Annotated in this window: 105 protein-coding genes, 2 tRNA genes and 1 riboswitch (1 of these 108 only partly in view); of the genes, 70 read left to right on the top strand and 37 right to left on the bottom strand. The window is 65.1% G+C overall.

All coding sequences use genetic code 11. The features are described from left to right. From ACODSP_RS09810 to ACODSP_RS09785, 6 genes are all read left to right on the top strand, one after another. On the top strand, positions 1–176 hold the 3' end of the coding sequence (locus ACODSP_RS09810; RefSeq protein WP_488965419.1) for an ABC transporter ATP-binding protein. 811 nt of this gene lie to the left of the window's left edge; the window shows 176 of its 987 coding nt (coding positions 812–987); its start codon lies off the left edge, out of view; it ends in the stop codon at positions 174–176. Positions 177–187: 11 nt separating this feature from the next. Beyond that, positions 188–1027, top strand: coding sequence for a ChbG/HpnK family deacetylase (locus ACODSP_RS09805; RefSeq protein WP_488965418.1), 840 nt, complete (start codon positions 188–190; stop codon positions 1025–1027). Between the two features lie 135 nt (positions 1028–1162). Beyond that, a complete protein-coding gene (locus ACODSP_RS09800; protein WP_488965417.1) occupies positions 1163–1693 on the top strand; it encodes a hypothetical protein in 531 nt (176 codons plus the stop codon). Between the two features lie 5 nt (positions 1694–1698). Then, a complete protein-coding gene (locus ACODSP_RS09795; protein ID WP_488965416.1) occupies positions 1699–2220 on the top strand; it encodes a hypothetical protein in 522 nt (173 codons plus the stop codon). Positions 2221–2279: 59 nt separating this feature from the next. Next, positions 2280–3743: a coniferyl aldehyde dehydrogenase gene (locus ACODSP_RS09790; RefSeq protein ID WP_488965415.1), complete on the top strand. Its 1464-nt coding sequence runs from the start codon at positions 2280–2282 to the stop codon at positions 3741–3743. A 40-nt stretch (positions 3744–3783) separates the two neighbouring features. After that, on the top strand, positions 3784–4560 hold the full coding sequence (locus ACODSP_RS09785) for an N-formylglutamate amidohydrolase (RefSeq protein WP_488965414.1): 777 nt from the start codon (positions 3784–3786) through the stop codon (positions 4558–4560). Between the two features lie 6 nt (positions 4561–4566). Here ACODSP_RS09785 and ACODSP_RS09780 read toward each other — a convergent pair whose 3' ends face one another. Beyond that, the gene (locus tag ACODSP_RS09780; protein WP_488965413.1) at positions 4567–4743 is read right to left on the bottom strand and encodes a hypothetical protein; all 177 of its coding nucleotides are present in this window, start codon (positions 4741–4743) and stop codon (positions 4567–4569) included. A gap of 207 nt (positions 4744–4950) precedes the next feature. Between ACODSP_RS09780 and ACODSP_RS09775 the strand changes: the two genes are divergently transcribed. Continuing rightward, entirely contained in the window at positions 4951–5244 is a 294-nt protein-coding gene (locus tag ACODSP_RS09775; RefSeq protein WP_054168567.1) for a DUF1244 domain-containing protein, read from the top strand. Between the two features lie 234 nt (positions 5245–5478). Here the strand turns inward: ACODSP_RS09775 and ACODSP_RS09770 are convergent, their stop codons facing one another. Further along, positions 5479–6048, bottom strand: a complete 570-nt coding sequence (locus ACODSP_RS09770; protein WP_488965412.1) for a DJ-1/PfpI family protein — start codon at positions 6046–6048, stop codon at positions 5479–5481. A gap of 432 nt (positions 6049–6480) precedes the next feature. Continuing rightward, entirely contained in the window at positions 6481–7119 is a 639-nt protein-coding gene (locus ACODSP_RS09765; RefSeq protein WP_488965411.1) for a glutathione S-transferase family protein, read from the bottom strand. A gap of 109 nt (positions 7120–7228) precedes the next feature. Here ACODSP_RS09765 and mtgA point away from each other — a divergent pair, with 109 nt between their 5' ends. Next, positions 7229–7930: a monofunctional biosynthetic peptidoglycan transglycosylase gene (gene mtgA / locus ACODSP_RS09760; protein ID WP_488965410.1), complete on the top strand. Its 702-nt coding sequence runs from the start codon at positions 7229–7231 to the stop codon at positions 7928–7930. A 245-nt stretch (positions 7931–8175) separates the two neighbouring features. Here mtgA and ACODSP_RS09755 read toward each other — a convergent pair whose 3' ends face one another. Continuing rightward, a complete protein-coding gene (locus ACODSP_RS09755; protein ID WP_488965409.1) occupies positions 8176–8988 on the bottom strand; it encodes a helix-turn-helix transcriptional regulator in 813 nt (270 codons plus the stop codon). Between the two features lie 95 nt (positions 8989–9083). Between ACODSP_RS09755 and ACODSP_RS09750 the strand changes: the two genes are divergently transcribed. Together ACODSP_RS09750 and ACODSP_RS09745 are read left to right on the top strand one after the other, a co-directional pair. Beyond that, positions 9084–9875: a class I SAM-dependent methyltransferase gene (locus ACODSP_RS09750; protein ID WP_488965408.1), complete on the top strand. Its 792-nt coding sequence runs from the start codon at positions 9084–9086 to the stop codon at positions 9873–9875. 31 nt (positions 9876–9906) lie between these two features. After that, positions 9907–10203, top strand: a complete 297-nt coding sequence (locus ACODSP_RS09745; RefSeq protein WP_488965407.1) for a hypothetical protein — start codon at positions 9907–9909, stop codon at positions 10201–10203. A gap of 200 nt (positions 10204–10403) precedes the next feature. On the opposite strand, the gene ACODSP_RS09740 is transcribed toward ACODSP_RS09745, so the two are convergent. Beyond that, positions 10404–12335, bottom strand: a complete 1932-nt coding sequence (locus ACODSP_RS09740) for a sensor histidine kinase (RefSeq protein ID WP_488965406.1) — start codon at positions 12333–12335, stop codon at positions 10404–10406. 311 nt (positions 12336–12646) lie between these two features. Here ACODSP_RS09740 and ACODSP_RS09735 point away from each other — a divergent pair. Both ACODSP_RS09735 and ACODSP_RS09730 read left to right on the top strand, forming a co-directional pair. Next, positions 12647–12722 (top strand) — tRNA-Ile (locus ACODSP_RS09735). A gap of 173 nt (positions 12723–12895) precedes the next feature. After that, entirely contained in the window at positions 12896–13681 is a 786-nt protein-coding gene (locus ACODSP_RS09730) for a dioxygenase family protein (RefSeq protein WP_488965405.1), read from the top strand. Between the two features lie 78 nt (positions 13682–13759). Here the strand turns inward: ACODSP_RS09730 and hppD are convergent, their stop codons facing one another. Then, positions 13760–14875: a 4-hydroxyphenylpyruvate dioxygenase gene (gene hppD, locus ACODSP_RS09725; RefSeq protein ID WP_488965404.1), complete on the bottom strand. Its 1116-nt coding sequence runs from the start codon at positions 14873–14875 to the stop codon at positions 13760–13762. A 142-nt stretch (positions 14876–15017) separates the two neighbouring features. Between hppD and ACODSP_RS09720 the strand changes: the two genes are divergently transcribed. Continuing rightward, entirely contained in the window at positions 15018–15494 is a 477-nt protein-coding gene (locus tag ACODSP_RS09720) for an Lrp/AsnC family transcriptional regulator (protein ID WP_054168628.1), read from the top strand. 147 nt (positions 15495–15641) lie between these two features. Next, entirely contained in the window at positions 15642–16553 is a 912-nt protein-coding gene (gene phhA, locus ACODSP_RS09715; protein WP_488965403.1) for a phenylalanine 4-monooxygenase, read from the top strand. A 79-nt stretch (positions 16554–16632) separates the two neighbouring features. Here phhA and ACODSP_RS09710 read toward each other — a convergent pair whose 3' ends face one another. After that, complete coding sequence (locus ACODSP_RS09710; protein WP_488965402.1) at positions 16633–17961, bottom strand: class I SAM-dependent RNA methyltransferase; 1329 nt, start codon at positions 17959–17961, stop codon at positions 16633–16635. Between the two features lie 195 nt (positions 17962–18156). On the opposite strand from ACODSP_RS09710, the gene ACODSP_RS09705 reads away from it, so the two are divergent. Beyond that, the gene (locus ACODSP_RS09705; RefSeq protein WP_488965401.1) at positions 18157–18399 is read left to right on the top strand and encodes a hypothetical protein; all 243 of its coding nucleotides are present in this window, start codon (positions 18157–18159) and stop codon (positions 18397–18399) included. A gap of 190 nt (positions 18400–18589) precedes the next feature. Here ACODSP_RS09705 and ACODSP_RS09700 read toward each other — a convergent pair whose 3' ends face one another. The 3 genes from ACODSP_RS09700 to pyrF all read right to left on the bottom strand — a co-directional run bounded on the left by ACODSP_RS09700 (position 18590) and on the right by pyrF (position 20610). Beyond that, positions 18590–19144, bottom strand: a complete 555-nt coding sequence (locus ACODSP_RS09700; RefSeq protein ID WP_488965400.1) for a GNAT family N-acetyltransferase — start codon at positions 19142–19144, stop codon at positions 18590–18592. A gap of 108 nt (positions 19145–19252) precedes the next feature. Beyond that, positions 19253–19897: a phosphoribosylanthranilate isomerase gene (locus ACODSP_RS09695; RefSeq protein ID WP_488965399.1), complete on the bottom strand. Its 645-nt coding sequence runs from the start codon at positions 19895–19897 to the stop codon at positions 19253–19255. Continuing rightward, positions 19894–20610, bottom strand: coding sequence for an orotidine-5'-phosphate decarboxylase (gene pyrF / locus ACODSP_RS09690; RefSeq protein WP_488965398.1), 717 nt, complete (start codon positions 20608–20610; stop codon positions 19894–19896). The genes ACODSP_RS09695 and pyrF overlap by 4 nt, the downstream gene beginning before the upstream one ends. Before the next feature lie 352 nt (positions 20611–20962). On the opposite strand from pyrF, the gene ACODSP_RS09685 reads away from it, so the two are divergent. Then, positions 20963–21547, top strand: coding sequence for a DUF2889 domain-containing protein (locus ACODSP_RS09685; protein WP_488965397.1), 585 nt, complete (start codon positions 20963–20965; stop codon positions 21545–21547). A gap of 92 nt (positions 21548–21639) precedes the next feature. On the opposite strand, the gene ACODSP_RS09680 is transcribed toward ACODSP_RS09685, so the two are convergent. Further along, entirely contained in the window at positions 21640–22056 is a 417-nt protein-coding gene (locus ACODSP_RS09680) for a bactofilin family protein (RefSeq protein WP_488965396.1), read from the bottom strand. A gap of 252 nt (positions 22057–22308) precedes the next feature. On the opposite strand from ACODSP_RS09680, the gene ACODSP_RS09675 reads away from it, so the two are divergent. The 3 genes from ACODSP_RS09675 to hslO are packed head-to-tail and all read left to right on the top strand — an operon-like array spanning position 22309 to position 25360. Next, entirely contained in the window at positions 22309–23481 is a 1173-nt protein-coding gene (locus ACODSP_RS09675; protein WP_488965395.1) for an aspartate aminotransferase family protein, read from the top strand. Beyond that, positions 23478–24392 (top strand): ornithine carbamoyltransferase, encoded by a 915-nt coding sequence (gene argF / locus ACODSP_RS09670; protein WP_488965394.1) that lies wholly within the window; start codon positions 23478–23480, stop codon positions 24390–24392. Before ACODSP_RS09675 ends, argF begins: the two co-directional genes overlap by 4 nt. Further along, positions 24389–25360 carry an Hsp33 family molecular chaperone HslO gene (gene hslO / locus ACODSP_RS09665; protein ID WP_488965393.1) on the top strand — a complete coding sequence of 324 codons (972 nt, stop codon included), beginning with the start codon at positions 24389–24391 and terminating at the stop codon, positions 25358–25360. Before argF ends, hslO begins: the two co-directional genes overlap by 4 nt. 134 nt (positions 25361–25494) lie before the next feature. Here hslO and ACODSP_RS09660 read toward each other — a convergent pair whose 3' ends face one another. From ACODSP_RS09660 to ACODSP_RS09645, 4 genes are all read right to left on the bottom strand, one after another. Continuing rightward, positions 25495–25953 carry an aspartate 1-decarboxylase gene (locus ACODSP_RS09660; protein ID WP_488965392.1) on the bottom strand — a complete coding sequence of 153 codons (459 nt, stop codon included), beginning with the start codon at positions 25951–25953 and terminating at the stop codon, positions 25495–25497. Between the two features lie 32 nt (positions 25954–25985). Then, entirely contained in the window at positions 25986–27311 is a 1326-nt protein-coding gene (deoA, locus tag ACODSP_RS09655) for a thymidine phosphorylase (RefSeq protein ID WP_488965391.1), read from the bottom strand. Positions 27312–27323: 12 nt separating this feature from the next. Further along, on the bottom strand, positions 27324–28355 hold the full coding sequence (locus ACODSP_RS09650; RefSeq protein WP_488965390.1) for a TAXI family TRAP transporter solute-binding subunit: 1032 nt from the start codon (positions 28353–28355) through the stop codon (positions 27324–27326). Between the two features lie 108 nt (positions 28356–28463). Next, complete coding sequence (locus tag ACODSP_RS09645) at positions 28464–28685, bottom strand: DUF4287 domain-containing protein (protein ID WP_054168623.1); 222 nt, start codon at positions 28683–28685, stop codon at positions 28464–28466. Between the two features lie 220 nt (positions 28686–28905). Here ACODSP_RS09645 and ACODSP_RS09640 point away from each other — a divergent pair, with 220 nt between their 5' ends. From ACODSP_RS09640 to ACODSP_RS09625, 4 genes are all read left to right on the top strand, one after another. Next, on the top strand, positions 28906–30459 hold the full coding sequence (locus ACODSP_RS09640) for a S41 family peptidase (protein WP_488965389.1): 1554 nt from the start codon (positions 28906–28908) through the stop codon (positions 30457–30459). 140 nt (positions 30460–30599) lie between these two features. Further along, positions 30600–30767 carry a 50S ribosomal protein L33 gene (gene rpmG / locus ACODSP_RS09635; RefSeq protein WP_029012212.1) on the top strand — a complete coding sequence of 56 codons (168 nt, stop codon included), beginning with the start codon at positions 30600–30602 and terminating at the stop codon, positions 30765–30767. A 165-nt stretch (positions 30768–30932) separates the two neighbouring features. Continuing rightward, on the top strand, positions 30933–31229 hold the full coding sequence (locus ACODSP_RS09630) for a type II toxin-antitoxin system TacA family antitoxin (protein ID WP_488965388.1): 297 nt from the start codon (positions 30933–30935) through the stop codon (positions 31227–31229). Then, positions 31229–31750 (top strand): GNAT family N-acetyltransferase, encoded by a 522-nt coding sequence (locus ACODSP_RS09625; protein WP_488965387.1) that lies wholly within the window; start codon positions 31229–31231, stop codon positions 31748–31750. Before ACODSP_RS09630 ends, ACODSP_RS09625 begins: the two co-directional genes overlap by 1 nt. Before the next feature lie 63 nt (positions 31751–31813). Here the strand turns inward: ACODSP_RS09625 and ACODSP_RS09620 are convergent. After that, positions 31814–31888, bottom strand: a tRNA-Gly gene (locus tag ACODSP_RS09620). 239 nt (positions 31889–32127) lie between these two features. Between ACODSP_RS09620 and trxA the strand changes: the two genes are divergently transcribed. The 4 genes from trxA to ACODSP_RS09600 are packed head-to-tail and all read left to right on the top strand — an operon-like array spanning position 32128 to position 34350. Beyond that, complete coding sequence (gene trxA / locus ACODSP_RS09615) at positions 32128–33048, top strand: thioredoxin (protein ID WP_488965386.1); 921 nt, start codon at positions 32128–32130, stop codon at positions 33046–33048. Continuing rightward, positions 33045–33710 (top strand): LON peptidase substrate-binding domain-containing protein, encoded by a 666-nt coding sequence (locus ACODSP_RS09610; protein WP_488965385.1) that lies wholly within the window; start codon positions 33045–33047, stop codon positions 33708–33710. Before trxA ends, ACODSP_RS09610 begins: the two co-directional genes overlap by 4 nt. A gap of 43 nt (positions 33711–33753) precedes the next feature. After that, positions 33754–33963: a Trm112 family protein gene (locus ACODSP_RS09605; protein WP_054168570.1), complete on the top strand. Its 210-nt coding sequence runs from the start codon at positions 33754–33756 to the stop codon at positions 33961–33963. Next, positions 33964–34350, top strand: coding sequence for a gamma-butyrobetaine hydroxylase family protein (locus ACODSP_RS09600; RefSeq protein WP_488965384.1), 387 nt, complete (start codon positions 33964–33966; stop codon positions 34348–34350). It abuts the gene before it with no gap. Between the two features lie 11 nt (positions 34351–34361). Here the strand turns inward: ACODSP_RS09600 and ACODSP_RS09595 are convergent, their stop codons facing one another. Further along, a complete protein-coding gene (locus tag ACODSP_RS09595) occupies positions 34362–37097 on the bottom strand; it encodes a glycoside hydrolase family 127 protein (protein WP_488965383.1) in 2736 nt (911 codons plus the stop codon). 259 nt (positions 37098–37356) lie between these two features. On the opposite strand from ACODSP_RS09595, the gene ileS reads away from it, so the two are divergent. Then, entirely contained in the window at positions 37357–40548 is a 3192-nt protein-coding gene (gene ileS, locus ACODSP_RS09590) for an isoleucine--tRNA ligase (RefSeq protein WP_488965382.1), read from the top strand. A gap of 181 nt (positions 40549–40729) precedes the next feature. Here ileS and ACODSP_RS09585 read toward each other — a convergent pair whose 3' ends face one another. Then, entirely contained in the window at positions 40730–43717 is a 2988-nt protein-coding gene (locus tag ACODSP_RS09585) for an ATP-binding protein (RefSeq protein ID WP_488965381.1), read from the bottom strand. Between the two features lie 283 nt (positions 43718–44000). Beyond that, positions 44001–45209, bottom strand: coding sequence for an O-succinylhomoserine sulfhydrylase (gene metZ, locus ACODSP_RS09580; protein WP_488965380.1), 1209 nt, complete (start codon positions 45207–45209; stop codon positions 44001–44003). 60 nt (positions 45210–45269) lie between these two features. Beyond that, positions 45270–45349: riboswitch (SAM riboswitch) on the bottom strand. Positions 45350–45479: 130 nt separating this feature from the next. On the opposite strand from metZ, the gene secB reads away from it, so the two are divergent. Then, the gene (secB, locus tag ACODSP_RS09575) at positions 45480–45992 is read left to right on the top strand and encodes a protein-export chaperone SecB (protein WP_488965379.1); all 513 of its coding nucleotides are present in this window, start codon (positions 45480–45482) and stop codon (positions 45990–45992) included. Between the two features lie 125 nt (positions 45993–46117). Here secB and ugpQ read toward each other — a convergent pair whose 3' ends face one another. Continuing rightward, a complete protein-coding gene (ugpQ, locus tag ACODSP_RS09570; RefSeq protein ID WP_488965378.1) occupies positions 46118–46864 on the bottom strand; it encodes a glycerophosphodiester phosphodiesterase in 747 nt (248 codons plus the stop codon). A gap of 100 nt (positions 46865–46964) precedes the next feature. Here ugpQ and ACODSP_RS09565 point away from each other — a divergent pair, with 100 nt between their 5' ends. Next, on the top strand, positions 46965–47291 hold the full coding sequence (locus ACODSP_RS09565; protein ID WP_488965377.1) for an ArsR/SmtB family transcription factor: 327 nt from the start codon (positions 46965–46967) through the stop codon (positions 47289–47291). 199 nt (positions 47292–47490) lie between these two features. On the opposite strand, the gene ACODSP_RS09560 is transcribed toward ACODSP_RS09565, so the two are convergent. Further along, positions 47491–48405: a LysR family transcriptional regulator gene (locus ACODSP_RS09560; protein WP_488965376.1), complete on the bottom strand. Its 915-nt coding sequence runs from the start codon at positions 48403–48405 to the stop codon at positions 47491–47493. 135 nt (positions 48406–48540) lie between these two features. Between ACODSP_RS09560 and ACODSP_RS09555 the strand changes: the two genes are divergently transcribed. The 9 genes from ACODSP_RS09555 to ACODSP_RS09515 all read left to right on the top strand — a co-directional run bounded on the left by ACODSP_RS09555 (position 48541) and on the right by ACODSP_RS09515 (position 58445). Continuing rightward, positions 48541–49299, top strand: coding sequence for an SDR family oxidoreductase (locus tag ACODSP_RS09555; RefSeq protein WP_488965375.1), 759 nt, complete (start codon positions 48541–48543; stop codon positions 49297–49299). 74 nt (positions 49300–49373) lie between these two features. After that, the gene (gene mutM / locus ACODSP_RS09550; RefSeq protein WP_488965374.1) at positions 49374–50216 is read left to right on the top strand and encodes a bifunctional DNA-formamidopyrimidine glycosylase/DNA-(apurinic or apyrimidinic site) lyase; all 843 of its coding nucleotides are present in this window, start codon (positions 49374–49376) and stop codon (positions 50214–50216) included. A gap of 17 nt (positions 50217–50233) precedes the next feature. Then, positions 50234–50620, top strand: coding sequence for a hypothetical protein (locus ACODSP_RS09545; protein ID WP_488965373.1), 387 nt, complete (start codon positions 50234–50236; stop codon positions 50618–50620). A 275-nt stretch (positions 50621–50895) separates the two neighbouring features. Further along, a complete protein-coding gene (gene rpsT / locus ACODSP_RS09540; RefSeq protein WP_054168598.1) occupies positions 50896–51159 on the top strand; it encodes a 30S ribosomal protein S20 in 264 nt (87 codons plus the stop codon). A gap of 702 nt (positions 51160–51861) precedes the next feature. Then, on the top strand, positions 51862–53277 hold the full coding sequence (dnaA, locus tag ACODSP_RS09535) for a chromosomal replication initiator protein DnaA (RefSeq protein WP_488965372.1): 1416 nt from the start codon (positions 51862–51864) through the stop codon (positions 53275–53277). A 65-nt stretch (positions 53278–53342) separates the two neighbouring features. Beyond that, positions 53343–54125, top strand: coding sequence for a hypothetical protein (locus ACODSP_RS09530; RefSeq protein WP_488965371.1), 783 nt, complete (start codon positions 53343–53345; stop codon positions 54123–54125). A gap of 501 nt (positions 54126–54626) precedes the next feature. Continuing rightward, positions 54627–55481: a substrate-binding periplasmic protein gene (locus ACODSP_RS09525; RefSeq protein ID WP_488965370.1), complete on the top strand. Its 855-nt coding sequence runs from the start codon at positions 54627–54629 to the stop codon at positions 55479–55481. 76 nt (positions 55482–55557) lie between these two features. Continuing rightward, the gene (locus tag ACODSP_RS09520; protein ID WP_488965369.1) at positions 55558–57345 is read left to right on the top strand and encodes an HsdM family class I SAM-dependent methyltransferase; all 1788 of its coding nucleotides are present in this window, start codon (positions 55558–55560) and stop codon (positions 57343–57345) included. Further along, complete coding sequence (locus ACODSP_RS09515) at positions 57345–58445, top strand: BsuBI/PstI family type II restriction endonuclease (protein WP_488965368.1); 1101 nt, start codon at positions 57345–57347, stop codon at positions 58443–58445. Before ACODSP_RS09520 ends, ACODSP_RS09515 begins: the two co-directional genes overlap by 1 nt. Before the next feature lie 73 nt (positions 58446–58518). Here ACODSP_RS09515 and aroA read toward each other — a convergent pair whose 3' ends face one another. Further along, a complete protein-coding gene (gene aroA / locus ACODSP_RS09510) occupies positions 58519–59781 on the bottom strand; it encodes a 3-phosphoshikimate 1-carboxyvinyltransferase (protein WP_488965367.1) in 1263 nt (420 codons plus the stop codon). A 685-nt stretch (positions 59782–60466) separates the two neighbouring features. Here aroA and ACODSP_RS09505 point away from each other — a divergent pair. The 14 genes from ACODSP_RS09505 (at position 60467) to ACODSP_RS09440 (ending at position 73035) form a co-directional block, all read left to right on the top strand. Beyond that, entirely contained in the window at positions 60467–60922 is a 456-nt protein-coding gene (locus tag ACODSP_RS09505) for an SUF system Fe-S cluster assembly regulator (protein WP_488965366.1), read from the top strand. A gap of 85 nt (positions 60923–61007) precedes the next feature. Further along, on the top strand, positions 61008–62489 hold the full coding sequence (gene sufB, locus ACODSP_RS09500; RefSeq protein WP_488965365.1) for a Fe-S cluster assembly protein SufB: 1482 nt from the start codon (positions 61008–61010) through the stop codon (positions 62487–62489). A 181-nt stretch (positions 62490–62670) separates the two neighbouring features. Then, positions 62671–62826 carry a GIY-YIG nuclease family protein gene (locus ACODSP_RS09495; RefSeq protein WP_488965364.1) on the top strand — a complete coding sequence of 52 codons (156 nt, stop codon included), beginning with the start codon at positions 62671–62673 and terminating at the stop codon, positions 62824–62826. A 309-nt stretch (positions 62827–63135) separates the two neighbouring features. After that, positions 63136–63894: a Fe-S cluster assembly ATPase SufC gene (gene sufC / locus ACODSP_RS09490; protein WP_488965363.1), complete on the top strand. Its 759-nt coding sequence runs from the start codon at positions 63136–63138 to the stop codon at positions 63892–63894. Between the two features lie 3 nt (positions 63895–63897). Beyond that, positions 63898–64776, top strand: a complete 879-nt coding sequence (locus ACODSP_RS09485) for a GNAT family N-acetyltransferase (protein ID WP_488965362.1) — start codon at positions 63898–63900, stop codon at positions 64774–64776. A 3-nt stretch (positions 64777–64779) separates the two neighbouring features. Further along, on the top strand, positions 64780–66036 hold the full coding sequence (gene sufD, locus ACODSP_RS09480) for a Fe-S cluster assembly protein SufD (protein ID WP_488965361.1): 1257 nt from the start codon (positions 64780–64782) through the stop codon (positions 66034–66036). Positions 66037–66040: 4 nt separating this feature from the next. Next, positions 66041–66940, top strand: a complete 900-nt coding sequence (locus tag ACODSP_RS09475) for a GNAT family N-acetyltransferase (protein WP_488965360.1) — start codon at positions 66041–66043, stop codon at positions 66938–66940. After that, positions 66933–68204: an aminotransferase class V-fold PLP-dependent enzyme gene (locus ACODSP_RS09470; RefSeq protein WP_488965359.1), complete on the top strand. Its 1272-nt coding sequence runs from the start codon at positions 66933–66935 to the stop codon at positions 68202–68204. The genes ACODSP_RS09475 and ACODSP_RS09470 overlap by 8 nt, the downstream gene beginning before the upstream one ends. Before the next feature lie 11 nt (positions 68205–68215). Next, on the top strand, positions 68216–68698 hold the full coding sequence (sufU, locus tag ACODSP_RS09465; protein ID WP_488965358.1) for a Fe-S cluster assembly sulfur transfer protein SufU: 483 nt from the start codon (positions 68216–68218) through the stop codon (positions 68696–68698). Positions 68699–68711: 13 nt separating this feature from the next. Beyond that, positions 68712–69101 (top strand): SUF system Fe-S cluster assembly protein, encoded by a 390-nt coding sequence (locus tag ACODSP_RS09460; protein WP_488965357.1) that lies wholly within the window; start codon positions 68712–68714, stop codon positions 69099–69101. 10 nt (positions 69102–69111) lie between these two features. Continuing rightward, the gene (locus tag ACODSP_RS09455; protein ID WP_488965356.1) at positions 69112–69456 is read left to right on the top strand and encodes a HesB/IscA family protein; all 345 of its coding nucleotides are present in this window, start codon (positions 69112–69114) and stop codon (positions 69454–69456) included. A 373-nt stretch (positions 69457–69829) separates the two neighbouring features. After that, positions 69830–70648, top strand: a complete 819-nt coding sequence (locus tag ACODSP_RS09450; protein WP_488965355.1) for a ferritin-like domain-containing protein — start codon at positions 69830–69832, stop codon at positions 70646–70648. 47 nt (positions 70649–70695) lie between these two features. Continuing rightward, entirely contained in the window at positions 70696–71091 is a 396-nt protein-coding gene (locus ACODSP_RS09445) for a hypothetical protein (RefSeq protein WP_488965354.1), read from the top strand. Between the two features lie 102 nt (positions 71092–71193). Next, positions 71194–73035, top strand: coding sequence for a DUF885 domain-containing protein (locus ACODSP_RS09440; RefSeq protein WP_488965353.1), 1842 nt, complete (start codon positions 71194–71196; stop codon positions 73033–73035). Positions 73036–73059: 24 nt separating this feature from the next. On the opposite strand, the gene ACODSP_RS09435 is transcribed toward ACODSP_RS09440, so the two are convergent. The 5 genes from ACODSP_RS09435 to ACODSP_RS09415 form a co-directional block, all read right to left on the bottom strand. Further along, the gene (locus ACODSP_RS09435) at positions 73060–73611 is read right to left on the bottom strand and encodes a DUF924 family protein (RefSeq protein ID WP_488965352.1); all 552 of its coding nucleotides are present in this window, start codon (positions 73609–73611) and stop codon (positions 73060–73062) included. Positions 73612–73623: 12 nt separating this feature from the next. Further along, on the bottom strand, positions 73624–75597 hold the full coding sequence (locus ACODSP_RS09430; protein WP_488965351.1) for a methyl-accepting chemotaxis protein: 1974 nt from the start codon (positions 75595–75597) through the stop codon (positions 73624–73626). A 96-nt stretch (positions 75598–75693) separates the two neighbouring features. Then, positions 75694–76980: a CCA tRNA nucleotidyltransferase gene (locus ACODSP_RS09425; protein WP_488965350.1), complete on the bottom strand. Its 1287-nt coding sequence runs from the start codon at positions 76978–76980 to the stop codon at positions 75694–75696. Between the two features lie 4 nt (positions 76981–76984). Next, on the bottom strand, positions 76985–78265 hold the full coding sequence (locus ACODSP_RS09420; RefSeq protein ID WP_488965349.1) for a DUF2336 domain-containing protein: 1281 nt from the start codon (positions 78263–78265) through the stop codon (positions 76985–76987). Between the two features lie 20 nt (positions 78266–78285). After that, positions 78286–79941 carry a sensor domain-containing diguanylate cyclase gene (locus ACODSP_RS09415; RefSeq protein WP_488965348.1) on the bottom strand — a complete coding sequence of 552 codons (1656 nt, stop codon included), beginning with the start codon at positions 79939–79941 and terminating at the stop codon, positions 78286–78288. A gap of 110 nt (positions 79942–80051) precedes the next feature. On the opposite strand from ACODSP_RS09415, the gene ACODSP_RS09410 reads away from it, so the two are divergent. The 4 genes from ACODSP_RS09410 (at position 80052) to ACODSP_RS09395 (ending at position 85845) form a co-directional block, all read left to right on the top strand. Further along, positions 80052–80792 (top strand): pyrimidine 5'-nucleotidase, encoded by a 741-nt coding sequence (locus tag ACODSP_RS09410; RefSeq protein ID WP_488965347.1) that lies wholly within the window; start codon positions 80052–80054, stop codon positions 80790–80792. A gap of 169 nt (positions 80793–80961) precedes the next feature. Beyond that, entirely contained in the window at positions 80962–81807 is an 846-nt protein-coding gene (gene dapD, locus ACODSP_RS09405) for a 2,3,4,5-tetrahydropyridine-2,6-dicarboxylate N-succinyltransferase (protein ID WP_488965346.1), read from the top strand. Between the two features lie 4 nt (positions 81808–81811). Beyond that, positions 81812–82198, top strand: coding sequence for a VOC family protein (locus ACODSP_RS09400; RefSeq protein WP_488965345.1), 387 nt, complete (start codon positions 81812–81814; stop codon positions 82196–82198). 290 nt (positions 82199–82488) lie between these two features. Further along, positions 82489–85845, top strand: coding sequence for an SIS domain-containing protein (locus ACODSP_RS09395; RefSeq protein WP_488965344.1), 3357 nt, complete (start codon positions 82489–82491; stop codon positions 85843–85845). Positions 85846–85857: 12 nt separating this feature from the next. On the opposite strand, the gene ACODSP_RS09390 is transcribed toward ACODSP_RS09395, so the two are convergent. Further along, on the bottom strand, positions 85858–86895 hold the full coding sequence (locus ACODSP_RS09390) for a DUF2125 domain-containing protein (RefSeq protein ID WP_488965343.1): 1038 nt from the start codon (positions 86893–86895) through the stop codon (positions 85858–85860). A 76-nt stretch (positions 86896–86971) separates the two neighbouring features. On the opposite strand from ACODSP_RS09390, the gene ACODSP_RS09385 reads away from it, so the two are divergent. From ACODSP_RS09385 to ACODSP_RS09375, 3 genes are read left to right on the top strand one after another with little or no spacing between them, the layout of a single operon-like run. After that, complete coding sequence (locus ACODSP_RS09385; RefSeq protein ID WP_488965342.1) at positions 86972–87523, top strand: gamma-glutamylcyclotransferase; 552 nt, start codon at positions 86972–86974, stop codon at positions 87521–87523. A 4-nt stretch (positions 87524–87527) separates the two neighbouring features. Then, complete coding sequence (locus ACODSP_RS09380; RefSeq protein WP_488965341.1) at positions 87528–88127, top strand: hypothetical protein; 600 nt, start codon at positions 87528–87530, stop codon at positions 88125–88127. 7 nt (positions 88128–88134) lie between these two features. Further along, positions 88135–88806: an MBL fold metallo-hydrolase gene (locus tag ACODSP_RS09375; protein ID WP_488965340.1), complete on the top strand. Its 672-nt coding sequence runs from the start codon at positions 88135–88137 to the stop codon at positions 88804–88806. Positions 88807–89555: 749 nt separating this feature from the next. On the opposite strand, the gene ACODSP_RS09370 is transcribed toward ACODSP_RS09375, so the two are convergent. Continuing rightward, positions 89556–90152 carry an outer membrane protein gene (locus ACODSP_RS09370; RefSeq protein ID WP_054170494.1) on the bottom strand — a complete coding sequence of 199 codons (597 nt, stop codon included), beginning with the start codon at positions 90150–90152 and terminating at the stop codon, positions 89556–89558. Positions 90153–90587: 435 nt separating this feature from the next. Here ACODSP_RS09370 and ACODSP_RS09365 point away from each other — a divergent pair, with 435 nt between their 5' ends. The 3 genes from ACODSP_RS09365 (at position 90588) to ACODSP_RS09355 (ending at position 93562) form a co-directional block, all read left to right on the top strand. After that, entirely contained in the window at positions 90588–92147 is a 1560-nt protein-coding gene (locus ACODSP_RS09365) for an MFS transporter (protein WP_488965339.1), read from the top strand. A gap of 171 nt (positions 92148–92318) precedes the next feature. Then, positions 92319–92906 (top strand): sigma-70 family RNA polymerase sigma factor, encoded by a 588-nt coding sequence (locus tag ACODSP_RS09360; RefSeq protein ID WP_444732700.1) that lies wholly within the window; start codon positions 92319–92321, stop codon positions 92904–92906. Continuing rightward, a complete protein-coding gene (locus ACODSP_RS09355; RefSeq protein WP_488965338.1) occupies positions 92903–93562 on the top strand; it encodes a ChrR family anti-sigma-E factor in 660 nt (219 codons plus the stop codon). The genes ACODSP_RS09360 and ACODSP_RS09355 overlap by 4 nt, the downstream gene beginning before the upstream one ends. A gap of 162 nt (positions 93563–93724) precedes the next feature. Here ACODSP_RS09355 and ACODSP_RS09350 read toward each other — a convergent pair whose 3' ends face one another. Beyond that, positions 93725–94747 carry a hypothetical protein gene (locus ACODSP_RS09350; RefSeq protein WP_488965337.1) on the bottom strand — a complete coding sequence of 341 codons (1023 nt, stop codon included), beginning with the start codon at positions 94745–94747 and terminating at the stop codon, positions 93725–93727. A 260-nt stretch (positions 94748–95007) separates the two neighbouring features. Between ACODSP_RS09350 and ACODSP_RS09345 the strand changes: the two genes are divergently transcribed. Next, the gene (locus ACODSP_RS09345) at positions 95008–95511 is read left to right on the top strand and encodes a DUF2059 domain-containing protein (RefSeq protein ID WP_488965336.1); all 504 of its coding nucleotides are present in this window, start codon (positions 95008–95010) and stop codon (positions 95509–95511) included. 167 nt (positions 95512–95678) lie between these two features. On the opposite strand, the gene ACODSP_RS09340 is transcribed toward ACODSP_RS09345, so the two are convergent. From ACODSP_RS09340 to ACODSP_RS09320, 5 genes are read right to left on the bottom strand one after another with little or no spacing between them, the layout of a single operon-like run. Beyond that, positions 95679–96581: a peptidylprolyl isomerase gene (locus ACODSP_RS09340; protein WP_488965335.1), complete on the bottom strand. Its 903-nt coding sequence runs from the start codon at positions 96579–96581 to the stop codon at positions 95679–95681. Between the two features lie 60 nt (positions 96582–96641). Beyond that, positions 96642–97910, bottom strand: a complete 1269-nt coding sequence (locus ACODSP_RS09335) for a hypothetical protein (protein WP_488965334.1) — start codon at positions 97908–97910, stop codon at positions 96642–96644. After that, positions 97910–98302 (bottom strand): helix-turn-helix domain-containing protein, encoded by a 393-nt coding sequence (locus ACODSP_RS09330; protein ID WP_488965333.1) that lies wholly within the window; start codon positions 98300–98302, stop codon positions 97910–97912. Before ACODSP_RS09330 ends, ACODSP_RS09335 begins: the two co-directional genes overlap by 1 nt. After that, positions 98299–98550, bottom strand: coding sequence for a type II toxin-antitoxin system RelE family toxin (locus ACODSP_RS09325; RefSeq protein ID WP_488965332.1), 252 nt, complete (start codon positions 98548–98550; stop codon positions 98299–98301). The genes ACODSP_RS09330 and ACODSP_RS09325 overlap by 4 nt, the downstream gene beginning before the upstream one ends. A gap of 46 nt (positions 98551–98596) precedes the next feature. Then, positions 98597–99205 (bottom strand): TetR/AcrR family transcriptional regulator, encoded by a 609-nt coding sequence (locus ACODSP_RS09320; RefSeq protein ID WP_054170485.1) that lies wholly within the window; start codon positions 99203–99205, stop codon positions 98597–98599. Positions 99206–99450: 245 nt separating this feature from the next. Between ACODSP_RS09320 and ACODSP_RS09315 the strand changes: the two genes are divergently transcribed. After that, on the top strand, positions 99451–102390 hold the full coding sequence (locus ACODSP_RS09315; RefSeq protein ID WP_488965331.1) for a 2-oxoglutarate dehydrogenase E1 component: 2940 nt from the start codon (positions 99451–99453) through the stop codon (positions 102388–102390). Positions 102391–102445: 55 nt separating this feature from the next. After that, positions 102446–103663: a 2-oxoglutarate dehydrogenase complex dihydrolipoyllysine-residue succinyltransferase gene (gene odhB / locus ACODSP_RS09310; RefSeq protein ID WP_488965330.1), complete on the top strand. Its 1218-nt coding sequence runs from the start codon at positions 102446–102448 to the stop codon at positions 103661–103663. Positions 103664–103843: 180 nt separating this feature from the next. Here the strand turns inward: odhB and ACODSP_RS09305 are convergent, their stop codons facing one another. Together ACODSP_RS09305 and ACODSP_RS09300 are read right to left on the bottom strand one after the other, a co-directional pair. Next, entirely contained in the window at positions 103844–104260 is a 417-nt protein-coding gene (locus ACODSP_RS09305) for an HRDC domain-containing protein (protein ID WP_488965329.1), read from the bottom strand. 214 nt (positions 104261–104474) lie between these two features. Further along, positions 104475–105230, bottom strand: a complete 756-nt coding sequence (locus ACODSP_RS09300) for a SapC family protein (RefSeq protein WP_488965328.1) — start codon at positions 105228–105230, stop codon at positions 104475–104477. A 362-nt stretch (positions 105231–105592) separates the two neighbouring features. Here ACODSP_RS09300 and gcvA point away from each other — a divergent pair, with 362 nt between their 5' ends. From gcvA to ACODSP_RS09280, 4 genes are all read left to right on the top strand, one after another. Continuing rightward, positions 105593–106495 (top strand): transcriptional regulator GcvA, encoded by a 903-nt coding sequence (gene gcvA / locus ACODSP_RS09295; protein ID WP_102112413.1) that lies wholly within the window; start codon positions 105593–105595, stop codon positions 106493–106495. Between the two features lie 64 nt (positions 106496–106559). Continuing rightward, positions 106560–107306, top strand: a complete 747-nt coding sequence (locus ACODSP_RS09290) for an ImuA family protein (protein WP_488965327.1) — start codon at positions 106560–106562, stop codon at positions 107304–107306. Then, positions 107239–108924, top strand: a complete 1686-nt coding sequence (locus ACODSP_RS09285; protein ID WP_488965326.1) for a Y-family DNA polymerase — start codon at positions 107239–107241, stop codon at positions 108922–108924. Before ACODSP_RS09290 ends, ACODSP_RS09285 begins: the two co-directional genes overlap by 68 nt. Then, positions 108921–112118, top strand: coding sequence for an error-prone DNA polymerase (locus tag ACODSP_RS09280; protein WP_488965325.1), 3198 nt, complete (start codon positions 108921–108923; stop codon positions 112116–112118). Before ACODSP_RS09285 ends, ACODSP_RS09280 begins: the two co-directional genes overlap by 4 nt. Positions 112119–112269: the final 151 nt, after the last annotated feature.

Raw genomic sequence — 112269 nt, 5'->3', positions numbered from 1 at the left:
ACGCCAAGCTGGACGGTCCCCGCCGTCTGGCCATCCATTACAAGCCCAGCCAGACCCGCGTCGCCGATCTGCTGGGCGCCATGGCGGCGGCGGGTCTGGCCGTGAAAGACCTGTCCATGGTCGAAAGCGACCTGGAGGATGTGTTCCTGGAAATGACCCGCGCACCCGCCGCCTGAGGGTCCTTTTCATGCAGCCCCGCGCCATCCGCGTCATTGCCGATGATTACGCCCTTTCGCCGGGCGTTTCGGAGGGCATCCTGACGCTGGCGCGGGCCGGGCGCCTGTCGGGGACCGGTGCCATGGTGCCGGGTCCGCGCTGGCGCGAGGATGCCAGACGCCTGCTGGACATGCCCGCCGGGTTCCAGACGGGTGTGCATCTGACCCTGACGGGCGGCCTGTCGCCCCTGGGGCCGATGCCGGCGCTTTGCCCCGATGGGCGGTTCCCGACATTGGGCCGGTGGCTGGCCATGGCCCATGTCGGGCTGCTGTCGTCGGGGCCGGCGCAGCGGGACCTGTCGGCAGAGATCGCGCGGCAGCTGGATGCGTTCGAAGGGGCGATGGGCCGGGCCCCGCATTTCGTGGACGGGCATCAGCATCTGCATCTTCTGCCCGGCATCCGGCCCCTGCTGCTGGATGCCATCGCCCGCCGCTATCCGCCCGGTTCGGTCTGGCTGCGCGATTGTGCGGAACCGGCGGGACGCATTGTCCGGCGCGGCGTGACGAGGGCCAAGGCCCTGTTCATCGCGCTGCTGTCGCGGGGTCTGGCCCGGCAGGCCGCATCCCGTGCCATTCCCACCAATGCCGGCTTCAGCGGCATTTACGGGTTCGACGGCGACTTTCCTGCCTTGATGGAGCGTTTCCTTTTCGAATTGCCGGCAGGGGCCCTGGTGATGGTTCACCCTGCCCTGCCCGACCGGGAACTGGCAGCCCTGGACCCGGTCGTGGCCGCGCGGCAGGCGGAAATGGCCTATCTTTCGGGGCCGGAATGGCCGGCAGCGCTGTCACAGGCCGGACTGCGGCTTGGATAGCGCTACCTTATAGCTTTCGTATAGGTTCCGGCCCGCGACAAGCCCAAAGAGCGATGATATACTAAGAACGATTCCCAGATGTCGCGGCACCTGGGATTCGCTGCTGGACGGCAACGCAGGATTGCCACATTGGAAATGAATACGGTTCTTTTCGTGATCGGCATCCTGGCCGCCATCGGCGCGGTCAGCATCGCGCTTGTGCGTCAGGTTCTCTATTACTCCCGCCGCGCCCATATCACCCGCGTGACGGAGCAGAACCGCGAATTGCATCGCAAGCAGGAAGAACTGACCAAGGCCTATCGCGACGGGCAAGAAGCCGTGCGTCAGGCGGAGGTGGAGCGCAAGGCCGCCGCCACGCAGCTGGTCGATGCCCAGCGCCGCCTGAAGATCGCCAAGGAAGATAATTACGTCATCATCCACGAGGTAAATGAGCAGACGGGTTCGCGCCGGTTGTTCGTGGTGGCCATGACGCTGGGCAGCAGCCTGACGCTGGGTCAGAACATCGTGAAGGACTGCAAGTTCCGCAACGTGAAGCATTTCATCGAAATCTGGGCCGACAATGCCGACGATGCCAACCGCATCGCCCGGACCAACTTCCCGCCCGACAATGGCTTCATCCTGTCCAAGGCCGTGCCGGCCAATCCGGCCGCCATCGCGGCGGAGTAAGGCCCATGTTGATCCAGGTTGGTGTCATCCTCGTCGTTCTGGTCTCCATTGCCTATGCCGCGGCGGTGATGCGCCGCATCGAATCCGATGTCGTGCAGTATCAGCGCGACCTTCGCGCCGTGGAGGAGGACCAGCACAAGCTGGAAGTGGCGTGCAACACGCTACGCGGCCTGTGCAATCAGGTGGGCGAGGAGATGGCGAAGCTGCGCGCCGACATCACGGAAGTGTCGGACGCCCGCGCCCAGTTGGAGGCGGAGATCAACGCCCTTTCGGAGGCAACGAAGCAGCGGCTCTATATGTTCGACCGGGCCACCATCGGCCATGGCAAATTGTGGGAAGTGCTGATCACCAATGCCGGCGGCAGCGAAAGCACCATGGCAGGCGATCAGGCCGTGGAATGGGCCAATGGCCGCACCTATATTGTACCAGGAACGACCGATCGCGATGCCAAGTTCCGGGCGGAACCGAAGTTCCTGCCCTCGATGGGGTATCGGATCATGAAGGTTGAACGGTTCCGGCGCGCCTGACGTCAATCCTTATCCTTGGGAGATGACGCCACCCCACGCCGGACGGGGAGGGAGGCGTCATGGCCGATGCGGTCATCGAGTTCCCGACAGGGCAGGTGCGCCAGCGTCTATCGGGCGCCGCCGACAAGCGCCTGCACACCGCCTTTGCCCAGTTGCGCGCCGGCTGGCGCCGCGATGCCGGCCTGTCGCCCGAACGGCGTGAAGAGGCGCTGGACCATCTGGGCCGCGCCTTGGTGAAATATCAGGCGGCCCTGGTCGAGGCCGTGTCACAGGATTTCGGCAGCCGGTCCCCGCATGAGACACGGCTTGCCGATATCCATGCCAGCCTGTCGGCCATCCGGTTCGCACAGCGGCATTTCCATCGCTGGATGCGGCCCCGCCGTGTGGGCGTGGCCCTGCCCTTTCTGCCGGGCCGCGCACGGATACAGCCGGTGCCCCTTGGCGTGGTGGGGATCATCAGCCCCTGGAACTATCCCATCCAACTGGCCCTGGTGCCGCTGGCCGCCGCCATTGCCGCCGGCAACCGCGTGCTGCTGAAGCCGTCGGAACGCACCCCGCGCACCAGCAGCCTGCTGGAACGGCTGCTGGCGGAAGTGTTCGACCCGTCGGAGGTGGCGGTGGTGACGGGGGATGTGGATATGGCGCAGGCCGTCAGCCACCTGCCCCTGGACCATCTGCTGTTCACCGGGTCCACCGGCGCGGGGCGGCAGGTGATGCGCGCGGCGTCCGATGCGCTTGTCCCTGTCACCCTGGAGCTGGGCGGCAAGTCGCCCGCCATCATCGGCCCCGGCTATGATCTGGAACAGGCGGCGGGGCGCATCGCCGTCGGCAAGCTGCTGAATGCCGGCCAGACCTGTATCGCACCCGATTACGTGCTGGTGCCGCGCGGGCGGGAACTGGAGTTTGTGGCGTATTTTGAGCGCGCGGTGACGCGGCTTTATCCCAGGCTGGGCGATAACCCCGACTACACATCCATCATCAACGACGCCCAGTATGAGCGGCTGCTGGGCCTGATCGACGATGCCAGACGGCGCGGCGCCCATGCGCGCTTCATCAATCCGGCGGGCGAGGCGCTGGAACCGGCGCGGCGCAAGCTAGCCCCCACCCTGCTGTGGCAGGTGCCCGAAGAGGCCGATATCATGCGGCAGGAGATTTTCGGACCCGTCCTGCCCATCCTGCCCTATACGGCGCTGGAGGAGACGGTGGGCATCGTGAACAGCCGGCCCCGCCCCCTGGCGCTCTACCTGTTCAGCCATCGCACGCTGGATGTGGATTTCGTGCTGGCCCGCACACGGGCCGGCGGCGTGACGCTGAACGATACCTTGCTGCACGCGGCCCAGGATGCGCTGCCCTTTGGCGGCATCGGGGAAAGCGGCATGGGCGCCTATCATGGGGAGGCCGGGTTTCGGACCTTCAGCCATGAACAGCCCGTTTTCAAGGCCAGCCGGTTCAGCGCCGCCCGCCTGATCCGCCCGCCCTATGGCGACCGGATCGACCGTATCCTGCGCTGGCTGATCCGGTGACCGCTTTCACCGGAACCGGGATTGCGATAATCAGGAAGGCATGGATATCGCCTCCCCCACCCTGTTGACCGCCGCCGATCCGGCGCCCGTCCGCATCCTGAACCCGACCGCATCCAGCCCCCTGCTGCTGGTCTGCGACCATGCCGGCAAGGCCGTGCCGGCGGCCCTGCATGGGCTGGGCGTGCATGATGTGGAACTGGACCGGCATATCGGCTGGGATATCGGGGCGGCGGCAGTGACGGAGGGGCTGGTCCGGCGTCTGGACGCGCGGGCCGTGCTGTCGGTCTATTCCCGGCTGGTCGTGGATTGCAACCGCTGGCCGGACAGCCCGACCCTGATGCCCGCCATCAGCGACGGCACGCCGGTCCCCGCCAACCAGGATCTGTCCGACACGGCGCGGACCCTGCGCATAGAAGCCCTGTACCAGCCCTATCACGACGCCATCACGGCGGAACGCGCGCGCATCCAGGCACAGGGGCAGGTACCCGTCCTGATTTCCATCCACAGCTTCACGCCGCAGATGAACGGGTTCCAGCGGCCCTGGCAGGTGGGCGTGCTGTGGAACCGCGACGGGCGGCTGGCCCTGCCCATGCTGGCGGCCTTGCGGGCCGAGGGCGACCTGACCGTCGGCGACAACGAACCCTACAGCGCGCGCACCGGCACCGATTTCACCATCATCCATCACGGGGAAGCGGTGAACCTGCACGTGCTGATGCTGGAAATCCGTCAGGACCTGATTGCTGATGCAGCGGGCGCCGATGCCTGGGCAGCGCGGCTGGCCCGGCTGCTGCCGGACATCATCGCGGGGCTGACTTAATTTCGGTCAGCGCGCGGCCTGAAACTCCTCCAGCAGGGCGCCGACATTGAGTGCCTGCAGGGCGGCGAGCGCCTGGTTCAGGTCGTCAGCGCAACGGCGCAACTGCTGCGCATGAAAGCTGATATTGGCGGCGTGGGTGGCGATGTGACCGTGGGGCAGACGGGTACGCATATCGATGACCATTTGGGTCCCCCTGAAAGAGCCGAGTCCGATACTTTTGGTTATATGTTCTTGTCTTGACCCTATTGATGCACGGCTCGACGATTGTATCAATCAGAAAAGTAACACCTAGTAATAGGTTAAAATTTTAGATGGTTTCCTTTAAAACTGCGTCGGGATACACCATTTGCGTCGGCACGTTCGACCAACCAATCCCAGGGAAGCCTGACCATGGACGACCAGACCCGTATCGAGCTTGAAGCCGCGGCTTTCCGCCGTTTGGTGGCGCATTTGCAAACCCGCACTGATGTCCAGAATATCGATCTGATGAATCTGGCGGGTTTCTGCCGGAACTGCCTGTCGAAATGGTACCGCGCCGCCGCCGATGAAAAGGGCGTGGCTGTCAGCGATGCCGAGGCGCGGGAGCATGTCTATGGCATGCCGTACGATGAATGGAAGGCCAAGCACCAGCGTGAGGCCACCGCGGAACAGAAGGCCGCGTTCCAGCAGGCCAACGCCCACTGAAAATCGGGGCGGATTCCGCACAAACAAAAACCCCGCTGTCCAGCCGGACAGCGGGGTTTTTCGTCACCAGGACAAGCCAGCCTTCGAGCTGTTTCGGCTCGCCGAAAGCAGCTCCGGCGGCGACTGCCGCCGCGCGGCCCATGCCGCGAAGCCAAGCTGCGGATGCGGCGCCGGCGACTGAGGAAAATGAAATGCTAGAGCGTATTTCCGGCTAACGGAAATACGCTCTAGGGATCAGGCGGCGGCCTTGCGCTGTTCGACGGCGGCGGTGAAGTTCCGCAGCATGGCGTCGATCAGGCCGGACATGTCCTCGTTGCTCTTGGCCGTCAGCAGGAAGCGGTCCTGAACGATCTCGTCGTCCGACCACTTGGCGCCGGCGGCTTCCAGGGCGGCGCGGGCGCTGTCGGCGCCGGTCACGGTGCGGCCCTTGATCCGCTCCAGCAAGGCCAGCAGCTCCACGCCCTTGCCGAAGGCGGCGATGCCCTTGCCGCTGTCGACGAAGCTGCCGATGATGCGGCGGGTATGCGGGTTAGTCGCCAGCTTGGCCACCGAACGGTCGCCGCCCGGCAGGACCAGCAGGTCGAAATCGGCGGCCAGCACTTCACCGACATGACGGTCGGTCGGGAAATAATGGCCCCAGGCGGCGCCGTGCCAGCCATTCACCAGGCCCTGTTCGGGCGAAATCACCTTCGGCTTGGCGCCGGCCTTCAGCAGGGCGCGCTGCGGCTCGGTCATCTCCAGCTCTTCGAAGCCATTGGCCACGAGAATGGCGATGTTCTTTCCGGCAAGCAGTTGTTCAGTCAAAGTCTCGTCTCCTTCTGGTTGGTCCGCCCCGTCCGGCACCGGCCGGGCCGGTGCGATCCGATAAGCGGTGAACGCCCCGGCCGGGCCGTGACGTTCGGAAATTCCATGCTGAAAGTGGCGCTCGATCCCGGTGATCCCCCGTGCGCGGTAGGGGCCGTGGTGCGTCAGGCACCGGTGGCCACAGGGTCCAGGTACGCCACAAGCCTTCCGCGCCAACCCGTCATCGCGGGTTCGGTCGGGCTTTGGCCCCCCTGGGTTCCCGCACGGGACCCGGGGGCGGGTTACGTCTTTTCATGCATAGGGCGCTAATTGGCCCTTCGCGCACGCAACGTCAATCCGCATTTCCGACAATCCAGCCATCCAAGGGCGGCGGAGGCGGCGAATCGGTGGGGGACGAGCACATGCGAAGGGGGCGGAGACGCGCTGCAGGGGTCAGTACCAGGGCTGGGCCAGTCCCTCCTGTTCAAACGCCCGGATGACGGCAGGCAGGGCGGCGGTGCGCGCGGCATGGGCGCCGATATTGGGCAGCAGGCGCGGCGGACGCCCCACAAAATTGCGGCCCCAGCGCGTCAGCATCAACAGCATGAAATCCACGATGCCGGGCCTGTCACCCGTCAGCCAGTCACGCCCCGCCAGCGCCGTGTCCAGCAGATCGAACAATTCCCCCGCCCGCACCTCTGCCGCCTGTTTCACACTGCCGGCAAGGGCCGGGTCCGCGACCTGCCGCTCGGGGTAATAATAGGCCAGGTAGGCGACCTGCACCGAATTGGTCAGGTGGATCAGCCATTGATAGGCCAGCGCCCGTTCCACCGTACCCACGGGCGGCATCAGGCCCGCGTCGGGATGGCGGTCGGCCAGATACAGCAGGATGGCCGCCGTTTCAAAGATCGGCTGTTCCCCATCCACCAGTACCGGCACACGGCCCGTGGGGTTCAGGCGCAGATAGGCCGCACCGTGATGTTCCTTCGCGCCTGTGTCCACCAGCACCATTTCATAGGGCGCGCCGATGGTTTCCAGGGCCATGTGCGGGGCCAGATTGGCCATGCCGGAATTGCCATAAAGCCTGTACATCGCGGATCATCCTTGGCAGCAGAAACGGGTGCCCGTCTTTTTACGGTGCTTTATGCCCCCTGTCTGCGCCAAGATGCGGACGGAAAAGGACGAAGGAGGTCTGGCCCGGATGGCCCAGGACAAGCGATGGAACATGCGGCGCATCGCGCGGGTGACGGCCTTCGGCCTCGCCGGCCTGGTCGGCTTTTCCATCCTGTGGGTTCTGGCCTATGCGGTGCTGCCTGTGCCGGCCACACCGCTGATGGTGATCCGCACCCTGGGCGGGGCCGACTGGAACCATTCCTGGCGGTCCATGGACCGGATCAGCCCGCATCTGGCCCGCGCCGTCATCGGGGCGGAGGATAGCCGCTTCTGCGATCACATGGGCGTGGACCTGGATGCCGTCGAAAAGGCGCTGGAACGCAACCAGACCCATCAGCGTGTGCGCGGCGGCAGCACCATCAGCCAGCAGGTGGCCAAGAACGCTTTCCTCTGGCCCGACCGGTCCTGGCTGCGCAAGGGCGTGGAACTGTGGTTCACGATGCTGGTGGAAACCCTCTGGTCCAAGCGCCGCATCCTGGAGGTCTATCTCAACATTGTGGAATGGGCCCCCGGCGCCTATGGCGCGGAGGCGGCGTCGCGATACTGGTTCGGAAAGGGGGCCGAGGCCTTGACCCCGCGCGAGGCAGCGCTTCTGGCCGCCATCCTGCCCAGCCCCCTGAAATGGAAGGCAAACCCGCCCGGTCGCTATGTCGCGGGCCGGGCCGGCACCTTGCAGCAGCGGATGGAGATCGTACGCCGCGACGGGCTGGATGATTGCGCACTGCCGTGACGGGGGGGGGGGCAGCACGCGGTGACCATCATTTCAGGGGCTGAAGTTAGGGTCTGTTGAGATTCAGGGTATGGTTTTCCAACCCATTGAAATTCATAGATTGCCTCTCCGGCGAAGGCCGGGGCCCAGGGGCCAAGCGCCCGACCGATCAGCAGCGTCAATCAACGCAGCGTCGAGGTTTGAGCCTGTGACCCCTGGGCCCCGGCCTTCGCCGGGGAGGCAGATTTTCTCAATCTCAACAGTCCCTAATCCGGCAGCAGCATGACCAAACGCAGGTCGGGTCTGGTTTCCACCGACAGGGTCATCTGACGATAGCCGCGAAGGCCATGGACGGGATGCTGGAACAGCCGTTCCCCCCCTTCCCGCCCCCTGATATCGGCCCCGGCCCAGCGGGCGGCGAATTCGGTGCTGCCGGCGCGCAATTCGGCGATCAGGGCGGTCAGACCCGTATCCGCCAAATGCCGGCCATGATCGACCCGGAATTCGGCCAGCACGCGGGCCGCGCGGCCCGGCCAATCCACCAGCAGCTTCTTCGCCGCCGGGTCCAGGAACAGGTAGCGCAGCAGATTATGCGGACCCGGCCCGTCCAGCCAGCCCGCGAACAGGTCCGCCGCCGCCGCGTTCCAGGCCAGCAGGTCCAGGCGGTGATCCAGCGCATAGGCCGGCACCGTGATGGCCGCCACGGCATCGCGCAGGCGGGCACAGGCCCTGCCATCATCCTGTCCGGGATCGGGCTGCCGTGGGTCGCGACGGCCCGACAATTGGAACAGATAGGCCCGTTCCGCCCCCGACAGGCGCAGGGTGCGGGCCAGCCGGTCCAGCGCCTGGGGTGAGGCCTGGATATCGCGGCCCTGTTCCAGCCAGGTCAGCCAGGTGGCGCTGATCCCGGCATCGGCGGCCACTTCCTCCCGCCGCAGGCCGGCGGTGCGCCGCCGGCCTGTTACGGCCAGCCCCAGCACCGCCGGGTCCAGCCGCCCGCGCCGGTCGCGCAGAAAAGCACCCAGCAGGTGGCGCTGGTCGGCGGCGGGATCCTTAAAGGGCGGGACGGGCAGCTTCATAGGGGTATTCATACCAGTATAAGTGCTTATCTTGTACCCCCCTTTGGTAGGGCGTAATCAGGAGGAACCCCACCCGACGACAGGAACCCCCGGCCATGAATACCCAGCCCGACAGCCAGCACGACCTTGTCACACAGCAGTTCGGCCCCCGCGCCGATGCCTATGTCAACAGCCCCACCCATGCCGCCGGCCCCGACCTGACAGCGCTGCAATCGCTGCTGCGGGCCGCGCCTGTGGCGGATTTCCTCGATCTTGGCTGCGGCGGCGGGCATGTCAGCTTTCACGCCGCCCCCTTCGCGGAACGGGTCACAGCCTATGATCTGTCGGATGCCATGCTGGCGGCGGTGGCGGCAGGTGCCGCACAGCGCGGGCTTGCCAACATCACCACCCGTCAGGGCCGGGCGGAACTTCTGCCCTTCGCCGATGCCAGCTTCGACATGGTGGTCAGCCGATATAGCGCCCATCACTGGCGCCATGTCGCCCCCGCCATGGCAGAGGCGGCGCGCGTGCTGCGGCCCGGCGGCATCTGCGTGGTGATGGATGTGTACGGGCCTGCCGATCCCTTGCTGGATACCTACCTCCAGACCATCGAAATGGTGCGCGACCCCAGCCATGTCCGCAATTACAGCCTGGCCGAATGGCGGTCCCTGCTGTCCACCGCCGGCCTGACACCGCAGGTGCCGCAGACCTTCCGCCTGCCACTGGGTTTCCAGTCCTGGGTGGACCGGATCAACACCCCGGCCAGCCACCGCCCGGCCCTTCTGTCCCTGCAGGCAGGGGCGGCGGCAGAGGTGAAGGAGCATTTCGCCATCCAGCCAGACGGCAGCTTCACCCTGGATACGATGCTGATCATTTCCGCTAAGGAAAAATCCGCGCTTGCCTCTTGACTCCGGCGGCGGAGCGGCGATCTGATAAAACATGATCATTCCATCGCAGCCAGCACCGCCGCTGCCCGCCACGCAGCCGGCCCCGACCAACCCACAGAACAATGTGGCCTTGGCGTCGGCTGGTCTGTTGGCACAGAAGGTGGCCAAGCCCACCGAAACCCAGACCCGCCGCGCCGCCACCGCCGTGGCGCGGGGGGAGGCGGCGCGCGAAGGCACCGGCAGCAGCTTTGTGGGCCGCGCCTTCGACAATGAAGCCGCCGCCGTGGAGGCCCGCACCAACCAGCAGCCTCCACGCGGACGCGGCGACAAGCTGGATGTCAGCGTTTAGGGGAAGAATATCCGCCCTTAGATCGGGTTTATGTTGACTGGAAGTACCCCCTATCGTCATCCCGGCGAAAGCCGGGACCCAGCGTGAGGCGCGGTTAGCGCCGATATGAGTCATATCGCGGCGGACGCCACTCTACGCTGGGTCCCGGCTTTCGCCGGGATGACGAAGAAAACACGCTTCCAGTCAAAAGACGTCCGCCCTTAATCCGCCGCGCGCTGCATCAGGCGTCGTGTCTCTGCCGGGTCGGTGGAAAGCGGGATGGTGAAGCTGGCGATGGTGCCGCGGCCAGGATTGCTTTCCAGTTTCAGTTCACCGCCATGGCGCAGGACCAGATCGCGGACCAGCGTCAGCCCCAGGCCGGTACCGGTTTCGCCCTGCGTTCCCGGTCGGCTGGCCTTGGGACCGCCGCGCAGGGCCAGTTCCAGCTGCGCCGGCTCCATGCCCACACCCTTGTCGGTGACAGCCACCTCCAGCCGGTCGCCCAGGGCGCGGCTGGTCACATGCACCACGCCACCCTGGTGGCTGAACTTCACGGCATTCATCATCAGATTGCGCAGCACCGCCAGGATCATGGTGCGGTCGGCCAGGACCCAGCGGTCACCGGCGGCATCCAGGATGGTAATCTCCTTGGCCTGGGCGGCGGACGCCACATCGCGGATGGAATCGCTCACCACCTCACGCATGGGGAAGATGGTGGGGGCGAACGGCGTGCCCGACATCTGCACCCGCGACCATTGCAGCAGGTTCTCCAGCAGCTCGAACACCTTACGCGCCATTTCATGGACGGTGCGGGCGAAATCCGCCACCTCTTCCGGCTTCATCTTTGGCGCGTGATCGGCCAGTTCCTGGGTCATACCCAGCATGGAATTGAACGGCCCGCGCAGATCATGCGAGATCAGGGAGAAGAAGCGCGTCTTCTCCCGGTTCAGGAAGTCCAGTTCATCATGGGCGGCGCGCAGGTCGGCCAGGGCGCATTCAGCTTGGGCCCGCGCCTCGCGTTCCGCCACGGCTGCCGTGTCGCGCACGGCCAGCGCCCGCAGCATCAGACGCCGTGCCACGAACACCACCACCAGAACCGCCGCCACGAAGCCTGCGACGGAGATCAGCACGTCCATCAGGATGGGCAAGAGAGAGGCACCGGGTGGTGCCACATAGACGACGCGCCAGGGCGCCTGCTTCAACGGGATCGCCACAATATGGCTGTTGAAGAAGCCGTGGCTGATCATGCCATCAGGCCCGGCCTCCATGCTGGCGCCGGACGGCAGGATATCGGTGATGCTGCGGGGCAGCGCCTTTTCCTGATTGCGGGAGGAGCCGGTGATGACATTGCCCGCCGGATCCACCAGCAGCAGCATGCTTTCCACCCGCTGCACCGCGCCCAGCGCATCACGCAGGCCGGCAACAGGGATATCGATGCCCAGCGCCCCCGCATAACGCCCTTGCAGGGTCAGGGGCAGGGCCAGCATGGCGCTGTCGGGGAAATCGCCTTCACGGCCCGACAGGGTCCAGACAGGTCCGGCCATCGGGTTGGCGGCGGGGGCGGCATTCACGAAGGCCGGCAGCGTGCCCACCTGCGACAGCAGATCGGCCTGACGGCTTTCCACCCAGGGATGGATGGCCAACATGCCCGACAAGGAGGCATAGACCAGCCGCCGCGCCTCTGGCACCACTTTCTGCGTGACGGCCATCAGCGGCAGAAGCTGCACCGCCATGGCCGCCTCCTGCCGCCATCCCGCCTCGTCCGGGCGGGACAGGACAGGATTGGCGGGGATATCGCCGGACGGCAGGGCCGCGATATTGCCGATCTGATCCACCAGATAGGGCGGGGGCAGGCGGTCCAGGGAATAGCCCTGCCTGGCATCGCCATGCGGATTGCTGGCCAGGAACGCGGTCAGAAGGCTGCTGGCGGGCACATCCTCGGGTGCGGGATATTCGGCATAGAAGAATTCGGCACGCTGACGCAGCGCCTCCAGATGGCCCACCGCCACGCGCATCTGCATATCCAGCGAACCGGCGCGGGTGCGGATTTGGCCATTCATCGCCGTTTCAAAGGCGCGGATACGCTCGCTGGCATGCGACCATAACAGGACGGCCCCCAGCATGACGCCGGCCAACAGGGCAAGAATCAGCATGCGATCCGCATGCGCCGCCCCCGACAATGCCGTCCGCCAGCCCTTCCCCGCCACCTGCACCGCCCCTGGTCCGAATATCGCCTGTACAGGCCGAAACCTATGGCCGGAAAGGCATTTGCGGCCTCCGGCGAACTATCCCATCAGTGGTAACACCAAGTGCAGGGCAGGGGCAACGCGGCTACCGGGCAGGACCCTGGATTTCCGCAGGCTCTCCGCCATCCGATGGGCACCACATACGGGGCGATGATTTTTTTCGAACGAAAGCGCTTGACACCCGGCCCGCAGCTCTCTATCACCGCGCTCCACGAGAGGGGCGCGTAGCTCAGGGGTTAGAGCACTCGCCTGATAAGCGAGAGGTCGGTGGTTCGATTCCACCCGCGCCCACCATCCCCTCCCGGATGTGAAATCGTTGATGCGACAAAGGCCGGCTGCAAAGCCGGCCTTTCGCATTTCTGGCCTGCGGCATCACCCGCCGCCACCCGCGAAGGTCGGGCTTCCCCGCCGCCACCGCCATGCCCATGTGAAGGGCAATCGATCAATCACGACAGACAGGTGGCCCGATGGCCCGATTGCCTTCCATCTTCATCTCCCATGGCTCGCCCATGCTGGCCCTGGAACCCGACGCCCCTGCCCACCGCTTCCTGAAGGGGCTGGGCGGCATGGTGGAGCGGCCAAAGGCCATCCTGGCTGTCTCGGCGCATTGGGAGACGACACGGCCCGCCCTGTCCCTGTCGCCCCACCCCGCGACCATCCATGACTTCCGGGGCTTCCCGCCCGCCCTCTACGCCATGCGCTATCCCGCCCCCGGCGCACCGGCCCTGGCGGAGCGTGCGGCGGGCCTGCTGGCGGCACAGGGATTGGAGCCGGCACTGGTAGCCGACCGTGGACTGGACCACGGCGCCTGGACGCCGCTCAGCCTCGCCTGGCCCGATGCCGATATCCCCGTCACCCAACTGTCGGTACAGCCGCACCTGTCCGCCGCCCACCACGCCGCCGTGGGCGCGGCCCTGCGGCCCCTGCGGGACGAGGGGGTGCTGATCCTGGGGTCGGGCAGCTTCAGCCATAATCTGATGGAATTCCGGGGCCAGGACCCCGATGCGCCGTCGCCCGCCTGGGTGACGGTCTTTGCCGACTGGATGCGTCAGGCGCTGCTGGAAGGCCGCCAGGGTGATCTTCTGGCCTGGGACCGGCTGGCCCCGGAGGCGCGGCGCAACCACCCCACGCCCGAACATCTCTGGCCGCTCTACACCGCGCTGGGGGCCGCCACACCGGGCATGCCGGCCCGCCTGCTGCACAGCAGTACCGATCGCGCCATCCTGGCCATGGATGCGTTCGCGTTTGATTGAGGCGGGGGCAGTGCATAAAGAAAAAGGGGTGGCCCCGGAAGACCACCCCTCATCCCATGCACCGTATGTACAGGCCGATCACTCAGCCGACAGCACACCGCGTTCCACCTGATCGCGTTCGATGCTTTCGAACAGGGCGCGGAAATTGCCCTCACCGAAGCCGTCATCACCCTTGCGCTGAATGATCTCAAAGAAGATCGGGCCGATCACCGTGCTGGTGAAGATCTGCAACAGCAGACCGCCGCCGGGCGCGCCATCCAGCAGGATGCCCCGAGCCCGCAGCTCTTCCGTCGGCTGGCCATGGCCCGGCAGGCGATCCGCCAGCATGTCATAATAGGTGCCGGGCGGCGGCGTCATGAAGGTAACGCCATTGGCCTTCAGCGCATCAAAGGTCTTGATGATATCGTTGGTCGACAGGGCGATATGCTGGATACCCTCGCCCTTATATTCGCGCAGATATTCCTCGATCTGGTCGACGCGGCCTTCGACGCCGGCACTCTCATTGATCGGAATACGGATCTTGCCGCAGGGTGCGGTCAGCGCCCGGCTTTTCAGACCGGTCAGCTTGCCTTCGATGTCGAAGTAGCGGATCTGCCGGAAGCTGAACAGCTTGGCATAGAAATCGTACCAATGGTCCATGCGGCCGCGATGGACATTGTGGGTCAGGTGATCCACCTCGACCAGACCGCAGCCGACCGGGTTTTGATCCACGCCGTCCACGGGCACGAAGTCGATATCATAGATGGAGGCGGCGGACCGGTGGCGGTCCACCAGATAGATCAGGCTGCCGCCAATACCCTCGATGGCCGGAATGTTCAGTTCCATCGGGCCGACGGTGCCCTTCACATCCTTGGCGCCCAGTTCCAGGGCGCGGCGATGGGCAAACCCGGCATCCTTCACGCGGAAGGCCATGGCACAGGCGCTGGGCCCATGGTCGCGCGCAAACTGCTGCGCCATGCTGTCCTTCTCGCCATTGACGATGAAGTTGATGCCGCCCTGGCGGTACAGGGTCACATTCTTCGACCGGTGGCGGGCCACCTTGGTGAAGCCCAGGACGGTGAACAGGCTGTCCAGGGCCGCCGTATCCTCAGCCGTATATTCCACGAATTCAAAGCCGTCGGTGCCCATGGGATTGTCCCACAGATCGCCCACGATCTGGCCGTTTTCCACGCGCGCCGTGCCGCCGTCTGCCATCTTGATCTCCTGCGAAAATCTATCGGTTGGGGAATTGTTGTCATGATAGGCCCGAAGGCCGGGGCATGTCCTTGCGAACTGCCCCCGGAATCTGGCAGTGTCAGGTGAGAAATTGCGCCAATCCACCAATCAGGGGCAGAATATGGGCAGCGTTGGTTTGGATGCGGCAGATATCCGCATACTTGCTGCATTGCAGCGCAATGGCCGCCTGTCCAATGTCGATCTGGCCGATCAGGTGGGATTGTCGCCCAGCCCCTGCCTGCGCCGGGTGCGCGACCTGGAGGAACAGGGCTATATCCAGGGCTATACCGCCATCCTGGACCGCAAGAAGCTGGGCATGGGTGTCGTCGCCTTTGTCGAGGTGAAGATCGACCAGAATGCGGAGGGCGACGCCGATTTCCGGCGCGGCATCCTGCTGCTGCCGGAGGTCATCTCCTGCTTCGTGATGACCGGCACCATGGATTACCTGTTGCAGGTGATCGTTGAGGATCTGGACAGTTTCGCCGACCTGTCGATGCGCAAGCTTCTGTCGATCAAGGGGGTGAAGGAGGTGCGGTCCAGCTTCGTGCTGGATGTGGTCAAGCACTCCACCGCCGTGCCATTGCCGAAACCAACCTGATGCCGGCAGGATATGGCGCAAGGCCAGCCTGACCTGACGTAGGAATTGCGCAAGACCCCCACTACCCAGGCATATCCGCAAGGAAATGCCCCCGCCCCGGCGCTATCATGGTTTCCAACAATTCCCACATGATTTGGGGACCATGCCATGAACCAGACCAACGCGCCCGCCGGCGACTTTGCCTCGCGCGTCACCGACAGCGGCAAGACCGACACGGCCCTGCGCGGCGATTACAGCCATGTACAGCCGGACTTCACCATCGACCAGGGCTGGGACCACTATACCAGCGCCGATCACGCCATGTGGCGCACGCTCTATGACCGGCAATCGGCCCTGTTGCCGCGCTATGCCGCGCCGGAATTCCTGGAAGGTTTGACGCGCCTGGATGTGCGCGACGGTATCCCGGATTTCCGACGCGCGTCAGAGGTGCTGGACAAGGCCACAGGCTGGACCCTGGTGGCCGTGCCCGGCCTGATCCCGGAGCGGGAGTTCTTTGAACATCTGGCCGCCCGGCGCTTCCCCGTCACCAATTGGATCCGCAAGCCGGAAGAGATGGATTATCTGGTCGAACCGGATGTGTTCCATGATTTCTTCGGCCATGTACCGCTGCTGACCCACCCGGTCTTTGCGGACTATCTCCAGGCCTATGGCATCGGCGGGGCCAAGGCCATTGCGCTGAACGGGCAGGAGAATCTGGCCCGGCTCTACTGGTACATGGTCGAATTCGGCCTGATCAACACCAGGGACGGCCTGCGCGCCTATGGCGCCGGCATGCTGTCGTCGCGCGGGGAGACGCAATTCTGCATCGAAAGCCCGTCGCCCAACCGCATCGGCTTTGATCTGGAACGCGTGATGCGTACCCAGTACCGGATCGATGATTATCAGCAGACCTATTTCGTACTCGACAGCTACGAACAGTTGATGAACGCCACGGCGGCGGATTTCACCCCGCTCTATGCAAGGCTGCGTGAGCTGCCACCCATCGGGCCGACAGAGGTCCTGCCCACCGACCGCGTCTTCACCCTGGGCACCCAGGGGGAGGGGCACAAGGCGGCGTAGGGGTTGTTTGCGACGGCGGGGTTGCCCTCACCCTCCCATTGGCTGCCGCCAATGGGAGGGTGAGGGAACGACGCAACTCCTACCGCCGGAACCAACCCACCAGTTCCATATGCGCCGACCACAGGAACTGATCCACAGGCCAGATGTCGGTCAGGCGGTATCCGCCCTGGATCAGCAGTTCGGCATCACGCGCGAAACTGACCGGGTTGCAGGACACGCCAACGACGGCGGGCACGGCAGAAGCCGCGATCTCCGCCGCCTGGGCCTGCGCGCCGGCGCGCGGCGGGTCGAACACCACCGCCTGGAACCGGTTCAGGTCATAGGGGGTCAGCGGATCGCGGAACAGGTCGCGCCTTTCCGCCGTCACCTTGCCGCCCAGCTGCCGCGCACCGCCCATCAGACTGTTATAGGCCGTGGGATCGCCTTCGACCGCATGCACCTTGGCCTTGGCGGCCAGGGGGAAGGTGAGGGTGCCGCTGCCGGCGAACAGGTCGGCGATGGCTTCGGCATCGCCGACCCCGGCCAGGGTGGCGGCGACCAGGGCCTGTTCGCCCTGCTTGCTGGCCTGCAAAAAGGCACCGGGGGCGGGGGAGACGCTGACGGCACCGAAGCCCAGCAGGCCCGCGCGGCGCATGGCGATGGGTTCCACCGGCTGGCCTTCGCGCGCGCGCCAGGACAGGCGGGCCAGATCATGGGTGGCCGCAAATTCCGCCAGATGTTCCAGGCTGCGCAGGTCGGGCCGCGACAGCCCCTCCAGCACCAGATCCACCCCGTCATCCAGCAGGGTCAGCGCCAGATCGATCGACTGACCATCGGCCAGCAGCGGCGCCAAGGCCGCGCGCAGCGGGGCGACCAGCGCCAGCAGCTTTGGTGCCAGAACCGTACAGTCCGACAGATCGACCAGCCGGTGGGAATGCGCCTCGTTAAAGCCCAACCAGACGCGGTTGCCCCGGCGCACGGCATTCATCACGGCGCGCCGCCGGCTGCCGATGGGCGTGCGGGCCACGGGATGCAGCGTGACGCCATCACCCAGCAGGCCGCAGCGCGACAGGACGGTGGTCAGCGCCTCCAGCTTCCATGTCTCATAGGTGGCATCATCCATATGCTGCGCGACACAGCCGCCACAGCTGCCGAAATGGGTACAAGGCGGTTCCGCCCGGCCCTTGCCTTCTTCCAGCAGGGTGACGGGCACTCCTTCCCAGCCATCGCCGCGATGGGCCCCGAACTTCACCATCAGCCGGTCACCGACCAGGGTCTGCGGCACATAAAGCCGGTGCCCCTGCCATTCCGCCAGCCCATCGCCACGCCCGCCGACACGGGTGATGGAGACCTCTACCGGCCCGTGCGTGGGGGGTTCGGGGGCGGGACGCTGGGCGGGGCGGCGGGGGGCTTGTCTGCGGGGCGGCATTGGTACGGTTCCGAAATATTATAATCTGGCCGGTTTTATTTCGATTACGAAATAAAAGGCCGCCATGGGGCGTCCCTGGCCTGGATCAATCCTTATCAGGGCATAGGGGGGCCGTGCGGATTTGGCAAGAAGTGTACGCGAAAGGATGCTAGAAGGTGGGCATCATTTATTCTTGCCCGGAAGGGAGCCGAACCCATGTCCGAACCCAATACCAGCGCTGCGGAGCAGCTTTTCGAAAAGGCCCTTGATCTGGCCGAAAAGCACCTGGAAGCAGCCATGAAGGAGGGCGGCGCCCTTTCCGGTTATGTCGCCATCGCCATGATCGAAGCCGCCGTCAACCAGGCCGTGGAAGAGACCAGCCACACCGACGTTGCCGACATGCTGCGCGATCTGGCTGACCAGATCGAAGCCGACGCCGAGGAAGGCGAAGACGAGTAATCGTCCCGCCGGCTTTCGGGCATGCCTCACGAAAAACCCCGCTGGGCGACCGGCGGGGTTTTTCTTTTGGGGCTTTGCATTTTCCCTCAGGCGCCGGGCGCCGCCATCCGGCGGCTTGGGCTTACGCGCACATGGGTGCGCGGGCCGCCGGTCGGCGGCCTCCAAGGGGCATAGGTCATGCCCCTTGGTATCAAACCCGCTTTGGCCGGATTCGCCCCATGGCCAGGGCATCGATATACACCCCGTCGCGGAAGGCGTAGTCGCGCAGGCGCCCTTCCTCAACAAAGCCAAAATGCCGGTAAAGCCGGATGGCCCCGTCATTATCGGCAAACACCGTCAGTTCGATGCGGTGCAGGTCCAGCCAGCGGTCGGCGGCATCGATCAGGGCATGCATCAGGGATTTGCCGACACCCATACCTTGGGCGTCATCATGAACACCGATGGCCAGATCGGCCACGTGCCGCCGCCGCCCACCCTGACGGAACAGGCCGGCGGACCCGACCAGCCGTCCATCGAGAATGGCAACCACCTGCAAATCATCGACCCCGCCCTTTTCCATCCAGGCCCGCGTCCCCTCCACGCTGGGGAAGGGTGGACGCAGGGTGCCGTGGCGGAACTTGGGCAGGGAAGCCATGGCCGCCATCGCAGCCGCATCATCCAGCTGCCGCGCCCGCAGCCACAGACCCGGCGGGCCAAAGGCAGCAAGCGTGCCGCCGGGCGGTGGGGTGAAGGCAGGCTGGCTCATGTCCACTCCCAGGATGCAGGTTTCTTGCCGTAGGTCGGGGTGAGCATCGTGAACCCCGACGAACGACTGTGCATATGAAATGTCGGGGTTCGCGATGCTCACCCCGACCTACGACGCGGCGACCGCCGACAGAAAGGCCCGGATCAAATCCGGGTTCTTGCGGCCCGGTGCATCCTCCACCCCCGATGAGACATCGACGGCCTTGGCGCCCGTGGCCCGGATGGCATCGGCGACATTGGCGGGGTCCAGCCCGCCCGACAACATCCAGGGTTTCTGCCAGACACGGCCCGTCAGCAAGGACCAGTCGAAGGCAACCCCATTGCCACCGGGCAGAATGGCACCCTTGGGCGGCTTGGCATCGAACAGCAGCATATCCACCACCGGCTCATAGGAAGTGGCGGCATCCAGATCGGCGGCGTCGCCCACCTTCAGCGCCTTCATGACGGGCAGGTTGAAACGTGCGCGGATGGCGGCCACCCGCTCTGGCGTCTCCCCCCCGTGCAACTGGATCAGGTCCAGCGGCACCTGACCCGTGACATCGTCCAGCAGATCATCGCTGGGATCGACGAACAGGCCCACGACGCGGGTGCCCGTGCCGACCATGCGCGATAGTTCGGCGGCGGTGGCGATGGAGACATTGCGCGGCGATTTCGGGAAAAACACCAGCCCGACCCAGCGCGCGCCGGCATCAAGGGCCGCCTGCATCGTCTCCGGCGTGCTGATCCCGCAGATCTTGGCCTTGACCGCACTCATGCGCCCAGTTCCTCTGCAATACGGCGGGCGGCGGCGGCGGGGTCGGCATCCGCCGTGATAGGACGCCCGATGACCAGATGGTCGGCACCGGCGGCCACCGCATCACGCGGACCCATCACCCGCTTCTGGTCATTGGCCGCGGCCCAGGTTGGGCGGATGCCGGGCACCATCAGCGTGAAATCGGCGGGCAGATCGCGGCGCAGCATCGCGACCTCGGCGGGCGAGCAGACGATGCCGTCGGCGCCATTGGCATGGGCCACCTGGGCCAGACGGCGGACTTGGGTCGCGGCGGGCACGGCCTGCCCCACGGCGGTCAGATCATCGTCAGACAGGCTGGTCAACACCGTCACGGCCAGGATGCGCATGCGGGGCAGACCCAACCGTTCCGCCTCCTCCCGCGCGGCATCGGCGGCGGCGCGGATCATGGCGGGGCCGCCACCGGCATGGATGGTCAGGAATGTCGGCGCCAGCGGTGCGACGGAGCGGACGGCACCCGCAACCGTGTTGGGAATATCGTGCAGCTTCAGGTCCAGAAACAAAGGCAGGTCGCCCGCCGCGATGACATCGCGGATACCGGCGGGACCCTGCGCCATGAAGAATTCCAGACCCAGCTTCACGCCCCCGACCAGGCCCGCAACCTGCGCCGCCATGGCCTTCGCCCCCTCAATCTCCGGCATATCCAGGGCAACGAAAACGCGGTCGGTGGGGCGCATGGTTCAGGGCTCCAGATGAAAAGGGCTTTTGGCAGGTTTAACGCGGAACGGCGGCGGCGCGAAGGGACGATGCGGTAGCCCTTCCATGCCGGGCAGCGGGGCGGCTTTTCGCCTTCACTCTGTTTGCCTTCCCGGCGCAGGCCGGGACCCAGGGGCCACGCGCCCGACCTGTCGGCAGCTTTGATCCAGGCAGTGGCGAGGTTTGATCCTGTTCCCCCTGGGTACCGGCCTGCGCCGGGAAGGCGGTGTGGGTGGTAATAGACGCCCCCTTCCCAAAACGTAAGCCTGCCCCTTGACCCACGGCCATGGCCCGGCCCAAGATGCAGCCCCATCCTTACCCATGGAGCCTGCCATGCCCCTGCCACCCCCGGACGCCGCGCGGGAGCCGTTGCATACGCGTCAGGTGACCTGCAAAGGCTATCGCCGGGTCGATGGGCTGTGGGATATCGAAGGCCACATCACCGACCGCAAATCCTATGATTTTCAGCGCGATGGCCGCACGGTGCCCAGCGGTGATCCCATTCATGAGATGTGGATACGCCTGACGCTGGATAACCGGCTGACGGTCAAGGCCGTCGCCGCCGTGACGGATGCTGCACCCTATCGGATGTGCCCATCGATCACGGAGAATTTTCAGCGGCTGGTGGGCCTGTCCATCGCCAGCGGCTGGACCGCCGCCGTCAAGGAACGGCTGGGCGGGGTGGAAGGCTGCACCCATATGGTGGAACTGCTGGGCCCGGTGGCGACAACGGCCTTTCAGACCATCGCGCCTTATCTGGAAGACCTGGACAAGAAGGCCCGCGCCGCCATGGTTGAGCGGGGCGAAACCCCGCCACCGCGTCGCCGCCCGCCCATGCTGGACACATGCCATATCTGGGCCACGGACGGAGAGGTCGTGGCGCGGGAATGGCCGGAATTCGCGGTAAAACACTCGTAGCGCGGATTAGGCGATAGCCGTAATCCGCGGAAATCCCACCGGCGTTGCTCCGCGGATTACGCTTTCGCTAATCCGCGCTACACATACCGTCCTTAGGGCGCTTTGCCGGTCTGCAAAGTACCGGTGACGCTGCCGCCATCGGCGATGTTGATGCGGCCATAGCGGATGGTGCCATCGATCTGCCCCGTCTCACCCACCGACAGGATGCCCGTCACTTCGATGGTGCCGGTTGCGCGACCATTGACGCGCATCTGTTCGACCTTGGCCACGCCTTCGAAATGCCCGCCCTCGGCGATTTCCAGGATCTTGATCTCGTTCAGGGTGACATCGACCAGACGACCCGCCACATGCAGCGTGTGGCAGTGGGAAATCTTGGCGCCATCGATGCGCGCCTCGGCAGAGATGGTGGTGATGCCCCCGGTGACGGGCCCGCTTTCAACCGCCGCTTCGGCAATGCCATGCAGGCCGGGACGCTGGAAACTGCGCGGGTCCAGGATATCGTTGGGCATCGGTTGAACAACTCCGCCAGGGGACCGGGGGACGGTCGCAATCGTCGAACGGACCCTAAAGGAAACGGCCCGTCATTTCGGTTTCATTCATAAGCTGAAAGGGTTAAATCCGCAACGCTTCTTGCCCATGTCACGTTAGGGATGCATGGGGGTGCGTTGACAGGGGGAACCTTGGGCCCAATAGTCCCCGGTTCCGGCGCCCGGACATCGGGTTCGTGGCGCTTTGGACGATGGCTCCATGGAGTTGCAGCCGTGATCCCTGTTGTGATGCCCACCTATTCCCGCATCGACATCGTGTTCGAGCGGGGTGAAGGCGCCCATATCTGGGACACGACAGGCCGACGATTCCTGGATTTCACCGCCGGCATCGCGGTGAACGCCCTTGGTCACGCGCACCCCTATCTGGTGGAAAAGCTGACCGAGCAGGCGGGCAAGCTGTGGCACACGTCCAACCTGTTCCGGGTTGCGGGCCAGGAACAGCTGGCCAAGCGGCTGTGCGAGCTGACCTTTGCCGACACGATGTTCTTCACGAATTCGGGCGTGGAGGCATTTGAATGCGCGGTCAAGACGGTGCGCAAGTATCAGCATGATACCGGCCACCCGGAAAAGACCCGCTTCATCGTGGTGGGCGGGGCCTTCCATGGCCGGTCCACGACGGCCATCGCGGCTGCCAAGTCGGAAAAGATGGTGGGCGGATTCGGTCCCCTGCTGGACGCGTTCGATCAGGTGCCGTTCGGCAACATGAACGAGTTGCGCGCCGCCATCACGCCGGAAACCGCCGCTATCGTGGTGGAACCGATCCTGGGTGAAGGCGGGATCGTGGTGGGCAGCGACGATTATCTGAAGTCCCTGCGCGATACCGCCGACGAATACGGCCTGCTGCTGGTGTTTGACGAGATCCAGACGGGCGTGGGCCGTACCGGCAAGATGTTTGCCCATGAATGGGCCGGTGTCACCCCGGACGTCATGCCCATCGCCAAGGGTATCGGCGGCGGCTTCCCCGTCGGCGCCTGCCTGGTCAGCGAGAAGGCAGCCAAGGGCATGGTGCCCGGCACGCACGGGTCCACCTTTGGCGGCAACCCGCTGGCCATGGCCGTCGCCAATGCCGTGCTGGATGTCGTCACGGCGCCCGGCTTCCTGGAGCAGGTGACCGTCACCGGCGACAAACTGAAGGCGGCGCTGGAGGCGCTGGTCGCCAAGTATCCGACCGTCCTGGCCGAGGTGCGTGGCAAGGGCCTGATGCTGGGCCTGAAATGCGTGAAGCCGAATGGGGAGGTGGTGACCCGCCTGCGAGAGAACGGCCTGCTGACCGTTCCGGCGGCGGAGAATGTCATCCGCATCCTGCCGCCCCTGACCATTGGCGACGCGGAAATCGCCGAAGCCGTTTCGATCATCGACAAGACCTGCCAGGAGCTGGCGCAATGACCATGCAGAAGTCCCCCCGCCATTTTCTGGATATCCATGACCATTCCATTGATGAGCTGCGTGAGATGCTGTCCCGCGCCGCCTTCATGAAGCGTGGTCAGGGGGCAGAGCGTCCCCTGCTGGGCAAGACGCTTGCCCTGATCTTCGAAAAGCCCAGCACGCGTACCCGCGTGTCGTTCGAGGTGGGCATGCGTCAGTTGGGTGGCGAAGTCATCTGCCTGACCGGCAAGGAAATTCAGCTGGGCCATGGCGAGACCATCGGCGACACGGCGCGCGTGCTGTCGCGCTATGTCGACATCATCATGCTGCGCACCGACCATGAGACGAAGTTGCAGGAAATGGCGGAGGCGGCGACCGTCCCCGTCATCAACGGCCTGACCGACAGCTCTCACCCGGTCCAGATCATGGCCGACATCCTGACCTATGAGGAACGCAAGGGCCCTATCAAGGATGCGGTCTTCTGCTGGACCGGCGATGCCAACAATGTCTGCGAAAGCTTCATCCACGCTTCCGTGGCGTTCGATTTCGAACTGCGCATCGCCTGCCCGCCGGAGCTGTCGCCCTCGCACCAGACCTTGGAATGGATCAAGGCCAACAAGGGCCGCGTGACCGTCCATCGCGATGTGGAAGAGGCCGCGGCGGGTGCCGATGCCCTGGTCACCGACACCTGGGTGTCGATGCACAATAAGGACGCGCATCGCCGCCACAATCTGCTGAAGCCATATCAGGTAAACGATCGGATCATGGGTCTGGCGAAAAAAGACGCCATATTCATGCATTGCCTGCCCGCACACCGTGAGGAAGAGGTGACGTCCAGCGTCATCGACGGTCCGCAGTCGGCTGTGTGGGATGAGGCAGAGAATCGTATGCACGCCCAGAAGGGCATTCTGACCTGGTGCCTGAACCGATGAATTCCGTTCCCCCCGTGGCGGGCCAGCCCCGCCACGATACCAATGCCGTAACCGCCGAATTCGATATCTGCCAGCCGTTCCAGCTGGACAGCAGCTCCTTCCGTGGGCGGCTGATCCGGCTGGGCCCGGCCCTGGACGAGATCATCCGGCGGCATGATTACCCGGACGAGCTGGCGCCCCTGCTGGCCGATACCATCCTGCTGGCCGCCACCCTGGCGTCCGGCCTGAAATATGACGGCATCTTCACGCTTCAGACCAAGGGTGACGGCCCTGTCGCCTATACGGTGTCGGACGTCACCTCGGTCGGCGATCTGCGCGGCTATGCCCGCTTCGACGCCGACCGTCTGGCCGAACAGCGCCGTCACAAGGGCTTCCAGCCCGATCTTGGCGCCATGTTGGGTTCCGGCTATGTCGCCTTCACGGTCGACCAGGGGGAACATACCGAGCGCTATCAGGGCATCGTGGAACTGCGCGGGGCCACGCTGGCCGATGCCGTGCGCCATTATTTCCGGCAGTCCGAACAGCTGGCCGCCAGCATCAAGAGCTTCATATCCAAGGATGCGGATGGCAAATGGGTGGGCGGGGCCATCATGCTGCAGGCCCTGCCGCCGGAAAATGCCGGCGTTTTCAGCGAGCATCAGGCCGGCGTGCGCGAGGAAGACTGGCATCGCGCCGGCGTCATGCTGGAGACGGTGACGGCGCATGAACTTCTGGACCCGACCCTGACGGTAAATGAGCTGATCTACCGCCTGTTCCACGAGGAAAGCCCGCGCATCTATGAACGCCGGGAACTGCGCCCCGGCTGCCGCTGCTCCCGCGAGCGGGTGACGGATGTGCTGCGCAGCCTGGATCGGGGCGACCTGGATGAACTGCGCGTGGATGGTCTTGTCGCCGTAACGTGCGAGTTCTGCAACGCCACCTACAGCTTCAACGACACAGAACTGGACGAGGTTTACGCGGCGTTCTGAGGGCTTTGCTCCCTCACCCTCCCAAACGCTGGCGCGGGCCAAATTTCACCCCTCGCCCACGAAGGTGGGAGAGGGAGGGGCCCAAGCCCGTCAGGGCTTGGGAGGGTGAGAGAAACCCAGCACAGAAAAAAGCATCACACCTTCACCGGCACCGACAGTTCCACCGCCGCGTCGCGCCCATCGGTAATGTCCAGCGTGCGGAAATCAAACTCCCGCTCCGGCCCCTTGAACACATCATATTCCAGGACGCGGTCCACTGAATTGTCGGGCTTGAAGGTCAAAACCTTGGGCTTGATCGCATAAAGCTGGTCCGGGGTGATGCTGGCGGATGCGGCGATGATCACTTCATCCCCCTTCTGGCAGGTGCGGGCGGCGGCACCGTTCAGGATGCAGGCCTTGGACCCCGGCTCGCCAAAGATCACATAGGTGGAAATCCGCGCCCCGCTGCTCTTGTTCCAGATCTCCACGAATTCCAGCGGATAGATGCCGGCCAGCGCGCATTGTTCCGGGTCCAGGGTGATGGAACCGTGATAGTCCAGATCGGCACCGGTGACGCGGATGCCGTGGAACTTGGCGCGGACAATCTTGATCATAGGGGGCTGCTCCGGTCGGTCTGGCACGATCCTCAGGACCCGTCGATCATTCCGGCCACCGGATCGGCGGCCGCGTCGGCGGTTTCGCCAATCACATAAGCGTTCCTGACGCTGCATACCACCGCATCCGCCGCAGCCCTGTCCGCCGCATGCACGAAGCAGAGCGGCTGATCCGGCCCCACCGTCGCCCCGATGTGCGCCACCTGATCCAGCCCGACACGCGGATCAACCGTATCCTGGGGCCGCGCACGCCCACCGCCCAACGCCACGACGGCCAGGCCCAGCGCCCGCACATCCTGTCCCGTGACAATGCCGGGCCGGTCGGCGAAGACCGGTACGATGACGGGCGCAGAGGCCAGATGCCGGTCGGGCCGTTCGATCAGGTCGGGCGGCCCGCCCAGCACCGCCACCATGCGGGCAAACCGGTCTGCCGCAGCACCCGTGGCAATGGCCTGATCCACCAGCTTTCCGGCGCTCGCGGCATCATTGGCCAAGCCCGACAGGATCAGCAGTTCCACGCACAAGGCCCGCGTCACCCGCCACAGCCGCGTTTCCGCCGCCCCACCGGCCAGGATTGACAGGCACTCGCGCAGTTCCAGGGCATTGCCGGCGCTGTGCCCCAGCACCTGCCCCATATCGGTCAGCAGGGCACGGGTGGGCAGGCCGGCATCGCCGGCGGTGCGAACCAGCATTTCCGCCAGTCCGGCGGCATCCTCCCGGCTTTCCATGAAGGCACCCGATCCGAACTTCACATCCAGGACCAGGGCATTCAGGCCGGCGGCCAGCTTCTTGGACAGGATGGAGGCGGTGATCAGATGGATGCTTTCCACGGTCGCGGTGACATCACGAATCGCATAAAGCCGGCGGTCGGCAGGGGCGATTTCATCCGTGGCCCCGACAATGGCACAGCCGACCCGCCGCACGACGGTTTTCAGCCGGTGCAGGTCCGGTTGCGCATCATAGCCTTGGATGGCTTCCATCTTGTCCAGGGTGCCGCCCGTATGGCCCAGCCCCCGACCGGAGATCATGGGCACATAGCCGCCGCAGGCCGCGATGATGGGGGCCAGCAGCAGGCTGACCTTGTCCCCCACCCCGCCCGTAGAATGTTTATCCAGAACGGGGCCGCCCAGCCCTTCGCGCGACCAGTCGATGATGGTGCCCGAACCGGTCATGGCCCGCAGCAGGGCCACGCGTTCGCCGGTATCCATGCCCTGGAACCAGACGGCCATGGCAAAGGCCGCCGCCTGGCCTTCCGACACCGATCCGTCGGTCAGGCCCGCAATGAAGGCGGCAATATCGTCCGCCGACAGGGCGTGCCCGTCACGTTTGCGGCGGATGATCTCCTGCGGCAGGAACATGGGTTGGGATACTCACCGGGGCTTTTGGCCGGGGCAGGCCATGGCAATGGGATCCACACCATAGCGTGTTCCCGCCGCCGGGTGCAGGGGGGCCGACATGCGAAATGCCGCAGGGCGCAGCAGCACCATATCCGGGTCTTGCCGGTGCAGCGCCTCCCGATTCGCGCGGCTGGCCAGTGCCGCCGTCAACTGTGCCGCCAGCTTGGGGTCCAGGGACGGGCCGGCGATCCAGGCCACGGGCTGCATCATGGTCGCCACCTCGCCCTGACCGGGGCCATAGGTGCCGGCGGCAATGGCACCGGGCGCACCGAACGGATGCAGGCCCGACAGGCGGCCCGCCGGATCACCCGCGACGGGCAGCAGCCGCGCCCCCGCCGTCACGGCCATGGCCACCACCGGGTCGGGTGCAGCGGCGATTCGGAACAGCGCATCGACACGCCCATCGGCCAGGGCCAGGGCCGCCTGTTCGCCACCGACCTCCACCGCCCGCACCTGTTGCCGGCGCATGCCATAGGCAGACAGGATGCGTTCGGCCAGACGGCGTTCATCGCTGCCCGCCACGCCGATGGCGACGCGCCTGCCCTTCAGCTGTGCAATATCGATCAGGCCGGTTTCGGCGCGGACCAGCACATGCAGCGATTCGTTATAGATCTCGCCCAGGATGGTCAGTTCCGCCGGCTTGGTGCCGGGAACGGGGAAGCAGCGGGCGGCATAGATGCGGTCGGCGGGCGCCAAGCCCGTTTCAACGGCGCCCGATGCCACCGCCTCCACAATGTCACGGCGGTCGGGCAGGCTCTGCGTCAGGGCCACCAGCCCCTGCACGCCACAGGCGCGGCCGTCATCCTTGCAGGCCGGCATGCCCGGCGGGCGCGACAGGATGGAGGCCAGGGCGGAGCCGACATCGAACCCGCGTTCCCCCGACGGATCAGCCGCGATGCGCAGATAGCGCGCGGACGCATCCACACCCGCCGGTGCCCGGCCCAGGGCCACCAGTGCGGCCAACGGCACCGCCAACAGCGGAATTAACCAATATCTGGGGGACATGGCACAGGCGCCCTACCAAGTTTGGGCTTATTCACGCCTTTCCAGCCTGCCTGTCAAATGCGCCCTGGTGATGGCAGTCCGAAAAATTCCGCCTGTTGCCCCCCGGATTCATTCCTTTTGGACAGGCGGGACGGCCAGCGCATAGGCGACGATGGCGTTGGCATGACCATGGCCCATGCCATGCTCCGTCTTCAGCAGGGCGACCAGTTCCATATGTTTGGCGGGCAGGCGCTGTTTGACCAGATCCAGCCAGTCCGCGATGGGGCGGCCATATTTCTTCTCAATCGACGGAAAATAGGATGCGGGTCCCTTCACCGGTTCGTCAGCCATCGTCCCACCCAGCCATTGCATTTCAGGTCGATACAACCCATGCGCCGGGAAGCGGGCGCTGTAAACAGCTGTGAGGCGTGGTTATGGGGCTGACACCCCGGATTCCAGGGCGGAACTAGCCTTTTGGGATATGCGCGGGCTTTACGGTCCCCCCTGGCTGCGGCACTCTGTCCATAGGGAAGCATCGCCATTGAGACGATGCCCGACGGGGGAAACGCGCATGGCATCACGGCTTGGCTCGATGCTGCTGGTCCTGGGTCTTTTGGGCGGTGCCGTCACCGCACGGGCCGAACAGCAGATATTGCCCGCCGCCGCCAACCTGACCGCCGAACAGCTTTTCTCTGTCGCCTTCCGCCCCATCATCGACAATGCCCTGAAACAGCCCAACATGCCGGCCCTGCTGGGCGATGGGCTGCGCCGGGTGGCGGCATCGGACCGCACGCTGGGCGTCGTGTCGATGCCGGGGCACCTGCTGCTGACGCGCGAGGGCGTGGAACTGGCGCGCGTGGTGCTGCCGAGTGACATGATCCCCGAACGCTGGGCCAACGCGACGGCAGAGATGCTGCGCGCCATCGCCGCGGCCTCTCCCGCCATCGCCGCCAAGGACCGGGAGCAGGTCTGGCGCGACATGTTCGACGGCATGATGACCGATCTCGACCCCTATTCCCGCTATGCCGAGCCCAACCGGGCGCAGGGGGAGCGCACCCAGCGCGAGGGGTATGACGGGATTGGCGTCGGCATCCGCAATGTCGATGGCTTTTACGAGATTTCCGATATGGTGCCCGACGGGCCGGCAGCGGCAGCCGGGGTGAAGGTCGGCGACCGGATATTCGAGGTGGCGGGCACCCGCACCCTTGGCCTGCCGTATGAAAGGCTGTCAGCCCTGATCCAGGGGCCGGAGGGCAGCTGGGTGGAGATGAAGCTGGGCCCCAGCGAACAGCGCCCGCGCAATGTCACCATCCGCCGCCGGCATCTGGTGCCCAATACGGTTCAGGCCGTCCTCAATGATGGCGTCGTGACCGTGCGGGTCGAGCGGTTCAACAATGCCACCCAGGATAATGTGCGTCAGGCCATCCAGCGCTATCTGGACCGGGGGCCGGTGCGCGGCGTTGTCATGGATTTGCGCGGCAATCCCGGCGGGGTGATGGTGCAGGCGGTGGGCGTGGTCAACCTGTTCGTGCCACAGGGCCGAATCATCACCACGCGTGGCCGCAATCCCAGCTCCATCCAGTGGTTTGAGGCGCAGAAGCCGACCACCCTGTTCCCCGATCTGCCGCTGGTCGTGCTGATCGACGGGCAGACGGCGTCATCGGCAGAGATTGTGGCGGCAGCGCTTCAGGATGCGGGCCGCGCCCTGATCGTCGGCTCATCCTCCTATGGCAAGGGCAGCGTGCAGCATGTGACGCAACTGCCCAATGGCGGGGAACTGTTCATCACCTGGAGCCGGATTTACGCGCCCAGCGGGTACAGCTTTGACGGCCAGGGCGTGCTGCCCAGCCTTTGCACCTCGCAGGCGGGCGTGAATGTGCAGTCGCTGCTGGCCGCCGCCGCGCAGGGCGACCGGGGCGAACAGGCCACAAGGTCGCGGCAAAGGCTGGCGGCCCCCGACGATGCCGAGGCGCTGGCGCAACTGCGCGCCACCTGTCCGGCCAAGCCCGCCGACAGCGTGGCATCCGCCGCCGTGACGGTATCGCTGGCCCGCGCCCTGGTGGAGGATGTGGGGCTTTACCGCCAAGCCCTCGCATCACGGCACATCAACGTTGCGGAGAGGTAAGGTCTTTGTCCTTGACAGACGGGGGCGGATGCGTAGATTCCGCCGCTGTGCCGCCGGGGGTCTTCCTCCGGTGGACTTGGTTTATATTCATCGGCCGCGCGTCCTTGCGGTGGCCGCAAGTCAGACGCAGGTAGGGTATCATGGCTAAGCAGAACACCGTGCTGATCAAGCTGGTTAGCACCGCGGACACGGGCTACTTCTATGTGAAGAAGAAGAACCCCCGTAAGACGACCGAGAAGCTGGAATTCAACAAGTATGATCCGGTTGCTCGCAAGCACGTCGCCTTCAAGGAATCCAAGATGAAGTGATCTCCCTTTCGGGATGATCCTCTTTTGGATCGGGGCCACGGCTCTGACGAAGCATAAACCCCCGCCGGTCCGCCCGGCGGGGGTTTTGCTTTTGGGGTTGGGTTTGCACTGTACGGCAAATGGATGTACATCTATATGGTCCGGTTCAAGTAGACGGAGATGACCATGGAACACCAGACAAACAATCGACCGGCACAGCGGGCGGAACGGCTGGGGTTCCGCATCGACGGGGAAACCAAGGAGTTGATTGAGCGGGCAGCGCGGCTTGAGCGGCGCAAGCTCACCGATTTCTGCCTTTCGGCCCTGACCGATGCCGCGCGCCGCGCCATCGCGGCGCACGACACCCTGGTGCTGTCAGACGCGGACCGTGATGTCTTTTTTGAAACACTTGTCAATCCGCCACCAGTTCATGACCGTCTGCGCCGTGCCTTCGCGGCCCATCGTGAGGTGGTGAAATCCTGATGGCGGGGCCTATCCGCTACGCGATCCAGCCGCTGCAACCAACCCATGACAGGGCCAGCTTTTCCTGTGGACAGGTAACGCTCGATACCTACCTGCACCAGCAGGCAGGGCAGGATATCCGGCGCAGGGCCAATGCCGTCTTCGTGATAACGTCTTTGACGGCACCGAACCGCATCCTTGGCTATTACACGCTTTGCGCAACAGCCCTACAGCGGGGTGAAATACCCGATGTAGCGCTACGGCATCTGCCCCGCTATCCGCTGGTTGCGGCCACATTGATTGGGCGTCTTGCCATTTCTCATGATGAGCAGGGCAAGGGCCTGGGCTCCGTCCTGTTGATGGACGCTCTGGAAAGGGCTTATGTCACAGCAGGGACTGTGGGGTCTTGTATGGTGGTGGTCGATGCGCTTGATGACAAAGCCACCGCCTTCTATACCGCCCATGGCTTCACCTCCCTGTCGCAGGGCACGCGCCTGATCATAACCATGCGGACAATAGGCGACCTGATCACCCCAAATTAGCGAGTCGCCCCAAATGCAAAAGGCCGCCCGGAGGCGGCCTTTGATGCATCATCATATCTTGTCTGGAGCGGGCGAAGGGATTCGAACCCTCGACCCCAACCTTGGCAAGGTTGTGCTCTACCCCTGAGCTACGCCCGCCCATTTCCGATGTCCGTCCAGGTCGTCCCCGGCGGTGAGCGCGGAATATAGCCATCAAACTTTGCCATGCAAGGACTTTTTTTCCATGCCTGTATGGTTTTCTGCGAAAGCACCCCATCCTTGATGCATGGCACCCTATCGGGAGGTTTGCCGCGGGGCCATGGCCGCTCTATATAAGCCGGTGACGATCCCCGCATCGCGGGGCCATCCATGATCACCCGATCCAGGAACAAGAGCCCATGTTCTCGCCCACGCCTTCGCCCCAGCCAAAGCCCGCCGCCACCGACCTGATCAAGGATGGCAGCGACGCCGGTTTCATGGCCGATGTCATTGAGGCGTCGCAGGAAGTGCCCGTCATCGTCGATTTCTGGGCCACCTGGTGCGGCCCCTGCAAGACGCTGGGTCCCATCCTGGAAAAGGCCGTCACCGCCGCCAAGGGCGCGGTCAAGCTGGTGAAGATCGACACGGACAAGAACCCGGCTGTTGCAGGCCAGTTGCGGGTGCAGTCGATTCCCACCGTCTATGCCTTCTTCCAGGGCCGTCCCGTGGACGGGTTCCAGGGCGCCCTACCGGAAAGCCAGATCAAGACCTTCATCGAGCGTCTGGTGAAGCTGTCGGGCGGCACCGGGGCCATCGACATCGCCGCCATCCTGGCAGAGGCCAAGGGCCTGCTGGATGCCGGTGACGCCCAGGGTGCCGCCGCTGTCTATCAGGAAGTGCTGGGCGAGGAGCCGGAGAACGCCGCCGCCTATGCCGGCATCATCCGCTGCCTGCTGGCCTTGGGCGAGACCGATGCCGCCAAGGGCATGGTCGCCGACGCGCCCGCCGCCATCGCCAAGTCCGCCGAACTGGCCGCCGTGAAGTCGCAGATCGAGCTGTCCGAACAGGCCGCCAATGCCGGCCCTCTGGACGATCTGAAGGCTGCCGTCACCGCCGACCCGGACAACCATCAGGCGCGTTACGATTACGCGGTGGCGCTCTTCGCCGCTGGCCGCAACGAGGAGGCGCTGGAAGCCCTGCTGGAGATCGTGAAGCGCGACCGGGAATGGAATGAGAAGGCCGCCCGCGCCCAGCTTCTGAAGATGTTCGAGGTGCTGGGTCCCATGGACAAGCTGGTCATCCAGGCCCGCCGTAAACTGTCATCTCTGCTGTTCGCATGAGCCAGAACCCGTTCGACCTGCCCCATGATCAGTTGCCGGACACCATCCCCGTCTTTCCGTTGACGGGGGTGCTTCTGCTGCCGCGTGGCAAGCTGCCGCTCAATATCTTTGAGCCGCGCTATCTGAACATGGTGCAGGACGCGCTGGCATCGAACCGGCTGATCGGCATGATCCAGCCGCGTGATGGCGGGATGGGCAACCACCCGCCCCTTTACGATATCGGCTGCGTCGGGCGCATCACCAGTTTCAGCGAGACCGACGATGGCCGCTTCCTGATCACCCTGACGGGGATCAGCCGGTTCCGTATCGCGGGCGAGGTGCCGACCACGCGCGGATATCGCCGCATCATCGCCGATTGGTCGACCTTCGCGGCTGACCTGGACGAGGATGCCCCTTGCGATCTGGACCGCGCCAGCCTGGACGGCACGCTGCGCGCCTATTTCAAGCAGCAGGGGATCAGCGCCAATTGGGACAGCATTGCCCAGGCGCCGCTGGACCGGCTGATCACCTCGCTGGCCATGATCTGCCCCTTCGATGCGCCGGAAAAGCAGGCCCTGCTGGAAAGCCCGGACCTGAATGCCCGTGCCAAGCTGTTGCTGGCGCTGGTGGAAATGGCCGTCCATCAGGACGGCGACAATGAAGGTGGCGGCGCCCGCCACTAATCTTTTTGACGTTGAGGCTTGCCTCAAACCCGGAGTACCCGCGATGACCGACGCCCCCACTCAGACCGACAGCGCCCGCGTCGATCCGCGCCTGCTGGAGATCCTGGTCTGCCCGCTGACCAAGGCGCCCCTGCGCTATGACGCCGCCGCCCAGGAACTGATCTCTGATCAGGCCAAGCTGGCCTATCCCATCCGTGACGGCATTCCCATCATGCTGGTGGATGAGGCGCGGCGCCTGGACGATGCCGCCTGAATGAGCGAGGAACGTTTCGCCAGCGAGGCCGGCGGCAGCAGCCACTGGCCCACCGAACTGCGCCTGAACCGCGCGGAACGGGTCCTGTCCGTCAGTTTCGATGATGGCAGCCGTTTCGACCTTCCCGCCGAATTCCTGCGCGTGGAAAGCCCGTCGGCGGAGGTGCAGGGCCATACGCCGGCACAGAAACAGCTGGTGACCGGCAAACGCCATGTCGCCATCACCCGCGTCGATCCCGTGGGCAATTACGCCGTCCGCCTGACCTTTGACGATGGCCATGACAGCGGCATCTATAGCTGGACCCTGTTGCACCGCCTGGGCCGGGAACAGGACGTCCTGTGGCAAGCCTATCTGGATGCATTGTCAGCGAAGGGGATGGGGCGGTAAGCCCCTGCCCCCTACACCCCGATCCAGACCTTTGACGCCTGCTCCCGGGCCTTGCGCTCGGCCTCTTCCACCTCTGGCATGCCGCCATCGGCGGTGGGGAACTCCTTCACCGGTTCACCCGTGCGGTTCATGCGGGCATAATAGGGCACGGCGCGCAGGGTATTGCCGTCACGCCACGCCCCCTCGATGGCCATGACACCCCCCAGCAGATCACCCCGCCACACCGCCGACAGCGGCCCACTGCCGATGGGGCCGGCGATGGTGGGCTGATCGGCGGTTTCGACGGAATAGACCAGGGGGCCATAGCGCAGGGCCACCTGCCCCCGCGTCGCCTCCACCTCCGCCCGCGCCGTCACCCGTTGCACCGCCAGGGGAAGCTCGAACGTCACCTTGTCCCCGCGCTTCCATTCCCGCTCAATCACGGCATAGCCATTGCGGATGAGGGGCGTCACCGGCTTGCCATTGACGGTCAGCGCCGACAGGCCGCTGATCGCGGGGCTGGCGCTGTAAAGTGTACTGGTCGCCCGGTCAGGTACGCGGACATGTAGGGCAAAGCGGGCCTTGCGGGCGGGATTGACAGTGACAGCCACCGCCCCGGCCCAGGGATAATCCGTCTCCTGCACCATCTCCACCTCGGTGCCAGCCACCTTGCCCACATTGATCCGGCTACCCACGAACAGGTTGACGTACAGCGCGTCCGCCTGCTTCGCATAGGCCCAGGTAGGCATCATCAGCAGGGTGCGGGGAATATTGCCCACACAGCAGGGGCAGACATGCCATTTCGCCCGCTCCGTACCTGCCAGCGGGTTGGTATAGCAGAAGCTTTTCCCCTCCAGATCCACGCCGCCCAGCAGGGCATTATACATCGTCTCCTCATAGAGATCGGCGTAGCGGGCATCGTGATAGGCAAGGTTCATCTTGTACTGGAAGAAGATCAGCCCGCAGGACGAACAGCTTTCGCAATAGGCATCGTGGCGCATGCCGTATTCGGCCCCGAACCCTTCCGCCGCATCGCCGCTGCCGACCCCGCCCGTGACGTAATATTTGCGGTTGACCATATTGTCCCAGAGTGAGGCGACCGCGCTCTGGTAATCCACGTCGCCCGTTTCCGCCGCGATATCGGCCATCCCGGAATAGAAATAGACGGCGCGGACGGCATGGCCCACGGCCTCATACTGTTTCACGGCGGGCAGGTGGCTCTGGTCATAGCGGGCGCCGCCCCGGCGCTGATCGGTCAGGAAGCGGGCCAGCGCCACATAGGCATCGCCGCGTCCCCCACCCTCCACATCATTGACGAAGCGACCGAAGCGGACCAGCGCCTGTTCCATCTGCTGGTGCCCGTCATACCAGGGCTTCTTGTGCGGCCCGATATTGGTGACCCAGCAATCCGACAGTTTCTTGGCCGCATCATAAAGGCGGCGGTCGCGCCCGCCGGTCAGGGTGTAATGGTTGATAGCCGATTCGATGAAGTAACCGGCAACATAGCCCTCATGGTCGCCCCGGTTGCGCGGTGACCAGCGTTCGGCCCACTTGGCACGGTCGGCCAGGGTGTAGGCCGTCTGCAAATACCCGTCCGGTTCCTGGGCCGCCAGGATGATGGGGATCCAGCGTTCCAGGGTGGCGCGCATCTGCGCCTGTGCCGCCAGCATGCCCTCATCGCCCTGCGGATCGACCATCAGGGCCAGGCAGATGGATTCCACCGTCTGGTGAACCCAGGCGTTGGAGAAGACATAGCCCAGATGGGGACCGTGTGGCTCCCCCCGCAGGGCCTTGGCCGCTTCCACGAAATTGTCGATGCCGCCCTGGCCGGTGGGCAGGTCGGTGCGTTCGCAGTAGGCGATGCAATGCGGGATCCAGTTGACGATCAGGGAACGGGCCCGCGCCCGCCAGAACGGGCTGGTCAGGGCATAGGGCGTTGTATAGACGACATCCAGCCGTTTGGCCGGTGGCGGCGCCACGACCCGGACACGCAATTCATCCGATGCCTCGCGCCCGGCGGCACTGCCGGTCAGGCGCAGCGTATAGTCACCGATCTCTGAAAAATGGGCCGTGGTCTCCGCTGCCGTAGGATCAGCAAAACTAACCTCACCCGGCCCGCTGAGTTTGCTCCAGCGCAGATCATCGCCCGGCCCCCGGCGCAGCCAGCCGGCGCGGGCCGCCAGATATGTCGCCCCGCCCATCACGACCGTCCGGTCGATCCCCGCCTCCACCACCGGCGGCAGGCTGGGCACTGGTCCGGCATTGAGCACGCGCCAGCGCCGGACGCCCACGGCCTTGCGTGTCTCCCCCTCAATCTCCAGACGCAGACGGCCGGTGCGCACGGGCGTGAAACTGTGGCTGTTGAACCGGTCCGGCTCCCGGCCCAAGGCAGCCGTTGCCGCCACCGGTACGAACCGGTCCTTGTCCCAATAGAGCAGCCGGGCGGTGCGTGGCGGCGTATTCCCGCCCCAGTAAATCTCCACCCGGTCCGTGGTGACCGGTTCCGCCCAGGTCAGGTCGATCCAATGCGGCTCCGACCCGGCCTCCCAGACCTCCCACATGCCGCTGGCCCCATCCTTTGCCCCCGCCGGCACGCTGGGGCGCAACAGGGCCTCCAGGTCGGAGACTTCCGACAGACGGTTGCTGCTGGGCATGGCGCCCTGAGCCAAGTCGATGGGGGCGCCCGCCGCCTCCGCCGGGTTCAACAGGGGCAGCAGAGCGGCGCTCCCCGCACCGGCCAGAAGCTGCCGACGCGACACAGGCGCCATCTCCCGGTTCCCCTGACCCCATTCACCCAAGCCCATTGCCGCCTCCCCGCTATCGTTTTCCGGCTATCCTGCCGGGTAATTAGTAATACTAATAAGATGAAGATGGCACCTGATCAAGCGGCCTTATGGGAAAGGGGCAGGCGTGCCTTGCGCCCGCCCGTTCTGGACAGCGCCCGCCCCGATGGTTACATGAGAGTTTCCCACAGGCGCGGATGCCGATCCGCGCCCCGTGCGGGCATTGCCAACGAGATGGTGTCCCATGACCGCGTCCAATGAGACCTTCCAGCCCTATCCCGCCGCCGAACCCAACCCGGACTTTCCCCGGATTGAGGAAGAGGTGCAGCGGATTTGGAAGGAGAACGCGGTTTTCCAGCAGTCGGTGGATTTCCGCCCGCTGGAAAAGGACGGCAAGCATAACGAGTTCGTTTTCTATGACGGCCCGCCGTTCGCCAACGGCCTGCCGCATTATGGCCATCTGGTCACGGGCTTCGTGAAGGATCTGGTGCCGCGTTACCAGACCATGAAGGGCCGCAAGGTCGAGCGCCGCTTCGGCTGGGACTGCCACGGCCTGCCCGCCGAATTGCAGTCGGAAAAGGAACTGGGCGTTTCAGGCCGTCACGACATCCTGAAATACGGGATCGACAAGTTCAACGCCCACTGCCAGGTCTCGGTGCTGCGCTTCACCCAGGAATGGGAATATTATGTCACGCGCCAGGGCCGTTGGGTCGATTTCCAGAATGATTACAAGACCATGGACATCACGTTCATGGAAAGCGTGATGTGGGCCTTCAAGCAGCTCTGGGACAAGGGGCTGGTCTATGAGGGCTACCGCGTCGTGCCCTATAGCTGGGCCGTGGAATCGCCGCTGTCCAACTTTGAGACGCGCCTGGATAACTCGTATCGTGAACGGCAGGACCCGGCCCTGACCGTGCGCTTCCGCCTGGATGCGCGCGACGGTGATGCCGGTCCGCTGGATATCCTGGCCTGGACGACCACGCCCTGGACCCTGCCGTCCAACCTGGCGCTGGCCATCGGGCCGGAGATCGAATACGCGGTCATGCGCAAGGGCGATGACCGCCTGATCCTGGCTAGCAGCGCGATTGCCAAATACGCCAAGGAACTGGAAGGCTACGAGCAGGAAAGCACGCTGTCTGCCGAGGATTTGCGTGGCCGTACGTACGAGCCGATCTTCCCCTATTTCAAGGGGCTGGAAAAGGCGCACCAGATCTTGATGGCGGACTTCGTCACCACCGGCGACGGTGTGGGCATCGTCCACATGGCGCCCGGCTTTGGTGAGGACGATTTGGCCGTCTGCAAGGCCAATGGCCTGCCGGTGAAGGTGCCGGTGGACGTGGCCGGCAATTTTACCGCGGAGGTGTCCGACTATGTCGGCCTGAACGTGATCGAGGCCAACAAGCCCATCATCCAGGATTTGAAGGCGCGTGGCGTCGTGCTGCGGCACGAGACCTACCTTCATAATTACCCGCATTGCTGGCGCACCGATCAGCCGCTGATCTACAAGGCGGTCAACAGCTGGTATGTGGAAGTGTCCCGGTTCAAGGACCGGATGGTCGAGCTGAACCAGCAGCAGATCAACTGGGTGCCCGGCCATGTGAAGGATGGCTCCTTCGGCAACTGGCTGGCCAATGCGCGCGACTGGAATATCTCCCGCAACCGCTTCTGGGGTTCGCCCATCCCGGTCTGGCGCAGCGACGACCCGCGCTATCCGCGCATTGATGTGTACGGTTCCATCGCGGAGCTGGAGCGGGATTTCGGGGTGAAGGTCACCGACCTGCACCGCCCCGCCATCGACCATCTGGTCCGCCCCAACCCCGACGATCCCACCGGCCAGTCGATGATGCGCCGGGTGGAAGACGTGCTGGATTGCTGGTTCGAATCGGGTTCCATGCCGTTCGCGCAGCAGCATTACCCGTTCGAGAACAAGGAACGGTTCGAAGCCGCCTTCCCCGCCGATTTCATCGTCGAATATGTGGCCCAGACCCGTGGCTGGTTCTACACGCTGATGGTGCTGTCCACGGCCCTGTTCGATTGCGCGCCGTTCAAGAATGTCATCTGCCACGGCGTTGTGCTGGATGAGGATAAGCAGAAGCTGTCCAAGCGTCTGCGCAACTATCCCGACCCGGTGGAGGTGCTGAACAACCAGGGTGCCGACGCGCTGCGCTGGTATCTGGTGTCCAGCCCCCTGATGGTGGGCGGCGATCTGGCCATGCCCAAGGATGCGCGCGGCATCGCGCAATCCCTGCGTCAGGGCGTGCTGCCGCTGTGGAATGCCTACAGCTTCTTCACGCTCTATGCGAACATCGATCAGGTGAAGGGCACGATCCGCGCCGATCAGAAGGGTCTGCTGGACCGCTATATCCTGGCCAAGACGCGCGAGCTGGTGGAAGGCATCGAAGGCCGCCTGGACAGCTACGACCTGCCCGGTGCCTATGCCATCATCACCGGCTATTACGACGCGCTGAACAACTGGTTCATCCGCCGTTCCCGGTCGCGGTTCTGGCGGGAAGCCGGGGAGGGCGATGGTCAGGACAAGCGCGATGCCTATGACACGCTGTACACCTGTCTGGTCACGGCGACCAAGGCGCTGGCCCCGCTGCTGCCGCATGTGACGGAGCGGATTTATACAGCATTGACCGGTGAAGCATCGGTGCATCTGGCCGACTGGCCGGACGTGTCGCACCTGCCGTCCGATCATGAGCTGACCAGCCAGATCGATCTTGTCCGGGAAATCTGTGCATCGGCCATGTCGCTGCGCGAAGCCAAGAAGCTGCGCATCCGCCTGCCGCTGCGCACGCTCACCATCGTCCATCCCGATGCCGACCGGTTGAAGGACCAGTTCGATACCGTGCTGGGCGCGCTGGTCGCGGATGAGGTGAATGTGAAGCAGGTAGTGGTGTCGTCCGACATCGCCCTGGTCGGCACCCGTCAGCTGGCCGTGAACGCCGCCATCGTCGGTCCCAAGGTCGGGCCGAAGATGAAGGAGGTGATGGCTGCATCCAAGCAGGGCAACTGGACCGACAAGGGCGACGGCACCGTAGAGTTGGCCGGTGTGGTGCTGGAAGCCGGCGATTTCGACATCCGCATCCAGGCCAAGGAAGGCACGCACGCCTCGCGCTTTGCCGGCGGCAAGGGCGTGGTCATGCTGGACGTGACCGTCGATGCAGAACTTGAGGCCGAGGGCTGGGCCCGCGACTTCGTGCGCGCGGTGCAGTCCACGCGTAAGGATAGCGGCTTCCAGGTCACCGACCGCATCACCATCACCGCACAGGTGCCGGACGCCATCGCCGGTGCCCTGACCACCCATGCCGAGACGATCAAGCGTGAGACGCTGGCTTTGTCGCTGACAGTGAACCCGGCAACGCTGCCCGAGGGGGCGGTGTCGGTCGATCTGTCGGGCACGTCGGTGTCGCTGGTGCTGGCAAAGGCGTAAGGCGGGAGGCGTCGTTCCCTCACCCTCCCATCGGTTGACACCAATGGGCCCCTCCCTCTCCCACCTTCTTGGGCGAGGGGTGGAAAAGGGCATTGCCCCTGATTTCGCCCCTCGCCCGCTTGCGGGAGAGGGAGGGGCCCAAACGCGTCAGCGTTTGGGAGGGTGAGGGAAACCCCTCCCCCTACCGCCCCGCCACATCCACCGGCAGGGTGATCAGGAACCGGGTGCCATGCCCCGGCACGGACGCCAGATCAATGGTGCCCTGTAGCGGACCCGTCACCAGATTATGCACGATATGCAGGCCCAGGCCGGTGCCGCCGCTGTCGCGCTTGGTGGTGAAGAACGGGTCGAAGGCCTTGGCCTGCACCTCGGGCGGCATGCCATTGCCATTGTCGGTGATGGCGATGGCCACGCGGTCGCTGCCGGCCCGGCCAATGGCGATCAGGATTTCCGGCCTCTCCACGCTGGCAAAACCATGGACAATGGCGTTCTGCACCAGATTGGACACGACCTGTGCCAAGAGGCCCGGCAGGGTGGTGATGGCAAGCCCCGGCGGGCCATCGATCGTGACGGCCACGCGCCGTTGCCGGATCATCGGGTCCAGGCTTTTCAGCACGTCACCGACATAGGCGCCCAGATCGACGGTGCGCAGCGCCTCGCTGCTGCGGTCGGCGGACACCTGCTTGAAACTGCGGATCAGGTCGGCAGCGCGTTCCAGATTGCCGGTCAGGATACGCAGCCCCTCATTCAGCTTGTCCAGGAACTGCTCCATGGCCAGCCGTTTCAGCTGGTTGGCATTGAAGGCCTGGGCGATCTCGTCCCGTTCCACCTGAAGGTGCGTGGCCATGGTGAAGGCCACACCCAGCGGCGTATTGATCTCATGCGCCACACCGGCCACCAGTTGGCCCAGCGAGGCATGCTTTTCCTGCTGCACCAGCCGGCCCTGCGTCGCGCGCAGTTCCGACAGGGTGCTGTCCACCTTGGCATAGGCGGCGGCATTGGACAGCGCGATGGCGCCATAGGCGCAGAGCGTGCGGAAGATCAGCTTCTCCCGCTCCCCATAGGCATTTTCCGCCGCCGCCTGCGCCGTCATCACGCCCCACAGGCGCGTTCCCACGATCAGTGGGGACAGCAGCAGGGTGCGCATGAAGCGGGTGCCGGGGATGTGGGAGGGGGAGGATTGTTCATGCTGCCCGCGCTGGATCAGCATCTCCTGCCGCTCCCGCGCGCAGCGGGCGACCAGTGACACGGGATCGGCCACGCGCCGCCAGATGGTGGGCAGGGGCCGCCCCCCCTCCAGCCCATAGCGTAGTTCCAGCTGTTCCCCGCTTTCATCCACGACATAGACGGAGAAGGCATCCAACTCCATCATGGTGCCGACATGGCGGTGCAGGGCGTGGAATATCGCTTCGGCATCCAGGGTCGCCGTGATCTGCTGCCCGATACGGCCCAGCATCTCCAGCGTCTGCGTCGCCTCATGCAAGGCCGCGGCGCGCGATGCCTCGGCGGCGGCCAGCTGCCGGTGATATTCCCCCTCCGCCTTCAGGCGTTCGGTTTCAAACCCGGCCTGCATGGCCAGCAGCCGGTCGCTGACCTCCCGGCTATGGATGATGCCGCGCGCCTGACCGGCCCGCCGTTCCCAGCGCAGGGCGGCGCCCATGTCCCCCGCCGCCTCATAGGCCGACGCCAGGGCCGACAAGAGATCGGCGGACGCCGTATAGCCCTGGATCGATTCGGCCAGGTCCAGCGCGCGGCGCAAATAGTGGATGGAAGCCGTCTCATCGACCGCCATATCGGGCGGCGGCGACAGGTCGGTGAAGCGTTGATGGATGGCCGCCTTGGCGCGCAGCACATCAATCTCCCGCCAGCGGTCGGACCGGGCACGGACAAGGTCCAGCGCCGCATCCGCCGCCGTCACGGCAGAGGCGCAGCGGTCCAGTACGGTCAGGGCGCGGGCGCGGCCACATTGTGCCTCGGCCTGCAAATCGCTTTGTTCCAGGTCGGTGCCGACATCCAGCAGATCATCGAACCAGCGCAGGGCCGCCGCCGCATCGCCGACATCCAGTTCCAGATCACCCAGATACTGGCACGCGATGGCATGGTTGCGGGACCGACCAAACGGGGCCAGCCATTCCAGCGACTCCAGCAGCAGATGGCGGGCACGGCCCGTCTGCTGCAACCGGCGCAGGGTATCGCCCATGCCGCGCAGGCACTGCCCCACCGCCGCCGGCCAGCCCGTGGCACGGGCAAGGCCATGCGCCCGCTCCCGCCACAGAAACTCGCTGACATAATCATTCACATTGGCATGCGCCGCCCCGACATTGCCGGCCAGCAGAACCGCCAGCCGCATCTGCCCGGCCAGCACGGCCTGATCACAACCACGCTGATAATGGCGGAGCGCCTTCATGAAATCGCCATGCGCGAAACAGACCCCGCCATGGAAATAGGCGGCGACCGCGTCCAGGCCGGGATGTTCCAGCAGGGGACCTTCGGGCAGCACACGCACCCATTCCGCTTCCGCCGCGGCGGTATCGCCGAACAGGGCGTCGCGCGCCATCCAGGCCTGGGCGATCTGCTGTCGCATGGTGTCGCCCGCGCGCAGAAACAGGCTGTGGGCGTTGCGGTGGGCCTGGATGCGGCGGCGGGTCTGCCCCCGGTCCAGCGCCAGCAGCGCCTCCGTCATGGCGGTATCCCCCTCGCCCAGCACATCGCCGATCTGGCGGAAGGTTGCCCGAGCACTTTCCAGCAGCGCCTCTGCCTGATCCAGTTCGGCAAACAGGGCCTTGGCTTCCGCCTTGATCAGCAGCAGGCGGGCCGTCAGGCGGCGCAATTCACGCTCATTGGCGCCGGTGGCATAGGGCAGAAGCCCCATGGCATCGGCCACCATATCCAAGGCGGCACGCGTGTCCCGCTGCCGGTTGTACCAGGCCAGCGTGGTCAGCAGCAGCAGACGCTGCACCGGGTCCTGGGCATTGACCAGATGATGTTCTGCCGACAGCACCTGTTCAGCCAGACCATACAGGTCCAGCGGCCCGACCAGGGAGGAACCGGGAAGCGTGGGACAGTCGGGTTGGATGGGCGTATCCGGCGGCGGGTCGAAATCCGTCAGGGCCGGCAAACCGCCGACCGCAACCAGATCATCACCCGTTTCCACCACACTATCCGCCATGGACCGCCCAAGTCCGACCGCCGGCCCACAGGCGTGCGGGCAGCATTTCAATCAAATGCTACGCAACTGCCGGGCGGGGGGCAATTGCGTTCGGGGGCAGGTGTATGGATTCTGGGATTTTTCCTGCCACCTGTGGTCGAACAGCCATCCTTGTCGGGGTTGCAGCTGCTTTAGCGGAAATGCTTGAAACAATGCGTAGGTCGGGGTGAGCCGGCGGCGAACCCCGACATTCATCGGCACCGCCCTTGTCGGGGTTCGCTGATGCTCACCCCGACCTACGGCACTATCCCACCAGCATGTCCAGACCGCGCTTGAAATCGGCGATCACGTCGTCGGCATCCTCCAGACCCACCGACACGCGGATGGTACCGGGGCCGATACCCAGGATCGCCTTTTCTTCCACCGACAGGCGCTGATGCGTGGTGGTGGCGGGATGGGTGGCCAGCGTCTTCGAGTCGCCCAGATTGTTAGAAATCTTGGCGATGCGCAGATTGTTCAGAACCGTGAAGGCCGCCTGCTTGGCATCGCCGTTCACGGGCTTGACATGCAGGCAGATCAGGTTGCTGCCGGCCTTCATCTGCCGCTTCAGCAGGGCATGCTGCGGATGGCTTTCCAGGCCGGCATAGAGCACACGCCCCACCGCCGGATGGCCTTCCAGGAAGGTGGCAACCTTCAGCGCCGATGCCGACTGCGCCTTCACGCGCAGTTCCAGCGTCTCCAGACCCTTCAGCAGGGTCCAAGCGTTGAAGGGGCTCAGCGCGGGGCCGGTATGGCGCAGGAACGGGGCCAGCGTGGCCGCCACCTCATCATCGCACAGGATCGCACCACCCAGGCAACGGCCCTGGCCATCAATATGCTTGGTCGCGGAATAGACCACGACATCGACGCCATACTGACGCGGCTTTTGCAGGACAGGCGTGGCAAAGACATTGTCCACCACCACCTTGGCGCCGGCCTTGTGGGCCAGCGGCACAACATGTTCCAGATCGACCACTTCCAGGCAGGGATTGCTGGGCGTTTCCAGGAAGACGAGGTTGGTGGGCACCGACAGGGCCTTTTCCCATTCCTCGTTCTTCGTGCCGTCGATGATCACGCTTTCGATGCCGAAACGCTTGGCCAGATCGCTGACGATATAAAGGCAGGAGCCGAACAGGGCGCGGCTGGCCACCAGCCGGTCGCCGGCCTTCAGCAGGCCAAAGACGGCGGCATGAACCGCGGCCATGCCCGACGCCGTGGCAAAGCAGCGGGGGTACCCTTCATACTGCGCCAGCCGATCCTCGAACATGGCGACGGTCGGGTTGCGGAACCGGGAATAGACGAAGCGCGAGCCGTCATTGACGAAGGCGGCCTCCGCCGCTTCGGCGCTGCCATAGACGAAGCCGGAGGTGAGGAAGATCGCCTCGCTCGTCTCTTCGAACTGGGATCGGCGGGTCCCACCATGCACCAGCAGGGTGGCGGGGTTCAGATCATCGGGCAGGTCGCTCATCGCCATGGTCCTTAACAAGCCTCGACCGTTCGATCGAGGCCCGGTCCAGCGCCCTCATGCGGCGTCCGATCCATGGCTTCGACCTTTTAGCAGCTTCTTTAAAACGTGGCCTGCAATCCGGTCACCAAATCACCACGTAAGGATTGTTAAATCCCGCCGCCGCCGGCTTGTCAAGACGCGGGTGGCGCATGGCGGCACAGGCCCGGTTGCCGACAGGTGGCGTTCCGTGCTAGGTCCCGCCCAAACCTTTCACACCTTTTTAAACCGGAGTATCCGATGTCCGACGAGACGATCAACCAGGCCGAAGACGCCGCCGAGGAAGCCCAGTCCGTACGGCCGGTGCCGCCGCTCGTCGTCAATATGCAGTATGTGAAGGACCTGTCCTTCGAGAACCCGAATGCGCCGCGCATCCTGGCCAGCGCATCCGAACAGCCGAAGATCGACCTGCAGGTCGACCTGCAGGCCCAGGGGCTGGCCGACAATGTCGCCGAAGTGCAGATCCGCCTGCGCGCCGAAGCCACGGTGGGTGACGCGACCGCCTTCATCGCCGAACTGGTCTATGCCGGTGTCTTCACCCTGCCGCCGATGCCGGCGGAGACGCAGCGCGCCGTGCTGCTGATCGAGGGGCCGCGCCTGCTGTTCCCGTTCGCCCGCCAGATCATCGCCGACGTCACGGCCCAGGGCGGCTTCCCGCCGCTGCTGCTGCAGCCGCTGGACTTCGTCGATCTCTACCGCCGTCAGGTTCTGTCCCAGCAGGGCGAAATGGGCGACGCGCAGGGCACCGCCTGATTGCTTAGAGTGTATCTCTTTTGACTGGAAACGCGTTTTCTTCGTCATCCCGGCGGAAGCCGGGATGACGATAGGGGGTGCTTCCAGTCAACGCGAGCCGATCTATGCGAACGGGCAGGTGAATATCAACCCTTGCCCGTCAGCCCCTGATAAAGCCCTTTGGGCGTGTCGGTGAAGACCCCGGCCACGCCCCATTGGAACAGGCGACGCGCCTGCTCGGGGTCATTGACAGTCCAGGCCAGCACGGGCCGGCCAGAAGCGCGGAAGGCGGCGACGCTTTCCGCGCTTTGCTTTTTGGCATCCACATTGATGGTGGCGGCCCCAAGCCTGCCGGCAATAGCCTCCCAATCCGCCGGTTCCTCATCCATCAGATATCCGCGCGGCCATTGCGGGGCCACCACCTTGGCCATGGCCAGGGACTCCACTGAGAAGCTGGAGATCAGGGGCGGTGGCCGGTTTGCCGGCCACAGGTTCAGCGCCATGGACAGCGCAATGCCCGCCGTCTGCTCATCCCGGCCCGGACAGGGCTTGATCTCCAGATTGAGATTGATGTCCAGCAGGGTGGCCGCCTGGATCGCCTCCGCCAGGGTGGGCACGCGCTCCCCCTTAAAGTCCGGCCCGAACCAGGACCCGGCATCCAGGCGGCGGATATCGGCAAAATCCATATCGGCGACCAGTCCATGGCCGTCGCTGGTCCGGTCGACATCATCATCATGCATCAGGATGGGCACGCCATCGCGCGTGATCTTCACATCCACCTCCACCCACAGCGCCCCCTGCAAGGCACCGGTCCGCATGCCGGACAGCGTATTCTCCGGCGCGTGGCGGGCGGCACCGCGATGGCCGATCAGGCGGGGGATGGACAGCGTCATGGTGCAGGGTTCCAGGCGGGTGAAGCGTGACCCGATGATAGCCGATCTGCGGGGGATTGACAGAGATTGACGTTGCGTAAGTAAAAACTTACCGTAAGTGATGGCTGACATAACAAGCATTCTTGCGGCCCTTTCCGACCCTACCCGCCGAATGATCTTTGAACGGATCGCGGAAGGCCCCCTGTCCGTGGGCACCCTTGCCGCCGGTTTACCCGTCAGCCGGCCCGCCGTATCACAGCATCTGAAGGTGCTGAAGGCCGCAGGGCTGGTCAGCGACAGGAGTGCAGGCACACGCCGCCTCTACCATATCGATCAGGCGGGCCTGGGCGCGGTGCGCCTGTGGCTGAACCGGTTCCATATCGAGGCACCGGCCAAACCCGTGCTGGATGTGCCGTGGGGCAGCGCGCAATGGAAAGAGACGACATGAGCCAAGCGGCAGGGCCGTAGAGCGTATTTCTTTTGACTTGAAACGCGTTTTCTTCGTCATCCCGGCGGAAGCCGGGACCCAGCGTGAGGCGCGCTTAGCGCCGATATGAGTCATGTCGCGGCAGACGCCGCTCCACGCTGGGTCCCGGCTTGTCGCCGGGATGACGATAGGGGGTGCTTCCAGTTAACGTAAACCCGATCTAAAGCCCCCGATCCCAGGGCGGGGTGCCCTGGAACGCCTCTGCCAGGAAATCCACCATCACCCGCACTTTGGCCGACAGGTGCCGGCGCGAGGGGTAGAGCGCCAGAATGTCGATATCGGGTGACCGGTATCCCGGCAGCAGCGGGACCAGCCGCCCCGCCCGCAGATCATCACCCACCAGAAATGTGGGCTGCCGGATGATGCCGATCCCGTCCAGCGCCGCCATGCGGGCCGTGTCGCCATTATTGCTGGACATCACCTCCTGCACCCGCACCAGTTGCTCTCGGCCCCCTGCATCAGTCAGGGACCATTCGTCAGGGGCGACGGCGTGGGAATACAGAATGCAACGATGGTTGGCGGCCAGATCCTCCGGGCTTTCCGGCTGACCATACCGGGCGATATAGGAAGGCGACGCGCAGACAAGATTGCGCGAAATGGCCAGCCGCCGCGCCACATGGCTTTGCGATCCGGCGCGGGAGATGCGGATGGCCATGTCATAGCCTTCCTCCACAATATCCACGACCCGGTCGATCAGCGCGATATCCAGCGACACGTCGGGATGCAGCGCCATGAAACGCGGCCAGAGCGGGGCCATGTGGCGGATGCCGAAGCTGACCGGGGCATTGATGCGCAGCCGCCCGCGCGGCTTTACCGCCGCAGCGCCGGCCAGGGCCTCCAACTCCGCCACCTCATCCAGGATCAGGCGGCCCCGGTCGAACAGGGTCTGGCCCGCCTCCGTCAGTGACAGGCGGCGCGACGTGCGGTTCAGCAGCCGCGTGCCCAGATGCGCCTCCAGTTCCGCGACATAGCGGGTGACATTGGCGGGCGACGTGTTCAGCGCATCCGCCGCCTTCGCAAACCCACCCTTGCCCACGACCGCCACAAAAACCTCAAACGCGCGCAACCGGTCCATGGCGCCCTCAATCATTCAGTAAAACTGAATGATATAACCATTTTCATCCCATCGATGAAAGTAAACATGAGGCGTAGGGTTCAATCATCAACGGCGCCGATGACGGCACCTACCCAAACCGAAAGGACCCCGATCATGAACCGCTTGCAGAACAAGGTCGCCATCATCACTGGTGCCAGCGCCGGTATCGGCCGCGCCACCGCCCGGCTTTTCGCCGCTGAAGGCGCCAAACTGGTTGTCGCCGCCCGCCGTCAGGCCGAACTGGACAGCTTGGTCGCCGAAATCGAAGCCGCCGGTGGGCAGGCCGTGGCGCTGGCCGGTGACGTACAGCATGAGGCCTTTGCCAAGGCCCTGGTCGATCTGGCCATCAGCCGCTTTGGCAAGCTGGATATCGCCTTCAACAATGCCGGCACGCTGGGCGCCATGGGTCCGACCGACGGCATCGATGCCGACGCCTGGAACCAGACGCTGGCCGTGAACCTGACCAGCGCCTTCCTGGGTGCCAAGTATCAGATCCCGGCCATGGGCAATGGCGGTTCGGTGATCTTCACCTCCACCTTTGTCGGCTATAGCGGCGCCTTCCCCGGCATGGCCGCCTATGCCGCCAGCAAGGCCGGCCTGATCGGCCTGACCCAGGCGCTGGCCACCGAATATGGGCCGAAGGGCGTGCGGGTGAATGCCGTCCTGCCGGGTGCCGTGGAGACGGAGATGTATCACGCCGCCAACGACACCGCCGACAAGCAGGGCTTCGTCAACAATCTGCATGCGCTGAAGCGCGCCGGTCAGCCCGATGAACTGGCCAAGGCGGTTCTGTTCCTGGCGTCCGACGACAGCAGCTTTGTCACGGGCACGGCCAGCCTGGTCGATGGCGGCCTGTCGGCAGCCCGCGCCTGAAACCCGGCCTTCGCGATGGGGACCCGACCGTGCTATCAAGCCGGGTCCTTTTCGTGTCATCAGAGCCCCCGCCCATGCCCGAACTGCCCGAGGTTGAAACCGTCCGACGCGGTCTGGCCCTGAAGCTGGAGGGGCGGCGGCTGATAAGGGTGGATCAGCACCGGCCCGACCTGCGCTTCCCCCTACCCGTCGATTTCGCCAAGCGCCTGACCGGACGGCAGGTCCTGTCGCTGGACCGGCGGGCAAAATATATCCTGATCCGGGTTGAAGGCGGGCTGGTCTGGATGATCCATCTGGGCATGTCGGGCAGCATGGTGGTGAAACCCGGCCCGGCCCCCGCCCCCACCACCCATGACCATCTGGTCTTTCACACCGATGATGGCTGGGTCGTCACCTATAATGACGTCCGCCGCTTCGGCTTCATGGACCTGTTCGATGAGGCCGGGATGGAGACCCATCCCATGCTGGCGGCGCTTGGCCCCGAACCGCTGGGCAATGGATTCCATGGCCAGGGGTTGTCGGCAAAGCTGCGCGGGCGGGCCGCCCCCATCAAATCCATGCTGCTGGATCAAAAGGTCGTGTCGGGCCTGGGCAATATCTATGTCTGCGAGGCCCTGTTCCGCGCCGGCATCGACCCGACACGCAGCGGCGACAGCGTGGCCGGGGCCGATGCCGAACGGTTGGTCCCCATCATCCGCGATGTCCTGGGCGAGGCGATTGCCGCCGGTGGCTCCACCCTTCGCGACTTTGTGCAGTCCGATGGGGAACTTGGCTATTTCCAGCACAGCTTCCAGGTCTATGGCCGCGAGGGGGAAGCGTGCGGGCGCTGCGACTGCGACATTGCGAAGACTGGCGGCGTGGCCCGCATCACCCAAGCCGGGCGCTCCACTTTCTTCTGTGCGCGCCATCAGCGTTGAGGTATCGAGGATAGATCATGCCGCACCTGATCCGGGGCCTTCGCGCCTGTGCCGCCGCCGCACTGATCCTGCTGACCACCGCGCTTTTGCCGGGGGCCGTCCTGGCCGCTTTCGTGCCGGGGACGGAGGATGTGCCCCTGGCGCCCGGACTGACGGCCAGTGCCGATGACGCCCTGGTCTTCGACAATCCCACAGGCCGCATCGTGCAGGCGACCGCGACCGGCACCAGCGATACCGACGCCATCACCCGCTTTTATGCCGAAACCCTGCCGCAACTGGGCTGGAGCCGGGGCAAGGACGGACGCTGGGCGCGCGGGGATGAGGTGCTGGACATTGCCATCGCCATGGATGCAGCCAGCCGCCGCCTGACGGTGCGGTTTCAGCTGTCGCCGGCGGGGAATTGACGGAACACAGGCGATGCTCTCAGCACGCAAACCTGCCTGAACAACCTATGGGGTGTTCAAATGAAGTCGCCCCCTATATACATCGCATTACTGCTGACTGTCTTGTGACGGGCGTGTCTCGACTCGGGGCTCGACTCTGGCGCAGCCCAAAAGGCGACTGTCAGACCAGCAAGTTTCGTATGGGGACCCTGCCCGCACCCGCTTGACGGGGCGCCTGACCCCTTGTATAAGCGCCGCTTCCTACGGCACCACCATGTTCCGCGTAAAGGTTTCCTATGGCCAATCATAAGTCCGCTGAGAAGCGCATCCGTCAGACCGCCACCCGGACTGAGGTCAATCGCGCCCGCGTCAGCCGTATCCGCACCTTCCTGAAGAAGGTTGAGACCGCCATCGCCTCTGGCGACAAGAGCGTCGCCGCTGAAGCCTTCAAGCAGGCCCAGCCGGAGATGATGCGCGGTGTGAGCAAGGGCGTGCTGCACGCCAACACTGTTTCGCGCAAGCTGTCGCGTCTGTCCGGCCGTATCAAGGCCCTGGGCTGATCCTTCGCTAGCCGTAGAGGAACCCGCGCGGTGCCTATCGCCCGCGCGGTTTTCTTATGGCGTCAGGAAACCGGGTTCATGTCCCGCCCCACATCCTTTTCAAAGGGTTGCGGCCTGGGCTTGTTGAATCCGTGGCGAACGATTTTTGCTTTTTTCGGCGTTCCCTTTTCGGTCCCGTTGCGACTCTTCCGCCGCCCCTCTAGCATCCCTCAACTGCTGTTCGGCAGTACAATGGAAGCGATGCAGACGGGTGTATGACGTCTTTGGATTGTAATCCAAAGTGGCGTGCGGATAATGGATGTGCATTACATCCCAAGTCCCGACCCCCGGCGATCGCTTGCCATTTCTTGAAAAACAAGACCTGTACGAAGGGGGTATTCCGCAAGGGAACGTCCGTTGTTACGGTTTTGTGTTTCCGCAACCATCTTCATTACCCACAATAAGGGTGAACCGAAGAAGGATGGGGCGGGGCGGGTACCGGGGTGGGGCGGTGCCAATGGCGACATTGGCCCTGATGATAAGGGAATGGCTGATCGTGGCGCCGGGGCGCCAGGGATCGGCCAGTGGGTCGCAGGCCTGTCGGTCCTGCGCAGGGGTGGTTTTGCCGTCCCGGACGTTTCAATCCTGGTTGCGGATGACGCGCGCTGCGATGGCGGGCGCGCTGCGGTGAAGTTGAGCCTTGGGGCGGGGAGCAACGGTCGAATGTCAGTGCAGGGTTCGCTGGATCAACAGTGGGCGCGGGTGCGGGGCCGCTTGAAGGACGAGGTGGGCGAAACCGCCTATCGTTCCTGGCTGAAGCCGCTGACCGTCGGTTCGCTGGATGGCGGACAGCTGCGCATCCTGGTGCCGACCCGCTTCATGCGCGACTGGATTCGCACCCATTACGCCGACCGCATCCGCGCCCTGTTCTCCGGTGAGAATCCGGGCGTGCAGTCGGTGGAGATCGTGGTGGCCAGTGCCGCCAAGCCGGAGATCACGGCCACCCCCGCCAATGACGCGCCCCCCGCCGCCCCCGTGGCCAAGCCGGAACCCGTCACCGAACTGGTGATCGAACCCAGCCCCGCACTGGTCGTGGTCGAGGACCGCACCGACGAGATGTCGGCCCCGCTGGACCCGCGCTTCACGTTCGAGAATTTCGTGGTGGGCAAGCCGAACGAGCTGGCCTTTGCCGCCGCCCGCCGCGTGGCCGATGCGCAGGCCGTGCCCTTCAACCCGCTGTTCCTTTATGGTGGCGTGGGTCTGGGTAAGACGCATCTGATGCACGCTATCGCCTGGGCCATCCGCAAAAAGGACCCGTCGCGCCGCGTCATCTATCTGTCGGCCGAAAAGTTCATGTACCAGTTCATCCGGGCGCTGCGCTTCAAGGACACGATGGCCTTCAAGGAGCAGTTCCGGTCGGTCGACGTGCTGATGATCGACGATGTGCAGTTCATCAGCGGCAAGGACAGCACCCAGGAAGAATTCTTCCACACCTTCAATGCCCTGGTGGATCAGAACCGTCAGGTCATCATCAGCGCCGACAAAAGCCCATCGGACCTGGAAGGCATGGAGGAGCGGCTGCGCTCGCGTCTGGGCTGGGGCCTCGTGGCTGATATCCACCCGACCACTTACGAGCTGCGTCTGGGCATTCTGGGTCAGAAGGCCGACCGCATCGGCGCCAAGGTGCCGCCCAAGGTCCTGGAATTCCTGGCCCACAAGATCACCAGCAATGTGCGTGAGCTGGAAGGCGCGCTGAACCGCATCGTCGCCCATGCCGAACTGGTGGGCCGCGCCATCACGCTCGAATCGGCGCAGGATGTGCTGCACGACCTGCTGCGCGCATCCAACCGCCGCGTGACGATCGAAGAGATCCAGAAGAAGGTCGCGGAGCATTTCAACATCCGCTTGGCCGACATGAGCAGTGCACGCCGCGCACGCGCCGTGGCCCGCCCGCGTCAGGTGGCCATGTATCTCGCCAAGCAGCTGACCCAGCGCTCCCTGCCGGAAATCGGCCGCAAATTCGGCGACCGCGACCACACCACCGTCATGCATGCCGTCCGCAAGGTAGACGAACTCTGCGGCACCGACCCGGCCTTCGCCGAAGATGTCGAACTGCTGCGCCGCATGCTGGAGGGGTGAGCGACTCGCTGCTGTTGCTAGAACGGGTATGAATCGGTAGCATCAACTGGTGGAGGTTGCTGCCTATGCCCGTAGCGTTAGCCAAAAGCGATGAAATTTGGAATCAGCTTGTATCGCTGGACTTCGGAGATGTGGAAGCCGCGATGGCAGCCTATTTCCGGACCATGGGCATTGCACGTTCTACGTCACCAGATGCGGCGCTATCCGCCTGCCTTGCTCGTGCATGCCAACTTGTCGGAAAGCACGATGAGGGTGTGGAACACGTTCTCGCGGCAAATGCACGTTGGAACACGGCAAAGCCTCCGGTCAGGTGGGGAATTGCCTGCCTGCTGGCAGATTTCGGTCTGAAAGAAGAGGCTCTATCTTGCGCGAGCCGGTTTTTGATTGAACGTGAAATGCCATGGGAGAACCTTATCCGCATTGCCGTTCAGTATGGTGACTTAGATTTGGTTGCTCAAGTAATCAAAAAATCTGTGCGCGAAAAGGATAAACAGCACGCTGCCAGTTATCTCGAAAATATATCGGAAATGGGTCTGGCGGAGGTATTTAATGATCTACAGTGCGCAACGATGGAGATTGTCGCCCCGTACCTGATTAGCGCAGAGGATGTGGGTACTTTTATCCAACCTGATGAGGGTACTCTGGCATTCAGCATGCGACTTCTTATTGATGGTGCAAAAATCAACCGGTTTGATCTTTCTGACCGTTTGCAAGATCGCCTTGACGCTTTTAGCATCTCGCATTTCGGCGGCGATGCATCCTGGCAATGGAAGTATGCAGTACAGATTGCAACAGCACCGCGCCATCCATCAATCCCAGCGGCTGCTCGGTCAAGGATAGCTGCATGATTCTAGATTGGCGTTTGCTGGTCGAGGATGCTGAATCCCTCGTTAGTCGTGAGATATCTGCGGCCAGAGCCCGATCTGCTATTTCGCGCTTATATTATGCTGCCTACCATGCCAGCTTGCAGTTAGCAGAGGGCAATGGATATCAGTTCGATGTACGGATTACACATGGTGTACACCGGCAACTCAGTGATTATCTGACAACAAGCGGGAACCCCAGACTTCGCCGCGTTGGAGTTCGTCTTAGGGATTTTCATCGCCTGAGGATCGACGCTGATTACAAACTGCATATGATCATATCGCGGCGCCACGCTGAAGACGCCCTGGAACTAATGTCAGAGATTATCGAAGCCATTCCTTCCGCTACTCCTTGATCTGCTATTATTCCTGCTATCTCCAATCGACAATTTTTCCCTCTGGGAATCGCCAATGCTAGATCCGCCGGGAGCACGCAGGACGCTGGGATGCCTGTCCCGTTGGATGGCAATAATATGGCTGGCCTTATTGCCGGTCCTTCCCGTTTCGGGAGCCGAACCCACCATTGTCCGTGTCTCCGACTGGCAGTCGCAAGGGGAGGAGACGCGGGTTGATTATTTCCATGACCTGTTCCGCCGCCTGATCGACGAGACGACGCCGCGATATGGCCCCGTCCGCATCGAACGGGTGCGGGAGAAGTTCAGTCAGGGCCGGCTTCTGGCGGAACTGAAGGCCGGGCGCATCGATGTCACCTGGACCGGCACCAATATCGAGCGGGAGAAGGAGGGCAACCCCATCCGCATCCCCATCGATATGGGCCTGATCGGACAGCGGGTGCCCGTCATACGGGCGCGTGATGCCGCCGCCTTTGCCGCCATCCGCACGGTGGAGGATCTGAAGCGCTTCACGGCCTGTCAGGGCGCGCAATGGCCGGATTTCGACGTGCTGGCCGCCAGCGGCCTGCCCCAGGTCACCAATGTGCATTTCGACCAGCTTTATTCCATGCTGCGCGCCGGTCGCTGTGACTATTTCGCGCGCGGTCTGGCCGAGGTGGCAGAGGAGTATGAGACCTATGGCGGGTCGGACCTGATGGTCTTTGACAGGCTGGTCATCGCCTATCCCATGCCCGTCTATTTCTATGTGGCGCCAGGCATGGACAGCCTGGCCCGCCGGCTGGAGGAAGGGTTGCGTACGCTGCTGGCCAATGGCGAGTTGAAGCGCATGCTGTCCACCCATCCCTCCACGCGCGGCGCCTTTCCACTGGAACGGTTCAATGAGGCCACCATCATCCGTCTGCCCAATCCCAACCTGCCGCCGGCCACGCCGCTGTCGGACCCGACCCTGTGGCTGAATGTGGGCAGGCCGGGTAACGGGCCGTCCTGACGGGATCGCGCTTGCGTCCGTCCGGACCCTGAACGATCATGGAACATCTGGAACCTGAACAGTCCTCAATACCCCCTTGTCCCACCGCCCGACCCCGCCCGCCGCGATGAAGCCGGCCCCCACCGACGCCCCCGAGCCGGGGGCGTTGCTGTTGGCTGCCGTCGCGTCGCTGTCGGCGCAGCAGCGCCGTCAGGAGGCGGCCCTGGTGCAGCTTGTGGTGCGCGGCTGGTGGCAGGCGCTGGAGACGGGCCTGGACCTTTCGCCGCCCCCCGTCACCAAGACACCGCCCAGCCTGGGGGCGGACGTTGCCGCCGCCGCCCGTGCCTATGGCGAAAGCCTGGCGCCGCTGCCCGTGGCGAATGTCGCGGACCGCATCGGCGCCCTGCATGCCGGCCTGATGCCATCCGATGAACGGGCCCGCCACGGTGTTTATTACACGCCGCCCGCCCTGGCCGCCCGGTTGGTTGATCTGGCCGATGGTGGCAAGGTTGATTGGGCCGAGGCAAGGGTGCTGGACCCCGCCGCCGGCTGCGGTGCCTTTCTGGTGCCTGCCGCCCTGCGCATGGCCAAGGCACTGAAGGGGGTGGAGCCGGCATTGGCCCTGCGCTCCATCGCCAACCGCCTGCGCGGGCTGGAACTGGACCCTGTCGCCGCCTGGATATCGGGTGTGATGGTGGAGGCGGCACTGGCTCCGCTGATCCGGGCCGGGGGCAAGCGCCTGTCACCCTGCCGGCACGCCGATGCCCTGTCCATCTCGGCGGCGGCGGAGTTTGATCTGGTGATCGGCAACCCGCCCTATGGCCGCCTGACCCTGGCGCCCGACATGCGGGCGCGGTTCGCGCGCAGCCTTTATGGCCATGCCAATCTCTATGCCCTGTTCATGGATCAGGCCGTGCGCTGGACCGTGCCGGGCGGGCTGATCGCCTTCCTCACCCCGTCCTCCTTCCTGGCCGGGGATTATTTCAAGCATCTGCGCCGCACCCTGTCCGATCTGGCCCCGCCCCTGTCTCTGGATTTCGTCGATGAACGCAAGGGCGTGTTTGACAATGTCCTGCAGGAGACGGTGCTGGCGACATACCGCCGGATGGGGCCGAGGAAGAAGCGGCCCGACCGCGCCCTGGTCAACATGATCCGGGCCGGCAGCGGCGGCGATGGCCTGACCATCCTGCCATCGGGTTCCTTCACCCTGCCCGACGAACCCACCGCCCCCTGGATCCTGCCGCGTCATGCCAGTGAGACGGGGTTGGCGACACGGCTGCGCAGCCTGGACAGCCGGCTGCGCGACTGGGGCTATCGCGTGGCCACCGGCCCCCTGGTCTGGAACCGGTACAAGCCGCAGATCGCGGACAAGCCGGGCAAGGGGGCCGTCCCCCTGGTCTGGGCCGAATCCGTCACGCCCGATGGCCGCTTCACCTATCGCTGTGAGAAGGCCAACCACAAGCCCTGGTTCCACCCGGCACTGAAGGGCGATGACTGGCTGCTGACTCGCCGGCCCTGCGTGCTGTTGCAGCGGACGACGGCCAAGGAACAAGCCCGCCGCCTGATCGCCGCCGAAATGCCCCTGTCCTTCCTGGCCAAACATCCGCGCGGTGTCACGGTGGAAAACCACCTGAACATGCTGCTGCCGCTGGATGACAGTCCGCCTTCGGTGCCGCCCGCCGTTCTGGCCGCCTTCCTGAACAGCCGGGCCGCCGACCGCGCCTTCCGCTGCATCTCCGGCTCCGTCGCCGTGTCCGCCTATGAGGTGGAGGCCATGCCCCTGCCGCACCCGGCGGCACTGAAGGAACTGACGGCGCTGGTGGCGGCGGGGGCATCACGCGACCGGCTAGATCAGGCCGCCGACCGTCTGTACGGGATTTCCTGATGCATCCAATGCCGCCGTTGCTGGAACGGGCGGAGGTGGCCCGCCGCCTGCGCCTGATTTTCCCGGAAGGCACGCCGGAGCGGGATAAATGCGTGCGCGATGCGGCGGCGGCCACCGTCGCGGCCTTCCTCTATATCGGGGCGGTGGCGGGGGCGGACATCTGGCTGAACCCGGTGCATGTGGTGCGGCTGGGCGATACGCGCATGCTGTTCAACGCCGATGCCCAATCACGCGCCGATTATGCCAAGGCCCCGCGCGCCACCGGTGAGCGCTGGTATCAGGACAATAGCCGCGAACAGGTGCGGGACGAGGTCATTCGCCAGGGACTGATCCCCAATGGCGCCGTCATCGAACGGGCGGGCGTACCCACGACATCGTCCAAGCCGCGCTACGCCCTGGCCGCGCCTTTCGCGTCCCTGTTTGATCCGGGTTTGCAGGGCGAAGCGCTGACCAGGGCCGCTAAGCAATGGGCCGATGCGACGCTGAACCCCATGGCGCTGGCCCGCATCGTCAGTCTGCGCGGCTCCACCGACCGGGACGGGGCCGATATCCTGGTGCGCTTTCCCAATGGCGAGACGCGGTTGCTGGCGCCGGGACCCAGCAGCCGTATCGCGCAGTCCGTGGTGGAACAGTTCGCACCGCGTTTCCTGACCGATCCCGTGGTCCTGTGGCTGTCGGAAAGTGCGGCCAAAGTGGCGGCCCGCGATGAGGGCTGGATCAAGCGGCTGCGCCTGCGCATCACGCCCGACCGCACCCTGCCCGACATCATCCTTCTGGACCGGGGGCACAGCGCCGCCGACCTGAAGCTGGTGTTCGTGGAGGTGGTGGCAACCGACGGCCCCGTCACCGAACAGCGGGCCCGGGCCTTCCTGGATATCGCTGGCGAGGGGGGCTTTTCCCCCTCCAGGGTGGCCTGCATCACCGCCTTCCTGGACCGCGACCGGGCAGAGGTGAAGAAGGCCCTACCCTCCCTGGCCTGGGGCAGCCATGTCTGGTTCGCGTCCGAACCTGAACGGCTTGTCCGGCTTTTGGCCGAGCCGGGGCCGCTGCAGGGCATGGGGACATCTGATTCCGTTGACCCGCGGATTACGCTTCGCTAATCCGCGCTACGATACATGCCCGACAGGTAGCGTGGATTAGGCGCAAGCCGTAATCCGCGGAAACCCCGCTGCCTCATACCAGTTCCACGCCCAGCGAGCGCAGCGCATCCCAATAGCCGGGATAGGTCTTGGCGACACAGCCAGGGTCCATAATGGTGATGCCATGGATTTTCAGGCCGGCCAGCGCGAAGGACATGGCGATGCGATGGTCGGCATAGGTGTGGATGTCGGTGGCCAGGGTCTGGCCGGCCAGGGCCGGATCGGCGGCCACGATCAGATCATCGCCTTCCTCCCAGGCCAGACCCGGACGGATCTTGGCCAGTTCGGTGGACAGGGCACGGGTGCGGTCGCATTCCTTGACGCGCAGATTGGCGATGCCGACAAAGCGCACCGGATGATTGTTGAAGGCTGCCAATACCGCCAGCGTCGGCACGGCATCCTGCATCTGCGAGCCGTCAATGACCGCCGGCATGTTGGGGAACTGCGCGATCACGGCCTGGGCACAGGCGTCGGGCTGCGTGAAGGCATCCGACGGCACGCCCAGATCGATACGCCCCCCCGTCAGCACCTCTGCCGCCCAAAGGTAAGTCGCCGCTGACGCATCGGGTTCGATGACATAATCGGCGGCCTTGTACCCGGTGGGCAGCACGCGCCAGGTGGCGGCATCCTGCTGTTCCACCACGGCGCCAAAGGCGCGCATGGCCGCAACCGTCAGATCGATATAGCCGCGCGCGCCGATCTCGCTGCCTGTCAGGGCAATGTCGATGGGGCCGCTGGAACAGGAAGCCGCCATCAGGATGGCGCTGACATACTGGCTGGACAGGCCGGCATCGATCTCCACACGGCCCCCCGCCAACGCGCCCTTGCCGTTCACGGTGACGGGGGGGCAGCCGGTCGGCGCCTCCAGATCGACGCCCAGCGCCGTCAGCGCCTTGACCAGCGGCGCGATGGGCCGCTTGCGCATATGCTCATCCCCGTCCACCACGACGGTGCCGTCGACCGTGGCGACGGCGGCGGTCAGGAAGCGGGTGGCCGTACCGGCATTGCCCAGGAACAGCGGCCCGGCAGGCGCCGTCAGTCGCCCGCTGCTGGTCACGATGAAACTGGTGGCGTCGGGTTCATCGACACTCACCCCCATCTGACGCAGGGCGTTGGCCATATGCCGCGTATCGTCGCTTTTCAGCGCGCCGGTCAGGCGGCTGGTGCCCGTGGCGAGAGCCGCCAGCAGCAGGGCGCGGTTGGTGATGGATTTCGATCCCGGCGGCACCACGCGGCCCGTCAGGGGATGGGTCGGCGGAATGACCGTCACTGCTGCCACGCCCGTCGCCGTCACCATCGCCATCCCCCTTGCCAGACCCCACAGAACAGGCGGCGACCCTACCAAGCGGGCGGGTGCGCGGAAAACCTCTTTGCCACCGGGTGCGGTGTGCGTGGGGCGCAGGGCGGGTTGCTTGCCCCCTCATCATCCCGGCGAAAGCCGGGACCCAGGGGCCAAGCGTTCAACGCTGGTGCTGCGGAACGTGAGGCGAGGGGAGAGGATAGTGCCTGTTGCCCCTGGGTCCCGGCTTTCGCCGGGATGACAAGGGGGGGGTAACGGCAGAACTCACTCAAAAACGAAAATGGCGGGCCGTCCCAACCAGGAGACGGTCCGCCATTTCTCGATAGCCTCTCGGCTTCAGCCGGATGGGCACAAACCACATGATACCGCACAAAGGCGGGGGCTTCGCCGCGATAAATCCGACCGATTTTCCGGCCGCCCTTCGTCAGGATCGGTCGGTTATGGCGGGGATTGGTCCTTAACGCCCCCGTCATGAGAAGAATGGTGCGCCCGTCGGGCGGGGGTGACAACGCCCAATGGGGCATGGTGCAGGGCGGTAAAATCCCGCTCACCGCATGGCTATCTTAACGGATGCATGCCACCCGTGCCGCGGGGTGGGGGCGGAATGCTTGACACCCGACCCTGACCGGCTCACTTAATCGGTACTAATTTGGTCCTGTATTGAGAAAGGTTCGCAACGCCCATGCTGCGGCTCAGCAAGATGACGGATTACGCCGTGGTGGTCCTGACCACCCTGGCGCATGCCGACAGCGCGCTGCACACGGCCAATTCCCTGGCCGACCGCACGGGCCTGCCCATGCCGACGGTGCAGAAGCTGTTGAAGCTGCTGACGCGTGGCGACCTTCTGCAATCGCATCGGGGGGCGGCGGGTGGTTACAGCCTGTCGCGCACGCCCGACCGGATCAATGTGGTCCATATCATCGAGGCGATCGAGGGGCCGATTGCGCTGACCGATTGCGTCGATGGCGGTTCCGGCGGCTGCGGGGTGCAAAGCCTGTGCTCCCGCAAGAACCATTGGGAAAAGGTGAACAGCGCCGTGCGCCGCGCGCTGGAGGATGTGACGCTGGCCGACATGGCCGCCCCCGCCTTGTTCGATTTCGAGAGTGAGCCGGCGCCCCGCGCCGTGCTGGCCGGTTGAACAGACAGGGGTTCTGTAGTTGGTCGTGTGATTCACGCTTCATTTGAAGCGATCACACTCTGGGGTTTGAAGGGGAGCGACGGACATGGCCGCCACTGAACAGACGATCGAGCAGGTCAAGAGCCTGGCGGAGGGGAAGTACAAGTACGGCTTCTTCACCGATATCGAGTCGGAAACCGCGCCCAAGGGCCTGTCGGAAGATATCGTCCGCTTCATCTCCGCCAAGAAGGGGGAGCCGGAATGGCTGCTGGAATGGCGGCTGAAGGCCTATCGCCACTGGCTGACCATGGACGAGCCGGATTGGGCCAAGCTGCACTATCCGCCCATCGATTATCAGGACAGCTATTACTATTCCGCGCCCAAGACGACCGCCGGCCCGAAATCGCTGGATGAGGTCGATCCCGAGTTGCTGAAGACCTATGAGAAGCTGGGCATTCCCCTGAAGGAACAGGCCATCCTGGCCGGTGTCGAGGGCGCGGGCGACAGTCCGTCCATCGCGGTGGATGCCGTGTTCGACTCGGTCTCGGTCGCCACCACCTTCAAGAAGAAGCTGGAAGAGAAGGGCATCGTCTTCTGTTCGATCTCGGAAGCAGTGAAGACCCATCCCGATCTGGTGCGGCAGTATCTGGGCACGGTGGTCCCCTATTCCGATAACTACTTCGCGACGCTGAACTGCGCCGTCTTCACCGATGGCAGCTTCGTCTATATCCCCAAGGGCGTGCGCTGCCCCATGGAGCTGTCCACCTATTTCCGCATCAATGCGAAGAATACGGGACAGTTTGAGCGCACCCTGATCATCGCCGACGAAGGCTCCTACGTCTCCTATCTGGAAGGCTGCACCGCCCCGCAGCGTGACGAGAACCAGTTGCATGCCGCCGTGGTGGAACTGGTGGCGCTGGATGATGCCACCATCAAGTACTCAACCGTCCAGAACTGGTATCCGGGCGACGAGAATGGCAAGGGCGGTATCTACAATTTCGTGACCAAGCGCGCCGCCTGCCGTGGTCGCAATTCCAAGGTCAGCTGGACCCAGGTGGAAACCGGGTCGGCCATCACCTGGAAGTACCCGAGCTGCATCCTGCAGGGCGACAATTCGGTGGGCGAGTTCTATTCGGTCGCCATCACCAACAATATGCAGCAGGCCGATACCGGCACCAAGATGATCCATATCGGGAAGAACACCCGCTCCACCATCATCTCCAAGGGTATCTCCGCCGGCCGTGCCCAGAACACCTATCGCGGCTTGGTCCGCATCCTGCCCAAGGCGCAGAACGCCCGCAACTTCACCCAGTGCGACAGCCTGCTGATCGGCGACAAGTGCGGGGCCCACACCGTGCCCTATATCGAAAGCCGCAACCGCACCGCGCGGGTGGAGCATGAGGCGACGACGGCCAAAATCTCCGAAGACCAGCTGTTCTATTGCCGCCAGCGCGGGTTGAAGGAAGAGGACGCGGTCGGCCTGATCGTGAACGGCTTCTGCAAGGAAGTGCTGAAAGAACTGCCCATGGAATTCGCCGTGGAAGCGCAGAAGCTGGTGGCGATCAGTTTGGAGGGGTCTGTGGGGTGATGCCCTTAACCGTCACGCCGCCCCTCCCCGTCATCCCCGCGAAAGCGGGGACCCAGCGTGAGGCGCGGTTAGCGCCGATATGGCTCATGTCGCGGCAGACGCCGCTCTACGCTGGGTCCCCGCTTTCGCGGGGATGACGGTTAAGGGTGGAGGTAATGGCTGAAAGAGTGGAAAGGAATGAATGCCCGGCTACCTCTACATCCTCGCCAGTGCACGCAACGGGACGCTTTATATCGGCGTAACCAGCGACATTGGCAGACGGGTGTGGGAACACCGGGAGGGTTTGGTTGAAGGGTTCACGAAGCGGTATGGCGTCAAGACTCTGGTCTACTATTAAGCGTTTGAGGGGATTGCCGATGCGATTCACCGCGAAAAACAGCTAAAGAAGTGGAACCGGGCCTGGAAGCTGGAGCTGATTGAATCGTCCAACCCAAACTGGAACGATTTGAGTTCAACGTTGCTGTAGGTCACTTCACGGCCATTCCCGCACAGGCAGGAATCGTGAGTCATCATCGGCACCGAGAAGAGTCATGTCGCGGCTATCGCCGCTCACGCTGGGTCCCCGCTTACGCGGGGATGACGGTTGAGGGGCAAGGTCGCAGAGGAAAGATAGGAACCGGGTTAGAGCCGGGTGTTGGAGCAGCAAATGTCCCTGATCGAAATCAAGAACCTGCACGCCACTGTCGATGGCAAGGCGATCCTCAAAGGGGTTGATCTGACCATCAAGGCCGGTGAGGTGCATGCCATCATGGGTCCCAACGGCGCGGGCAAAAGCACGCTGTCCTATGTGCTGGCCGGTCGTGAAGGCTATGAGATCACCGAAGGCAGCGTCACTTTCGACGGCCAGGACCTGCTGTCAATGGAGATTGAGGAGCGCGCCGCCGCCGGCCTGTTCCTGGCGTTTCAGTACCCGGTGGAAATCCCCGGCGTGTCCAACACCACCTTCCTGAAGGAAGCGCTGAACGCCATTCGTAAGACGCGTGGCGAGGCGCCGCTGGACGCGATGCAGTTCCTGAAGCTGATCCGGGCCAAGGCCAAGGATCTCTCGATGAATGACGAGATGATCAAGCGCGCCGTCAATGTCGGCTTCTCCGGCGGGGAGAAGAAGCGCAACGAAGCGCTGCAGATGGCCGTGCTTCAGCCGAAGCTGGCCATCCTGGACGAAACCGACAGCGGCCTGGATATCGATGCGCTGAAGATCGTGGCCGAGGGCGTGAACCGTCTGCGCGGGGCCGAACGCGGCATGCTGGTCATCACCCATTATCAGCGCCTGCTGGATTACATCGTGCCCGACGTGGTGCATGTGCTGGCCAATGGCCGCATCGTGAAGTCGGGCGGCAAGGAACTGGCGCTGGAGCTGGAAGCCAAGGGCTATGCCGAGTTCGGCGTGACCGAGGCGGCCTGATCCATGACCGCCCCCGGTGTGCGCATCAGCATTGAATATGACGTGCCGGTCACGGGACCGGACGCTGATATCGTGCTGGGCGGGCTGATGGCCTTCAATGCCGCCACCCTGCCGCCGGCCCAGGGCCGGTTCGTCACGGTGGCGGGAAATGGGGAGACGGGGGCGCCGCAGGCGGGCCTGTCGCTGACCCAATGGGGACGTGACGCCTATTGCTTCTGGGGTGTCTGGACCGTTCCCGGCATCGACCCCGGCCCCGCCATCGCTTCGGTGCTGGCCCGGACGGAGGCTGAACTGGCCCGGCGTGATGCCGACCGTTTCATCATGATCGTGCGCGCACACGACGACACCGCCCCCTATCTGGCCGCCGGTTATGCGGTGCGACAGGTGATCGGCCCGCATATTCGCGGTGGTGTCTTCACCATCCTGGAAAAGCGGATCGGCAGGGGGGAGGCCACGGCACAGGCTGGCTTCGCGCTGGCGGTCCACGAACCGCCGCCCCGGCATCTGGCCAAGGAGATCTGGCGCATCACCGATGCCCGCCGGCAGGCGGTGCTGGGCGCGCCCGTGAAACTGGTGGCGGCCTACGTCCGCGATATCGTGACCGGTACCCCGCGCGGGGCCGCCCTTTGCTATGCCGTGGACAGCGACTTCATGGTCGACATGGTCTGGCTGGATGACAGTCTGCGTGGTACCGGCACCGGTTACGCCATGCTGGCCGCCGCCTTGGACGAAGGGCGGAAGTTGGGCTGCACGCGGGCGGCGGTGGAAACGATGGATTGCCAGGCGCCCCAATTCTATCCGCTGCACGGGTTCCAGCGTTTCGGCGTTGCCGAATATGACGTGCCGGGCCTGAACATGAACTTCTACGACATGAAGCTGTGAACCATGCGTGACGAACAGAACCAGACGGCCCGGAATTTCGTGGAACAGGTGGTGGCACTGGCCCCCGCCCTGGCCGGCCCGCGCGCCGATGGCCTGGACCGGTTCGCCAAGGCGGGCCTGCCCAGCACACGGGCTGAGGCCTGGAAATTCACCAACCTGCGCGGTCTGGACAAGCTGACCCTGGGCCCCGCCCCGGACGCCGCAACCGTGACCGTGGATGACATCCCGACCGCCCTGGACGCGCCCGCCCCGCGTCTGGTGTTTGTCGCCGGGCAGTACCGCGCCGACCTGTCGCGCGTCGGTGACCTGCCCGATGGCGTGGTCCTGACCGCCCTGACGGGTGACACCGCGCCGGTCGCCGGCGACGGCCCGTTCCGTGCCCTGAACAGCGCCCTGTCATCCCACGGCGCGGTCTTGCGCGTGGCCGCCGGCGTGAAGCTGGCCAGCCCCGTGGAGCTGGTCTTCATCGCCGCGACCAGCGGTGACAAGGCCGCCCTGTGGAACCCGCGCATCGTCATCGACATCGCCGACGGGGCCGAGGCGACGGTGGTTGAACACCATGTCGGCGCCAATGCCGGCGCTTATGTCAGCAATATCGTGGCCGACGTCAGCGTGGGTGCCGCTGGCCGCCTGCATCATTACAAATTGCAGGCAGAGGGGCTGGACGCCTGGCATCTGGCCAATGTGTCGACCCATCTGGCCCAGGATGCCGTCTATGACACGTTTGTCCTGAACCTCGGCGCCCGGCTGGCCCGGCATGAGGCGCGGCAGGTGCTGGACGGTACGGGGATCGCGGCGCGGGTGTCCGGCGCCTATGCCATCACCGGCAATCAGGTCAGCGACATCACTACCCTGATCGACCATGCCAAGCCGCATTGCACCAGCCGCGAGGTGGTGAAGGGCGTGATCGACGGGTCGGCCCGCGCCGTGTTCCAGGGCAAGATCGTTGTGCGCCCCGATGCGCAGAAGACCGACGGCTATCAGCTGAACCGCGCCCTGCTTTTGTCGGAGCAGGCGGAGATCAATTCCAAGCCGGAACTGGAAATCTATGCCGACGATGTGAAATGCAGCCACGGCGCCACGGCGGGTGAGCTGGACGAAAACCAGATGTTCTATCTGCGCGCCCGGGGCATCCCGCGCGATGCGGCCCGCGTGCTGCTGATCGGCGCCTTCCTGGATGAGGCGCTGGACGAGATCATCGACGAGACGGTGCGCGCCCATTTCCGGGCGCGGGCCGAGGCCTGGATGGGGGCGCGCTGATCTGATGCCCGACAGCCTGTCCCGCCGCTCAACCCTGACATTTTACCGCCGCCACCCGGCGGATGGGGATGTCATGGCCTGGCTGCATGAACGGGCAATGGAGGCCGAACACGCGGCATTGGGCGCCGACCGCAAGCCGCTGGGTCTGTTCATCCGCGATATGGGTGGGGTGATCCAGGCCGGGGCCGTGGTCTGGCTCTATGGTCCTGACGCCTATATGCATGTGCTGTGGGTGGATGCGCCCTGGCGGGGCCGGGGGCTGGGGGCGGCCCTGCTGGTCGCGGCGGAAAATGCGGCGGTGGCGGCGGGGGCAAACCGGCTATACCTGTCCACCATGGGTTTCCAGGGGCCGGATTTCTATCCCCGCTATGGCTATGAAAGCCAGGGCGTGTTTGCCGATTTCACCTGGGGCCATGACCGGCATTATTTCAGCAAGACGCCGCTGTCCGCCGCCCCCGCCTTGGCCCTGCCGGCGGGGCTGTATCTGCACCGGGCCGAATCGCCCGATCCGGCGGATGTGCAGGCTGTGGAAAACGGCCTGGACGCGCATTGGTACCTGACCATTCCCGATCCCTATACCGAACTGACGGTGGAAGCGGTGGATGCCGGCGGGGTGCGGGTGGCGGCGGGTTTGGCCGTTCTGGACGGCGCCTATCTGACCCTGGTCGACCTGGCCGTGGTCCCGCTCTGGCGCGGCAAAGGCCTAGGGCGGCAGGTACTGATGGAACTGGAACGGCTGGGGGCAGAGGCCGGGTGCCGCTGGGCCACGGTCATGCCCATGGATTATCAATGTCCGGACTTTTTCCGGGCCGTCGGTTATGCCCGCCGCATGCGGGTGGAAAATTACCTTCTGGGCCAGGGCCGCGATTGGTTGCGGCGGGCTATCGGGGATGAAAATGTCTGATCTGCTGAATCCGACCCTGGGCAATGCCCCCTATGATGTGATGCGCGTGCGTCAGGATTTCCCGATCCTGACCCGTCTGGTGCATGAGAAAAAGGGCCGCGCCGGCAAACCCCTGGTCTATCTGGACAATGGTGCCTCCGCGCAGAAGCCGCGCGCCGTGATCGACGCCATGTCGCACCTGCTGGAAAATGACTACGCCAACGTGCATCGCGGCGTGCATTTCCTGTCACAGCGCTCGACCGACCTGTATGAGGCGGTGCGCGACAAGGTGGCGGCGTTCCTGAACGCGCCGAGCCGTGAGAACATCGTCTTCACCCGCAACGCGACGGAGGCGTTCAACCTGCTGGCCAACAGCTGGGGCGGGCGGTTCCTGAAGGCGGGTGACGCCGTCATCATCTCCTGGATGGAACATCACGCTAATATCGTGCCGTGGCAGCTTCTGCGCGACCGGATCGGCATTACGATCAAGGTCGTGCCGGTTCTGGATGATGGCAGCCTGGATATGGCCGCCTATGAGGCGATGCTGACGCCAGAGGTGAAGCTGGTTTCCATCACCCATGCCAGCAACGTTCTGGGCACCGTCAACCCGGTGGCTCGCATCGCCCGGCTGGCCCATGCCAAGGGCATCCTGGTCGCCTTTGACGGCAGCCAGGCTGCCGTGCATCAGCCCGTGGATGTGCAGGCCATCGACGCCGATTTCTATGTCTTCACGGGCCACAAGCTCTATGGCCCCACAGGCATCGGCGTGCTGTATGGCCGCAAGGACCTGCTGGACAAGATGCCCCCCTGGCAGGGCGGCGGCGACATGATCAGCACCGTCAGCTTCGAGAACACCACCTATCGCGAGGCGCCGTACCGGTTTGAAGCCGGAACCCCCGCCATCGTGGAAGGGATCGGCCTGGGTGCGGCCATCGATTATGTGTCGGCGCTCGGGATGAGCGCCATTCAGGCCCATGAACAGCGGCTGCTGGCCTATGCCACGCATAAGCTGTCGGAGATCGAGGGCCTGCGCATCATCGGCACGGCACCGGACAAGGCCGCCATCATCAGCTTCACCATGGACGGCATCCATCCCCACGATATCGGCACCCTGCTGGATCGCGGCGGTGTGGCGGTCCGGGTGGGAAGGCATTGCGCCGAACCGCTGATGGACCGGTTCGGGGTGGGCGCCACGGCACGTGCCAGCTTTGGCCTCTATAATACAGAAAGCGAAGTGGATGCCCTGGTCGAGGCCGTTCAGGCCTGCAAGGCGTTCTTCGGGTAAGGCGGCAAAACATGTTTGACGATCTGCGCGACCTTTACCAGGAAGTGATCCTGGATCATGGCAAGCACCCGCGGAATTTCGGGCGGCCCGATGCCTTTAACCGTCAGGCGCGCGGCGACAACCCGATGTGCGGGGACAAGATCGCCATCTACCTGACCGTGGGTGACGATGGCAGCATCCAGGACCTGCATTTCGACGGTCGCGGCTGCGCCATCAGCCAGGCCAGCGCCAGCCTGATGACCGAGATCCTGCGCGGCAAGTCGATGAAGGAGGCCGAGGCGCTGTTCGGCTATTTCCACGACATGTGCACCAAGGATGAGGATGAACAGGGCGACCATGGAACCCTGGACGAGGATGCCACGGACAAGCTGGCCGTCCTGTCGGGCGTGCGCGAATTCCCCATGCGGGTGAAATGCGCGACCCTGGCCTGGCACACGATGAATGCCGCGCTGCATGGCGAGGCGACGACTTCCACCGAAAACGCGTCCTTCTGAGCGGACATCGATCATGAGCCACAGCCACCGCCCCATCGCCCCCGACGTCTCCATGGGCAGCCCCGTGGACATCCCGGCGGATGAAAAGCTGCCCGCCGACGCGCCCCTGCATGACCGGGTGGTGGAGGCGCTGCGCACCGTCTATGACCCGGAAATCCCGGTGAATATCTATGAACTGGGGCTGATCTACCGCTGTGACGTGGATGCCGACGGCGATGTCGAGATCGACATGACCCTGACCGCGCCCGCCTGTCCCGTGGCCGGTGAGATGCCGGGCCAGGTGCAGCAGGTGGTGGCCGCCGTCGAAGGCGTGGGCAGCGTCCATGTCGAACTGATCTGGGAACCCGCCTGGGACCCGTCCCGCATGAGCGACGATGCCCGCATCGCGCTGAATATGTTCTGAGGAGGCACAGATGGCACGCACCATGCCCAAGGCCCTGACCCTGACCGACGCCGCAGCGGAGCGCGTGAAGGAACTGATGTCCCGGTCGGACAAGCCCATCATCGGCCTGCGCGTGGGTGTGAAGACGCGCGGCTGCTCCGGCATGTCCTATTTCGTGGAATATGCCGAGGAAAAGAAGAAGTTCGAGGAGGTGGTGGAGGATAAGGGGGTCACCATCCTGATCGACCCCGCCGCCACCATGTTCCTGATCGGCAGCGAAATGGACTATGAAGAGGACAAGTTCCAGTCCGGCTTCACCTTCAAGAACCCCAATGAGAAGGCCCGGTGTGGGTGCGGGGAGAGTTTTTCGGTTTGATTTTGGTACTCTGTCGCGAACATATGGGCTGCCGGGGCTCCAATAACATCAACCGTCATCCCGGCGAAAGCCGGGACCCAGCATAAGGCGCGGTTAGCGCCGATATGATTCTTATCGCGGCAGACGCCGCTCTGCGCTGGGTCCCGGCTTTCGCCGGGATGACGAACTGGGGTAAGCTGCCTCCAGCCTGCTTCCCCAACCGAGTCCCTATGATGCCGACACCCCGCAAGGCCCCAAAGGCCGCCCTTGTCTGCTTCATCTTTGCATCCCTGTTAAGTTTCTCGGCCCTGCTTCCAGATGCAATCCAGGGACCTGTACTGATCGGGCTGTTTTTTGTCTTTATCTTCGCCTTCAACCATTTCCTGCGCCGTTCGTGACCCTTCCCCCCACCCTCTCCGCCGCCGCCGTCACAATCCTGACCACCGCCGATGCGCGGGAAAAGGCGCGCCTGTCCCGGGCCTTCGCGGCGGCGTGGCGGGACGGCGCCATCACCGGCCTGGGCCAGGCTACCCCGCCGGCCCGGCCCGCGCGTCCGGTCAAGCCGGTACTGTGCCACCCCAAGGACATGCCCAAGCGTGGCAAGGGTCAGTCGGTGGCCAACCGCATCGCCCTGCTGCATGCCATCGCCCATATCGAATTGAACGCCATTGATCTGGCCTGGGACATCCTGGCCCGGTTTCAAACCCTGCCCGACGGCACGCCCCTGCCCATCGCCTTTCATACCGACTGGCTGCGCGTCGCGGATGAGGAGGCGTTGCATTTCACCCTGGTGGCCGACCGTCTGGCCAGTCTGGGCGCTGCCTATGGTGACCTGCCTGCCCATGATGGGCTGTGGCAGGCATCAGAAGCGACGGCGCATGATCTGGCGGCCCGGCTGGCCGTAGTGCCCATGGTGCTGGAGGCGCGGGGGCTGGACGTGACGCCCGCCATCATCGACAGCCTGACCAGGGCCGGCGACGCCGAAAGCGTGGCGGTCCTGCACATCATCCTGCGCGATGAGGTTGGGCATGTCGCCACGGGCCGCCGCTGGTTCCAGGTGGCGGCGCAGACCATGGGGCAGGAGGCCGGTCCCTGGTGGCAACATCTGGTCCGCACCCATTTCAAGGGCGTGCTGAAACGCCCCTTCAACGGCCTGTCACGCGATCTGGCCGGCCTGCCATCGGATTGGTACGAGCCGCTGGCCGCGAATTGATCCCCCCTATTGCTTTTGAACTATGTTCATACAGACAGGTCTGTGACATGCTGCACCGCAGGGTGGTTGATCAGGGGCGGGATACCATGCGGATCATGCTGGAGGCGGGGCTGTTGGCGCTGTGCGCCGTGCTGTTCCTGCTGATGACGGCGATTGCCGTGAAGGCGCAGACCGCACAGCCACAGCCGGCCCAGGCCAAGGAGCAGCCTCCGATGGAGGAGGAGATTATCGTCAATGGCCGGCGCAATGAGCCCAGCTTTCAGGAAGAATGGGAAAATCACCGCCAGGAATATGATCGCCTGCGCAAGATTTTCGGCGATCCCGATGCGCCCAACCGCCGGCTGGACCGCATGACCGACACGCCCAACCCCGACGGCGGCAAAAGCGTGATGCGCAGCCCCAGCAGCGACACGGTCCAGGGCCGCCCCAGCCGCCCCAACTGACCGCACCCTGCGTTACAGCCTGTTTACAATGCATATCTTGGCCCGCTGACGGGAAACGGTAAGGATGGCGACCAGATATCCAGACCGATAACCGGAGCCATTATGCCCGCCGTCACCCGCCGCACCGCCCTTTCCGGCCTGTTTGCCCTGTCCGCCACCGCGATGGCGCTGGACGGGATCATGCCCCGTCTGGCGCTGGCCGGACAGGACAGCCCTGCCGACAGGGCGCTGAACGATTTCCTGGAAAAGTGCTGGCAGGATGATCTGAGCCGCAGCCCGGAACAGCGCACGCGCATGGGCCTGCCCGGCCCGCATGACAGCTGGACCCTGGCGGATGAGGGGTTCCAGCAGCTGAACCTGTCGATCACCGCCGAACAGCTGAAAACCCTGCGCGGCTTTGATGTGAACGCCCTGTCGCCCACGGCGCGGGTATCCTACAAGCTGTTCGAAGGGCAGTTGCAGCGGGCACTCGACACCTATCGCTGGCGCCACCATGGCTATGCCGTCAGCCATCTGCAGGGTGCCCATACCGACATCCCCTCCTTCCTGATCGGCTATCACGCCGTCAGCAATCCCGGCGATGCCCGCGATTATGTGAAGCGGCTGGAGGGCATTGCCGCCGTCATCGATATCGCGGCGGAGAATATGCGGCGGGAGGCAAAGGCCGGCGTGCTGCCCCCCGCCTTCAGCTTTGGCCGCATCACGGAGGCGGCGCGTAACGTCATCTCCGGTGCCCCGTTCGACAAGGATGCCAAGGCGGACAGCCCGCTGCTGGCCGACCTGAAGGAGAAGGTGGGCAAGCTTGCCATCGCGGATGCCGAAAAGAAGGCCCTGATCGCCGCCGGCATCAAGGCCCTGGTCCAGGGCGTGAAGCCCGCCTATGAGCGGTTCCTGGCCACCGTCGCCGATCTGGCCGCAACGCAGAAGGACAGCAACGGCGTCTGGGCCCTGCCGCAGGGGGCCGATTTCTACACCGCGCAGATCAAGCTGCATACCGGCCTGGACATGTCCGCCGACGATATCCACGCCCTGGGTCTGGCCGAAACCGCCCGCCTGCATAGCGAATTGCGCGACGCCATGGCCAAGCTGGGCTTTCAGGGCAGCGTGCAGGATTTCTTCAATTTCGTGCGCACCGATCCGTCGGTCCGCTTCCCCGATACCGACGCGGGCCGCAAGGAATATCTGGCGACCGCCACCCGCTATATCGATGACATGGCCGCCCGCCTGCCGGAAATGTTCGGCACCCTGCCCAAGGCCAAGGTGGTGGTGAAGCCGGTGGAGGCGTATCGCGAGAACGCCACGCCCAGCGCCTTCTATGAACCCTCCTCCCCCGACGGCACGCGCCCCGGCGTCTTCTATGCCAATCTGGTCGATATGTCGGTGCAGACGCGCCACGATCTGGAGGCGCTGTGCCATCATGAGGGGCTGCCCGGCCACCATATGCAGATCGCCATCGCGCAGGAGGTGGAAGGCCTGCCCACCTTCCGCAAGTACGCCTGGGATACCGCCTATGGCGAAGGCTGGGCCATGTATACGGAACGCATGGCCAAGGATTACGGCTTCTACAAGGAACCTTTGTCAGAGGCGGGGCGCATCATTTCCGAACTGTTCCGCGCGGGCCGTCTGGTGCTGGATACCGGCATCCATCACAAGCGCTGGACCCGCGAACAGGCGGTGGCCTGGATGGACGAGAACACCGCTAACCCCATCGCTGACAACCGGACGGAGATCGACCGCTACTTCGTCTGGCCGGGTCAGGCGCTGGGTTACAAGATCGGGATGAACAAGATCCTGGCACTGCGGGAAAAGGCCAAGGCGGCGCTGGGGCCGAAATTCGACATCCGCGGCTTCCACGACGCCGTCCTTACGAACGGCGCCGTCACCCTGCCGATCCTGGAGGAAGTGGTTCAGGGCTGGATCGATACCCGCAAGACAGCGGCCTGATCATGGGTCATGGGATCGGGGTCTTCAGAACCCCGATCCCGGCATGGCCAGATAGGCCAGCTCGGCTTGCGTGCTTTCCCGATCCAGGATGGCGTTGCGGTGGGGGAAGCGGCCATATTGGGCGATGACCGCCAAATGGCGGCAGGCATAGTCCAGCAGGGCCGGGTCACGGGTGCGGTTGGCGAACAGGCGCACGGCCAGCCGCTGATCCTCGATCCGTTCGGAATGTTCAAACGGCAGATAGATGAACAGGCGCTGATCCTCCGGTAGCATCAGGTCCTGTTCGCGGGCAATGGCATCGGTGGCGATGGCCAGGGCCACCGGGTCGGTGGCAAAGGCCCGCGCCGTCCCCCGGAACATGTTGCGCGGCGCCTGATCCAGCAGGATGCACAGAGCCAGCACCCCTTCCGGGCTTTCCGTCCAATCGGCAAGATCGCCATTGCCGGCGGCCAGATGCGCGGGCAGAAGCCGGTGCGTCACCAGCACATCAAAGTCCGGCCCGCCACCAAACCATTTGGCGGGTCCCGCCTCCTGGAACCAGAAAGCCAGCACGCCGTCGATGTCACTGGCCCGCATCGGCCCCTCCCGTCACACCGCCGCCCCCAGACGGCGCAGCGTCTGGGCAAGGGCAGCTTGTTCATCGCCCTGGATCGTGAACAAGAGATGCAGCCCTTCCTCGCCCGTGTCCAGGGTTTGGAAACCGATTTCGAGAGAGAGCGACGGAACCGACAGCTTTCCGCGCGCCGAACGGCTGATACCGGCCACCGGCGACAGCAGCGCCCCACCGTTTGACAGGTCGCGCACGGTCACGTCATGCCGCCTGCCATCGATGGTGATGGTGCCAACCGCATCCACCTTGAACCGCTGCGTCAGACGACGGTCCACCTCGGCCATGGAGGTGCGGACGACGCGGACCAGCACCGACCGCAGGTCCGTGACGGAATGGGCGACATCGGCTGCGGTCACCCGGACGGTGCCGGCCCGGTCCCCCGTGGCCGCCGCTTCGTTGGAGACATCGGCGATACGGGCCGCCACCTCACGCGCGGCATCGGCGGCCTGCAGCACATTGCGACTGATTTCCTGTGTCGCTGCACCCTGTTCCTCGATGGCGGCGGCGATGGCGCCGGAGATGCCGTCCATTTCCTCGATGGTGCGACCGATTTCGCGCACGGCATCGACGGAACGGCTGGTGACGCTGTTAATCTCGGCGATCTGCAGGGCAATGTCTTCCGTGGCGCGGGCCGTCTGGGTGGCCAGGTTCTTCACCTCCGATGCCACAACGGCAAAGCCTTTGCCCGCCTCGCCCGCGCGCGCTGCCTCGATGGTGGCGTTGAGCGCCAGCAGGTTGGTCTGGGCCGCGATCTCCTGGATCATGCCGGCCACGGCCCCGATCCGGGCCACGGCATCGGACAGGGTGGCGATGGTGGTCTGGGTCTCGTTACCCTTTTCCACGGCCTGCTTGCTGACCTCCGCACTGTGGGACACCTGGGCGCTGATCTCCCGGATGGAGGCGGACAGTTCCTCGGCGGCGGACGCCACGGTTTCGGCATTGTGCAGGGCCTGCTCGGCGGCGGCGGCCACGTTCTGGCTGTTGTTGGAAACCAGTTCCGCCGACTGTGCCATGGCGCCGGCATGGGTATCCATTTCGCCGGTGCGGCCCGCCACCCGGTCCACGGCGGCGCGGGTTTCCCCCTCCACCTTCTGGGCCATGGCTTCCAGCGCCTCACGCTTCTGCCGCTCGGCCTCGGTCCGTTGGCGTTCCTGATCGGCGCGCAACCGCTGGGCCTCCGCCCCGCCCTGCTTCAGCACGTCCACAGCACGGGCCATGGTCCCGATCTCGTCATGCTTGTCGGTGAAGGGAACCACCGGCGTGAAATCCTCCCGCGCCAGCACCTCCAGCGTGGCGGTCAGGCCCGCCATGGGCCGCACCACCCGGTTCAGCACCGACCAGACGCCCAGCGCGATCGATGCCGCCGCCAGCAGCAGCAGCAGTTCCGCCAGCAGTACCGCGCGGTCGGCAGTGGCATCAGCCTGTTCATAAAGACCGCCGGCCTTGCCCACGCCGGTGTCGATCAGGTTGGAGATGTCACCGGACACGGGATCGATGCTCTGATAGAGCCGTTCCTTCACGAACTGGTCCAGGGCCGCCGCATCCTTTGCCGCCAGGATGGTGATCAGATCGCCCACCACCTTGTCGGCCTTGGTCAGCGCCTCGTAAGCGGCCTTGATCTGGGCGGTTTCCTTGGGGTCCGGGTGGGGAACAGCGCTGAACCCTTTCCAGGCGGTGGCAATATCTGCCTGCGCCTTGCGAACGGATGCCAGGCCTTCATCCCAACCGACATTGCCGTTTCGCACCTTATGCGAGGCATCGACGATGGAAACGGCATAGGCGTCGGCAATGGTCTTCAGTTCCCGCTGCGGCACCACGCGGCCATTATAGATTTCCTGAAGATCGGCCTGCGCCACGCTCAATGCCCGCCAGGACACAAAGCCATTGGCCAGCATCAACAGCCCCAGCATGGCCAGAACGGCCAGCAAGGTCGCCTTGATCGACAATTTCATTTTTTTCCCCAGTCCCCGATCCGGCGGTTTCCGCCGGCCCTTGAACTTATAGCCTGGATAGGGAGGTCCGGCTTGCTACCAAAGGGTTAGATTACCTTATGATTTTGCAGGCGAAACTTGATCGCGCTGCCGGTCGGCCAGACGGCGGGACAGTTCGGTCAGGCAATCCTCACGCGTGGGTCGGTAGTCACGGGCCGCCCACCACCCTTCCAGCGAGGCCAGCATCACCCCCACCTCCGGTCCGGGCGGCACCCCCATTTCCAGCAGGTCGCGGCCCTTCAGGGGGAAGGGCACCACGATCCAGGTCGCCGCCTCCGCCAGTGCCTCCAGCAATTCCACGGCGGGCGTTCCCCGCGTCGCGGCGGCCAGAAGCAGCAGGTCGCGGTAGGTTTCCGGCCCCAGTTTCTGCAAGGCATGGCGGCGGCTGGTGACCGTCAGGTCGGGATGCACATCGACCGGCGGGGCGCAGAGCGACAGAAGATAGTCGCGGTTGGCATTCGACAGGCGCATCCGTTCGGCCGTGTCCGCCGCCGCCGACAGGCCCGATGGCAGCAATGCTGCCAGATGCGCCATGGGATGCGCCTCCCCCACCAGCCATTCCAGCCGGTCGAGTGCGGCCAGCCGCGTGACATTGGTGGCATGCGGCAGGGTCTGCGCCACCACCCCGCAATTGATCATCAGGCGCCAGACCTCCACCATCCGGTCCTGGGCCAGGATGCGCATCACCTCCTGCTGCACCCTTTCGCCCGACAGGGATGGCAGCAGCGGCGCCAGGGTGGCACAGGCGGCCAGGGCATCGGGGTCGGGCCGCCCCTGGCCGAACCGGGCATGAAAACGGAAGAAGCGCAGGATGCGCAGCACATCCTCCGCAATCCGTTCCCGCGCCTGCCCGATGAAGCGCACCCGGCCCGCCTTCAGGTCGCGCACCCCGTCGAACGGATCGTAAAGCTCCCCCTCAGGGGTCAGCGACATGGCGTTGAAGGTAAAATCACGGCGGCTGGCATCTTCCAGCCAGTCATCGGTGAAGGACACCACCGCGCGCCGCCCATCGGTTTCGACATCACGGCGCAGCGTCGTGATCTCGAACGACGATCCCTCCGTCAGGGCGGTGACGGTACCATGCTCAATGCCGGTGGGGATGACGCGGATACCGTCCTGGCGCAGGCGGCGCGTCACCTCTTCCGGAACCAGCGGTGTGGCGATGTCGATATCGGCGGCCTGGATACCCAGGAACGCATCCCGCACGCAGCCTCCGATGAACCGCGCCTCCTGGCCTGTGCGCATCAGCGACTGCATGACCCGGCGGGCCGCCGTACCCGACATCAGGCCAACAGGGCCTGGATGGGTCGGCGGGGCCGTATCCGGGTCAGCGGCGGCGTTCATGGCCTCATGCCTTCAGTCCGAAGAATTCAAGCTGCCAGTTCATCTCGCTGTCCGACATCGGGTAATGGGTGCCTTCCCGTGCATTCAACACCGATGTCGGCGGAATGTTCGCCACCCGCAGCTGTATTTGCCGGCACAGGCGCATGGACAGCTTGGCCCGCCAGCACAAAGCCGTCACCCCGCGCGCGCTCTGCCCGCCGATGATCTTGTCCACCGCGTCGATGGGCACGTTGCCGCGCACCGACAGCGAGGCCAGCACGAAGGCGCGATCGCCCTGGGTCAATGCTGCGGCCACCATATCCTCGTCCAGCTTGCCGGCGGCATGGGCCTTGCGCGCCCGGTCCATGGGGCGCTCCTTGGGCGCCTCCTCCGGCTCGTCATCGCCAATGCCCAGCGGTTCCGCCCCGCCGCCCTTGTTGGCGCTGCGGGCGCGTTCCTGAACCGCGCTGCGCACCGCCGCACGCACATCGGGCGGCAGGTCGGTACGGTTCTCCAGCACGCGCATCAGCTGTTCGCTGACAAAACCCACGATGCGGGCCGCCGCCTTGGGCGGCAGGGCCGGACGGCGGACCAGGGGGCCGTGCCAGGGTTCGAACCGGGGCGCCATATCGATGATCCGGTCCAGCGTCTCTTCCCGGATCTGCGCCGATTCATTACCCAGAAGGGCCGCCACCGCCGCTTCCGACTGTGTGCGGGCCACCGCCTCCGACACGCCGCCCGACAGGCCGGCACGCTGGGCAATGGCCACCAGCTTGCCATCCATAGGCTGGCTGCCGATGATCGAAAGCAGATCATCATCGGTCAGCAGCGGTGAGAAGCGCAGGACCGGACCCGATACCGACAGTTCCAGGTCGCGGGCCAACTGCTGGATCAGGTGCGGCGGTGCGCCCGGCTGATCCTTCAGGGTTTCGGCAACCACACGGCGCACGGCGGAGGCCTGATCCTTGGCCAGCGCCTCCACAATATCCATGGTCATGCGTTCCAGCTGTCCCACCCGGTCGGCGGGCAGGGTGGGCACCAGCATCGCGATCTTGCGTGCCAGACCCGACCGCACCTCCTCGTCCGGGTCGCCGCAGAGCAGCAGGTCGGCCTGACGCGGGGTGGCATTGTTACGCGCGATCTCGCGCCGCACCTCGGCACTTTCGTCATTGGCCAAGTAGAACAGGAGTTCCGGCTTGGTATCGGCGCGTGACGCCACCATACGGCGCTGTCCGGCGTCATCGCTGGCCGCCAGCTTCTTGGCCGTATCGTAATCCAGCGGCGTGGTGGGGGTGGAACCTTTCATTTAAGAACCGTATCCCGTTCTCAATCAGCCGTGAAGGCCGGGGACAGGGCGCGATGGCCCTTGCCCATGCGTTTGGCAGCATACATACCCTGGTCACCCCGGTCGACAAGGCCCTGTGCCAACTCGCCCGAGCCACCGCGATAGACCGCGACCCCCACCGAAACGCCCAGGGGCTTTTCGGGTGAAGCCGACAGGGGACGCAGGAATTCCGCGGCTTCGCGCAGCAGGCGGTCGGCCACGGCGACGGACTGTGCCTCGTCCACGCGGTCGATCCACAGCACGAATTCATCCCCGCCCAGGCGACCGCAAAGGTCGCTGGGCCGGGCCAGCGCGCCCAGCAACTCACCCACGGCGCGCAGCACATCATCGCCCGCCCCATGGCCCAGCTTGTCGTTCACGGCCTTGAAATTGTCGAGATCGAAGTAAAGCAGGGCAGACCCGCCCCCCGTTTGCTTGTCCAGACGGCTTTCCAGCAGTTCCATGAAAGTACGGCGATTGAAAAGGCCGGTCAGGCCGTCGCGTTCCGACAGGGTCTTCAACCGTTCCTGGTAGCGGGCCTGGGCCACGGCGACGCCTACCTGGTCGGCGATGGCCTGGATCATCGAGAAATCATCCTCGCTCCAGTCCAGCCCGTCACCGCGCCAGACCAGGATGGCGCCATTCACCTCGTGCCGGAACAGGGTGCGGGTGGCCAGCATGCCATAGCCGTTGACCAAGGTCGTGGTCGGCTCGGCCTGTTCGGCCACCTGTTCCAGGAAGGGGGGGATGGCCTCCACAATATTGGGTACCATGGCCAGCTGGGCCGCAGCCTCCACGAAGGCATCGCCGGTGCGGGCATAAAGCCGGGCGCCGCCGGCCCCGGTGGCGTTCACGGCCACGCCCACGGCGATCTCCAGCGTCTTGGCCGGGTCCACGTCATCGCGGGTGGAGGAGACGATATAGCCCAGATATTTCTCACGCAGGCGGACCTGGGCCAGTTCCATGCCCTTGACCCGCGCCTCGGTAATGTCGCGGCAGGCACCACGCGCCCCAATCCAGTCCCCCTGCGGCCCGACCAGGGGCACGGCGGAGGAGATGAGGCAGGCCTCCTCCCCATCCTTGGCCCGCAGCCAGACCTCGGTCCGTTCGATGCCGACAGCGGTATCGAAGGGCAGCGGCTGATCCGCGAAATCGCCCAGCACGAATTCCGACGGGTGCCGGCCAATCAGATCATCGGGGTGATAGCCGATGGCGCCTGCCGCCGACACGAAGACAAAGCGCCCATCCGGCCCCACCTCCCACGCGAAGTCGGACGAGATATCGACCAGATCCTTATATCGCTGCCGGCTTTCGGTCAGGGCGTGGCGCAGGCGGCGTTCCAGCGTCACCTCCCGGCCCAGGCACAGTACCCCGCCATCGGTCAGCAGGACGGTGGTGAATTCCACGACGCCCGGCCCGCTGCCCGTTTCCACCGGCACCGACCGGTGCGGTTCCGACAAAGGCCCGCCGGACGCGGCCCAGCGGCCCAGTTCGATCAGCCAGCCATCATGCCGGTCCGCCAGTTGCCGTGCACCGGCATTCAAGGCCAGGGGTTGCCCCTGCCCGTCCAGCGTCAGGCCGGGACCGGGCCAACCCTCCAGCAGGGCGGGCAGGGCCACAATATCAATGGCGTCGGCGGGGCCGGGGGTGGATGACAAGGCCGGGGCGCTCCCGTGGTAACCAATTCTCGCTGATCCAGTGGTAACGCACCGGAGCCTTGCGGTCCATTGCCCTTGCGGTCAGATCAGCGGTTGATCATGTTACAATCATGACAAACGCTTATCAGACCGCCACCACCCCGCTGGCATCCCCCCTGGCCGACCGTTTTGCCCATGTCGATCATTGGGTCTTCGACCTGGACAACACGCTGTACCCGGCCCATTGCAACCTGTTCGCCCAGGTCGATGTGCGCATCACCGATTACATCGCCCAGGCCCTGGGCATGGAGCGGGAGGCGGCGCGGTTGAAGCAGAAGGAATATTACCGGCTGCACGGCACCTCGCTGCGCGGGATGATGATCGACCATGGCACGGACCCGGCGCCGTTCCTGGCCTATGTCCATGATATCGATGTGACGCCCGTGGCCCCGTCCCCCCTGCTGGCCGACGCGTTAAAGGCGCTGCCGGGGCGCAAGGTGATCTTCACCAACGGTTCCGTCCGCCATGCCGAAAATGTGATGGCCCGGCTGGGTGTGGCCGATCATTTCGATGGCATCTTCGACATTGTGGCCGCCGATTACGTGCCAAAGCCCGATCCCGCCCCCTATGCCACCATGATCCGCCGCTTCGGGATCAATCCTGCCCGTGCCGCCATGGTGGAGGATCTGCACCGCAATTTGGCTCCCGCCGCCGCCGCCGGCATGACCACCGTCTGGGTCCGCACCGACAGCGAATATTCCCACCCCGATCCCAGCGCCCACATCCATCCCGGCGACCATGTGCATCACGTGATCACGGATGTGGAGGCCTGGCTGGCCGAGATCACGGCGCATCTGCGTAGCGCGGATTAGGCGTCAGCCGTAATCCGCGGAAATCCGGCACCGTTGCTCCGCGGATTACGCTGACGCTAATCCGCGCTACGAACATGAAGGGTCTGCGGGGGCCTTCGTTGACACACCTGTCCGGGTCGGCCCAAAGTCGCCACCGATCCTTCCTACCCGAACATCAGGACCACCCGCGATGAGCAGCTTCGCCGATCTCGCCCGCACCATCGACCAGGCCTGGGAAGACCGCGCCAACCTGGGTTTCTCCACCACCGGTGACGTGCGCGACGCCGTCAACAAGGCGCTGTCGCTGCTGGATGCCGGCGAGGCGCGGGTGGCGGAAAAGCTGGACGGGTCCTGGGTCGTGAACCAGTGGCTGAAGAAGGCCGTGCTGCTGTCCTTCCGCCTGAATGACAATGCCATGATTTCCGGCGCGCCGGGTGGGGCATCCTGGTGGGACAAGGTCCCGTCGAAGTTCGATGGCTGGGACGAGGCCGGCTGGCGCCAGGCCGGTTTCCGCGCCGTGCCGGGCAGCGTGGTGCGCCGCAGCGCCTATATCGCGCCGGGCGTCGTGCTGATGCCCAGCTTCGTCAATGTCGGGGCCTTTGTGGACAAGGGCACCATGGTCGACACCTGGGCCACGGTCGGTTCCTGCGCCCAGATCGGCAAGAATGTGCACCTGTCGGGCGGCGTGGGCATCGGCGGCGTGCTGGAGCCGTTGCAGGCCGGCCCCGTCATCATCGAGGATGATTGCTTCATCGGCGCACGGTCGGAAGTGGTCGAAGGCGTGATCGTGGAACAGGGCGCCGTCCTGTCCATGGGCGTGTTCATCAGCGCCACGACCAAGATCATCGACCGCACGACGGGCGAGATTTTCGTGGGCCGCGTTCCCGCCTATTCCGTCGTCGTCCCCGGCAGCCTGCCCGGCAAGGCGCTGCCCGATGGCAGCCCCGGCCCGTCCCTGTCCTGCGCCGTGATCGTGAAGCGTGTGGATGCGCAGACCCGGTCCAAGACCTCCATCAACGACCTGCTGCGCGACTGATCCCATGGCGGCCATCGGCGCCCTGACCCTGCTGGTGCGGGATTATGACGAAGCCATCGTCTGGTATCGCGACCGGGCGGGCTTCACGCTGGTCAGCGACACCGATCTGGGCGGCGGCAAACGCTGGGTTCTGATGGCCCCGAAGGGGGCCACGGAATCCCGTCTGCTGCTGGCCCAGGCGGTGGGGGCAGAACAGGAGGCGCAGATCGGCCATCAGGCCGGGGGCCGCGTCTTCCTGTTCCTGCATACCGACGATTTCGCCCGCGACCATGCGGCGATGATGGCGGCAGGGGTACAGTTCCTGGAAGAACCACGGGTTGAGGCCTATGGCAGCGTCGCGGTCTTCCAGGACCTTTATGGGAACAAGTGGGACCTGTTGCAGCTGCGATAAGGGGTGTTGCTCCCTCACCCTCCCAAGCCTTCCGGCTTGGGCCCCTCCCTCTCCCGCAAGCGGGCGAGGGGCTAAAGTAAGTTCCGCCCCTCGCCCACGAAGGTGGGAGAGGGAGGGGCCCGTCGGCGCCAGCCGATGGGAGGGTGAGGGCAACACCACCCATGCCCTTTCCGTTCCCCGTTATCACCATCACCGCAATTCCGCCCCTTTCGCGGGGCATGCACATTGTTTGCACCGGGCGGGGGCCTCGGGGTATCAAGGCGGCGTATCTTTACAAAGGGATTTTGGACATGTGCGGCATTGCGGGTTTTCTGTCGAACCTGACCTGGCACCAGGATAACGACGTTTCCTGGATCGCCTTGCTGGCCGATGGGCTGCGCGATGCCGGGATCGGCCATCTGGCCGGCATCGACGCCATGCTGGATCAGCTGCATGCCCGCTTTGACGATCTGATGGCCTTTGCCACGCATCTGGCCCTGGTGGAACGCGCCGACCTGCGCGACCGGCTGACCCAGGCTGCCACCCGGATCGAGGGGCTGGAGGCCGAGCTGAAGGCCAGCCCCATCGCCCGTGATCCCGTCGCCGAACGCACCGCCGAACGGTTGCGCGATTATGGCTGGCAGTTGCGCAACGAGGTGCTGGCCAATATCGACCGTACCCTGTCGCTGATCGGGGGCGTGCCGACCCCGGCCCGCGCCCAGCATTTCACGGCCTGGTCCATCGAACAGGTTCTGGAAAACCTGGACCGGCTGGAGGTGCGCGGGCGCGACAGTGCTGGCGTGGCGGTTCAGCTGCGCCTGCCCGGCCCCGTGTCGGACGGACAGATGGCGGATTGGCGCCGTCAGGCTTCATCCGCCGGGCGCGATGCCTTTGATGCCGATGGCGCCGTCACCATCCATGCCCTGCCCGATGGCGGGGCCACCGCGCGCTTCACCTACAAGGTGGCGCAGCTGATCGGACAGCTGGGCGACAATGGCGCCACGCTGCGGGCCAAGGTGCGGGCCGACGCCTTGCTCTGGTCCATCGCCTTGCAGGCCGATCAGGTGGCGATCCTGGCCCATACACGCTGGGCCTCGCACGGGGCCATCAACCTGCCCAACTGCCACCCGCAATCGGGTTGGCTGGCCGGCGACAATGCCCCGACCCTTGTACCCGATGCCGACACGATGTGCGTGCTGAACGGCGATATCGACAATTACCGGGGCCTGAAGGACGGGATGGTGCGCACCGCCGGGCATGAGGTGCCGGCCCAGGTGACCACCGATGCCAAGATCATCCCCGTCGCCTTCCGCCTGACGCCCGGCGCCAACACACCCGACCGGTTCCTGTCGACGCTCAGGCAGTTCGAGGGGTCGGTGGCCATCGGCCTTCTGCACCCGACACAGCCGCAGCGGCTCTATTTCGGGCAGAAGGGCAGCGGCCAGTCGCTGTTCCTGGCCCAGGTTCGCGACGGTCTGATCATCGCGTCGGAGAATTACGGTCTGGCTCCGCGCGCCCGCGCCTCCATCGCCATGGCCAAGGTGGAAAAGGGCGGGTTGCAGGTGACGCTGTCCACCCTGGACGGCGAACCGGCGATCACGGCCCGCACCATCGATGACGGCGCCGATACCGAGTTGAAGCCCGAAACCATCGAGATTTTCAGCCGCGACATTTTCCGGGGCGATTTCGCGCATTTCTTTGAAAAGGAAGTGCATGAAAGCGCCACGTCCGTGCGCAAGACGCTGGTGGGCCGCTATACCCGCCAGGGCCGCGCCGCCAGCTTCGACCTTGGCCCCGACGGCATCTGGGCAGGATTGCGTCGCCGTCTGGCCGACCCGGCCAAGCCCGCCATCCGCCGCATCTTCGTGACGGGGCAAGGTACCGCCGCCATTGCCGGCATGGGTGTCGCCCATCTGCTGCGTCAGGCCCTGCCCGGCACGTCGATCCATGTGGAGGCGGCGAAGGCGTCCGAACTGTCATCCGATCTGGATGGCGTGCGCCTGGATGACGCCATCGTCATCGCCATCAGCCAGTCCGGCACCACCACCGACACCAACCGCACCGTCGATCTGGCCCGCGCGTCCGGCGCCTGGATTCACGCCATCGTCAACCGCCGCAACAGCCCGCTGGTCCGCAAGTCCGACAGCCATCTGTTCACCAGCGACGGGCGCGACATCGAAATGGCGGTGGCCAGCACCAAGGCGTTTTACAGCCAGGTGGCGGCGGGCAAGCTGACGGCGCTCTGCATCGCCGACGCGCTGGGCACCCTGTCGCCCACCCAGATCCATGATGAGCTGGTGGCCCTGGAAGGGCTGCCGGCCCGCATTCAGGAAGTGCTGGACGAAGAAGACCTGATCGCCGCCTGCGCCGAACGCTATGCGCCGCAGAACCGGTACTGGGCGGTCGTCGGCAACGGTCCCAACAAGATCGCGGCGGAAGAAATCCGCATCAAGCTGTCGGAGCTTTGCTACAAGTCGATCCCCGTCGATTTCACCGAAGACAAGAAGCATATCGACCTGTCGACGGAGCCGCTGACGCTGGTCATCGCCAACGATCTGCCGCCCCTGCTGGCCCAGGACACGGCCAAGGAAGTGGCGATCTTCAAGGCCCATGCCGGCAAGCCGCTGGTGGTGGCCGCCAAGGGCGAAACCTGTTTTGATAGCTATGCCGAGGCGGTGATCCGCGTGCCGTCGGCGGGGGCGGGGCTGGATTTCGTGCTGGCGACCGTCGTCGGCCATCTCTGGGGCTTCCATGCCGCCCGCGCCATCGACCGCCGGTCACAGGGGTTCCGCGCCCTGGGTGTGTCCATCGAACAGGCGCTGGTGGAAAGGGATCGTCCGCTGGCCCCCATCATCGACGCCATTGCCGTGGAACTGCGCCGTGTGGCCGATGGCGAACAGGACGCGGCCCTGCCGCCGCGCGCCGTGGCACAGCTGGCCGCCCTTTCCACCGCGCTCGCCACCGCCGACGCGGGCAGCCGCACCGCCCTGCTGTCGGACGGGGTGGAGCTGATGCGCAAGCTGTTTGAAGAAACCAGCCGCCCCGTCGATACGATCCGCCATCAGGCCAAGACGGTCACGGTCGGCATCTCGCGGCCCGCGCGGGAAGTGGCCCCCACCATCCTGACGGCGCTGACGTCGCTCGGCGTCTCGCATGAGGCGCTGGCTGAGGCGGACCGCCAGACCCTGATCGCCTTTTCCTCCATCCTGACCAATGTCGCCGGCGGCATCCTTTATGGGCTGAAGGGCGAGGGCAAGGACGGGGTGCCGGTCCTGGCCGCCACGGCCCGCATCGGCGTGTCGGAGGGCAAGGCGTCCGGCTATGATGGGGGCCGCGCCGCCACGGGCAGCAAGCGCCGCGCCCTGCGCCTGGGCCGCATCATCTTTTCTGCCGGCAACAAGGCCGATGAGAATCTGGTGCTGATCCCGTTCTTCGCCGGGGCTGACTGGCGGGTGGCCGGGCTGGTCATGCTGCATACCGACCTGATGGAACAGGCCTCGCTCCAGCAGAAGACGGCCCTACTGAAGGAATTGCAGCTCTACGAGGATTTGTTCGACGCCTATCACGATGCTGTGCATGGCGAGGATCGCGACTTCGCCGCCTTCATCGCCCGTATCAGCCCCCGCGACCTGCTGTTCCGCAGCCCGGCGGAACTGGCGCGGGGGTAATCCCCCCACCCCTCAATTCCACGGTACCACCGGCAGCACCCCCACCACGACGGGGCCAACGGAAAGCTGCCGGTTCTGCAAGGTGATGGGCACCGACAACACGTCGCGCCCATCATCGCTGCGCCGGGTCAGGCCCTTCAAACCCTGTTTCATCACGGCCACCCGGTCCGCCGGGATGTTGCCACGGGTACCCATGACATCAATCAGGGCATCAGCCCCCGACAGTTCCGCCGTGCCGGCCCCTTCCGGCTGCATCTCGCGGTCCAGCGCCAGGGTGGCGTTGGCGCGCAAATCCATCCCGCTCCACAACACCCGGAACGACCGGATATCCAGGGTGCCGCCGCCATCGCGCCAGGCCGTCATCCCCTCCACGCTGGGTTTGGTGGGCAAAGGGCCGCGCGGTTCATAGGACAAGGCCAGCTGTTCGATCCGCTGCTGCAACGGGGCGGGCACCGCGCCCGGCAGGTCCAGATTGCTGATCAGGAGACTGGTCTGACCTTGGGGATCGGTAGGGCCGATGGGCGGCTGGGCAGGCGCGGTCCAGGTCAGCCTCATCTCCCCCGCTTTCAGGGGGCCGTTCCCGCCGTCCAGGTCCACCGACACCGACAGCAGACTGGCCGTCACCTGCTTCGGCTTGCCATCCAGCCCCAGGCTGGCCTCCACCACCATACCCGCGGCGCTGCCAATCATCGGCTCATGCCGGGCCGATCCTGCCAGATTCAGGCGCACGGGGGCGGTAGAGGACAGGATGATATCGGTGGGTGCCCAGGCAAAGGCGGTCGCCACTACTGCCCCGGTTTCCAGCACAGTCCCGCTGGGCCATTGCGCCCGCGCACCGGACAGCTCGACGGTGACCGTCAGCGGGAAGCCACCCACCACCGCATCGCGCAGGTCCAGTTGCACACCCTTTTCCGCCATTGCCTTGGCCGGGGCCTCGGAAAGGGCCGTGCGCACCCGCCAGGCCAAGGTCGACCACCAGGCCGTATAGGCCAGCAACAGCAGGATGGCCACGGACAGGGCCAGGAACAGGGGACGATAACGATGCAGCATGGGGATATCCGCGTTGGCACGGGGGGCGGGCTTGCGTTACCATTTTGCGATTGCGAGATGGAACCGGCAACCAGGAATGAGCGACAGCGCCCCCGTCCCCGATTTTGACCACCCGCCCGGCACCGACCTCTGGGTCTTTGCCTATGGCTCCTTGATGTGGAATCCGGGTTTTGACTTCGTGGAACAGCGTGAGGCGCTGCTGCGCGGCTACCATCGCGGCTTCTGCATCTATAGCCATCAGCATCGCGGCACGCCTGAACGGCCCGGTGCCGTGCTGGGCCTGGACCGGGGCGGGTCCTGCCGGGGCCGGGTCTATCGGGTCGCGGCCCCTGCGGTGCCCGGCGTTCTGGATTACCTTTGGCAGCGTGAAATGGCCTACCGCGTCTATATCCCGCGCCGGCTGCGGGTAAGGACGGCGGATGGCGATGTGCAGGCCCTGACCTTCACCGCCGATCCCGATCACCCGCAATATTGCGGCCGCCTGGGCCTGGACGGCACCGCCGCCCTGATCCGTCAGGGGGTGGGACAGTCGGGCCGCAATGTGGATTACCTGACCAGCCTGATCGACCATCTGGCCGAACTGGGCATCCGCGACCGGGGTTTGGGGGAATTGGCAGCAAGGGTGTAACGCCATGGGACAAGAGGCAACCGTCACCGCCACCTGGAACGGCACCACCAGCATCGGCAAGGCCATGCTGGAGGGTGATCACCTGCTGCTGCGCGGGGAGATGCGGGTGAAGCTGATGCTGGCCGATCTGACGGCGGGCAGTGTGGCGGGCGACGATCTGGTCCTGACCACGCCCGATGGTACCCTGTCCCTGACGCTGGGTGCCGCCAAGGCCGCCGACTGGCTGCACCGTATCCGCAACCCCAGAAGTGTGCTGGACAAGCTAGGCTTCAAGCCGGGGCAGCGCGTGGCCCTGCGCGGGCAGGCACCCGACCCTGTGCTGGCCGCCGAACTGTCGCGCGGTGGGGTGGTGGGCGATGGGGGTGATGATGCCGACCTGATCCTGCTGGTGGCCGATCATCCCGTCGATCTGGATGCGGTGGCCGAGCTGGCGGCGGGGCTTGGCCCCAAATCCGGCCTGTGGGTCATCTATCCGAAGGGGCGGCGTGACATCACCCAGGAGGATGTGTTTGCCGCCGGGCGCGGTGCCGGGCTGGTTGACAACAAGGTATGCGCGGTGTCACCCACGCATACGGCATTGAAATTCGTGCGACGGAAGGCGTGAGACAGGGATGAGTGCGACACCCCCCATGAAGGCTGTGATCATCCCGGTCACGCCGTTCCAGCAGAATTGCTCCATCATCTGGTGCACCAAGACCCTGCGCGCCGCCGTGATCGATCCCGGCGGCGGGGTGGAGGAAATCCGCAAAGCTGTGGCGCAGAACGGGCTGACGGTCGAACGCATCCTGGTCACCCACGGCCATGTCGACCATGCCGCCGCCGTGGCCGACCTGAAGGACCTGTTGAAGGTCCCGGTCGACGGGCCGGCCATTGAGGATAATTACTGGATCATCGCGCTGAGGGAACATGGGGCCGGTTACGGCATGCCCTATTCCCGGCCCTTCACGCCCGACCGCTGGCTGGTCGATGGCGATACGGTCACGGTGGGGGAATTGACCCTGCAGGTGCTGCATTGCCCCGGCCATACGCCGGGCCATGTCGTGTTCTTCCACGAGCCGTCACGATTCGCCATTGTCGGCGACGTGATCTTCGAAGGGTCCATCGGACGGACCGATTTCCCTGGCGGCAATCTGGAGGATCTGGTGCGGTCCTGCCGGGAAAAGCTGTTCCCACTGGGGGACGATATCACCTTCCTGCCGGGCCATGGCGGCCTGTCCACCTTTGGCCGTGAACGGCAGAGCAACCCCTATGTCGGCGACCGCGCCGTGGCGGGCAAGCGCTAAGGGTCTGTTGAGATTCAAGACAACTCGTTGGAATTTATAAATCCGCCTCCCCGGTGGAGGCCGGGGCCCAGGGGCCACAGACATGAACTTTTCCGCCTGCCTCGCTATTCGCGGCACCAGCGTCGGGCGCTTGGCCCCTCGGCCCCGGCCTTCGCCGGGGAGGCGGATAAGCTCAAGCGGAAATGATCCTGAAAAAAGGAACCCCCGGCATTGTGGGGACAATGCCGGGGGGACAAGCAGGCCCGCATGAGGGCGACAGGCCCGCACCCATCCCGGCTGTCGTGGGGCCGCCAGCCGGGGGGAAAAGGTCAGAAGCAGTTCGACAGACAGAACGCGGCCCCACATCCGATCATCCCTTGCCCCCTGTCAAAATCGACCGGGGTCCGGGCCGGTGCGGCACCTCTGCCGGCTGCCTCTGACGCCATCTCTATCGCGACATGAACGCCGTTCAATGTGATCTCTATCACAGGCCGGCAAATTTATGAACGCCGCTCATGCCAACGCGGGGCGCCCATAAACGCGAAGCCCCCGGCACCGTGGGGACGGTGCCGGGGGCGGCGGGGCGGGCCTGTCATGAGGGCGGATTCAGGCCCGCCAACCATCCCGACCGCTGTGGGGCTGCGGTCCGGGACGGTAAGGGTCGGCTGGACAGTAGGTCAGGTCGAACCGAAGGTGAGCCCTGACAGCAAAGGCTTTCAATCCTTGTCCGTCAGGGCGAAGCTTTCGCCTCGACCTGACCTACGTCTGACTTAGAAGCGGTAGGCAACGCCCACGCGCACCTGGTTCTCACGGAAGTTGGTGTTGTCGTAGTTGACGTAGTTGTACTCGGTCCGGACCAGGACATTGTCGGTCACGGCATATTCCAGACCGCCGCCCAGACGATAGCCGTCCAGGTTGTCGCTGGCCTTCACCTGGGTCGCACCGGTGCCGACGGTCACGTCGTAATTGGTGCGCTGCCAGCCGGCACGGGCATAGAGCAGCGTGCTGTCATTCAGCAGGTAACCGGCGCGGGCCGACAGACCCCAGCTTTCATTGGCGTCCAGCTTGGTCGGCAGACCGGCGACCGTGCCGGCATTGCCCGACAGGCTGGCGGAACCGATTTCAGCTTCGGCACCGAAATAGAACTGGTCGAAGGTCTTGCCGTAGCCGGCATAGGCACCATACAGCCAGCCGTCGCTGTCGATATCGGCGCGGGCGGCACCGGAAGCAGCGGAAGCATTATTGTCCGTGTAGCCGGTGAAGGCACCGACATAGGCACCGTCGAAGGGCGACTGCGCCAGCGACGGAGCGGCGCCAACGGCGACCAGAGCAACACCACCAAGCAGGGCAGAAGCAATACGCGACATTTTTCTCTCCATATGTGGTACCCCAAGGCACAGTTCATCTGTGGCGCCAATGTTCAGCGCTTCCTTGTGGACCATTTGGCTCACTCGTTATTGCGATTGTGGCGATTTCTTGTTCGAAATCGTCATTCATCATCGCGGTGAGGACTGTGTAGCGGAATTTGAACGATGTTCGATGTGCGTTTCATCACAGAAGCCATGCAGTTGATTGATGGCGGCCATCCGCACCCCCATCTTGAACGCATACCCACCAGCCCCCATCGGAGCGCTTCGGTTGACCGCAAACAGCGCTGGCACTTGGCGAAACTGAAAGCCAGAGCCTGTAAAGCGGCACCGATGATTCCGCTTTCGCCGATTGGAAACCTGCCCTATATCGGCCTGGGATATGGGGTGGGACCGGCGGGGGCTGGGTTTTGCCGGATATTGGGGGGAAATCACGTGTCCACGACCCTTTCCGCCGTCGGCGGCCGGCGCAACGCGCTGGTATTCTGGTTGGGCTGCGCCGTGGTGACGGCCGGCGTCGTGCTGCACATCCCCATGTATCTGATGGGTGCCGACATGGGCTATGTCCTGGTCGGCATGCCCATGGATGCGGAGATGTACTGGGGCATGGCCCTGATCGTGGTGGGGATCGGGCTGGCCGCGTTCGGCCTGCTGCCCAAGCAATTGCCCCGGCATCAACGCATCATCGAAACCATCGCTCCACCGGAAGATGCCCCCCTGACGCGGGCGCATTGGGGCATGGCCGCGTTGCTGGCCCTGGCCCTGATCATCGATATCATGAAGCCGGCCAGCCTGGGCTTCGTCACGCCCGGCATGCGGGCCGAATATCAGGTGGACCGCGCCATGGTGGCATGGCTGCCGCTGGCGGCATTGACGGGCACCGTCATTGGCTCCTTCATCTGGGGCGCGCTGGCCGATATTTACGGGCGGCGGGCCGCCATCCTTCTGTCCTCCATCGTCTTCATCGGCACCTCCATCTGCGGGGCAATGCCGGATTTCTGGTGGAACGTCTTCATGTGCCTGCTGATGGGGGCGGGGGCCGGTGGCATGCTGCCCGTGGCCTATGCGCTGCTGGCAGAGATCATGCCGACACGCCATCGCGGCTGGATGCTGGTGCTGATCGGCGGCATCGGTGCCGTCGGCGGCTATTTCGCGGCCTCCTTCCTGTCGGAACTGCTGCAACCGGTCTATAGCTGGCGGATCATGTGGTTCCTAAACCTGCCCACCGGCCTTCTGCTGGTGGCGATGAGCCCGCTTTTGCCGGAAAGTGCGCGTTTCCTGCAGCAGATGGGCCGGGGGGCGGAAGCGCGCGCCATGCTGGCCCGGTTCGGTGCCGTCGCCCACAAGGCCACGGAAGAGGAGGTGGCGGCGAAGGAGGATCACACCCCTACCCCGCCCGTGCAGGGCCGGTTCCTGGGCCTGACGGCGGCGCTGACCCTGGGTGCGCTGGCCTGGGGTCTGGTGAATTTCGGCCTGCTGCTCTGGCTACCGGGAACGCTGGTGGAGGAAGGGTTGAGCGTGGCGGCGGCCAGCGGCCTGATCGCCAAATCCACCATCATCTCCATCCCCGTCGTCGCCGTGGCCACCTTCCTTTATGCGCGGTGGAGTTCGAAATGGTCGCTGGTGCTGATGGTGGCCATGATGGCGGGCGGGCTGCTGCTGTTTTTGCTGCGCACGCCGGGTGAAAGCCCGCTCCTGGCGCTGACCTTCGTCATTGTCGGATCCTCTGGCGTCATCTCCATCCTGCTGCCCTACACGGCAGAGAATTATCCGCTGCGCGTGCGGGCGCGCGCCACCGGCTGGGTGGCGGGGTGCAGCAAGCTGGGGGGTCTGATGGCGCAGGGATTGTCGGTGGCCGCCGCCGTCCCGGCTTTCGGCATCGCCGCCGCCCTGATCGCGCTACCGACGCTGGGCGCCTTGGCCCTGATCGCGGTCCTGGGGCGGGAGACGCGGGGGCGCGACCTGCGGGAGCTGGAGCCGGGACCCTCCAGATAAATAATTTACGATGACCCGGACTTGCCGGTGATCCGTTCCAGCCCATCCTTCGTAAGGATTGGCATGGGACAAAGTGGCTTCTATAGTCCGGGCACAAAGGGAAGGATCAGACGTGACGGGTTGGCCGTCGCGGACACTCTTCTTGTTGCCCGCAGGATGCCGCAGCCGGACATGACCGCGCAGAAGACCGACCAGGCCGAGATTGACCGGCTGAACGATCTGATGTCGCGCGTCGCGCGTCAGCGGGACCGGCAGGCATTCGTCGCTTTGTTCCAGCATTTCGCCCCCCGGCTGAAATCCTTCCTGCTGCGTGCGGGGATGGAGGCGGGGGCGGCGGAGGAAACGATCCAGGACGTGATGGTCACGGTCTGGCATCGGGCCGAAAGTTTCGACCCGGCGCAGGCAGCGGTCAGCACCTGGATATTCGCCATCGCCCGCAACCGGCGCATCGACCGGCTGCGACGCGACAGGCGGCCAACCATCGACCCCAACGACCCGGCCCTGGTGCCGGACGAGGCGGATGGATCGATGGAAACCATGCTGGTGGAAGAAAGGGCGGCGGAACTTCACCGGGCAATCCGGGAGTTGCCGCCCGAACAGGCGGATTTGTTGAGGATGGCCTATTTCGAGGATAAGGCGCACAGCGCCATCGCCGCTGAACGGCAACTGCCCCTGGGCACCGTGAAATCACGGCTGCGTCTGGCGGTGGCCCGTCTGCGCAAGCTGATGGCAGGCAGCCTGGAAGGGGAAACGGCATGACCCATACCCCGCATCACCACCCGGACAGCGACCTGCTGCTGGCCTATGCCGCCGGCACCCTGGCGGAGGCGCCATCCCTGGTCGTTGCTACACATCTGGCCCTGTGCCCGCATTGCCGGGCAGAAGTGGCGGGGATGGAGGCAATTGGCGGCGCCCTGCTGTCGACCGATGCGGGCATGGCGGTCAGCGATGGTCTGTTGTCCGATGTTCTGTCGCGCCTGGACGGGCCGCCCCCGGCGGAGGCACCGCGCCGGCGTCTGGCCCCGGTCGGGCCGGCCCCCGTGCTGCCGGAACCACTGCGGTCCTATATTGGCGGCGATATCGATCAGATCCGCTGGCGCCGCACCATCCCCGGCCTGCATGAGGCCGATATCAGGTGTGCCGGCGGGTCGGTGCGGATGATGCGCATCCGGTCCGGCATGGGCATGCCGCAGCATACCCATCGTGGTGATGAATTCACCCTGGTGCTGGCCGGCGGCTTTTCCGACGATACTGGCCATTATCTGCGCGGCGATTTTGCGGCGACCGACCCCAGCGTCGATCACCGGCCTGTTGCCGATGATGATGGCGACTGCATTTGCATCGCCTTCACCGACGCGCCGTTGCGCCTGACGGGCCGTTTCCTGCGCTGGCTGAACCCGCTGATGCGGGCTTAGTTGCGCCCTCAAGCGCTCAACGCGCTAACAGGCCTGCGATGCAGGCCTGATGGCCGTAGGTCGCGGGTGAGCGCCAAGCGAACCCCGACAAGCGACGGTCCCATTGAATGTCGGGGTTCGGCATGCGCCTCACCCGCGACCTACGGCGGGTGAGCATCAAGATTACTCCGCCGCCATCCCATGGTGCCAGCGTTGCGGCCAGGGGCGGTCGATGACGGGGCGGTCGGGCTGCTGCAGGCCATGATGGATGGCCAGATCCAGCACCCAGTCCAGATACATCTCGATCATGCCAGACACATGAAAGGCGGGGCAGCCGGTATAGATCCGGTCATTGCCCGTGCTGAACGGCGTGATGGAGCGGGCATCCAGGCGCAGGCGCACGCCATCGGGCGCATGTTCTACCTTGAAGGCGCAGGCCTCCCCCGTTGTCGGGTTCACGGCACTTTCGCCCTCCGGCTCCAGCTTGGAGCTGTGCAGGAAGGTGACGATCATGCCCAGGCTGCCGGCGGCAAGCGTCTTCAGTTCCTTGCGGCTGCGCCACATGGCATCGCGCCAGGCCGGCACCGCCATGTCCAGGCCCAGATGCAGCGACGCCTCCACCAGGCTGAAACACATATGCAGGGCGGTATTGCTGCCGGTCTTGGAGATGGAGACCATGTCATGGTCGGCGCGGGCATAAAGGGCGGAACCCTTGAAGAAACCTTGCGCAAAGCGGGCCATGCGGGCGAAGGGGCAGGCGGGTGCCGGCTTGCCCGCCAGATCGGCGGCCCATTCATCCAGCACCAGATTGAGGCTGATACAGGCCTGGGCGCGCAGCCAGTTCAGTTTCTGCTGCTGCGTCAGGCCGTTGGGCAGGGGGGCGAAGGGGCCATCGCCGGCATCCCGCGCCGCCTCCATATGCGTCCGCAGCTTGTCGCGCAGATCATGGAACAGGTAGGACAGGAAAAGATTGCCCTTCACCCGGTCGCGGTTGTCCGAGGTCAGCGGCTGCCCATCGGCGAGCAGCGTATCGATGCCCTGCGCATCCCCGCCCCGGCGCGTCAGCCAGTCCAGGATCGCCCCCACACCCAGCCGCGACAGGCCGGCCTTGCCATGCGCCTGACGGTACAGCTGGGCAAAACTGCCCTCGGCCTCCGTCTGGCTGTCCTGGGAAGGGAGAAGGTGAAGATGCGTGCCGCCGTCCATGATGGTCCCCGTCGGTTGGTGACGACGGGAATGAAGCAAGCTTTGGGCCAGCTCGGTGCACTTCAATGATTCCAATGGGTTGGTAAAAGGCGATGCCTTGCATTCCGCAACAACCCCTTGCCCCCTGCAAGGAACCCGGCGCTTTTTGCTGGGTTGCCCTGTCTTCTTTTCCCACCCATGCGCGCTGGCGGATCACTGCTGACGGTTTGACGGCAGGGCGGTAGGCTGTCGTCAATGTCCTGTGTACGAGGTGCCGTGCCGTGCGCGTCCTGCTGCTTGCCCCCCTGCTGCTGGCCCTGCTGACCCCCGTCGCCGCCATCGCCAAGGGGGATGATGGGGCCCGGATCGAAAAGGCCCGTACCCTGATGGAACTGGCCGGTGCCGCCGGTCTGGCCGACCAGACCCTGGTCAGCGTCACGCGTCAGGCCGAGGAATTGCTGGTCCATGAAAATCCGGGGCGGGAGGCGGAGGTGACGGCCCTGGTGCGTGACCATTTCCTGCCCAAGGCGCGGGCCGCCCTACCGGAACTTTCGCGCGGCATCACGGGCCTGTACGCGGCCCATTTCACGGCGGCGGAGCTGGATCAGATGATCGGGTTCTACAAATCGCCGGTGGGCCGCAAGCTGGTGGCGATGTCACCCACCATCATCCAGCAGAGCATGGCCCTGGGGCAGGCCTGGGCAGAGGGTGTGTCCGACAAGGCCTGGGACAGTTTCGCCAAGGCCGCCCGCGAACGCGGCCTGTCGCTGCCGAAGCGGCTGTGAGCGATGGCTGACCTTCGTCAATCCGGTAGCTTCATCGTAGCGCGGATTAGCGCCAGCGTAATCCGCGGGAACCCCGGCACGGTTATCCCGCGGATTACGGCTTGCGCCTAATCCGCGTTACACAAGGCCGCTTGCAAACCTATCAATGATGATTTCGGACTCTGCCCTTACCCCTTCACCACCCGCACCGGCGGCATGGCGTTGCAGACATCGATATGGCCCGAGGCGCGGATGAAGAAATCATCCTGGCGGAAGCGGCGGGCATCGCGCCATTTCGTGTAGGTCTCGCTCTGGCCGGACAAGACCTCGATCTTTTCCCGCTCCGCCTCCGGCACATCGGCGGCCAGACGCACGGCGGTGATGGGCACGCGCTGTTCGACCTTCTCATAGAAGCCCAGCGTGCCCGTACCGCGCGGCAGGGCCGTCAGCAGTTCCATCCCCTTCAGGACACGGCCCACCAGGGTGATGACCTTGTCCAGGGGGCGCGGGGAATGGCCGATGACCGTGTACAGTTCTGCCCCGCTGCCGCTGTCCAGCGGCATCCCGCGCCCGACACCCACGATGCCATAGCAATGGGTCATCCAGGCCTCCCCCGTCTTGGGATCACGCGCGGCGGGGAAGATGTCGGAAATGCCGACCTCCGGCGCATAGGCATCGGGGTCCGGCAGCTTGGCAAAGGGCAGGGTCCTGGCCCCGTCCTTGACGGTGAATTCAGGCGCCAGCTTGTCCAGGGCCGTCTTCATGGGCTTGGGCGTTTCGTCGGGCATGCCCCATTGGGTGACGTAATTATCCTGCACACGGACAATGAACGTCCCCTCGTACCAGTTCTCCCGCGCCAGCTTGCGCATGTTCTCCACATGCACCGGGGCAAAGGCAGGCGCCAGTTCGATGACCACGCGCCCGCCGGGCAGGTCCATATAGAAGGTATTCTCCGGTACCGGCACGCGCCAGTCACCGGCGGGGGATGCCGCCAGCACCTCTGCCGGGGTCGCGCGCTTCGGCGCGTCCTGGGCGATGGCGGGCAGGGAAAAGGCCAGAAGGGCGGCGGTGGCAAGCAGGGTCAGGCGCATGGGGGCTTCTTCTTTATGGATTGCCGATGGCGGCAGCATCCCAGAAGCAGGCCCACATCATCAAGGGCTGATGGTCCTGCCCGTAAACGGGTTCCAGCCCTTGGCCGCCAGCACGGCCCAGGACGTGGCCCCCAGATGCGGCTGCCGGTAATAGAAGAAATCGGCGTTCTTGCTGTCGGGTCCGATGGCAAAACCGGTGGAAACCCTGTCCCCGCGCGTGGCCCACAGGTAACCGCCGGGGCTGATATCACCGATCAGACCGGCCAGCAGCTTTTCCGCCCGCTCCCGATCCCCCACGGACGCCCAGGACAGGGCCGCCTGCGCCGTGCCCTCCACCCAGACGCCGTCACGGTCACCATTGAAATCGTAACCGCCGGCCACGCCATGCACCTGATCCGCGCGGTTTAGCGCCCGGCGCCAATCACGCGGCGACTCGGGCAGCAGCAGGGGCCAGAGCAAGGCGTCCAACCCGGAATTGCCGTCATTGACGGTCACGCCATCGGGCAGCGTGCCGGTCGGGAAGTACCCCCCATCCGCCTGCCATAGCGCATTTAGGAAGCCCTGCGCCGCCGCCTTGCCCGCCGCCCAGTCGCCCCCCGGCACGCCGGCCCGTTCCAGCCAACCGAACAGGGCGACAAGGTCGGTATTATGCTCAACCGATTTCCATGTCAGGGCCTGGGTACCCGCCCCGTCACCATGCACCCCGCCCGTGAAGCCGCCCGGTCCCTTGGCACCACGGGCATGGGCCAGGACCCAGGCCCCCAGCTTGGCGGCACCGGCCCGGTATTTCGGTTCGTTCAGGGCATCGGCGAGCGTCAGAAAGGCCAGCCCTGCCCAGGCGACATTGCCGGTGGCCGTCCCCACCTGATAGGCATCTTCCTCCCACCGTCCGGCCTTCTGGTTCCACCAGCCATTGGGCGGGATGGGGAATTCCTGCTGCGGCCCGGCGCGGTAGGTGGTGCGCAGCCGGCCCTGCGGCCCCGCCCGGTCATTCTCCACCGCCGACAACAGCGCATCGCCGATGCGCCTTGCCTTGGTGGCACGGCCACAGGCGACCAGGGCGATGGCGGCCAGGGCATTGTCATAGGTGAAGGCCGCATTCTTCAGCGCATCCTCCGCCGGCGCGCCCGCCCCCGACGGATGGTCGAAACTGCGCAGAAAGGCCGGTCCCTTGCCGGGAACCGCATCAATGGCCACCGTCAGCGACCCGCATAGCCGGCTTTCCAGCAGGGTTGCCGGTACAGTTGACGGCTCCCGGCTCCCTTGTGCCCATGCAGGTGCTGGAAGGATCAGTATGGCGGCCAGCAGGGGAGTGAGAAGAACGCGCATCACGCGACTGGCCGGGGGGGCAGGAGCGACTCCAATGGAACCCGCAGCACCCCGGCCAATCGCATCATCGCGTCCAGGCTGCCCGGCTTCCTGCCATTCTCAATCTCGGACAGGTAGGACGCTGAAATGCCGGCTTCCCTGGCCAAGGTCTGCTGGCTCAGTCCCCGATATCCACGGAATGCCAAGACGGGGTTCGTACCGGCCAGGATGGCCTTGGACAGTTCCAGCGGGATAAGCTCATCCTCGCCACGCTCTATAGCTGCCTTGGCCTGCAACAGCGCCTCGATATCAGCCGCATCCTCCAGCATTTCTGTCAAGGCTTCGAAATCCGCCCGGCTGAGCGTGACCGTGTCGGCATCCTCACGGATGGGCCTGAATGTGATCGCGTTCATCGATAAATCTCCCGGCGGTGCCCGACCTGAATGACCATGACGGTCAGAATGCCTTTGTCGATTTCATAGATCGCCCGCCAATCGCCGTGGCGGATACGCCCTTTGTTGCTGCTAAATGCCTTGGCCCAGGGATATCGGTCATAAGGGCTTGCGGCAAACTGCTCCAGTTTTGCCATCAATGCCTCGCGGTCGCGTGCTGGCAGCACACGCATCGCACTGGTTGCATTGATGGACAGAATCAGCTTCATCCCCGCCATCTTCGCCAATAGCGAAGGTTCTGGCAAGGGATGATGCTTAGCCACGCACCCGCAGCCCCGCCGCCAGCGTTTCGACCAGTTCGGCCATCATCAGCTCCGGGTCGGCGCTGCTGACCGGGGCCAGATTGCCGGACACGATGCCTTCCACCAGACCGTTGACGGCGGCCCAGGTGGTGGCGGCGGCGCGTTCCAGCCGGTCGGGGCTGGCGTTGGGGATCAGGGGGGCCACGGCCATCTCGATCCCCCGGCGCAGGCGGACGATGCGTTCCAGCAGCCAGTCGGGCAGCGGCTCGGTCAGGACCGGCGGACGGTTATCGATCAGGGTCTGGAACAGGTTCAGGTTGGAGCGGGCGAAGCTGAGATAGGCCTTGGCCAGGGCCAGCAGCCGCGTCTCCACCGCCGCGTCGGCGGCCACCGCCTCGTCCGCTGCCGCCATCACCACCTGCAAACGGTCTAGCAGCTCTGCGTTCAAGTGGAGGCGGACGGTATCCAGATTGGGGTAGAGGTTGTACAATGTGCCAACCGAACAACCAACGGCCTGTGCCAGGGTCCGCGCCGTCAGGGCGGATAGCCCGTGATCAGCGACCAGCTTGCGCGCCTCATGCAGGACGGCTTTGGCGAGTTCGGCGCGTGGCTGACGGCTCATCGGCGATTTTTCCCTGACTTTCCCTGGATTTGGCACCGGTCGATACCATCTTTAGCACGAATGGTCTGTTTTCAATCGACCTTTGTCTGGATGGTCATGCTACCCGTGCTCACGGCAAAAGGCTGCCACGGCAGACCTGCATGTTGATGACACCGATGCACTGACGTAAAACCGTCGCGGATTATCAAGCCTTTGCACCCGGCCCCGGCGATCCAACGCCTCGGCCTTTCCGACCGGAACCCCAAATGGCCCCCTACGATCAAGCCCCGAGCGAGCGCCTGTCCTTCCTCTTCGGCGCCAACGGCACCTTCATCGCGGAACTTTACGCCCGTTACCGGCAGGACCCGTCCTCGGTCGATGCCAGCTGGCAGTCCTTCTTCGCCGAAATGGGCGATGATGGTCACGCCATCCTGGCCGAACTGAACGGCGCGTCGTGGGCGAAAGCCACCGCCAAGGTGATCGGGGCCGCTGACCCGGATGCCCCGCCGCCGGCCAAGACGGCCAAGGGTGACAAGGCCGCCCCGACGCCCGCCGCTGCGGCCCCCGTCGTGCAGGGCTTCACCGCCGAACAGGTCCGCGCCGCCCAGTTGGACAGCCTGCGCGCCCTGATGCTGATCCGGAACTACCGCGTCCGCGGCCATCTGCTGGCCAAGCTGGACCCGCTGGGCATGGACAAGCGGGCCGAGCATGCGGAGCTGGATTACCGCCATCACGGCTTCACCGATGCCGATCTGGACCGCCCGATCTTCATCAACAATGTGCTGGGGATGGAAACCGCCACCCTGCGCCAGATCGTTGATGCGGTACAGCGCACCTATTGCGGCTCCATCGGCGTGGAGTTCATGCATATCCAGGACCCGGAGCAGAAGGCCTGGATCCAGGAGCGCATCGAGGGCATCCGCAACCAGACCGACTTCACCGTCAATGGCAAGAAGGCCATCCTGCAGCGCCTGACGGCAGCCGAAGGGTTCGAACGCTTCTGCCAGGTGAAGTGGACGGGCACCAAGCGTTTCGGCCTGGAAGGCGGCGAAGTGCTGGTCCCTGCCATCGAGCAGGTGATGAAGCGCGGCGGCCAGATGGGCCTGAAGGAGATCGTGCTGGGCATGGCCCACCGTGGTCGCCTGAACGTGCTGGCCAATGTCATGGGCAAGCCCTTCAAGGCCATCTTCAGCGAGTTCCAGGGCAACCCCGCGAACCCCGAGGACGTGCAGGGCTCTGGCGACGTGAAGTACCATATGGGTACATCCAGCGACCGTGACTTCGATGGCAACACCATCCACCTGTCCCTGTCGCCCAACCCGTCGCATCTGGAAGTCGTGAACCCGGTCGTCTGTGGCCGCGTGCGCGCCAAGCAATGCCAGATTTCCGGTCAGGTGCCGCCGTCAGACGAAAGCCGTTCCAACGTGCTGGGCGTGCTGCTGCATGGCGACGCGGCCTTTGCCGGCCAGGGTCTGGTGCCGGAAACGCTGCTTCTGTCGGAACTGAAGGGGTACCGCACCGGCGGCATCATCCACTTCATCATCAACAACCAGATCGGTTTCACCACCGCCCCGCAGTACAGCCGTTCCGGCCCGTACCCGACGGAAGTGGCCAAGTCGATCCAGGCCCCGATCTTCCATGTGAATGGCGACGATCCCGAAGCCGTCATCCATGTCAGCCGTATCGCCATCGAATTCCGTCAGAAGTTCCTGAAGGATGTCGTGGTCGATATCGTCTGCTATCGCCGCCAGGGCCATAATGAAGGCGACGAGCCGGCATTCACCCAGCCGTTGATGTACAAGACCATCGCCAAGCAGACCACAACCCGCGCGCTCTATGTGCAGCAGCTGGTGAATGAGGGCGTGATCAGTCAGGCCGAGGGCGATGGCTATGTTGCCGAATTCACTGCCCAGATGGAGCAGGAATTCCAGGCCGCCACCTCCTACAAGCCCAACAAGGCTGACTGGCTGGAAGGCAAGTGGTCGGGCCTGACCCCGGCGCCCGCCAATGTGGCGCGTGGCAGCACCGCCGTCGGCCTGGACGTGCTGAAGGAAGTGGGTCTGGCGCTGTGCAAGACGCCGGATGACTTCAACGTCAATTCCAAGGTCGCGCGTCAGCTGAAGGCCAAGCAGGAAGCCATCCTGTCCGGCGAGGGCATCGATTGGGCTACCGCAGAGGCGCTGGCCTTCGGCACCCTGCTGCTGGAAGGCAATCCGGTCCGTCTGTCGGGTCAGGATGTGGGCCGTGGCACCTTCTCGCACCGCCATTGCGTGCTGGTCGATCAGGTGAACGAGAACAAGTTCGTTCCCCTGAACCATATCCGTCCGGACAGCCAGGCCGCCTTTGAGGTCCATGACAGCCCGCTGTCGGAAGCCGCTGTCCTGGGCTTCGAATACGGCTTCTCGCTGACCGAGCCGCATGCGCTGACCATCTGGGAAGCGCAGTTCGGCGATTTCGTGAACGGTGCGCAGGTCATCATCGACCAGTTCATCAGCTCCGCCGAATCGAAGTGGCTGCGCATGTCCGGTCTGGTCATGCTGCTGCCGCACGGCATGGAAGGCCAGGGTCCGGAACACAGCTCCGCCCGTCTGGAGCGCTTCCTGCAGAATTCGGCCGAGGATAACTGGCAGGTCTGCAACATCACGACGCCGGCCAACTATTTCCACGCGCTGCGCCGTCAGATCCGCCGCGACTTCCGCAAGCCGCTGATCGTCATGTCGCCGAAGTCGCTGCTGCGTCACAAGCTGGCGGTGTCGCCGCTGGCCATGTTCTCCGCTGATCAGACCTTCCACCGCGTTCTTTATGAAACCGGTGTCGATCTGGTCGCCAATGACAAGATGCGCCGCGTCGTCATCTGCTCCGGCAAGGTCTATTACGACCTGTATCAGGAGCGGGAGAACCGGGGCGTCAAGGACATCGCCATCGTCCGCCTGGAACAGCTCTATCCGTTCCCCGGCGATGCGCTGGCTTTGGAACTGGCCAAGTACCCGAATGCCGATATCGTCTGGTGTCAGGAGGAATCGGAGAATCAGGGTGGCTGGCTGTTCGTCGACCGCCGTATCGAGAAGGTGCTGTCCAGCATCGGCCATAAGGCGGGCCGTCCGAAATATGCGGGCCGTCCGGATTCGGCAGCCCCCGCCACCGGCATGCTGAAGCGCCACAACCAGGAGCAGGCGAAGCTTCTGGACGAAGCGCTGACGGTCTGATCCGCCGGCTTCCCCATCCCCGACAAAGACCATCCAAACACGAAGGCCACAGAACATGGCGACGGAAATCAAGGTGCCCACGCTGGGCGAATCGGTCACGGAAGCGACGGTTGCCCGCTGGCTGAAGAAGGTCGGCGACGCCATCAATGTCGATGATCCGCTGGTGGAACTGGAAACCGACAAGGTCACCCTGGAGGTCAACGCCCAGGCCGCCGGTACGCTGGCCGAGATCGTGGCCGCCGACGGCGCGAATGTCGCCGTGGGCGCCCTGCTGGGCGTGATCAGCGCCGGTTCGGGTGCAGCACCCGCCCCTGCCGCCGCTGCCCCGGCCCCCGCCGTGGCCGCCGCCGCCCCGACCCCGGCTGCTGTGCAGTCGGCCCCGGTCATGCCGGCCGCCGCCAAGATCGCCGCCGATAACGGCATCGATACCGGCGCCATTGCCGGCACGGGCAAGGATGGCCGCGTGACCAAGGGCGATGTCCTGGCCGTGATCGACACGCCGAAGGCCGCCGCACCCGCCCCGGCCCCGGCGCCCAAGGCCGCCCCCGCCCCGTCGGGTCCGCGCGCCAAGGCCGACCGCGAGGAGCGGGTTCGCATGACCCGCCTGCGTCAGCGCATCGCCGAGCGTCTGAAGGAAGCGCAGAACACCGCCGCCATGCTGACCACCTTCAACGAGGTGGACATGACGAACGTGATCGCCATGCGCAACCAGTTGAAGGACGCGTTCGAGAAGAAGCACGGCGTGAAGCTGGGCTTCATGTCCTTCTTCGTGAAGGCCTGCCTGGTCGCCCTGAAGGAACTGCCGGCGGTCAATGCCGAGATCGACGGCACCGATCTGGTCTACAAGAACTATTACGACATCGGTGTCGCCGTCGGCACGCCGCAGGGTCTGGTGGTTCCGGTCGTCCGTGACGCCGACAAGCTGTCCTTTGCCGGCGTGGAAAAGACCATCGGCGAGTTGGGCAAGAAGGCCCGCGACGGTAAGCTGTCGATGGAAGACCTGTCGGGCGGCACCTTCACCATCTCCAACGGTGGTGTCTATGGCTCGCTGATGTCGACCCCGATCCTGAACACGCCGCAGTCGGGCATCCTGGGCATGCACAAGACCATGGACCGCGCTGTCGTGGTCAACGGCAAGGTCGAAGTGCGCCCGATGATGTATCTGGCGCTCTCCTATGACCACCGCATCATCGATGGCCGCGAGGCCGTGACCTTCCTGGTGCGCGTCAAGGAATGCATCGAGAACCCGGAACGCATCCTGCTGGATGTCTGATCGGATCATCGATCCCAACGGAAAAGGCCGCCCGATTGGGCGGCCTTTTTTGTTGGGACGGATAATGGTGTGGATGCGTAGCGCGGATTAGCGAAGCGTAATCTGCGGACTCCCTGCCCCATCGTCGCTCCGCGGATTACGGCTCCGCCTAATCCGCGCTACGAAGAAATACGCAAACCCTCACCCCGTCAGCTCTTCCATCGTCTGGCGGACGACGGCGACGATGGCGGCACCGTGCTTGTGGCTGCTTTCGCCCAGGCTGGAGGCGATGACGGACAGTTCCACCTCTGTCGTGGGGGCAAAACGCGCCACCTCGGCCAGCAGGTTATTGCTCAACACCTCGTCACGGCTGATACCCTGCGACCGGGCGACATCGCCGCGCCAGCCATTGAGGGCCGCCTGGATGGCCGATTCGATCTGGGCCTGCTCCTCCCGCCGGCGCAGGTCGCGGTAATGGACCAGGACGCGCCAGCCACCATCGGCATAGGCCGTGTCGATCCGCTCCACCTCCACCGTCCGCAGGAAGGTGGCAATCCGCTGCTCATCCTCTTCGGCGGCGGCATCGCGGATGGAGAAGGTGCGAAGTTCATGATTCATTGTGGCCACCCGCCGCTATTGACCCGGACCTGTTGCCCCGGCCAGCGCCGGAAGCGTCGATGGCGGCAGTATAGCCCGGCCCCACAGGCCCCGCATCTTTCTTCCGTATGGGTTTTCGGTCATTGACGGGCAGGAAACCGGGCGAGCAGCAAAGAAAAAGCCCCGGCGGTACGGACCGCCGGGGCTTTCAGACTCAGTCCCTTGGCAGGGGTGATCAGACGCCCTTGGGCAGGCGGTCGATCAGGTTCTGCCAGCGGCCCAGCGACACGAAATGTGCATAGACCAGACCGATCCAGTTACGCTTGCGCCATTCCAGGAAGGTCTCGTCCGGCAGCTCGTTGAACTTCTGCTCGTCGATGACGCGGAAACCGGAAAGCGACAGCTGCTTGCCTTCCGGGGTCACCACCTCGGCGCGCTGATCGACCAGCAGGCCCAGCTTCTCCACCTCTTCGCAGAACAGCTGCGTCTGGCGGGCCGACTGGTTGAAGGCCACGCAGTAATTCAGGATGTCTTCGCCTTCCTTGGTGCCCTTGCCGTCCTTGAACAGCGGCAGGTCACCCTCGGAACCCTCACCACGGACCAGGATTTCCTCATCCTCTTCCATGATCAGGACCAGGCGCTTGTCTTCCGGCATCTCGACCAGGATGAACGGATAACGGCCGATATAGGCGGGGATCTGCGAATTGAAGGCCCAGGTGCCATCCTCGCGGATGAACAGGTTCTCGCCTGCGCGCAGGCCCAGCAGTGCCATCACGCCGGCCGACGGGCCGGGCCCGAACACCAGCGGATAATGGTTCTGCAGCTGCGGCATCTCTTCGGCCAGCACCGGAACGGCGTGGATATTGGCGCAATAGCGGAAGGTGCGGTTGCGCTTGACCTTCACATCGGCGTGATGCTGCGCGCTCACGGCGACGGGGTTCTTGTACAGCAGCGGCATCTGTTGAGCGTCGGCGTTGGCGACGTCGGTCATCTTGATCAGTCCCGGCAATCTATCAGGCATTGGGCGGCCGTCCGCCCGGCACTGGGGTGCCTTTCAACTGCCGCAAACCACCCCCCCTGTCAATGCCGCTGGCAGGGGGAAATGGGCGAAAAACGGCAGGAAAGAAGGCTGAACAGCGTGGCGAAGGGCCAACTGGCCGGTCCGGGGATGAAGGTGCGGCGCAACATGGCGATTATCCTCGGGCAAAGGGGTGGGATGTCGTTGGCGCCATCATCGCGGAAGCCCCGCTTGACGTCGAATATCAATCAAATACAGTCGCTGTAATTTTTAGTTACATCAGTGTCCTCGGGTGGCGGTCGCCGCCCTGGAGGACTGACCTTGCGGAGATCACCATGCGCCGCCTGCCCCCCCTGACCCAGTTGCGCGCCTTTGAGGCGGCGGCCCGCCATGAAAGCCTGAGCCGGGCGGCAGAAGAACTGAACGTGGCCCATCCGGCCCTGTCGCGGCAGATCAAGGACCTGGAGGCCTGGCTGGGTTGTACCCTGTTCACCCGCCATAATCGCGGCCTGATGCTGACCGACGCGGGCCGTGCCTATCGTGATGCCGCCGTGGCGGCCTTTGACCTGATCGAGGGGGCGACGGGCCTGTTGCGTGCGGCCCCGCCCGTGGCCGGGCGGTCGCGCCTGATCCTGTCGGTGGAGCCGTCCTTTGCCCAACGCTGGCTGATCCCCCGCCTGGGCGATTTCCGCGCCCGCCATCCAGAGGTGGAGGTCGTGGTGGATGCCACCCGCGTGGCCGCCGATTTCCGCAAGGGCGGGGCCGATCTGGGCATCCGCTATGGCAGCGGTCCCTGGCCGGGGTTGCAGGCCCAGCTTCTGTCCGTGGTCGTCAACTTCCCCGTTTGTGCCCCGCAACTGGCGGCACGCCTTCCCACCGATCCGGCCCGCCTGCTGGAGGGCGACCTGCTGCTGGAGGAGATGGACATGCCCTGGCATTGCTGGTTCCGGGCGGCGGGCGTGGCGGTCACCGCGCCCCTGCGCGGCACCCGTTTCTATGATGCCGGCAATGCCATCGATTCGGCCCTGGCCGGGCAGGGTCTGGCCCTGGGCGACACGATCCTGGCCGCCGATGATGTGGCGGCGGGCCGGCTGGTGCGCCCCTATCCGCAGACGGCCATCTATGACGCCTATCATCTGGTCGCCCCCGCCCCGCATTTCCGCCGCCCGCCCGTGAAGGCCTTTGTAGAATGGGTGACAGCAACCATGCAGGCCTTTCAGCAGCAGCGGGGCGACTGACCAACAAACCAAGCACTTCGGATTCAGCACTTGCTAATTGGAACAAAACAAGAACAATAACCCCATGACTGATGCTATCCCCACCATCGCCGCCCTGCGGGAGCGGCTGTCCATCATGGACCGGGTGCGCCCGCCCAAGGGGCGGACGGCCCTGTCGCTGGGCCTGTCCTGTCTGGATGCGGCCCTGGCCGGTGGCGGGCTGGTGCGGGGCGGCATGCATGAGTTTCTGCCGGCCCCCGCCGATGCGGGGGCGCTTGGGTTCGTAGCCTCCATCCTGTCGGGCCTGCCGTCCGGCCCCATCCTCTGGTGCCGGCACAAGGACAAGGGCGATCCGCTGGGCCATGCCGACATGCCCTATGGGCCGGGTTTGGCGGCCCTGGGTCTGGATGCCTCACGCCTGATCCTGGTGCGGCCCGATAGCCTGGATGACGCGCTCTGGGCGCTGGAGGAGGCGTTGCGATGCTCTGCCCTGGCCGCCGTCGTGGGGGATGGGGTGCTGCCCGGTGCGGTGGCGCTGCGCCGTCTGCAACTGGCGGCGGAGGATGGGGATGGGTTGGGCCTGCTGATCCTGCCGCCCCTGGCCCGGCCCCCGCCCTCCGTCGCGCTGACGCGCTGGCGGATTGCCTCCCTGCGCGATGGCCCACCGCAGGAAGACGGGGGGAGACCGCGCTGGCAGGTATCGCTACTGCGAGCACGCGGTGGCGGGGTGGGAACGGGTTCGGGACCGTGGGAGGTTACCTGGGATGACACGGCGTTTCGTCTCCGTCTGGCTCAGCCGCTGGCCAACGGACCAGTGGCGGCGGCGGAATAAGGGGACGCCCCTGTCCGGCCCGCTGGCCCTGACGCTGGCGGGACAGGGGGGGATCCGTCTGCATGCCGTGGACGGGCTGGCCAGTGCCGACGGCCTGCGCCCCAGCATGCTGCTGGCCGATGCCCGCGCCCTGTGCCCAGCCTTGACCGCCATGCAAGCCGACCCCGCCGCCGATCAGGCGGCCCTGTCCCGGCTGGCGCTCTGGGCGCAGCGTTATACGCCGCAGGCCGCCACCGACGGGCCGGACGGGCTGATCCTGGACATTACCGGCTGTGCCCATCTCTGTGGTGGGGAAGACGGGCTGCTGGCCGATCTGGGCAGCCGGCTGACGCGCGCCGGCCTGACCCATCATCTGGGGCTGGGTGACGGGGCCGCCGCTGCCTGGGGCTGGGCCCGGCATCGCCCGGCCAGCGCAGGCCCTCTGCTGCCCACGGGCACACGGGCCTGGCCGGCGCTGCTGTCCCTGCCGCTGGCTGCCCTGCGCCTGGCCCCCGACCTGCAGGCCGATCTGGCCCGTGTCGGCCTGCGGTCGGTCGGCGATGTGCAGCGGCAGCCGCGCGCCGGGCTGGTCGCCCGCTATGGCACGGGGCCGGCGCGGCGCCTGGATCGCATGCTGGGCATCACCGCCGAACCCGTGGCCCCGCAGGCCGCCACCCCGCAATGGCAGGTGCGCCGTGCCTTTGCCGAACCCATCGCCACGCGTGAGGCCATCGAGGGGGCGGTGCTATCCCTGCTGCGCGACCTGTCGGCCCGGCTGGAGGCGGCAGGCCGCGGGGCGCGGCGGCTGGTCCTGACCTGTTTTCGCACCGATGCCAGCAGCCAGGACCTGCCCATCGGCACGGCCCGCCCCCTGCGCGACCCGCAATCGCTGTTTAAATTATTTCGGGAGCGGTTTGATCAGGTCGATCCTGGTTTCGGTATCGAAATGATGGAGCTGAAGGCGACGGGTACCGACCTGTTTACCGGGGAACAGGCGGGGCTGGCCGTGGGGGGCGGGGATGCCTTTGCCCTGTCCGGCCTGCTGGACCGGCTGGTCAACCGGCTGGGGGAGGATCAGGTGGGCCGCCCCGTGCCACGCGACACCCACCGCCCGGAACAGGTAATGGAACTGGCCGGTGAGATGGAGGGCGGGGATTGTGGTTCCCTCACCCTCCCAAGCCTGACAGCTTGGGCCCCTCCCTCTCCCACCTTCGTGGGCGAGGGGCTTGAATTTCGCCCCTCGCCCGCATGGCGGGAGAGGGAGGGGCCCGCCCGCGTCAGCGGGTGGGAGGGTGAGGGTGAGGGGGTGACAATCCCCGCCAAGCCCTGGCCCAAGCCGCAGCCCCAGCGCCCCGCCCCTTCGCGTCCCCGAACATGGCGGATGGAGGGGACGCGTCCCCTGCTGCTGCTGCATCCGCCCGAACCGGTGCAGATGGGCCAGGGGCTGGTCTGGCGCGGGCGGCATCTGTCCGTCGACTGGATGGAGGGGCCGGAGCGTATCCGGCCCGACTGGTGGCGCGCACGCACCGGCCCGACGCGGGATTATTACCGCGCGCAGTTAAGCGATGGCCGGCGTTTCTGGCTGTTCCGGACCGCGGATGAGCGGGGGGCTTGGTATCTGCACGGGCTGTGCGCATGACGGACGGGGATTATGTCGACCTGCAGGTGACCAGCAATTTCAGCTTCCTGCGCGGGGGTTCCCACCCGCATGAGCTGGTGCTGGCCGCCGCCGGTTTGGGCCGCGACGCCATCGCCATTACCGACGATAATAGTCTGGCCGGCGTCGTGCGCATGCATACGGCCTGCAAGCAGCACCGCATGCGGCTGGTGGTGGGCTGCCGCCTGACCCTGGCCGATGCGCCGCCGGTTCTGTGTTATCCCACCGACCGCGCCGCCTATGGAAGGCTGACCCGGCTGCTGACCCTGGGCAAGCGGCGCGGGGCCAAAGGCGAATGCCACCTGGCCCTGGCCGATCTGGCGGCGGCGGCAGAGGGGCAAATATTGGCCGTGCTGGCGCCCGATGGCCGGGCCACGCCCGCCCGCCTGTCCGACCTGTCGGCAGAGCTGGAGCGGTTCCGCGCCCTGGCGGCGGCGGGGCTTTATCTGGCCGTGGCCCCGCTTTATCAGGGCTATGACCGTTCCCGCCTGCTGCGGCTGGGGGAACTGGCCGACCGGCTGGGCATCGGCCTGCTGGCCACCCATGATGTCCGCTATCACCACCCGGACCGGCAGCGCCTGTTCGACATCCTGACCTGCATCCGCCATGGCCGCACCCTGGCCAATGCCGGTCGCATCCTGTCGCCCCATGCCGATCATTATCCCAAGCCGGCAGCGGACATGGCTTCCCTGTTCGCCGACCGGCCCGACGCCCTGGCCAATAGCCGCCTGATCGCCGGTCGCTGCACCTTCACCATGGATGAGCTGCGCTACGATTACCCCATTGACCCCATCCCGGATGGTCGCACCCCACAGGAGGAGTTGGAGCGCCTGACCTGGGAGGGGGCCAAGCGCCATTATGTCCGGGGCATACCGGAAAAGGTGCGCGCACAGCTTGAGTATGAGTTCGACCTGATCGGCCGGCTGAAATACGCGCCCTATTTCCTGACGGTGCATGACATTGTCCGCTTCGCCCGGTCGCGCGAGATCCTGTGCCAGGGGCGGGGATCGGCGGCCAATTCCGCCGTCTGTTTCTGCCTGGGCATCACCGCCGTCGATCCCGACCACCACGAACTGCTGATCGAGCGTTTCATCTCCGAAGACCGGCACGAGCCGCCCGACATCGATGTCGATTTCGAGCATGAGCGGCGCGAGGAGGTGATGCAGTACATCTACACCAAATATGGCCGCGACCATGCCGGTCTGGTGGCGACAATCATCTGCTACCGTTCCCGCATGGCCATCCGGGAGGTGGGCAAGGTGCTGGGCCTGTCCGACGATGTTGTCGGCGCCCTGGTCCGCCTGGGCTGGAACCGGCATGGGGTGGAGCATGAGGGCACGGCGCGCGAGGCGGGGCTGGACCCGTCCGACCCGACCCTGGCGCTTTGCATGGAACTGGCCGATGATCTGCGCGGCTTTCCCCGGCATCTGTCACAGCATGTGGGCGGCTTCATCATCTCCCGCTCGCGCCTGGATGAACTGGTCCCCATCGAGAATGCGGCCATGGAGGATCGCACCGTCGTCGAATGGGACAAGGATGATGTCGAGGCTTTGGGCCTGCTGAAGATCGATGTGCTGGCGCTGGGCATGCTGTCCTGCATGCGGCGCGGTCTGGAAATGCTGGGTCAGCGGCTGGGCCGGCCCCTGGGCCTGACCGACATTCCCAATGATGACCGCGACACCTATGAGATGATCTGCCGGGCCGACACGATCGGCGTGTTCCAGATCGAAAGCCGGGCGCAGATGTCGATGCTGCCGCGCCTGCGTCCCAAGATTTTCTATGATCTGGTGATCGAGGTGGCGATCGTGCGGCCCGGCCCCATCCAGGGCGACATGGTCCACCCCTATCTGCGCCGCCGCCGGGGGGAGGAACGTGTCAGCTTCCCCAAGCCGGAACTGGAACAGGTGCTGGAGCGCACGCTGGGCGTACCTTTGTTTCAAGAACAGGCCATGCGCATGGCCATTGTCGCCGCCGGTTTCTCCCCCGGACGCGCCGATCAGCTGCGCCGTGCCATGGCCACCTTCAAGAAGACGGGCGGGGTGGGGGCGTTCGAGCAGGAATTCATCGATGGCATGATCGGGCGCGGCTACGACCCCGACTATGCCGCCCGCTGCTTTAAGCAGATCCAGGGCTTCGGCAGCTATGGCTTCCCGGAAAGCCATGCCGTCAGCTTTGCCCTGCTGGCCTATAAATCCTCCTGGCTGAAATGCCACCACCCGGCCATCTTCGCCTGCGCCCTGCTGAACAGCCAGCCCATGGGCTTTTACCAGCCGGCCCAGATCACCCGCGACGCTGTGGAGCACCGGGTGGAGGTGCGGCCCGTCGATATCAACCGGTCAGAATGGGAGTGCACGCTGGAGGAAGGGCGCGGCGGCCCCGCCCTGCGCCTCGGTTTCAGCCAGGTGAAGGGCATGCGGGAGGATGCGGCCATCGCCATCGCGCGCGAACGCGGCGGCGGCTATGACACGATCCGCGACCTGTGGCGGCGGACCAGCCTGCCCGTCGCCATCCTGGACCGGCTGGCCGATGCCGATGTCTTCGCCAGTCTGGGTCAGGATCGGCGCCAGGCCCTGTGGGAGGTGAAGCGGCTGGGCAGCAAACCGCTGCCTTTATTCCAGGCCGCCGATCAGGCGCGGCGCATCGGCGACAACCGCCCGCCTGTGGATATGGGGGACGAGCCGGAGGCCGACCTGCCGCAGATGAGCCAGGGCGAACAGGTCTGGGCCGATTACCGGACCAAGGGGCTGAGCCTGCGCGCCCATCCGCTGGCCCTGCTGCGCAGTACCATGACGGGGCTGGGCATGGGGCCGGCCAAGGCGCTGGGTGACATCAAGCCGGGCAGCATCGTCAGCACCGCCGGCCTGGTGCTGGTGCGGCAACGGCCCGGCACGGCATCGGGCGTCATCTTCGTGACGCTGGAGGATGAGACGGGCATCGCCAATCTGGTGGTCTGGCCGTCCGTCCTGGAACGGTTCCGCCGCACCCTGATGACCGCCGCCCTGATGGGGGTGCGCGGGCGGCTGCAACGCGATGGCGAGGTCATCCATGTCGTGGCTGACAGATTGTTCGACCTGTCGGCGCATCTGCACACGCTGAATGACGGCCCCGCCAACGACACCGCCCTACCCGACGCCATCCCCGCCCACATCTTTGGCGAGGGGCGGAATTTTCATTAGGGGCCGTTGAGATTCATCAGAAATTGAGAATACCCCCCTCCCCCGCGAAAGCCGGAACCCAGGGGTCCCAAACACCGACATCTCCCTTTGCTACCTGTTAGAGCTGTTTTCGGTTGACCGGAAACAGCTCCGGCGGCGACCGCCGCCGCGC

Source organism: Niveispirillum sp. FG156, from assembly GCF_057809555.1.
The sequence above is the reverse complement of the archived record's forward strand: the minus strand, read 5'-3'. Positions and strand labels throughout refer to the sequence as shown.

Excerpts from the sequence above, each read along its gene's own strand:
- ACODSP_RS09805 (WP_488965418.1), top strand. The coding sequence starts at position 188 with ATGCAGCCCCGCGCCATCCGCGTCATTGCCGATGATTACGCCCTTTCG.
- ACODSP_RS09800 (WP_488965417.1), top strand. The coding sequence starts at position 1,163 with ATGAATACGGTTCTTTTCGTGATCGGCATCCTGGCCGCCATCGGCGCG.
- ACODSP_RS09795 (WP_488965416.1), top strand. The coding sequence starts at position 1,699 with ATGTTGATCCAGGTTGGTGTCATCCTCGTCGTTCTGGTCTCCATTGCC.
- ACODSP_RS09790 (WP_488965415.1), top strand. The coding sequence starts at position 2,280 with ATGGCCGATGCGGTCATCGAGTTCCCGACAGGGCAGGTGCGCCAGCGT.
- ACODSP_RS09785 (WP_488965414.1), top strand. The coding sequence starts at position 3,784 with ATGGATATCGCCTCCCCCACCCTGTTGACCGCCGCCGATCCGGCGCCC.
- ACODSP_RS09780 (WP_488965413.1), bottom strand. The coding sequence starts at position 4,743 with ATGGTCATCGATATGCGTACCCGTCTGCCCCACGGTCACATCGCCACC.
- ACODSP_RS09775 (WP_054168567.1), top strand. The coding sequence starts at position 4,951 with ATGGACGACCAGACCCGTATCGAGCTTGAAGCCGCGGCTTTCCGCCGT.
- ACODSP_RS09765 (WP_488965411.1), bottom strand. The coding sequence starts at position 7,119 with ATGTACAGGCTTTATGGCAATTCCGGCATGGCCAATCTGGCCCCGCAC.
- mtgA (WP_488965410.1), top strand. The coding sequence starts at position 7,229 with ATGGCCCAGGACAAGCGATGGAACATGCGGCGCATCGCGCGGGTGACG.
- ACODSP_RS09755 (WP_488965409.1), bottom strand. The coding sequence starts at position 8,988 with ATGAAGCTGCCCGTCCCGCCCTTTAAGGATCCCGCCGCCGACCAGCGC.
- ACODSP_RS09750 (WP_488965408.1), top strand. The coding sequence starts at position 9,084 with ATGAATACCCAGCCCGACAGCCAGCACGACCTTGTCACACAGCAGTTC.
- ACODSP_RS09745 (WP_488965407.1), top strand. The coding sequence starts at position 9,907 with ATGATCATTCCATCGCAGCCAGCACCGCCGCTGCCCGCCACGCAGCCG.
- ACODSP_RS09740 (WP_488965406.1), bottom strand. The coding sequence starts at position 12,335 with ATGCTGATTCTTGCCCTGTTGGCCGGCGTCATGCTGGGGGCCGTCCTG.
- ACODSP_RS09730 (WP_488965405.1), top strand. The coding sequence starts at position 12,896 with ATGGCCCGATTGCCTTCCATCTTCATCTCCCATGGCTCGCCCATGCTG.
- hppD (WP_488965404.1), bottom strand. The coding sequence starts at position 14,875 with ATGGCAGACGGCGGCACGGCGCGCGTGGAAAACGGCCAGATCGTGGGC.
- ACODSP_RS09720 (WP_054168628.1), top strand. The coding sequence starts at position 15,018 with ATGGGCAGCGTTGGTTTGGATGCGGCAGATATCCGCATACTTGCTGCA.
- phhA (WP_488965403.1), top strand. The coding sequence starts at position 15,642 with ATGAACCAGACCAACGCGCCCGCCGGCGACTTTGCCTCGCGCGTCACC.
- ACODSP_RS09710 (WP_488965402.1), bottom strand. The coding sequence starts at position 17,961 with ATGCCGCCCCGCAGACAAGCCCCCCGCCGCCCCGCCCAGCGTCCCGCC.
- ACODSP_RS09705 (WP_488965401.1), top strand. The coding sequence starts at position 18,157 with ATGTCCGAACCCAATACCAGCGCTGCGGAGCAGCTTTTCGAAAAGGCC.
- ACODSP_RS09700 (WP_488965400.1), bottom strand. The coding sequence starts at position 19,144 with ATGAGCCAGCCTGCCTTCACCCCACCGCCCGGCGGCACGCTTGCTGCC.
- ACODSP_RS09695 (WP_488965399.1), bottom strand. The coding sequence starts at position 19,897 with ATGAGTGCGGTCAAGGCCAAGATCTGCGGGATCAGCACGCCGGAGACG.
- pyrF (WP_488965398.1), bottom strand. The coding sequence starts at position 20,610 with ATGCGCCCCACCGACCGCGTTTTCGTTGCCCTGGATATGCCGGAGATT.
- ACODSP_RS09685 (WP_488965397.1), top strand. The coding sequence starts at position 20,963 with ATGCCCCTGCCACCCCCGGACGCCGCGCGGGAGCCGTTGCATACGCGT.
- ACODSP_RS09680 (WP_488965396.1), bottom strand. The coding sequence starts at position 22,056 with ATGCCCAACGATATCCTGGACCCGCGCAGTTTCCAGCGTCCCGGCCTG.
- argF (WP_488965394.1), top strand. The coding sequence starts at position 23,478 with ATGACCATGCAGAAGTCCCCCCGCCATTTTCTGGATATCCATGACCAT.
- hslO (WP_488965393.1), top strand. The coding sequence starts at position 24,389 with ATGAATTCCGTTCCCCCCGTGGCGGGCCAGCCCCGCCACGATACCAAT.
- ACODSP_RS09660 (WP_488965392.1), bottom strand. The coding sequence starts at position 25,953 with ATGATCAAGATTGTCCGCGCCAAGTTCCACGGCATCCGCGTCACCGGT.
- deoA (WP_488965391.1), bottom strand. The coding sequence starts at position 27,311 with ATGTTCCTGCCGCAGGAGATCATCCGCCGCAAACGTGACGGGCACGCC.
- ACODSP_RS09650 (WP_488965390.1), bottom strand. The coding sequence starts at position 28,355 with ATGTCCCCCAGATATTGGTTAATTCCGCTGTTGGCGGTGCCGTTGGCC.
- ACODSP_RS09645 (WP_054168623.1), bottom strand. The coding sequence starts at position 28,685 with ATGGCTGACGAACCGGTGAAGGGACCCGCATCCTATTTTCCGTCGATT.
- ACODSP_RS09640 (WP_488965389.1), top strand. The coding sequence starts at position 28,906 with ATGGCATCACGGCTTGGCTCGATGCTGCTGGTCCTGGGTCTTTTGGGC.
- rpmG (WP_029012212.1), top strand. The coding sequence starts at position 30,600 with ATGGCTAAGCAGAACACCGTGCTGATCAAGCTGGTTAGCACCGCGGAC.
- ACODSP_RS09630 (WP_488965388.1), top strand. The coding sequence starts at position 30,933 with ATGGAACACCAGACAAACAATCGACCGGCACAGCGGGCGGAACGGCTG.
- ACODSP_RS09625 (WP_488965387.1), top strand. The coding sequence starts at position 31,229 with ATGGCGGGGCCTATCCGCTACGCGATCCAGCCGCTGCAACCAACCCAT.
- trxA (WP_488965386.1), top strand. The coding sequence starts at position 32,128 with ATGTTCTCGCCCACGCCTTCGCCCCAGCCAAAGCCCGCCGCCACCGAC.
- ACODSP_RS09610 (WP_488965385.1), top strand. The coding sequence starts at position 33,045 with ATGAGCCAGAACCCGTTCGACCTGCCCCATGATCAGTTGCCGGACACC.
- ACODSP_RS09605 (WP_054168570.1), top strand. The coding sequence starts at position 33,754 with ATGACCGACGCCCCCACTCAGACCGACAGCGCCCGCGTCGATCCGCGC.
- ACODSP_RS09600 (WP_488965384.1), top strand. The coding sequence starts at position 33,964 with ATGAGCGAGGAACGTTTCGCCAGCGAGGCCGGCGGCAGCAGCCACTGG.
- ACODSP_RS09595 (WP_488965383.1), bottom strand. The coding sequence starts at position 37,097 with ATGGCGCCTGTGTCGCGTCGGCAGCTTCTGGCCGGTGCGGGGAGCGCC.
- ileS (WP_488965382.1), top strand. The coding sequence starts at position 37,357 with ATGACCGCGTCCAATGAGACCTTCCAGCCCTATCCCGCCGCCGAACCC.
- ACODSP_RS09585 (WP_488965381.1), bottom strand. The coding sequence starts at position 43,717 with ATGGCGGATAGTGTGGTGGAAACGGGTGATGATCTGGTTGCGGTCGGC.
- metZ (WP_488965380.1), bottom strand. The coding sequence starts at position 45,209 with ATGGCGATGAGCGACCTGCCCGATGATCTGAACCCCGCCACCCTGCTG.
- secB (WP_488965379.1), top strand. The coding sequence starts at position 45,480 with ATGTCCGACGAGACGATCAACCAGGCCGAAGACGCCGCCGAGGAAGCC.
- ugpQ (WP_488965378.1), bottom strand. The coding sequence starts at position 46,864 with ATGACGCTGTCCATCCCCCGCCTGATCGGCCATCGCGGTGCCGCCCGC.
- ACODSP_RS09565 (WP_488965377.1), top strand. The coding sequence starts at position 46,965 with ATGGCTGACATAACAAGCATTCTTGCGGCCCTTTCCGACCCTACCCGC.
- ACODSP_RS09560 (WP_488965376.1), bottom strand. The coding sequence starts at position 48,405 with ATGGACCGGTTGCGCGCGTTTGAGGTTTTTGTGGCGGTCGTGGGCAAG.
- ACODSP_RS09555 (WP_488965375.1), top strand. The coding sequence starts at position 48,541 with ATGAACCGCTTGCAGAACAAGGTCGCCATCATCACTGGTGCCAGCGCC.
- mutM (WP_488965374.1), top strand. The coding sequence starts at position 49,374 with ATGCCCGAACTGCCCGAGGTTGAAACCGTCCGACGCGGTCTGGCCCTG.
- ACODSP_RS09545 (WP_488965373.1), top strand. The coding sequence starts at position 50,234 with ATGCCGCACCTGATCCGGGGCCTTCGCGCCTGTGCCGCCGCCGCACTG.
- rpsT (WP_054168598.1), top strand. The coding sequence starts at position 50,896 with ATGGCCAATCATAAGTCCGCTGAGAAGCGCATCCGTCAGACCGCCACC.
- dnaA (WP_488965372.1), top strand. The coding sequence starts at position 51,862 with ATGTCAGTGCAGGGTTCGCTGGATCAACAGTGGGCGCGGGTGCGGGGC.
- ACODSP_RS09530 (WP_488965371.1), top strand. The coding sequence starts at position 53,343 with ATGCCCGTAGCGTTAGCCAAAAGCGATGAAATTTGGAATCAGCTTGTA.
- ACODSP_RS09515 (WP_488965368.1), top strand. The coding sequence starts at position 57,345 with ATGCATCCAATGCCGCCGTTGCTGGAACGGGCGGAGGTGGCCCGCCGC.
- aroA (WP_488965367.1), bottom strand. The coding sequence starts at position 59,781 with ATGGTGACGGCGACGGGCGTGGCAGCAGTGACGGTCATTCCGCCGACC.
- ACODSP_RS09505 (WP_488965366.1), top strand. The coding sequence starts at position 60,467 with ATGCTGCGGCTCAGCAAGATGACGGATTACGCCGTGGTGGTCCTGACC.
- sufB (WP_488965365.1), top strand. The coding sequence starts at position 61,008 with ATGGCCGCCACTGAACAGACGATCGAGCAGGTCAAGAGCCTGGCGGAG.
- ACODSP_RS09495 (WP_488965364.1), top strand. The coding sequence starts at position 62,671 with ATGCCCGGCTACCTCTACATCCTCGCCAGTGCACGCAACGGGACGCTT.
- sufC (WP_488965363.1), top strand. The coding sequence starts at position 63,136 with ATGTCCCTGATCGAAATCAAGAACCTGCACGCCACTGTCGATGGCAAG.
- ACODSP_RS09485 (WP_488965362.1), top strand. The coding sequence starts at position 63,898 with ATGACCGCCCCCGGTGTGCGCATCAGCATTGAATATGACGTGCCGGTC.
- sufD (WP_488965361.1), top strand. The coding sequence starts at position 64,780 with ATGCGTGACGAACAGAACCAGACGGCCCGGAATTTCGTGGAACAGGTG.
- ACODSP_RS09475 (WP_488965360.1), top strand. The coding sequence starts at position 66,041 with ATGCCCGACAGCCTGTCCCGCCGCTCAACCCTGACATTTTACCGCCGC.
- ACODSP_RS09470 (WP_488965359.1), top strand. The coding sequence starts at position 66,933 with ATGTCTGATCTGCTGAATCCGACCCTGGGCAATGCCCCCTATGATGTG.
- sufU (WP_488965358.1), top strand. The coding sequence starts at position 68,216 with ATGTTTGACGATCTGCGCGACCTTTACCAGGAAGTGATCCTGGATCAT.
- ACODSP_RS09460 (WP_488965357.1), top strand. The coding sequence starts at position 68,712 with ATGAGCCACAGCCACCGCCCCATCGCCCCCGACGTCTCCATGGGCAGC.
- ACODSP_RS09455 (WP_488965356.1), top strand. The coding sequence starts at position 69,112 with ATGGCACGCACCATGCCCAAGGCCCTGACCCTGACCGACGCCGCAGCG.
- ACODSP_RS09445 (WP_488965354.1), top strand. The coding sequence starts at position 70,696 with ATGCTGCACCGCAGGGTGGTTGATCAGGGGCGGGATACCATGCGGATC.
- ACODSP_RS09440 (WP_488965353.1), top strand. The coding sequence starts at position 71,194 with ATGCCCGCCGTCACCCGCCGCACCGCCCTTTCCGGCCTGTTTGCCCTG.
- ACODSP_RS09435 (WP_488965352.1), bottom strand. The coding sequence starts at position 73,611 with ATGCGGGCCAGTGACATCGACGGCGTGCTGGCTTTCTGGTTCCAGGAG.
- ACODSP_RS09430 (WP_488965351.1), bottom strand. The coding sequence starts at position 75,597 with ATGAAATTGTCGATCAAGGCGACCTTGCTGGCCGTTCTGGCCATGCTG.
- ACODSP_RS09425 (WP_488965350.1), bottom strand. The coding sequence starts at position 76,980 with ATGAACGCCGCCGCTGACCCGGATACGGCCCCGCCGACCCATCCAGGC.
- ACODSP_RS09420 (WP_488965349.1), bottom strand. The coding sequence starts at position 78,265 with ATGAAAGGTTCCACCCCCACCACGCCGCTGGATTACGATACGGCCAAG.
- ACODSP_RS09410 (WP_488965347.1), top strand. The coding sequence starts at position 80,052 with ATGACAAACGCTTATCAGACCGCCACCACCCCGCTGGCATCCCCCCTG.
- dapD (WP_488965346.1), top strand. The coding sequence starts at position 80,962 with ATGAGCAGCTTCGCCGATCTCGCCCGCACCATCGACCAGGCCTGGGAA.
- ACODSP_RS09400 (WP_488965345.1), top strand. The coding sequence starts at position 81,812 with ATGGCGGCCATCGGCGCCCTGACCCTGCTGGTGCGGGATTATGACGAA.
- ACODSP_RS09395 (WP_488965344.1), top strand. The coding sequence starts at position 82,489 with ATGTGCGGCATTGCGGGTTTTCTGTCGAACCTGACCTGGCACCAGGAT.
- ACODSP_RS09390 (WP_488965343.1), bottom strand. The coding sequence starts at position 86,895 with ATGCTGCATCGTTATCGTCCCCTGTTCCTGGCCCTGTCCGTGGCCATC.
- ACODSP_RS09385 (WP_488965342.1), top strand. The coding sequence starts at position 86,972 with ATGAGCGACAGCGCCCCCGTCCCCGATTTTGACCACCCGCCCGGCACC.
- ACODSP_RS09380 (WP_488965341.1), top strand. The coding sequence starts at position 87,528 with ATGGGACAAGAGGCAACCGTCACCGCCACCTGGAACGGCACCACCAGC.
- ACODSP_RS09375 (WP_488965340.1), top strand. The coding sequence starts at position 88,135 with ATGAGTGCGACACCCCCCATGAAGGCTGTGATCATCCCGGTCACGCCG.
- ACODSP_RS09370 (WP_054170494.1), bottom strand. The coding sequence starts at position 90,152 with ATGTCGCGTATTGCTTCTGCCCTGCTTGGTGGTGTTGCTCTGGTCGCC.
- ACODSP_RS09360 (WP_444732700.1), top strand. The coding sequence starts at position 92,319 with ATGACCGCGCAGAAGACCGACCAGGCCGAGATTGACCGGCTGAACGAT.
- ACODSP_RS09355 (WP_488965338.1), top strand. The coding sequence starts at position 92,903 with ATGACCCATACCCCGCATCACCACCCGGACAGCGACCTGCTGCTGGCC.
- ACODSP_RS09350 (WP_488965337.1), bottom strand. The coding sequence starts at position 94,747 with ATGGACGGCGGCACGCATCTTCACCTTCTCCCTTCCCAGGACAGCCAG.
- ACODSP_RS09340 (WP_488965335.1), bottom strand. The coding sequence starts at position 96,581 with ATGCGCCTGACCCTGCTTGCCACCGCCGCCCTTCTGGCCTTTTCCCTG.
- ACODSP_RS09335 (WP_488965334.1), bottom strand. The coding sequence starts at position 97,910 with ATGCGCGTTCTTCTCACTCCCCTGCTGGCCGCCATACTGATCCTTCCA.
- ACODSP_RS09330 (WP_488965333.1), bottom strand. The coding sequence starts at position 98,302 with ATGAACGCGATCACATTCAGGCCCATCCGTGAGGATGCCGACACGGTC.
- ACODSP_RS09325 (WP_488965332.1), bottom strand. The coding sequence starts at position 98,550 with ATGAAGCTGATTCTGTCCATCAATGCAACCAGTGCGATGCGTGTGCTG.
- ACODSP_RS09320 (WP_054170485.1), bottom strand. The coding sequence starts at position 99,205 with ATGAGCCGTCAGCCACGCGCCGAACTCGCCAAAGCCGTCCTGCATGAG.
- ACODSP_RS09315 (WP_488965331.1), top strand. The coding sequence starts at position 99,451 with ATGGCCCCCTACGATCAAGCCCCGAGCGAGCGCCTGTCCTTCCTCTTC.
- odhB (WP_488965330.1), top strand. The coding sequence starts at position 102,446 with ATGGCGACGGAAATCAAGGTGCCCACGCTGGGCGAATCGGTCACGGAA.
- ACODSP_RS09305 (WP_488965329.1), bottom strand. The coding sequence starts at position 104,260 with ATGAATCATGAACTTCGCACCTTCTCCATCCGCGATGCCGCCGCCGAA.
- ACODSP_RS09300 (WP_488965328.1), bottom strand. The coding sequence starts at position 105,230 with ATGACCGACGTCGCCAACGCCGACGCTCAACAGATGCCGCTGCTGTAC.
- gcvA (WP_102112413.1), top strand. The coding sequence starts at position 105,593 with ATGCGCCGCCTGCCCCCCCTGACCCAGTTGCGCGCCTTTGAGGCGGCG.
- ACODSP_RS09290 (WP_488965327.1), top strand. The coding sequence starts at position 106,560 with ATGACTGATGCTATCCCCACCATCGCCGCCCTGCGGGAGCGGCTGTCC.
- ACODSP_RS09285 (WP_488965326.1), top strand. The coding sequence starts at position 107,239 with ATGACACGGCGTTTCGTCTCCGTCTGGCTCAGCCGCTGGCCAACGGAC.
- ACODSP_RS09280 (WP_488965325.1), top strand. The coding sequence starts at position 108,921 with ATGACGGACGGGGATTATGTCGACCTGCAGGTGACCAGCAATTTCAGC.